The organism is Streptomyces sp. RK62, assembly GCF_018070255.1.
Taxonomy (GTDB): Bacteria; Actinomycetota; Actinomycetes; order Streptomycetales; family Streptomycetaceae; genus Streptomyces; species Streptomyces nigra.
In genome coordinates, this window is sequence record NZ_JAGPYD010000010.1 from 114001 (window position 1) to 226533 (window position 112533).

104 protein-coding genes and 1 riboswitch (2 of these 105 cut by a window edge) are annotated in these 112533 nt (G+C 72.9%); of the genes, 42 read left to right on the forward strand and 62 right to left on the reverse strand.

Translation table 11 applies throughout. The features are described 5' to 3' along the window. Positions 1 to 26, reverse strand: partial view of an MFS transporter gene (locus tag KBY32_RS20405; RefSeq protein ID WP_210981095.1) — the 5' portion only. 1309 nt of this gene lie to the left of the window's left edge; 26 of the gene's 1335 nt are visible here — the first part of the coding sequence; it begins with the start codon at positions 24 to 26; its stop codon lies beyond the left edge, outside the window. Positions 27 to 97: 71 nt separating this feature from the next. On the opposite strand from KBY32_RS20405, the gene KBY32_RS20410 reads away from it, so the two are divergent. Next, positions 98 to 1135, forward strand: coding sequence for a GlxA family transcriptional regulator (locus KBY32_RS20410; protein ID WP_055623612.1), 1038 nt, complete (start codon positions 98 to 100; stop codon positions 1133 to 1135). Here KBY32_RS20410 and KBY32_RS20415 read toward each other — a convergent pair. From KBY32_RS20415 to KBY32_RS20430, 4 genes are all read right to left on the reverse strand, one after another. Next, positions 1043 to 2296 carry an MFS transporter gene (locus tag KBY32_RS20415; protein WP_210981096.1) on the reverse strand — a complete coding sequence of 418 codons (1254 nt, stop codon included), beginning with the start codon at positions 2294 to 2296 and terminating at the stop codon, positions 1043 to 1045. The genes KBY32_RS20410 and KBY32_RS20415 overlap by 93 nt on opposite strands. 113 nt (positions 2297 to 2409) lie before the next feature. Further along, on the reverse strand, positions 2410 to 3459 hold the full coding sequence (locus KBY32_RS20420) for an alcohol dehydrogenase catalytic domain-containing protein (RefSeq protein ID WP_055623613.1): 1050 nt from the start codon (positions 3457 to 3459) through the stop codon (positions 2410 to 2412). Beyond that, on the reverse strand, positions 3459 to 4610 hold the full coding sequence (locus KBY32_RS20425) for an acyl-CoA dehydrogenase family protein (RefSeq protein WP_210981097.1): 1152 nt from the start codon (positions 4608 to 4610) through the stop codon (positions 3459 to 3461). The genes KBY32_RS20420 and KBY32_RS20425 overlap by 1 nt, the downstream gene beginning before the upstream one ends. Positions 4611 to 4637: 27 nt before the next feature. Then, positions 4638 to 5552, reverse strand: a complete 915-nt coding sequence (locus KBY32_RS20430) for an SDR family oxidoreductase (RefSeq protein ID WP_210981098.1) — start codon at positions 5550 to 5552, stop codon at positions 4638 to 4640. 92 nt (positions 5553 to 5644) lie between these two features. On the opposite strand from KBY32_RS20430, the gene KBY32_RS20435 reads away from it, so the two are divergent. Beyond that, the gene (locus KBY32_RS20435; RefSeq protein WP_210981099.1) at positions 5645 to 6571 is read left to right on the forward strand and encodes a cyclase family protein; all 927 of its coding nucleotides are present in this window, start codon (positions 5645 to 5647) and stop codon (positions 6569 to 6571) included. Between the two features lie 443 nt (positions 6572 to 7014). On the opposite strand, the gene KBY32_RS20440 is transcribed toward KBY32_RS20435, so the two are convergent. From KBY32_RS20440 to KBY32_RS20450, 3 genes are all read right to left on the reverse strand, one after another. Further along, the gene (locus KBY32_RS20440; RefSeq protein ID WP_115508113.1) at positions 7015 to 7473 is read right to left on the reverse strand and encodes an ATP-binding protein; all 459 of its coding nucleotides are present in this window, start codon (positions 7471 to 7473) and stop codon (positions 7015 to 7017) included. Positions 7474 to 7981: 508 nt separating this feature from the next. Further along, complete coding sequence (locus tag KBY32_RS20445) at positions 7982 to 8857, reverse strand: acyl-CoA dehydrogenase family protein (RefSeq protein WP_210981100.1); 876 nt, start codon at positions 8855 to 8857, stop codon at positions 7982 to 7984. Between the two features lie 3 nt (positions 8858 to 8860). Beyond that, positions 8861 to 9994 (reverse strand): acyl-CoA dehydrogenase family protein, encoded by a 1134-nt coding sequence (locus KBY32_RS20450; RefSeq protein ID WP_055623619.1) that lies wholly within the window; start codon positions 9992 to 9994, stop codon positions 8861 to 8863. A gap of 149 nt (positions 9995 to 10143) precedes the next feature. Here KBY32_RS20450 and KBY32_RS20455 point away from each other — a divergent pair, with 149 nt between their 5' ends. Further along, on the forward strand, positions 10144 to 11688 hold the full coding sequence (locus KBY32_RS20455) for a class I adenylate-forming enzyme family protein (protein ID WP_210981101.1): 1545 nt from the start codon (positions 10144 to 10146) through the stop codon (positions 11686 to 11688). Here KBY32_RS20455 and KBY32_RS20460 read toward each other — a convergent pair. Continuing rightward, the gene (locus KBY32_RS20460; RefSeq protein ID WP_055623621.1) at positions 11667 to 12179 is read right to left on the reverse strand and encodes an EF-hand domain-containing protein; all 513 of its coding nucleotides are present in this window, start codon (positions 12177 to 12179) and stop codon (positions 11667 to 11669) included. The genes KBY32_RS20455 and KBY32_RS20460 overlap by 22 nt on opposite strands. A 154-nt stretch (positions 12180 to 12333) precedes the next feature. Continuing rightward, positions 12334 to 12714, reverse strand: coding sequence for an STAS domain-containing protein (locus KBY32_RS20465; RefSeq protein ID WP_108707429.1), 381 nt, complete (start codon positions 12712 to 12714; stop codon positions 12334 to 12336). Between the two features lie 356 nt (positions 12715 to 13070). Here KBY32_RS20465 and KBY32_RS20470 point away from each other — a divergent pair, with 356 nt between their 5' ends. Further along, on the forward strand, positions 13071 to 13655 hold the full coding sequence (locus KBY32_RS20470; protein WP_055623623.1) for a sigma-70 family RNA polymerase sigma factor: 585 nt from the start codon (positions 13071 to 13073) through the stop codon (positions 13653 to 13655). Between the two features lie 113 nt (positions 13656 to 13768). Continuing rightward, on the forward strand, positions 13769 to 15022 hold the full coding sequence (locus KBY32_RS20475) for a maleylpyruvate isomerase N-terminal domain-containing protein (protein WP_374224977.1): 1254 nt from the start codon (positions 13769 to 13771) through the stop codon (positions 15020 to 15022). Positions 15023 to 15043: 21 nt separating this feature from the next. Here KBY32_RS20475 and purU read toward each other — a convergent pair whose 3' ends face one another. From purU to KBY32_RS20495, 4 genes are all read right to left on the reverse strand, one after another. After that, complete coding sequence (gene purU / locus KBY32_RS20480) at positions 15044 to 15925, reverse strand: formyltetrahydrofolate deformylase (RefSeq protein ID WP_055623625.1); 882 nt, start codon at positions 15923 to 15925, stop codon at positions 15044 to 15046. A gap of 47 nt (positions 15926 to 15972) precedes the next feature. Beyond that, a complete protein-coding gene (locus KBY32_RS20485; RefSeq protein WP_108707433.1) occupies positions 15973 to 16473 on the reverse strand; it encodes a hypothetical protein in 501 nt (166 codons plus the stop codon). An 86-nt stretch (positions 16474 to 16559) separates the two neighbouring features. After that, on the reverse strand, positions 16560 to 18059 hold the full coding sequence (locus KBY32_RS20490) for a hypothetical protein (RefSeq protein WP_210981103.1): 1500 nt from the start codon (positions 18057 to 18059) through the stop codon (positions 16560 to 16562). A 212-nt stretch (positions 18060 to 18271) separates the two neighbouring features. Then, positions 18272 to 19657, reverse strand: a complete 1386-nt coding sequence (locus KBY32_RS20495; RefSeq protein ID WP_210981104.1) for a transcriptional regulator — start codon at positions 19655 to 19657, stop codon at positions 18272 to 18274. Between the two features lie 320 nt (positions 19658 to 19977). Here KBY32_RS20495 and KBY32_RS20500 point away from each other — a divergent pair, with 320 nt between their 5' ends. The 3 genes from KBY32_RS20500 to KBY32_RS20510 are packed head-to-tail and all read left to right on the forward strand — an operon-like array spanning position 19978 to position 23039. Further along, positions 19978 to 20640 (forward strand): bifunctional DNA primase/polymerase, encoded by a 663-nt coding sequence (locus KBY32_RS20500; RefSeq protein ID WP_107096819.1) that lies wholly within the window; start codon positions 19978 to 19980, stop codon positions 20638 to 20640. Between the two features lie 36 nt (positions 20641 to 20676). Continuing rightward, entirely contained in the window at positions 20677 to 21450 is a 774-nt protein-coding gene (locus KBY32_RS20505) for an ABC transporter ATP-binding protein (protein WP_210981105.1), read from the forward strand. Then, positions 21447 to 23039, forward strand: a complete 1593-nt coding sequence (locus KBY32_RS20510; RefSeq protein ID WP_210981106.1) for a transporter — start codon at positions 21447 to 21449, stop codon at positions 23037 to 23039. Before KBY32_RS20505 ends, KBY32_RS20510 begins: the two co-directional genes overlap by 4 nt. 7 nt (positions 23040 to 23046) lie before the next feature. On the opposite strand, the gene KBY32_RS20515 is transcribed toward KBY32_RS20510, so the two are convergent. Together KBY32_RS20515 and KBY32_RS20520 are read right to left on the reverse strand one after the other, a co-directional pair. Then, complete coding sequence (locus KBY32_RS20515; RefSeq protein WP_210981107.1) at positions 23047 to 23913, reverse strand: alpha/beta fold hydrolase; 867 nt, start codon at positions 23911 to 23913, stop codon at positions 23047 to 23049. Between the two features lie 636 nt (positions 23914 to 24549). After that, positions 24550 to 25242 (reverse strand): metal-dependent transcriptional regulator, encoded by a 693-nt coding sequence (locus tag KBY32_RS20520; RefSeq protein ID WP_055623631.1) that lies wholly within the window; start codon positions 25240 to 25242, stop codon positions 24550 to 24552. Between the two features lie 253 nt (positions 25243 to 25495). On the opposite strand from KBY32_RS20520, the gene KBY32_RS20525 reads away from it, so the two are divergent. After that, a complete protein-coding gene (locus KBY32_RS20525) occupies positions 25496 to 26251 on the forward strand; it encodes an SIS domain-containing protein (RefSeq protein ID WP_210981108.1) in 756 nt (251 codons plus the stop codon). A 4-nt stretch (positions 26252 to 26255) separates the two neighbouring features. On the opposite strand, the gene KBY32_RS20530 is transcribed toward KBY32_RS20525, so the two are convergent. From KBY32_RS20530 to pdxH, 3 genes are all read right to left on the reverse strand, one after another. Then, positions 26256 to 27686 (reverse strand): PAS domain-containing protein, encoded by a 1431-nt coding sequence (locus KBY32_RS20530; RefSeq protein WP_210981109.1) that lies wholly within the window; start codon positions 27684 to 27686, stop codon positions 26256 to 26258. A gap of 127 nt (positions 27687 to 27813) precedes the next feature. Continuing rightward, on the reverse strand, positions 27814 to 28308 hold the full coding sequence (locus KBY32_RS20535) for a GNAT family N-acetyltransferase (RefSeq protein ID WP_210981110.1): 495 nt from the start codon (positions 28306 to 28308) through the stop codon (positions 27814 to 27816). A gap of 342 nt (positions 28309 to 28650) precedes the next feature. Next, positions 28651 to 29283 carry a pyridoxamine 5'-phosphate oxidase gene (gene pdxH, locus KBY32_RS20540; protein WP_055623691.1) on the reverse strand — a complete coding sequence of 211 codons (633 nt, stop codon included), beginning with the start codon at positions 29281 to 29283 and terminating at the stop codon, positions 28651 to 28653. Between the two features lie 429 nt (positions 29284 to 29712). Between pdxH and KBY32_RS20545 the strand changes: the two genes are divergently transcribed. Next, positions 29713 to 30813 (forward strand): citrate synthase 2, encoded by a 1101-nt coding sequence (locus tag KBY32_RS20545; protein ID WP_055623635.1) that lies wholly within the window; start codon positions 29713 to 29715, stop codon positions 30811 to 30813. Between the two features lie 191 nt (positions 30814 to 31004). After that, a complete protein-coding gene (locus KBY32_RS20550) occupies positions 31005 to 32249 on the forward strand; it encodes a serine/threonine-protein kinase (protein ID WP_210981111.1) in 1245 nt (414 codons plus the stop codon). Positions 32250 to 32262: 13 nt separating this feature from the next. On the opposite strand, the gene KBY32_RS20555 is transcribed toward KBY32_RS20550, so the two are convergent. From KBY32_RS20555 to KBY32_RS20590, 8 genes are all read right to left on the reverse strand, one after another. Continuing rightward, positions 32263 to 32874, reverse strand: a complete 612-nt coding sequence (locus KBY32_RS20555; protein ID WP_055623637.1) for a TetR/AcrR family transcriptional regulator — start codon at positions 32872 to 32874, stop codon at positions 32263 to 32265. Next, positions 32862 to 33596: an enoyl-CoA hydratase family protein gene (locus KBY32_RS20560; RefSeq protein WP_210981112.1), complete on the reverse strand. Its 735-nt coding sequence runs from the start codon at positions 33594 to 33596 to the stop codon at positions 32862 to 32864. Before KBY32_RS20560 ends, KBY32_RS20555 begins: the two co-directional genes overlap by 13 nt. Continuing rightward, complete coding sequence (locus KBY32_RS20565; protein WP_210981113.1) at positions 33593 to 35170, reverse strand: 4-coumarate--CoA ligase family protein; 1578 nt, start codon at positions 35168 to 35170, stop codon at positions 33593 to 33595. The genes KBY32_RS20560 and KBY32_RS20565 overlap by 4 nt, the downstream gene beginning before the upstream one ends. A 37-nt stretch (positions 35171 to 35207) precedes the next feature. Continuing rightward, complete coding sequence (locus KBY32_RS20570; protein ID WP_055623640.1) at positions 35208 to 36374, reverse strand: acyl-CoA dehydrogenase family protein; 1167 nt, start codon at positions 36372 to 36374, stop codon at positions 35208 to 35210. Positions 36375 to 36413: 39 nt separating this feature from the next. Continuing rightward, positions 36414 to 38258: a biotin carboxylase N-terminal domain-containing protein gene (locus KBY32_RS20575; protein WP_210981114.1), complete on the reverse strand. Its 1845-nt coding sequence runs from the start codon at positions 38256 to 38258 to the stop codon at positions 36414 to 36416. A gap of 11 nt (positions 38259 to 38269) precedes the next feature. Continuing rightward, positions 38270 to 39868 (reverse strand): acyl-CoA carboxylase subunit beta, encoded by a 1599-nt coding sequence (locus KBY32_RS20580; protein WP_210981115.1) that lies wholly within the window; start codon positions 39866 to 39868, stop codon positions 38270 to 38272. Then, positions 39865 to 41484, reverse strand: a complete 1620-nt coding sequence (locus tag KBY32_RS20585; protein ID WP_247689783.1) for an acyclic terpene utilization AtuA family protein — start codon at positions 41482 to 41484, stop codon at positions 39865 to 39867. The genes KBY32_RS20580 and KBY32_RS20585 overlap by 4 nt, the downstream gene beginning before the upstream one ends. 65 nt (positions 41485 to 41549) lie before the next feature. Continuing rightward, positions 41550 to 42362 carry a TIGR03084 family metal-binding protein gene (locus KBY32_RS20590; protein ID WP_210981117.1) on the reverse strand — a complete coding sequence of 271 codons (813 nt, stop codon included), beginning with the start codon at positions 42360 to 42362 and terminating at the stop codon, positions 41550 to 41552. 198 nt (positions 42363 to 42560) lie between these two features. On the opposite strand from KBY32_RS20590, the gene KBY32_RS20595 reads away from it, so the two are divergent. Continuing rightward, entirely contained in the window at positions 42561 to 43469 is a 909-nt protein-coding gene (locus KBY32_RS20595) for a hypothetical protein (RefSeq protein ID WP_247689750.1), read from the forward strand. A 15-nt stretch (positions 43470 to 43484) separates the two neighbouring features. On the opposite strand, the gene KBY32_RS20600 is transcribed toward KBY32_RS20595, so the two are convergent. From KBY32_RS20600 to KBY32_RS20610, 3 genes are all read right to left on the reverse strand, one after another. Beyond that, positions 43485 to 44465 (reverse strand): DMT family transporter, encoded by a 981-nt coding sequence (locus KBY32_RS20600; protein WP_210981118.1) that lies wholly within the window; start codon positions 44463 to 44465, stop codon positions 43485 to 43487. A 183-nt stretch (positions 44466 to 44648) separates the two neighbouring features. After that, positions 44649 to 45773, reverse strand: a complete 1125-nt coding sequence (locus KBY32_RS20605) for a peptidoglycan bridge formation glycyltransferase FemA/FemB family protein (RefSeq protein ID WP_210981119.1) — start codon at positions 45771 to 45773, stop codon at positions 44649 to 44651. Between the two features lie 143 nt (positions 45774 to 45916). Next, positions 45917 to 48784: an FAD-binding and (Fe-S)-binding domain-containing protein gene (locus KBY32_RS20610; protein ID WP_210981120.1), complete on the reverse strand. Its 2868-nt coding sequence runs from the start codon at positions 48782 to 48784 to the stop codon at positions 45917 to 45919. Positions 48785 to 48865: 81 nt separating this feature from the next. Between KBY32_RS20610 and serC the strand changes: the two genes are divergently transcribed. After that, positions 48866 to 49984 carry a phosphoserine transaminase gene (gene serC / locus KBY32_RS20615; RefSeq protein ID WP_055623649.1) on the forward strand — a complete coding sequence of 373 codons (1119 nt, stop codon included), beginning with the start codon at positions 48866 to 48868 and terminating at the stop codon, positions 49982 to 49984. 71 nt (positions 49985 to 50055) lie between these two features. Here the strand turns inward: serC and KBY32_RS20620 are convergent, their stop codons facing one another. From KBY32_RS20620 to KBY32_RS20630, 3 genes are all read right to left on the reverse strand, one after another. Beyond that, complete coding sequence (locus KBY32_RS20620) at positions 50056 to 51636, reverse strand: alpha/beta hydrolase (RefSeq protein WP_210981121.1); 1581 nt, start codon at positions 51634 to 51636, stop codon at positions 50056 to 50058. A gap of 233 nt (positions 51637 to 51869) precedes the next feature. Further along, complete coding sequence (locus KBY32_RS20625) at positions 51870 to 52691, reverse strand: ABC transporter permease (RefSeq protein WP_210981122.1); 822 nt, start codon at positions 52689 to 52691, stop codon at positions 51870 to 51872. Continuing rightward, on the reverse strand, positions 52688 to 53653 hold the full coding sequence (locus tag KBY32_RS20630) for an ATP-binding cassette domain-containing protein (RefSeq protein ID WP_210981123.1): 966 nt from the start codon (positions 53651 to 53653) through the stop codon (positions 52688 to 52690). Before KBY32_RS20630 ends, KBY32_RS20625 begins: the two co-directional genes overlap by 4 nt. 87 nt (positions 53654 to 53740) lie before the next feature. Here KBY32_RS20630 and KBY32_RS20635 point away from each other — a divergent pair, with 87 nt between their 5' ends. Next, the gene (locus KBY32_RS20635; protein ID WP_210981124.1) at positions 53741 to 54517 is read left to right on the forward strand and encodes a TetR/AcrR family transcriptional regulator; all 777 of its coding nucleotides are present in this window, start codon (positions 53741 to 53743) and stop codon (positions 54515 to 54517) included. 43 nt (positions 54518 to 54560) lie between these two features. Here KBY32_RS20635 and KBY32_RS20640 read toward each other — a convergent pair whose 3' ends face one another. Beyond that, positions 54561 to 55526 (reverse strand): WD40 repeat domain-containing protein, encoded by a 966-nt coding sequence (locus KBY32_RS20640; RefSeq protein WP_210981125.1) that lies wholly within the window; start codon positions 55524 to 55526, stop codon positions 54561 to 54563. Between the two features lie 143 nt (positions 55527 to 55669). Between KBY32_RS20640 and KBY32_RS20645 the strand changes: the two genes are divergently transcribed. From KBY32_RS20645 to KBY32_RS20655, 3 genes are all read left to right on the forward strand, one after another. Then, complete coding sequence (locus KBY32_RS20645) at positions 55670 to 56347, forward strand: SGNH/GDSL hydrolase family protein (protein ID WP_210981126.1); 678 nt, start codon at positions 55670 to 55672, stop codon at positions 56345 to 56347. An 86-nt stretch (positions 56348 to 56433) separates the two neighbouring features. Further along, on the forward strand, positions 56434 to 57027 hold the full coding sequence (locus KBY32_RS20650; protein WP_210981127.1) for a Uma2 family endonuclease: 594 nt from the start codon (positions 56434 to 56436) through the stop codon (positions 57025 to 57027). 53 nt (positions 57028 to 57080) lie between these two features. Next, positions 57081 to 58073 (forward strand): aldo/keto reductase, encoded by a 993-nt coding sequence (locus tag KBY32_RS20655; RefSeq protein ID WP_210981128.1) that lies wholly within the window; start codon positions 57081 to 57083, stop codon positions 58071 to 58073. A 122-nt stretch (positions 58074 to 58195) separates the two neighbouring features. Here KBY32_RS20655 and thpR read toward each other — a convergent pair whose 3' ends face one another. The 3 genes from thpR to KBY32_RS20675 all read right to left on the reverse strand — a co-directional run bounded on the left by thpR (position 58196) and on the right by KBY32_RS20675 (position 60682). After that, positions 58196 to 58768, reverse strand: a complete 573-nt coding sequence (gene thpR / locus KBY32_RS20665; RefSeq protein WP_210981129.1) for an RNA 2',3'-cyclic phosphodiesterase — start codon at positions 58766 to 58768, stop codon at positions 58196 to 58198. A gap of 98 nt (positions 58769 to 58866) precedes the next feature. Further along, positions 58867 to 60219 (reverse strand): MFS transporter, encoded by a 1353-nt coding sequence (locus KBY32_RS20670; protein WP_210981130.1) that lies wholly within the window; start codon positions 60217 to 60219, stop codon positions 58867 to 58869. A gap of 25 nt (positions 60220 to 60244) precedes the next feature. After that, entirely contained in the window at positions 60245 to 60682 is a 438-nt protein-coding gene (locus KBY32_RS20675; RefSeq protein WP_055623692.1) for a MarR family winged helix-turn-helix transcriptional regulator, read from the reverse strand. 154 nt (positions 60683 to 60836) lie between these two features. Here KBY32_RS20675 and KBY32_RS20680 point away from each other — a divergent pair, with 154 nt between their 5' ends. Then, on the forward strand, positions 60837 to 61019 hold the full coding sequence (locus KBY32_RS20680) for a hypothetical protein (RefSeq protein WP_055623693.1): 183 nt from the start codon (positions 60837 to 60839) through the stop codon (positions 61017 to 61019). On the opposite strand, the gene KBY32_RS20685 is transcribed toward KBY32_RS20680, so the two are convergent. Further along, positions 61012 to 62463, reverse strand: a complete 1452-nt coding sequence (locus tag KBY32_RS20685; RefSeq protein ID WP_055623660.1) for an NCS2 family permease — start codon at positions 62461 to 62463, stop codon at positions 61012 to 61014. The genes KBY32_RS20680 and KBY32_RS20685 overlap by 8 nt on opposite strands. Before the next feature lie 118 nt (positions 62464 to 62581). Between KBY32_RS20685 and KBY32_RS20690 the strand changes: the two genes are divergently transcribed. Further along, positions 62582 to 62881: a DUF2530 domain-containing protein gene (locus tag KBY32_RS20690; protein WP_210981131.1), complete on the forward strand. Its 300-nt coding sequence runs from the start codon at positions 62582 to 62584 to the stop codon at positions 62879 to 62881. Between the two features lie 97 nt (positions 62882 to 62978). Then, a complete protein-coding gene (locus tag KBY32_RS20695; RefSeq protein WP_210981132.1) occupies positions 62979 to 65375 on the forward strand; it encodes a cation-translocating P-type ATPase in 2397 nt (798 codons plus the stop codon). A 13-nt stretch (positions 65376 to 65388) separates the two neighbouring features. Here the strand turns inward: KBY32_RS20695 and KBY32_RS20700 are convergent, their stop codons facing one another. The 4 genes from KBY32_RS20700 to KBY32_RS20715 form a co-directional block, all read right to left on the reverse strand. Continuing rightward, positions 65389 to 66297, reverse strand: a complete 909-nt coding sequence (locus KBY32_RS20700; RefSeq protein WP_210981133.1) for a hypothetical protein — start codon at positions 66295 to 66297, stop codon at positions 65389 to 65391. Positions 66298 to 66492: 195 nt separating this feature from the next. Beyond that, complete coding sequence (locus KBY32_RS20705) at positions 66493 to 67356, reverse strand: DUF5707 domain-containing protein (RefSeq protein ID WP_210981134.1); 864 nt, start codon at positions 67354 to 67356, stop codon at positions 66493 to 66495. A gap of 172 nt (positions 67357 to 67528) precedes the next feature. After that, entirely contained in the window at positions 67529 to 70651 is a 3123-nt protein-coding gene (locus KBY32_RS20710; RefSeq protein WP_210981135.1) for a sacsin N-terminal ATP-binding-like domain-containing protein, read from the reverse strand. Between the two features lie 112 nt (positions 70652 to 70763). Next, positions 70764 to 71690, reverse strand: coding sequence for a DUF3027 domain-containing protein (locus KBY32_RS20715; protein ID WP_210981136.1), 927 nt, complete (start codon positions 71688 to 71690; stop codon positions 70764 to 70766). Positions 71691 to 71981: 291 nt separating this feature from the next. On the opposite strand from KBY32_RS20715, the gene KBY32_RS20720 reads away from it, so the two are divergent. The 4 genes from KBY32_RS20720 to KBY32_RS20735 all read left to right on the forward strand — a co-directional run bounded on the left by KBY32_RS20720 (position 71982) and on the right by KBY32_RS20735 (position 75478). Further along, entirely contained in the window at positions 71982 to 73409 is a 1428-nt protein-coding gene (locus KBY32_RS20720) for an MFS transporter (protein WP_210981137.1), read from the forward strand. A gap of 83 nt (positions 73410 to 73492) precedes the next feature. After that, the gene (locus KBY32_RS20725; RefSeq protein WP_055623668.1) at positions 73493 to 73969 is read left to right on the forward strand and encodes a hypothetical protein; all 477 of its coding nucleotides are present in this window, start codon (positions 73493 to 73495) and stop codon (positions 73967 to 73969) included. Next, positions 73939 to 74640, forward strand: a complete 702-nt coding sequence (locus tag KBY32_RS20730; protein ID WP_308293767.1) for a futalosine hydrolase — start codon at positions 73939 to 73941, stop codon at positions 74638 to 74640. Before KBY32_RS20725 ends, KBY32_RS20730 begins: the two co-directional genes overlap by 31 nt. Further along, entirely contained in the window at positions 74630 to 75478 is an 849-nt protein-coding gene (locus tag KBY32_RS20735; RefSeq protein ID WP_055623669.1) for a 1,4-dihydroxy-6-naphthoate synthase, read from the forward strand. Before KBY32_RS20730 ends, KBY32_RS20735 begins: the two co-directional genes overlap by 11 nt. A 40-nt stretch (positions 75479 to 75518) precedes the next feature. Here KBY32_RS20735 and KBY32_RS35715 read toward each other — a convergent pair whose 3' ends face one another. After that, on the reverse strand, positions 75519 to 75902 hold the full coding sequence (locus KBY32_RS35715; protein ID WP_055623670.1) for a cold-shock protein: 384 nt from the start codon (positions 75900 to 75902) through the stop codon (positions 75519 to 75521). 166 nt (positions 75903 to 76068) lie between these two features. Here KBY32_RS35715 and KBY32_RS20745 point away from each other — a divergent pair, with 166 nt between their 5' ends. Beyond that, positions 76069 to 76323 (forward strand): hypothetical protein, encoded by a 255-nt coding sequence (locus KBY32_RS20745; protein WP_055623671.1) that lies wholly within the window; start codon positions 76069 to 76071, stop codon positions 76321 to 76323. Here the strand turns inward: KBY32_RS20745 and KBY32_RS20750 are convergent. Together KBY32_RS20750 and KBY32_RS20755 are read right to left on the reverse strand one after the other, a co-directional pair. Beyond that, the gene (locus KBY32_RS20750) at positions 76305 to 76925 is read right to left on the reverse strand and encodes an HAD family hydrolase (RefSeq protein ID WP_374224975.1); all 621 of its coding nucleotides are present in this window, start codon (positions 76923 to 76925) and stop codon (positions 76305 to 76307) included. The two genes, KBY32_RS20745 and KBY32_RS20750, sit on opposite strands and share 19 nt — an antisense overlap. 40 nt (positions 76926 to 76965) lie before the next feature. Further along, entirely contained in the window at positions 76966 to 77961 is a 996-nt protein-coding gene (locus tag KBY32_RS20755) for a hypothetical protein (protein WP_210981140.1), read from the reverse strand. A gap of 179 nt (positions 77962 to 78140) precedes the next feature. Between KBY32_RS20755 and KBY32_RS20760 the strand changes: the two genes are divergently transcribed. Together KBY32_RS20760 and KBY32_RS20765 are read left to right on the forward strand one after the other, a co-directional pair. After that, positions 78141 to 80762, forward strand: coding sequence for a helicase C-terminal domain-containing protein (locus tag KBY32_RS20760; protein ID WP_210981141.1), 2622 nt, complete (start codon positions 78141 to 78143; stop codon positions 80760 to 80762). Positions 80763 to 80829: 67 nt separating this feature from the next. Then, positions 80830 to 82491, forward strand: coding sequence for a DNA repair helicase XPB (locus KBY32_RS20765; protein WP_055625095.1), 1662 nt, complete (start codon positions 80830 to 80832; stop codon positions 82489 to 82491). A gap of 72 nt (positions 82492 to 82563) precedes the next feature. Here KBY32_RS20765 and KBY32_RS20770 read toward each other — a convergent pair whose 3' ends face one another. Further along, on the reverse strand, positions 82564 to 82743 hold the full coding sequence (locus KBY32_RS20770) for a hypothetical protein (RefSeq protein ID WP_055625096.1): 180 nt from the start codon (positions 82741 to 82743) through the stop codon (positions 82564 to 82566). Between the two features lie 271 nt (positions 82744 to 83014). Between KBY32_RS20770 and KBY32_RS20775 the strand changes: the two genes are divergently transcribed. Next, complete coding sequence (locus KBY32_RS20775; RefSeq protein WP_210981142.1) at positions 83015 to 85063, forward strand: UvrD-helicase domain-containing protein; 2049 nt, start codon at positions 83015 to 83017, stop codon at positions 85061 to 85063. A gap of 148 nt (positions 85064 to 85211) precedes the next feature. Here KBY32_RS20775 and KBY32_RS20780 read toward each other — a convergent pair whose 3' ends face one another. After that, positions 85212 to 85907 carry a copper homeostasis protein CutC gene (locus KBY32_RS20780; protein ID WP_210981143.1) on the reverse strand — a complete coding sequence of 232 codons (696 nt, stop codon included), beginning with the start codon at positions 85905 to 85907 and terminating at the stop codon, positions 85212 to 85214. A gap of 112 nt (positions 85908 to 86019) precedes the next feature. Next, positions 86020 to 86694 (reverse strand): maleylpyruvate isomerase family mycothiol-dependent enzyme, encoded by a 675-nt coding sequence (locus KBY32_RS20785; protein ID WP_210981144.1) that lies wholly within the window; start codon positions 86692 to 86694, stop codon positions 86020 to 86022. A gap of 329 nt (positions 86695 to 87023) precedes the next feature. Between KBY32_RS20785 and KBY32_RS20790 the strand changes: the two genes are divergently transcribed. Genes KBY32_RS20790 through KBY32_RS20800 form a run of 3 tightly spaced genes read left to right on the forward strand, consistent with a single transcriptional unit; the run spans position 87024 to position 89251 of the window. Then, positions 87024 to 87419 carry a RidA family protein gene (locus KBY32_RS20790; RefSeq protein WP_210981238.1) on the forward strand — a complete coding sequence of 132 codons (396 nt, stop codon included), beginning with the start codon at positions 87024 to 87026 and terminating at the stop codon, positions 87417 to 87419. Between the two features lie 35 nt (positions 87420 to 87454). Further along, positions 87455 to 88102: a hypothetical protein gene (locus KBY32_RS20795; RefSeq protein WP_210981145.1), complete on the forward strand. Its 648-nt coding sequence runs from the start codon at positions 87455 to 87457 to the stop codon at positions 88100 to 88102. A 27-nt stretch (positions 88103 to 88129) separates the two neighbouring features. Next, positions 88130 to 89251 carry a GNAT family N-acetyltransferase gene (locus KBY32_RS20800; protein ID WP_210981146.1) on the forward strand — a complete coding sequence of 374 codons (1122 nt, stop codon included), beginning with the start codon at positions 88130 to 88132 and terminating at the stop codon, positions 89249 to 89251. On the opposite strand, the gene KBY32_RS20805 is transcribed toward KBY32_RS20800, so the two are convergent. Together KBY32_RS20805 and KBY32_RS20810 are read right to left on the reverse strand one after the other, a co-directional pair. Continuing rightward, positions 89245 to 89514: a DUF4031 domain-containing protein gene (locus KBY32_RS20805; protein ID WP_108707483.1), complete on the reverse strand. Its 270-nt coding sequence runs from the start codon at positions 89512 to 89514 to the stop codon at positions 89245 to 89247. The genes KBY32_RS20800 and KBY32_RS20805 overlap by 7 nt on opposite strands. Beyond that, positions 89511 to 89894, reverse strand: coding sequence for a hypothetical protein (locus KBY32_RS20810; protein WP_210981147.1), 384 nt, complete (start codon positions 89892 to 89894; stop codon positions 89511 to 89513). Before KBY32_RS20810 ends, KBY32_RS20805 begins: the two co-directional genes overlap by 4 nt. Before the next feature lie 55 nt (positions 89895 to 89949). On the opposite strand from KBY32_RS20810, the gene KBY32_RS20815 reads away from it, so the two are divergent. Next, complete coding sequence (locus tag KBY32_RS20815) at positions 89950 to 90852, forward strand: MurR/RpiR family transcriptional regulator (protein WP_055625104.1); 903 nt, start codon at positions 89950 to 89952, stop codon at positions 90850 to 90852. A 38-nt stretch (positions 90853 to 90890) separates the two neighbouring features. Then, the gene (gene murQ / locus KBY32_RS20820; RefSeq protein WP_210981148.1) at positions 90891 to 91826 is read left to right on the forward strand and encodes an N-acetylmuramic acid 6-phosphate etherase; all 936 of its coding nucleotides are present in this window, start codon (positions 90891 to 90893) and stop codon (positions 91824 to 91826) included. Here murQ and KBY32_RS20825 read toward each other — a convergent pair. Then, positions 91774 to 92016, reverse strand: a complete 243-nt coding sequence (locus KBY32_RS20825) for a hypothetical protein (RefSeq protein WP_079033907.1) — start codon at positions 92014 to 92016, stop codon at positions 91774 to 91776. The genes murQ and KBY32_RS20825 overlap by 53 nt on opposite strands. Positions 92017 to 92131: 115 nt before the next feature. Between KBY32_RS20825 and KBY32_RS20830 the strand changes: the two genes are divergently transcribed. Genes KBY32_RS20830 through KBY32_RS20845 form a run of 4 tightly spaced genes read left to right on the forward strand, consistent with a single transcriptional unit; the run spans position 92132 to position 94331 of the window. Continuing rightward, complete coding sequence (locus KBY32_RS20830; RefSeq protein WP_210981149.1) at positions 92132 to 92971, forward strand: helix-turn-helix transcriptional regulator; 840 nt, start codon at positions 92132 to 92134, stop codon at positions 92969 to 92971. Next, positions 92955 to 93158: a DUF397 domain-containing protein gene (locus KBY32_RS20835; RefSeq protein ID WP_055625107.1), complete on the forward strand. Its 204-nt coding sequence runs from the start codon at positions 92955 to 92957 to the stop codon at positions 93156 to 93158. The genes KBY32_RS20830 and KBY32_RS20835 overlap by 17 nt, the downstream gene beginning before the upstream one ends. 25 nt (positions 93159 to 93183) lie before the next feature. After that, positions 93184 to 93720, forward strand: a complete 537-nt coding sequence (locus tag KBY32_RS20840; protein ID WP_210981150.1) for a DinB family protein — start codon at positions 93184 to 93186, stop codon at positions 93718 to 93720. Between the two features lie 41 nt (positions 93721 to 93761). Then, positions 93762 to 94331, forward strand: coding sequence for a hypothetical protein (locus KBY32_RS20845; RefSeq protein WP_210981151.1), 570 nt, complete (start codon positions 93762 to 93764; stop codon positions 94329 to 94331). Positions 94332 to 94334: 3 nt separating this feature from the next. Here KBY32_RS20845 and KBY32_RS20850 read toward each other — a convergent pair whose 3' ends face one another. The 6 genes from KBY32_RS20850 to thrC all read right to left on the reverse strand — a co-directional run bounded on the left by KBY32_RS20850 (position 94335) and on the right by thrC (position 101441). Next, entirely contained in the window at positions 94335 to 95810 is a 1476-nt protein-coding gene (locus tag KBY32_RS20850) for an MFS transporter (RefSeq protein WP_210981152.1), read from the reverse strand. Between the two features lie 145 nt (positions 95811 to 95955). Further along, positions 95956 to 97083 carry an NADH:flavin oxidoreductase gene (locus KBY32_RS20855; protein WP_055625111.1) on the reverse strand — a complete coding sequence of 376 codons (1128 nt, stop codon included), beginning with the start codon at positions 97081 to 97083 and terminating at the stop codon, positions 95956 to 95958. Positions 97084 to 97303: 220 nt separating this feature from the next. Beyond that, positions 97304 to 98926 (reverse strand): chaperonin GroEL, encoded by a 1623-nt coding sequence (gene groL, locus KBY32_RS20860; protein ID WP_055625112.1) that lies wholly within the window; start codon positions 98924 to 98926, stop codon positions 97304 to 97306. Between the two features lie 309 nt (positions 98927 to 99235). Next, positions 99236 to 99442, reverse strand: coding sequence for a cold-shock protein (locus KBY32_RS20865; RefSeq protein ID WP_007493268.1), 207 nt, complete (start codon positions 99440 to 99442; stop codon positions 99236 to 99238). A 443-nt stretch (positions 99443 to 99885) separates the two neighbouring features. Next, complete coding sequence (locus tag KBY32_RS20870) at positions 99886 to 100161, reverse strand: MoaD/ThiS family protein (RefSeq protein WP_055625113.1); 276 nt, start codon at positions 100159 to 100161, stop codon at positions 99886 to 99888. Further along, positions 100158 to 101441: a threonine synthase gene (gene thrC, locus KBY32_RS20875; RefSeq protein WP_115508171.1), complete on the reverse strand. Its 1284-nt coding sequence runs from the start codon at positions 101439 to 101441 to the stop codon at positions 100158 to 100160. The genes KBY32_RS20870 and thrC overlap by 4 nt, the downstream gene beginning before the upstream one ends. Before the next feature lie 18 nt (positions 101442 to 101459). Further along, positions 101460 to 101629: riboswitch (SAM riboswitch) on the reverse strand. A gap of 167 nt (positions 101630 to 101796) precedes the next feature. On the opposite strand from thrC, the gene KBY32_RS20880 reads away from it, so the two are divergent. After that, on the forward strand, positions 101797 to 102741 hold the full coding sequence (locus KBY32_RS20880; RefSeq protein WP_210981153.1) for a glucosyl-3-phosphoglycerate synthase: 945 nt from the start codon (positions 101797 to 101799) through the stop codon (positions 102739 to 102741). 94 nt (positions 102742 to 102835) lie between these two features. Further along, positions 102836 to 104257, forward strand: a complete 1422-nt coding sequence (locus tag KBY32_RS20885; RefSeq protein WP_210981154.1) for a trehalose-6-phosphate synthase — start codon at positions 102836 to 102838, stop codon at positions 104255 to 104257. Between the two features lie 4 nt (positions 104258 to 104261). Here the strand turns inward: KBY32_RS20885 and otsB are convergent, their stop codons facing one another. Genes otsB through KBY32_RS20900 form a run of 3 tightly spaced genes read right to left on the reverse strand, consistent with a single transcriptional unit; the run spans position 104262 to position 106795 of the window. Further along, positions 104262 to 105176, reverse strand: coding sequence for a trehalose-phosphatase (gene otsB / locus KBY32_RS20890; protein ID WP_210981155.1), 915 nt, complete (start codon positions 105174 to 105176; stop codon positions 104262 to 104264). 35 nt (positions 105177 to 105211) lie between these two features. Then, positions 105212 to 105463, reverse strand: a complete 252-nt coding sequence (locus KBY32_RS20895; protein WP_055625118.1) for a DUF3263 domain-containing protein — start codon at positions 105461 to 105463, stop codon at positions 105212 to 105214. Between the two features lie 36 nt (positions 105464 to 105499). Beyond that, positions 105500 to 106795, reverse strand: a complete 1296-nt coding sequence (locus KBY32_RS20900) for an extracellular solute-binding protein (protein WP_210981156.1) — start codon at positions 106793 to 106795, stop codon at positions 105500 to 105502. A gap of 105 nt (positions 106796 to 106900) precedes the next feature. On the opposite strand from KBY32_RS20900, the gene KBY32_RS20905 reads away from it, so the two are divergent. From KBY32_RS20905 to KBY32_RS20915, 3 genes are all read left to right on the forward strand, one after another. Then, the gene (locus tag KBY32_RS20905; RefSeq protein ID WP_210981157.1) at positions 106901 to 107845 is read left to right on the forward strand and encodes an ROK family protein; all 945 of its coding nucleotides are present in this window, start codon (positions 106901 to 106903) and stop codon (positions 107843 to 107845) included. Continuing rightward, positions 107845 to 109047: an N-acetylglucosamine-6-phosphate deacetylase gene (nagA, locus tag KBY32_RS20910; RefSeq protein ID WP_210981158.1), complete on the forward strand. Its 1203-nt coding sequence runs from the start codon at positions 107845 to 107847 to the stop codon at positions 109045 to 109047. The genes KBY32_RS20905 and nagA overlap by 1 nt, the downstream gene beginning before the upstream one ends. A gap of 143 nt (positions 109048 to 109190) precedes the next feature. Then, positions 109191 to 110120, forward strand: coding sequence for a 1-phosphofructokinase family hexose kinase (locus KBY32_RS20915; protein WP_210981159.1), 930 nt, complete (start codon positions 109191 to 109193; stop codon positions 110118 to 110120). A gap of 7 nt (positions 110121 to 110127) precedes the next feature. Here the strand turns inward: KBY32_RS20915 and KBY32_RS20920 are convergent, their stop codons facing one another. Continuing rightward, positions 110128 to 111066 carry a CBM35 domain-containing protein gene (locus KBY32_RS20920; protein WP_210981160.1) on the reverse strand — a complete coding sequence of 313 codons (939 nt, stop codon included), beginning with the start codon at positions 111064 to 111066 and terminating at the stop codon, positions 110128 to 110130. 117 nt (positions 111067 to 111183) lie between these two features. Further along, positions 111184 to 112533: the 3' portion of a diguanylate cyclase CdgB gene (gene cdgB, locus KBY32_RS20925; protein ID WP_210981161.1), read on the reverse strand. The gene runs 306 nt beyond the window's last position; 1350 of the gene's 1656 nt are visible here — the last part of the coding sequence; the start codon falls outside the window, past its right edge; its stop codon occupies positions 111184 to 111186.

Below are 112533 nucleotides of genomic sequence, written 5' to 3' on the forward strand. Positions count from 1 at the left end.
TCGAGGGCGGGGGTCGTCTGCGTCACGCTCATGAGCTTCGGGCCTGCGCGTCCTCGATTCCATTGGCCGGAAGGACAGCGTTCGTTAGGATCGGGCCATGCCCCCTGAGCCGAGCCTCCAGCCACCCACACACCCGGGACCTCACCGGGTCGCCGTGCTCGCCCTCGACGGGGCGATCCCCTTCGAGCTGGGCATCGCGCACCGCGTCTTCGGCCGCCCCCGGGACGAGCGTGGCCGGCCGCTGTACGAGGTCGTCACCTGCTCCGTCCGGCCGCCCGGCCCCGTGCTGACCGACGCCGACTTCGCCATCCAGGTCGAGCACGGCCCCGAGGCCCTGGCCACCGCCGACACCGTGATCGTCCCGGCGTCGTACGAGCTCGGGCCGGTCTTCGAGCAGGGCGTCCTGACCGCCGAACTGGCCGCCGCCTTCGCCCTGGTGCGCCCCGGCACCCGCTTCGCCTCCATCTGTACCGGCGTCTACGTCCTGGCCGCCTCCGGCCTGCTGGACGGCCGCCCGGCGACCACGCACTGGGCCGACGCCCGGCGCTTCCAGGAGCTGTTCCCGACGATCGACGTCGACGCCGACGTGCTCTTCGTCGACGACGGCGACGTGCTGACGTCGGCCGGGGTGGCCGCCGGGATCGACCTGTGTCTGCACATGGTCCGCCGCGACCACGGCACGGCCGTCGCCAACGACGTGGCCCGCCACATGGTCGTACCGCCGCACCGCGACGGCGGGCAGGCCCAGTACATCGAGCGCCCGGTCCCCGACCCGCAGCAGTCCTCCACGACGGCGGCCCGCGCCTGGGCCCTCGCGCACCTCCACGAACCGATCCAGCTGCGCGACATGGCCGACCAGGAGTCCATGTCGGTGCGCACCTTCACCCGGCGCTTCCGGGAGGAGGCCGGCGTCAGCCCCGGCCAGTGGCTGACCCGGCAGCGGGTCGAACGCGCCCGGCATCTCCTCGAGTCCACCGATCTGTCGGTCGACCAGGTGGCCGCGCGCTCCGGCTTCGGCACCGCCCAGTCGATGCGGCAGCACCTACAGGCTGCGCTCGGGGTCACCCCCACCAGCTATCGGCGCACCTTCCGCGCGGGCGGCGGGGCCTGCCTGGAGACCGCCGGGAGCCGGTGACCGCTCCCGCCTCGCCTCCCCCCACCAGCCCAGCGCGGTCAGCAGCAGCGTCAGCCCGACCCCGGCCAGCATGGCCGTGGACGGCGCCACCACCTGGAGCAGGGCGCCCGCCAGGGACCCCGTCGCCGCGTACCCGGCGCCCGCCGCCGCGTACAGCACGGAGTATCCGGCGGCCAGCGCGCCCGGCGGCAGCGCGTCCCGCAGCGACAGATTGCGGGTGATGAGCGCGCCGGACTGGAGGATGCCCGCGAGGACGAGGGCGACCGCCATGCCGGAGCCGTCCGGTATCAGCGCAAGCAGCGCCACGAACACCGACATGCCGCACATCAGCACGACGCTGCGTGAGCGCAACCGGCCCGGCCAGGACCGCAGTCCGTACACGAACGCCCCGGCACCCGCCGCCACCGCCATGCCCGCCAGCAGCGGACCCGACCAGCCGACGCCTATCCCGCGCTGCTCCAGCAGGGCGGGCAGGGTCAGTTCGACCAGGCCGAGCAGGGTGATGCTGGCGGCGCCCGTGACGTACACCGGCCAGGCGCCCAGCAGGACGCGGGTCCGCACCCGGTTGGCCCGGCCGCCCTGGCCGTCCTTGGCCCAGCCCGCGGGCAGCAGCCGGTGCCCGGCCATGGACAGCGCCATGAGGACGGCCGCGAGGAGCAGCGGCACCCGGGGGTCCACCGCGAGGGCCAGCCCGGCGACCGCGACCGGCGAGACGGCCCACACGCCGGACATCAGCATCGACTCCGTGGACAGCGCCTGCGCCACGGCCCGCTCCGGCACCAGGAAGGTCAGCAGGGCGCGCTGCCCTCCGGCGGCCGCGGACGGGGCGGCCCCGGCCAGGAACGCGAACGCGCCGAGCACCAGGGCGTGCGACCCGGCGAGGACGCCGAGGCCCGTGAACCCGAGGGTGCCGCCCGCGAGTCCGGCGGTCAGCTGGCGCCGGCCGCGCGCCGGATCGAGGCGTGTCCCGAGGATCGGGGCGGCGACGATCTCGCCGAGCACATAGGCCGCCGCGAGTGCCGCGCCCAGGCTGTAGCCGCCGGGCCGCTCGCGGACCAGGAACACCAGCGCCAGCGGGGTCATGGCGACCGGCATCCGGGCGGCCACGGCGGTCCCGGCCCACACCAGGACCTGCCTGGAGGCGACGTCTCGATAGGTCATGCAGTCGACGGTATGTCCCGGCACCGACATCCCGGCAGCCGTTTTCCGGGCCTGTGGAAAACTCCGCCGCGCAGGGCCGGACCGGCACGAACCACCCGTCTTCCCACGGCACTTCAGAACGTCAGCACGGCCCGCGCGACCTTGCCCGCCTCCGCGTCGGCCGCCGCCCGCGCGAACTCCTCCACCGGATAGGCCGCCGTCACCAGCTCGTCCAGCAGCAGCCGGCCCTCGCGGTACAGCTCGGCGTAGAGCGCGATGTCCCGCTGGGGCCGCGAGGAGCCGTACCGGCAGCCGAGGATGGACTTGTCCAGGTACATCGAGGAGACGAGGAAGGACGCCTCGGCGGTGGCCGGCGGCACCCCGAGGAGGACGGCCTGCCCATGGCGGTCGAGCAGGTCGACGGCGGCCCGGATCAGCTCGACGCGGCCCACGCACTCGAAGACGTGGTCGGCGCCGTCCGGCAGCAGCTCCCGCACCTCGTCCACCGAGGTCAGGAAGTCCGTGGCGCCGAAGCGCCGGGCCGTCTCCTCCTTTTCCGGGTTGGCGTCGACGGCCACGATCCGCAGCGCGCCCGCGATCCGGGCGCCCTGCACGACGTTGAGCCCGACGCCTCCGGTGCCGATCACGACGACCCGGTCCCCGCGGTCGACACGGGCCCGGTTCAGCACCGCCCCGACCCCGGTGAGGACCCCGCAGCCGATCAGCGCGGCGCTCGGCAACGGGATGTCCTTCGGGACGGGCACCGCCTGGACGGCCTTCACCACGGTCCGTTCGGCGAACGCCGAGTTGGCGGCGAACTGGAACACGGGCCGGTCGCCCCGCCGGAACGGCCGCGACGGCCGCCCTATGGCCCGCCGGCACATGGTGGGCCGTCCCCGGTCGCACTCGGCGCACGTCCCGCAGTTCGCGAGCGTGGACAGCGCCACATGGTCCCCGGGCACGACATGGGTGACGCCCACACCGACGGCCTCCACCACACCCGCGCCCTCGTGGCCGAGCACCACAGGCACGGGGAACGGTATGGTCCCGTCCACCACGGAGAGATCGCTGTGGCACAGCCCGGCCGCCGCGACGGCGACCAGCACCTCACCGGGCCCCGGGTCCCGTACCTCCAGGTCGTGGACGACCTCGGCCCGCTCTCCGTCGAACAGGACTCCGCGCATCAGACGCCCCCCTTGGGCTCCCTGGGCAGACCGAGCACCCGCTCGGCGATGATGGTGCGCTGCACCTGGTCCGACCCCCCGTAGATGGTGTCGGCCCGTGAGAACAGGAACATCCGCTGCGTCTCGTCGAGCGCGTACGGCACCGAGGGCGTCCAGTCCTCCGGTCCCGCACCGCCCGCCGCGCCCCTTATCTGCACGGCCAGTTCGCCGAGCCGCTGGTGCCAGCCGCCCCACAGCAGCTTGGCCACGCTGGGCGCCCCCGCGTCCCCGGTGCCGCCCAGGGTCCGCAGGGCGTGCCAGCGCATGACGCGCAGCTCCGCCCACTGCCGTACGAGCCGGTCGCGTACGACGGGGTCGGCCACCGCGCCGCGGTCCACGGCCTCCCGCACGACCCGCGCCAACTCGGCGGCGAACCCGATCTGCTGGGCGAGCGTGGACACGCCCCGCTCGAAGCCGAGCAGGCTCATGGCGACCGTCCAGCCCGCGCCCTCGCCGCCGACGAGATGCTCGGCGCGCGCGTGGGCGCCGTCGAAGAAGACCTCGTTGAAGTCGCTGGTCCCGGTGAGCTGCCGGATCGGCCGGACCTCCACCCGCCCCGGCTGGTCCATGGGCACGAGCAGGAAACCGAGGCCGTGGTGGCGGCGGGAGTCGGGATCGGTGCGGGCCAGCACGAAGCACCAGTCGGCCTCGTGCGCGAGGGACGTCCAGATCTTCTGCCCGGTGACCCGGTACGACCCGTCCGGGGCGCGCTCGGCGCGGGTGCGGATACCGGCGAGGTCGGAACCCGCCTCGGGCTCGCTGTACCCCTGGCACCACAGCTCCTCGCCGGAGGCGATCGGCGGCAGGAAGCGGGCCTTCTGCTCCGCGCTGCCGTGCGCGAGCAGCGTCGGGGCGAGCAGCTTCTCGCCGATGTGCCCGGAGCGCGGCGGGGCGCCGGAGCGCGCGTACTCCTCGGCCCACACGACCTGCTGGGTCAGGGTGGCCGTGCGGTTGCCGTACCCGCCCTCGCCCCAGCCGAGCCCGATCCACCCGGCCTTGCCGAGGACCCGCTCCCAGGCCCGCCGTTCCCATCCGCTTCCGGCGTGCCCGGCCAGCCACGACCGCGCCTCCGTCCGGAACGCCTCGTCCTCCTCGCCGAACGCGAAGTCCACGGTGCCTCCTCGTCTCGAACCAGGTGGTCAGCGGGCGTTGGGCCGGTCGCCGCGCCGTGCGGCCTCCTCCGAGGCCGCCACCCGCGCGAGCATCGGCATGGGGTCGACCCCCACGGTCCCCGGCAGCACCCGGGCGATCCGCTCGGGCGTCCAGGGCCCCTCCGCGTGCACGGAACGCAGTTCGGCGGGCTGCGCCCACACCGCGATCCGCGGACCGGCGACCGTGTACACCTGCCCGGTGACGCCCTGTTCGCGGGCCGCGTCGGACAGCAGGTAGACGACGAACGCCGCCACGTCCTCCGGTTCGCCGAGGTCGGCCAGCTCCATGGGCACGCCCGCGGACATCCGGGTCCGGGCGACGGGCGCCACGGCGTTCGCGGTCACGCCGTACTTGTGCAGACCGAGCGCGGCACTGCGTACGAGCGAGATGACACCGCCCTTGGCCGCGCTGTAGTTGGCCTGTGACACCGACCCCTGGTGGTTGCCGCTGGTGAAGCCGATCAGGGTGCCCGAGCGCTGAGCGCGCATCACGGCCGACGCGGCGCGGAACACGGTGAACGTCCCCTTGAGATGGGTGGCGAGGACCGGGTCCCACTCGTCCTCGGTCATGTTGAACAGCATCCGCTCCCGCAGGATCCCGGCGACGCACACCGCCCCGTCGAGCCGTCCGAAGGCGGACAGGGCCGTGTCCACGACCCGCCGGCCGCCCGCCATCGTGGAGATGTCGTCGGCGACGGCGACGGCCTCGCCGCCGGCCGCCTCGATCTCCTTGACGACCGCCTCGGCGACCTCGCCGGCCGGTGAGGCGCCGTCCACGGACACCCCGTGGTCGTTGACGACGACGCGGGCGCCCTCGGCGGCGGCGGCCAGCGCCACCGCGCGTCCGATGCCGCGCCCGGCGCCCGTCACGGCGACCACCTTGCCTGCCACGAAGTTCCCCATGCCGCGACCCCTTCCCGCCGTTTCTGACGGTCCGTTAGATTTCTGATTCTACGGCCCGTCGGATACGCGGGGACAAGACCCGGGGAGGACCCATGTCGCTGCCGGACGCGTTCCACGAGATCGCCCAGCGCGTCAACAACTGGGGCCGCTGGGGGGCGGAGGACGAACTCGGCACGCTGAACCTGATCACCGACGAGGTGGTCCGCGCGGCCGCGGCGTGCGTCCGCTCCGGCCGCCGTGTCCCGCTCGCGCTGCCGCTCGAACAGGACGGTGTGCAGACCGGGATGATCCCCGGCCGGGTCAATCCGCTGCACACCATGGTGCAGATCAACCAGGAGGTCTTCGGCCCGGGGACCGTCGCGTGCAGTGACGACACGGTGGTCATGGGCCTGCAGGCCGCCACCCACTGGGACGCCCTCGCCCATGTGTCGCACTCCGGCCGGCTCTACAACGGCCGCCCCGCCGACAGCGTCACCGCGCATGGCGGCGCCCACCATGGCGGCATCGACAAGGCGCGGCACATCGTCTCGCGCGGGGTGCTGCTCGACGTGGCCCGGGCGCGCGGCGTGGCGCGGCTCGACGGCGGGCACGCGGTCACCCCGGAGGACCTGGAGGCGGCGGAGGAACTGGCGGGCACCCGGGTGCGCGCCGGTGACATCGTGCTGGTGCGGACGGGACAGATGCAGCTGTGCCTGGCGGGCGACCGGCACAGCTACGGCCATCCCTCGCCCGGCCTCTCGATCCGCACCCCGGAGTGGTTCCACGCGCGCGATGTGGCGGCGGTCGCCAACGACACCCTCACCTTCGAGATCTTCCCGCCGGAGCACGCGGATCTGTGGCTGCCCGTGCACGCGCTCCACCTGGTGGAGATGGGGATGCCGCAGGGCCAGAACTGGAATCTCGAAAAGTTGTCCACAGCCTGTGGAGAAGAGGGCCGCTCCACGTTTCTGCTGGCGGCGACACCCGAGCCCTTCGTGGGCGGCACCGGAAGCCCGGTGGCTCCGGTGGCGGTCCTGTGACGTGCGCGCTGACGCCTTGCGCGAGCGACGACGCCCGACGCGCTCGATGACGCCGGCTGGCGGCGCGGCTTCCCCATCCCCCGGCTCCACCCGGGCGGGGATGCCCCGACCGCCCCGAGCACGGCACGCGCGCCGCCATCCGGCTCCGGCGTGCCTGCCCCTCCTGGCCCTGGAGAACCGACGCCGAAACACGACCCACACTCGGCAAGGGCCTCCGTCACCGAAGCCCTCGCCGTCCCCTCGCGGCGAATCGCTGACCACAAGCGTGATCAAACGGACACGACTCGTCAACACCCTGTCGGTGATTTGTTACTTACGTCCCATTTGTTGGCGCCGCGCACGGGAGCATGACCGGGCGCATCGGGGGCCATGGATCAGGACAGGGTCTCGCTTTCTGCATCCGTGCCCCGTATGCCAGGGCTGGGACCGAAGGTGCGCGCCGGTCACACCGCCTCGTACGCGAACCCCTCGTAGGCGGAGACGCCGCCGCAGGCGGTGACGGCGGCGCCGGGCTCGCCGTCCCGGTCGAGTTCGCACCAGATCCGCTTGCCGGCACCCTCGGAGGCCCAGCCCCAGCGGTCCGCGAGGCCGTCGACGAGGGCGAGTCCGCGCCCGCCCGTCGCGTCGCCGTCGGCACAGCGGGGCACGGGGGCCCTGCCGCTGCGGTCGGCCACCTCGAGCCGTACGGTGGCGGACTCCTCGGGCGCCTCGGGCAGGGAGAGCCGCAGCACGGCCGGACAGCCGGTGTGCACCACGGCGTTGGTGACGAGTTCGGAGACGAGCAGGATCAGCGTCTCCGCGAGCGGCTCGTCGGCCCCTATCCCCGAACCGGCGAGCCGTGACCGCGCCCAGCGCCTGGCTCGCCCCACCTCAGCGGGATCGGGCCGGATCTCCAACTGCACTTGAAGCACCTGCACCGCTCACACCATCCGAACCGGCGGACACTTGACCCCGCGCCTCACGAGGGCCACGATCCTAGCCATTTTTTTCATGGCCAGAACAATGGCCAAAGCCAGGGTCACGGAACGTGAATCCCTTGACTGACAGCATGGTTGACGTACAGTCACCCCAACAAGCGCTTCGGGCATATTCCAGCGCGAAGGATTACCCCTGCTGCATACTGTGCGACGCTTGCCGTGGAGAGTCGAACAGGCGGGGGCGAACGGCCCGCACGCCGGGCGAGCAGCGGCGAGCACCGCCGGATACGAAGCCGCCTCGAAGGCGGCTCCGGCATGGCTCGTACTCGGAACCACTCGCATCCCACACAAGGTACCGGAGCGAACGCCCGACTCCGCCCCGTGACGAGTCACACTCCGGACACAAGGCGATATCAACGCTCCGTGATTCCGGTATGCCACAATCCGCGACATCTTTGTGAGCGCTTTCCACGACCGCGCAGACCACGGCGTTTCAGGTCTTCCCTTTCAGTAATGCGGCCGCCAACAGTTCCTCACTTTCCGTAGCGGGCCCCGCACGACGGGTGCGGACCCAGGCCCGCTTCAGATGCAGATGGACCTCGAACTCCCAGGTGAATCCCATGCCGCCGTGCACCTGGAGGCAGTCGCGGGCGTTGCGGACGGCAGCCTCGTCGGCGAGGAGCCGCGCGGCGTGGACGTCCACCAGGTCGGCAGTGACGGCCGCCGCGTGCACGGCGGCCCGTGCCGTCCGGGTCCGTACGAGCATGTCGGCGCACAGGTGCTGCACCGCCTGGAAGGCGCCGATGGGCCGTCCGAACTGCTCACGGGTCCGGGCGTGTTGCACGGCCAGCTCGCACGTACGCTCCGCACCGCCCAGTTGTTCGGCCGCGGTGAGCAGGACGGCGACGGGGTCCACGGGGGCGGCTCCGGGCAGCCGGTGCAGCGGGGTGAGCGGATCGACCGAGCGCAGCGGTACGGCCCCGGCGGTGTCGCCGCGCACCACGTCCGCCGCCTCGCCCCACTCCAGCAGCCCGCCCAGGGCCGCGGCCACCACGGTGTCCCCCTCGGCGGCGCCCGGCACCCGCCCGGCGGCCAGGTGCGTGGCCACGAGCGGGCCCGGCAGCAGCGCCCGGCCCGCCTCCTCGAAGACCGGCACCGCCTCGGGCAGTCCGAGCCCCACACCGCCCTCGCTCTCGGGCAGGCGCAGCGCGAAGAAGCCTGCGGCGCCCAGCTCCCGCCACAGCTCCCGGTCCAGCCGGCCGGGCCGCTCCACGGCGTCCCGCAGCGCCTCGGGCCCGAACCGGCGCGCCAGCAGCTCCCGTACACCGTCCCGCAACGCCCGCTGATCCTTGTCGAGTTGGAGTCGCACCGCTCACCGCCCCTTCGGCAGTCCGAGGATCCGTTCGGCCACGATGTTCCGCTGGATCTGCGAGGTGCCGGCGGCGATGGTGTACGACAGCGAGGAGAGCCGGTCGAGCACCCACGGCCGGTCCAGGTCCAGCGCCTCCGTACCCAGCACGTCGGCGGCGGTGTCGTAGAGCCGCTGACGGGCGTGCGAGTAGGCCAGCTTGAGGACCGAGCCGGTGACGCCGGGCACCCCGCCGCCGTGTTCCGCCTCGCCCACGTTCCACTGCGTCAGCCGCCACAGCGCGCGGAACTCGGCGTGCAGCCGGCCCAGGGCGCGGCGCAGCGCGGGGTCGTCCCAGCGGCCGTTGCGCCGTGCCTCGGCGGCCAGTTCGCGCAGCACCCGGTGGCAGGCCACGACCTCGCCCACGAAGGCCGTGCCGCGTTCGAAGGACAGGGTCACCATGGTCACCCGCCAGCCGTCGTTCTCCGCGCCGACCCGGTGGGCGACGGGGACGCGTACGTCGTCCAGGAACACCTCGGCGAACTCGGTGGAGCCGGCCAGGGTCCGCAGCGGCCGTACGGTGACGCCGGGGGCGTCCATGCGCATCGCCAGCCAGCTGATCCCGCGGTGGCGGGGGGCGCCGGGGTCGGTGCGCACCAGCAGCTCGCACCAGTCGGCCACTTCGGCGTGGGACGTCCAGATCTTGGAGCCGTTGACCACGTAGTGGTCGCCGTCCCGGTGCGCGCGGGTGCGCAGGGCCGCGAGGTCGCTGCCGGCGCCGGGTTCGCTGAAGCCCTGGCACCAGACCTCGTCACCGCGCAGGATCGGCGGCAGCCAGCGTTCCCGCTGCTCGTCGGTGCCCTCGGCGGCGATGGTCGGCCCCGCGTGCAGCAGTCCGACGAAGGAGGCGCCCACATAGGGCGCTCCGGCCCGCTCGGTCTCCTCCAGGAAGATCAGCCGTACGGTCGGGGAGGTACCCCAGTGGACGTCGCCGTACCCGGCGTCGTGGAGCCGGCGCTGCCAGCCGAGGTCGTAGGCGCGCCGGCCGGGCCAGTCGTCCGGGGACGGCGGGGGCGGCAGGGTGGGAAGCACCTCGGCCAGCCACGCGCGCAGCCGGGCGCGGAAGTCGTCCTCCTCCGGCGTGTGGGTGAGGTCCATACGGCCTCCATCTGATGGCCCGTCAGATACTCCGCACGGGAAGGCTAGGCCCGCACCCCTGGACCGGCAAGGCGTCCGGCCCTACGCTCTCCGCACGATCTGACGGACCGTCAGCAAACAGGCGGTCCGCTCGACGACAGGGGGCCGTCATGGACGACACCGCGCACACCCTGGGTTCCGCCCGGACCCTGTGGGATCTGCTCGCCGCCCGCGCCCGCCGCACACCGGACCGCCCGGCCCTGCTCCAGGACGACCGCGCGCTGGACTTCGGCGCGCTGCGCGAGCGCGCCGAGCGGGTGGCGGCGGGGCTGTACGGCCTGGGGGTGCGCCCCGGCACGGTCGTCGCCTGGCAGCTGCCCACCCGGATCGAGACGGTCGTGCTGTCCTTCGCGCTGGCCCGCCTCGGCGCCGTGCAGTCGCCGGTCATCCCCTTCTACCGGGACCGCGAGGTCGGCTTCGCGCTGCGGGAGTCCCGGGCGGAGTTCTTCGCGGTGCCGGGCGTCCGGCGGGGCTTCGACCACACCGCGATGGCCCGCCGCCTCGACGCGAAGGGCGTCCTCACTGCGTACGACGTCCTGCCCGAGGGCGATCCGGCCGTCCTTCCGCCGCCCCCCGCCGAGGGCACCTCGGTGCGCTGGATCTACTGGACCTCGGGGACGACCTCCGACCCCAAGGGCGTGCTGCACACCGACCGTTCGCTGATCGCGGGCGGCTCCTGCCTCGGGCGCGCGCTGCGGCCGACGGCGTCCGACGTCGGCTCGATCGCCTTCCCGTACGCGCACATCGGCGGTCCCGACTATCTGGTGATGGTGCTGCTGTACGGGTTCCCGGCCGTGCTCTTCGAGCAGTTCGCGCTGCCGGAGGCGCTGGACGGCTACCGCCGGCACGGCGTGACGATCGCCGGCGGCTCCACGGCGTTCTACTCGATGTTCCTGGCCGAGCAGCGCCGGCAGCCGCCCGGCACCCGGGTCGTCCCCACCCTGCGGCTGCTCGCGGGCGGCGGGGCGCCGAAGCCGCCCGAGCTGTACCACGCGGTGGTCCGGGAGATGGGGGTGCAGCTCACCCACGGGTACGGCATGACCGAGGTGCCGATGATCACGATGGGCGCGCCCGACGACACCCCGGAGAACCTCGCGACGACCGAGGGGCGGCCGCCGCGGGAGATGGAGGTGCGGATCGTCGACGGCGAGATACGGCTGCGCGGGGAGGCCGTGTGCCGGGGCTATCTCGACCCGGAGCAGACCGCGGCGGCCTTCGACGACGAGGGCTTCCTGCGCACCGGCGACCTCGGACACCTCACCGGCAGCGGGCACCTGGTACTCACCGGGCGCCTGAAGGACGTGATCATCCGCAAGGGCGAGAACATCTCGGCGAAGGAGATCGAGGATCTGCTGCACCGGCACCCGGACGTCGGGGACGTGGCCGTGATCGGGCTGCCGGACGCCGAGCGCGGGGAACGGGTCTGCGCGGTCGTCGAACAGCCGCCCGGCGCGAGCGAGCTGACCCTCGAGGCGCTGACGTCGTATCTGCGCGGGGAAGGGCTGTCCCCCCACAAGCTGCCGGAGCGGCTGGAGGTGGTGGACGCCCTGCCCCGCAACGAGACCCTGCGCAAGGTCCTCAAGTACCGGCTGCGGGAGCGGTTCTCGGACACATCGGGGTCAGAGCCGGGCGCTCACTCCGGGACGGTGAAGTAGCGGGCGAAGGCGGTGACGACGTCGTCCTCGGTGACCGTGCCGTCCCCGTCGGTGTCGAGGGTGGCGGCCGCCGTGCGGGCCGTGTCCGCGGGGACGCCGAGGCGGCCGAGCACCCGCGCGGTGTCGTCGACGGTGACCGTGCCGTCGTCGTCGGTGTCGGCCACGGCGAGGGCCGCGTGCAGGAAGGGCCGGGCGATGCCGGCGAACCGGTCGGGGTTGTCGCGCAGCCGCTTGACCGCGCCGGTGACGAACTCCTCACGGGTGATGCGCTGGTCGCCGTCGCGGTCGGCGATCCCGGCCATGCCCTGCCAGAACGCCTCGGCGCCGATGTAGAGGGCCTGGCCCTTGTCGGACCGCGCCGGGGTGCCGAACTCGGCGAGCAGCGCCTTGGCCGCCGCGCTGAAGTCCTCCCGGTCGATGTACCCGTTGCCGTCCTGGTCGAAGGTGGCGAACCGGGCCGCGATCCTGCGCTCGTACTCGCTGCTGACCATGTTGTTTCGGGCCGCCTAACGTCACGTGGGGTGCTTCTCGCACGGAGCGTACGACGCCGCGGGCCGCCGGGGCGCCTCGAAGCGGCGGTTGTATCGGAACCGGGGAATTTCCGGTACGAGGATGTGGCCGACCCGCCGGGAGGGCGGGGCGCGTTCAGGCCGACAGGGGACGGGCGTCGTCCGCGACCGCCGCCGCCACGTCGGGGTAGACCTCGAACAGCCGGCGCACGCCCAGCGCCCCGAGCACCCGGTTGACGTGCGAGCCGTCCACCGCGCCCTGGGCGGGGAGTATCAGCCGCAGACTGCCCTGGCAGGACCGGATGAGGCGGCGGGCCGCGATCAGCACACCGACCCCGGAGGAGTCGCAGAACAGCACGTCGGACAGGTCCAGGACGAGGCTGTGGCGCCCCTCGGCCACCACGTCGTGGACGTGCTGGCGCAGCACCGGCGAGGTCACCAGGTCCAGTTCGCCCGACACCTCGAGGACGGACCAGTCGCCCCGCTCGTCACCGGTCACTTTCAAGGTCACCACCACGCCCCTCGGCCGTCGAAACGGAAGCCATTCCTACGCTTCCTTGCAGCGCGGCTGCCCAGCGGCTGTTCCCTGAAACTCCCTGCCGAAAACGGTCACCGATCAGATAAGGCTTGTTTCCATCGCATTCGATCCTGTTCGATCGTGTCTGGTCGCACGAAGCGGGTAGCCGACCGCGAGCGGAGCCCTCTACCACGGATGCGAGGTGTGTCACCAGCCATGACGCTGCAAGGGGCGCACATTGCCACAAAGGGGCGTGTGCCGCCGGACGTGCCGACTACATTCGTGGAGACGGCGGAGGCACGCTGGACAGGGACGGACCGGTGAGAGCCTGTTCACAGGCTCCGGAGGGGGGCCGTATGGCGAAGAAGGACGCACCGCCCCGCTGGGACCGCAAGATGCAGCAGCGGCTCGCACGCGGCGAGGCGGCCGCCCTCGGCGAGCTCTACGACCGGTTCGCCTCGCTCGTGCACGGACTCGCGCACACCGTGCTGGGCGACGAACGCGCCGCCGACCGCGTCACCCGCGAGGTCTTCGTCCACGTCTGGGAGCACCCCGACGCCTACGACCCCCGGCAGGGCCCGCTGCGCTCCTGGGTCGCGGCCCTGGCCCACCGGCTGGCCGTGCAGCGGCTGCGCGCCACGGAGACCGCCGCGCTGGTGCGCGCCGGGCAGGGCTCCACCGAGGAGCTGGAGCGCAAGGTGCGCCACGCCTCGGTCGCCGCCCGCGCCGACTACATCGTCCAGTCCATGCCCGCCCCGCTGCGGGCCGCGCTGGAACTGGCCTACTTCCAGCGACGCGACTACCGCCAGACCGCCGCCGACCTCGGCGTCACCGAGGAGGAGGCCCGCCGCCGGCTGCGTCTTGGCCTGCAGCTGCTGTCCACGGCCCACGACGCCGGGACCGGGCCGGGGGCACCACCGGAGTACGGGGGTGCCGCATGACCGGGGCCGAACCGTACGAGCCCGGCGACCACGAACGGCACGACCGGCACGACCGGCAAGATCGGCACAAGGAGGAGAACGGCCCCGCGGACAGCGCCCGCGGAACCGACGGCATGAACAGCGGCGACGGCGACCACGAGCACCCCACCCCCGAGCCCGGCCCCGGACGGCCGCCCCGCATACCGGTCCCCCGGGCCTCCGTCGAGGACACCGGGCGCCCGCTGCCCGACCTGCCGGACGCACCCGTGCCGGTCCTGGAGCACCGGGTACTGAAGTCGCTGCTCGGCGCTTGGGCGCTGGCCGCCTGCTCGCCGGAGGAGACGGCCGCCGTGGAGGAGCACCTCGGGGACTGCGGCGGCTGCGCCGACGAGGCGCTGCGGCTGCGGGAGGCCGTCGGCCTGCTGCACCCCGCCGAGAGCCTGGACCTCGATCCGTCGCTGCGCGCCCGGGTCCTGCAGGGCTGCCTGGAGCGGCGCCCGCCGCGCATCCCGGTGCCCGAGTGGGCCGCGCCCTACGACGCCGAGACCGCCCGGCTGGACGCCCTGCTGCAGGACTTCGGGGACGCCGAGTGGCACGCGCCCGTACGGCTGCGGTGGTTCCGCAAGGACGAGCCGACGAGCCGCCGGACGACCGTCGCCGGGGTGATCGCGCATCTGCTGACCGTCGACGGGATGGTGGCGGTCGCGCTCGGCCTGCCCGATCCGCTGGGCGAGGTGTCCGCCGACCGCCCGACGCCGTCCGCGCGGACCGAGGCGTACTGGCGGGCCTCGCACTTCCCGCCGACCCGCGCGGTGCGGGCGCCCTGGCGGGAGCAGACCCACGACCTGGTCCGCACGGTCTCCTTCACGGGCGGCGGCACCGGCGCGCTCTCCGTGCCGTACGGCGACTTCGAGCTGCCGCTGCGGGACGCCCTGCTGGACCGGGCGTTCGAGTGCTGGGTGCACGCCGAGGACATCGCCGAGGCGGTGGACTACCCGTACGAGCCGCCGTCCGGCAGCGATCTGCACCATATGGTCGACCTGGCGGCGCGGATGCTGCCGAGCGTGCTGTCGGCCCGGCGCCAGGCCGGCCTGGCCTCCCCGCCGCCTCCGGGCCGCCGGCGGCTGGTGACGGCCGGCGAGCCCGGCCGGAGTCTGCGCCTGGAGATCGAGGGGTCGGGCGGCGGCGAGTGGCTGATCCCGCTCGACTCCCCGGCCGCGGTGGGCTCCGCCGAGCACGAGGTGGCCCATGTCGCCCTGGACGGCGCCGAGTTCTGCCGGCTGGCGGCGGGCCATGTGCCGCCCGCCGAGGCGGCGGCCGGGCAGGTCGGCGACCGCGAGGCGATCAGGGACGTGCTGTTCGCGGCGGCGAGTCTGAGCCGGATGTAGGGCGCGGGCTCCCCCGGGCCGTCAGGCGAAGACGACCGTACGGCGGCCGTTGAGGAGGATCCGGCGCTCGGCGTGCCACTTCACGGCCCGCGCCAGCGCCTGGCACTCCACGTCGCGCCCGATCGCGACGAGCTGGTCCGGGGTGACGTCGTGACCGACGCGCTCGACCTCCTGCTCGATGATCGGGCCCTCGTCGAGGTCGGCGGTGACGTAGTGCGCGGTCGCCCCGATGAGCTTCACGCCCCGGGCGTGCGCCTGGTGGTAGGGCTTGGCGCCCTTGAAGCTCGGCAGGAAGGAGTGGTGGATGTTGATGATCCGCCCGCTCAGCTCCTTGCACAGGTCGTCCGAGAGGACCTGCATGTAGCGGGCCAGCACGACCAGCTCCACGTCCTCCTCGCGCACGACCTCCAGCAGCCGCGCCTCGGCCTCGGCCTTGGTGTCCTTGGTCACCGGGATGTGGTGGAAGGGCACGTTGTACGACCCCACCAGCTCGGCGAAGTCGGTGTGGTTGGACACCACGGCGGTGATCTCCACCGGCAGCGCGCCGATGGAGGCGCGGAAGAGCAGGTCGTTCAGGCAGTGCCCGAACCGGCTGACCATGAGCAGGACCCGCATCTTGTCCTCGGCCCGGTGGATCTGCCAGTCCATGTGGAAGGAGTCGCCGATCGCCGCGAAGCTCGCGCGCAGCTTCTCCACCGTGACGGGGGCGTCCGCCGAGAAGTGGACGCGCATGAAGAACAGTCCCGTGTCGTGGTCACCGAACTGCTGGCTGTCCTCGATGTTGCAGCCGGTCATGAAGAGATAGCTCGACACGGCGTGCACGATGCCCTTTTTGTCGGGGCACGACAGGGTGAGGACGTACTGGTCGGCGGGGACCGCGGCTCCGGTGGACTGCTCGTTCATGCAGCACAGGGTCCCATACGACGGGTGCCGCGCGGGCGGTCGTCCCGCTACGCGGACCGGGTCATGATGCGCAGCACCTCGAGGGTGCGCGGCGGAGCGTCCGGGTCCTCGCCGTCGGCCGTCGCCAGCCGTACGTGCGCGTCCCGCGCCGCCCGCACCGCCTCCGGCCAGCCCGGGTGGTCGACGTACGCGGAGACCGGGGCGTCCGGGCCGACTTGGTGCATGATCCGCAGCACGCGCAGCACGGCGGTGTCGACGAGGGCCGCCTCCTGGGAGTCCCGGAAGATCGTGCCGACGTACTTCTCGGCGGACCAGTTGTCCAGCCAGGTGTCCTCGACGAGGCGGTACACGGCGTCGGTGACGTCGCCGTAGCCGTCCACGCCTGCCAGCCAGACGTCCCGCTGGAACACCGGATCGGAGAGCATGTGCAGCGCGGAGCGCACATTGCTGCGCCAGCGCCACCACGGCATGTCGTTGAGTGGCATGCCGCCCATGGTGGAGGAGCGACGGCCGCGACGGGAAGAGCTATCCGAACCTTGCACGGTCATCGATCGTACGTTCCCCATCCCGGCGGCCTCACCGGCCCCCGTTCTTCACCTCGGCGTGACCTTCACGCGACCGAGCGTCACGTTCCTCAGAGCTGCACCGGCTGGCGCTGGGTCAGGCCGTACTCGCGGGCGATCGCGTTCCACAGGTCGGCGGCGGTCTTCTTCTGCTGGCTCGCCGTCCCGCTGTCGCGGTTGCCGGCCTGCGTCTCGTCGGTGACCCGGGCCTGGCCCTTCTTGCACAGCTTCTTCTTGTCGCCGGCGACCTGGTCGGCCCAGGCCGCGTAGTGGTTGTCGGCGGACGCCGACGCCTGCCACGCCCTGTTCAGGGCGGCCGTCAGCCGGGCGTGGTCCGGGAGCCGGTCCACCTTCAGCTTGGCGAGGTCGGCGACCAGGCGGTTGCGCTGCCCGGCGGCGTCCCGCAGGTCCTGCGCGGCCTGCTGGAGGTTCCCGCAGGACTTCACGGAGGCCACGGCCTTGATCACCGCGGTGCGGCTGTTGCCGCTGTCGGCGAGCAGCTTGTCCAGGGCGATCGCCTGCTCCTCCGCCGGATCGGCGGACGGCGAGGCGGACTCCTCGTTCGCGGGGGCCGTCGCCGAGACGGGCTGGTTCGCCTCGGTCTTGTCGTCGTCGCCGCCCCCGCCGGCGAGCAGCGCGCCCGCGCCGATGCCGAGGGCGACGATCCCGACGCCCACGGCGGCGATCAGCGGGACACGCGAGCGGCCGCGGCCGCCGCCGTCGTGCGGTTCGGGCCGGCCGGGCGGCGGGTAACCGCCCTGGTGCGGGCCCTGCGGCTGCTGCTGGTACGGCGGCAGGTGCTGGGTGGCCGGGGCGTGCCCGGCGCTTTCGCTGCGGAAGAGGTTGTCGAAGTCCGAGTGCGGCTGACGCTCGCCGGGGTTGCCCGGTCCGCCCGGCACGGGCGGCAGGAACTGGGTGGGGTCGGCGCCGGAGGCCGCGGGCATCGGTCCTGCCCCCTGCCGGGCCCGGCCCAGCACCTGGGTGCTCTCCCCGTGCGTCTCGGGCGGCAGGGCGCCCGGGCCGACCGGCGGGATGACCTGGGTCGCGCCCTCGTCGGCCGGGACGGGCGGTATGAAGCGGGTGGCCTGCTCGTCCGGGTTCGCCGCGACCGGGGGTATGTACTGGGTGGCGCCCTCGTCGGCCGGGGGCATCGGGGCGCCGTAGCCGCCGCCCGCGGGCGGCATGGGCGCGCTCCCGCCGGGACCGCCGTAGGACCGCTGGCCCTGGCTCGGGTCCTGCCCATACTGCTGCTGTCCGTACGACTGCTGCTGCGGGGCCTGGTACTGCTGCTGGTCCTGGCCGCCCCAGGACTGGTCCTGTGGCGCGCCCCACGGCTGGCCCTGCGCGGCGGGCGGGGCCTGATGGTGCTGCTGCTCCGGTCCCCACGGGGTGCCCCAGGACTGGCCGCCGGGCGGCGCCGAGGGCGGGGGCGCGGTCGGCGGGGTCGCCGGCCGGCCGACGGGGCCGCCCGTCATCCCCGGCAGCAGCGGCTCACCACCGTCGGAGGGCAGCACGATGCCTTCGCGCGCGGGCCGCGCCGAGGGCTCCTCGCCCTGTCCACTCTGCGTCACCGGGACTCCTACTAATGGGGGACCTTGTGAATCGTCGGCTCACGCTACCGGCTCCGCCGACGCCGGTGCCACGCAGCCCGGTGCGTGACCGGCGCCCCTGTGACCGCCGTTACAGTCCCGGCCCCTCATCCGTCCGGCAAGTCCCCATTCGCCACCCGCGCTTCGCGTCCCCCTTCCTTTCACCTGGCCTTCACGACCGGCCGCCCGTCCCGTCAGGCGGCCGCCTGAAGATCGATCCGCTCCCCGAAGTCCCTGACCACGGGCTCGTCCCGGTACGGCTCCAGCCGCTGCTGGAAGTCCTCCAGATACTCGGCGCCCCGGTTGGAGCGCAGGGTCTCCAGAAGCTCCACGGCCTTCAGACCGGTGTGGCAGGCCTGTTCGATCTCCCGCTGCTGGACCTGAGCTGTGGCGAGAAGCACATAGCCGATCGCCCGGCGGCGTGCCTTCGTCTCCGGCAGCCCGGCCAGCGACTCCTGCGCCCGCCGCGCCGCCGCCTCCGCCTGCCCGAGGTCGCGGTGGCAGTGCGCCAACTCGTCGGCGAGATACGCCTCGTCGAAGTGCCCGATCCACGCCGGGTCGTCGCCGGAGGCCGGGTCCGCCGACTCCAGCGCGGCGACGGCCCGCCCGGACGACAGCTGGGCCGAGCGCGCGTCGCCCATCAGCGCGTGCCCGCGCGCCTCGGCCGCGTGGAACATCGCCTCGGCCCGCGGGGTCACGCGCCCCCGTGCGCCCTCCTGCGCCGCCCGCGCCAACTGGGCGATCTCCCGCGGGTTCCCGAGCTGGGCGGCGAGATGGCTCATCGAGGCGGCCAGCACATACCCGCCGTATCCGCGGTCCCCGGCCGCCTGCGCGAGGCGCAGCGCCTGGATGTAGTAGCGCTGGGCGAGGCCCGGCTGGCCGGTGTCCACGGCCATGTAGCCGGCGAGCTCGGTCAACCGCGCGACGGCGGCGAACAGTTCACGTCCGACGGCCTCCCGGTACGACCCGGCGAGCAGCCCGGAGACGACGCTGTTGAGGTAGTGCACGACGACGGGGCGCACATGCCCGCTGCCGTACTGGTGGTCGAGGTCCACCAGGGCCTGGGTCATCGCGCGCACGGCCGCCACGTCGGACGGGCCCACCCGCGGCCCGGCCGAGCGCGCGACCTGCGCGTCGGGCGCCGAGATCAGCCAGTCCCGGCTGGGCTCGACCAGGGCGGACGCGGCGACGGACGAGCCGGACAGGAAGTCCCGCCGGCCGACGTCGCTGCGCCACAGCTCACACACCTGCTCGATGGCCCCGAGCACGGTCGGCGAGAACTGCAGCCCCACGCCGGAGGCGAGGTTCTTGCCGTTGGCCATGCCGATCTCGTCGATGGTGACGGTGCGGCCCAGCTTGCGGCCGAGCGCTTCGGCGATGATGGCGGGCGCCCGGCCCCGCGGCTGCTGTCCGCGCAGCCAGCGGGCCACGGACGTCTTGTCGTAGCGCAGGTCGAGACCGTGCTCGGCGCCGCACATATTGACCCGGCGGGCCAGCCCGGCGTTCGAGCACCCCGCTTCCTGGATGAGCGCCTGGAGCCGTTCGTTCGGCTGTCGCGCGACGAGAGGCCTTGCGGCCATTGGCGTACCCCCTGTGACTGCGGTGCCTGCCCGCGCACCGAGTTGACGTCCCTGTCACCGCCGGGTCCCGCCCCAGGGCGCCGGCTGCGCCCCCGGTGGTTCCCGGCCGTGAAGATCAATGCCCCGTCCGCGTACCGAAAATGCGAGGCTTGTGAGGATTGCCGGGGTTACGGCCTGAGCCGGCCCCCCAGGGGGCTACCCCGCGCCGGCCGGGGATCCTCGCGCGCGCCCCCACCTGTGCACCCATGCGCCCCGGGGGCGGGCGGGGTGCTCCTCCCCGGCGCGCGCGAGGGCCGTAACCCGCGGTGGGTGCGGGAGTTGTGCTGAGCGTGGAAGAGACGATCCCGGCGACCGAAGCCGCACAGATTCCGAAGCAGCGCGGGGACTCGCTGCTGGAGACCGCCGTCCGTTACGCCGAGGAGCGTCACTGGGACGTGTTTCCGGGGACCTGGCTGGAGGCCGTCGACGGCGTGCCGTACTGCTCCTGCGGTGACGCGGCGTGCCCGGCGCCCGGCGCGCACCCCGCGCGCCCGGACTGGGCGACGCAGGCGACCGGCAGCGCCACGGTCGCCCGCCGGATGTGGCAGAAGCAGCCGACCGCGTCGATCCTGCTGCCCACCGGGCGGACCTTCGACGCGCTGTCCGTCCCGGAGACCGCCGGGTTCCTGGCGCTGGCCCGTATGGAGCGGATGGAGCTGACGCTGGGTCCGGTGACGCTGACGCCGGACCGCCGGATGCACTTCTTCGTGCTGCCCGGTGCCGCCGTGAAGCTGCCGGACCTGGTGCGCCGCCTCGGCTGGTCGGTGGGCTCGCTGGACCTGGTCGCGCTCGGCGAGGGCGCCTGGGTCGCGGCGCCGCCCACCCGGTTCGGGTCCCGGGGCGCCGTGCAGTGGGCGTGCCGGCCCACGCCCGCGAACCGCTGGCTGCCCGACGCCGAGGAGCTGATCTCGCCGCTCGCGTACGCGTGCGGACGCGACCGGTAGTCCCACGGCTCACACCCGGCCCGTAGGGTTTCGGGCATGACGTCAGCAGCCGTACGCGTACAGGGGCTCTGGAAGCGGTTCGGTCAGCAGGTGGCCGTGGCCGGGATCGATCTGGAGCTCCCCGCAGGGAAGTTCATCGGGCTCGTCGGCCCCAACGGCGCCGGCAAGACCACCACGCTCTCCATGGTGACCGGGCTGCTGCGGCCCGACCAGGGGTCGGTGGAGGTCGTCGGGCACGACGTGTGGCGGGACCCCGCGGAGGTCAAGGCGCGCATCGGTGTCCTGCCCGAGGGGCTGCGGCTGTTCGAGCGGCTGTCCGGACGGGAGTTGCTCGCCTACACGGGACGGCTGCGCGGGCTCCCCGGCGCCGAGGTCGACAAGCGGGCCACGCAGCTGCTCGACGTGCTCGACCTCGCCGGGGCCCAGCACAAGCTGGTCGTCGACTACTCGACGGGTATACGCAAGAAGATCGGACTGGCCGCGGCCCTGCTGCACAACCCGGAAGTGCTGTTCCTGGACGAGCCGTTCGAGGGTGTCGACCCGGTGTCCGCGCAGACGATCCGCGGGGTGCTGGAACGGTTCACCGCCTCCGGCGCGACCGTCGTCTTCTCCTCCCATGTGATGGAGCTGGTCGAGTCGCTGTGCGACTGGGTCGCCGTCATGGCGGCCGGGCGGATCCGCGCCCACGGTCCGCTGGCCGAGGTGCGCGGCGAGGCGCCCTCGCTGCAGCAGGCGTTCCTCGAACTGGTCGGCGCGCACGGCCGGGACGCCGGGTCCGACCTCGACTGGCTGGGCGGCGGGGCCCGATGAGCACGGATGTGACCGGGGTCTTCGTCCGGCTGAAGCTGTCGCTGCTGCGCAACGGGCTGCGCCAGTCCGGGGGCCGGCGGGCCGCCTGGATCGCCTCGGCGGTCGTGGCGCTGCTCTTCGCCGCGCTCCAGCTCCTCGGCCTGATCCTGCTGCGGGGCACCGCGCACGCCGACGCCCTGGTGGTGCTGCTGGTCGCGGTGCTCGCGCTGGGCTGGGCGGTGATGCCGCTGTTCTTCCCCGGCGGTGACGAGACCCTCGACCCGACGCGGCTGGTGATGCTGCCGCTGCGGCCCCGGCCCCTGGTGCGGGCCCTGCTGGTGGCCTCCCTGGTGGGCATCGGGCCGCTGTTCACGCTGTGCCTGCTCACCGGGTCGGTGATCGCGGTGGCGCGGGGCGCGGCGGCGTATGCCGTCGGTGTCGTCGCGGTGGTGCTGGCCCTGCTGGTGTGCGTGGCGCTGGCGCGCGCGGTCGCCGCCGCCAACATCCGGCTGCTGACCAGCCGCAAGGGCCGCGATCTGGCCGTGCTGAGCGGGCTGGTCGTCGCGATCGGGGCGCAGGTCGTGAACTTCGCGGCGCAGCGCCTCGGTTCGGCGGGGCTCGGGCGGCTCGATCCGCTGGCGGACGTGCTGCGCTGGGTGCCGCCGGGGTCCGCGATCGGTGCGGTGCGGTCCGTGAGCGAGGGTTCGTACGGGGCGGCCGCGCTGCAACTGGGGCTGTCCGCGCTCGCGTTGGCCGCGCTGATCGTGGTCTGGGCGCGTCATCTGACCCGGCTGATGACGGCGCCGGACGGTTCGACGCTCCAGGCGGCCGGTGACGGCGCCGTCCGGGAGAAGGGCGGGCGCGGCCCGGCCCGGCTGCTGCCCGCGGGGCGCACCGGCACCGTCATGGAGCGCAGTCTGCGCTATGTCTGGCGGGACCCGAAGACCAAGGCGGCCTGGGTGACGTCGCTGGCGATCGGCCTGATCGTGCCGGTGTTCAACGCCGTGCAGGGCAGCGGGTCGATCTACTTCGCCTGCTTCGCGGCCGGAATGCTCGGCATCCAGATGTACAACCAGTTCGGGCAGGACACGTCCGCGTTCTGGATGGTCGCGATGACGATCTCCTCGCCGCGGGACGCCTATGTGGAGCTGCGCGGCCGGGCGCTGGCCCTGCTGCTGATCACCCTGCCGTACGCCACGCTGGTCACGGTGGTGACGACGGCCCTGATCGGGGACTGGCACCGGCTGCCGGAGGTGCTGGGGCTGTCCTTCGCGCTGCTCGGCGCGATGCTGGCGACCGGCGCCTGGTCGTCGGCCCGCTTCCCGTACTCGATCCCGCAGGAGGGCCACAAGAACGTCGCCCCCGGTCAGGCGGGCCTGGCGTGGATCTCCATCTTCGGCGGCATGGTCGCGGCGGCCCTGCTGTGCGCCCCGGTGATCGCCGCGGTGATCTGGCTGCGGCTGAGCGAGGGCGGCGCGGACTGGACCTGGCTGCTGCTGCCCGCGGGGGCCGCCTACGGGGCGGCGATCACCGTGCTGGGCCTGCGGCTCGCGGCGCCCCGGACGGCGGCGCGGCTCCCGGAGATCCTGGCCGCGGTGAGCAAGGGCTGAGCCGCGTTCAGGCCCACACCGCGTCCAGGAACGGCTCGACGGCCGTGCGCCAGCCCTCCGGCTGGTCGTAGTGGACCAGATGGCCGGCGTCGGCGACCTCCGCGTACTGCCCGCGGGGCAGGACGCGCACCATCTCCTGGGCCTCGGCCCGCCCCAGCTCGCCGTCGAGTCCGCGTACGACCAGCGCCGGGCACCTGACCTGCGCCAGTTCCTCCCAGTGCGCGTCGTACACCCAGGTCTCGCGGGTGCGCAGCATCTGCTCGGGGTCGAAGACCGGGCGCCAGCCGTCCTCGCACTCGTGCATGACCTCGGCGTAGAACTCGCCGCGGGCGGGGTTGGGGCGCTCGACCCAGGGGTCGTCCTCGCCGAACCACTTGCGGACGTCGGCGAGCGTGGCGAAGGGGACGGGCCAGGCGCTGAACCACTGCGCCCACTCGCGCTGCGAGGCCGCGCCGAGCGCGGAGGCCCGCATGTCGCAGATGACGACGCCGCTCACCAGGTCGGGGCGGCGGGCGGCGAGCTGCCAGGCGGTCAGCGCGCCCATGGCGTGGCCGATGAGGACGGACCGGGTGAGGCCGAGCTGTTCGAGGGCGGCCTCGGCGTCGTCGACGTACGCCTCGCGCGTGAAGGCGGCCCCGGTGGGTTTGTCGCTGCGGCCGTGGCCCCGCTGGTCGAGGGCGATCGCGCGGTGCCGCTCGGAGAGCCAGCGGGCGGTGGAGGCCCAGTGGGAGGCGCGGCCCATCAGGCCGTGCAGTAACAGGACGCCGGGGGTGTCCTCGTGGCCGGGTTGAGGGTCGGACTTGGGTGGGTCGCCGAACTCCCAGGCCGCGAGACGGACGCCGTCCGTCCCGGTCACGTCGATGCGCCGCGCCATTGGTCCTGGCACCCCCCTAGCTCCACGCGGACCGCTCGCCCCGGCCGGTCCTGTGCTCCGCGTCCGCCTGCTCCGTCTGCTGTGCCTGCCGTATCCGCCGTCACCCGTCCGAGCACCGCGCCGGCGCCCCGCGTCCCCCGCGGCGACGGCCCCCTCGGAGGCGATGTGTCTGTCGTGTGTGTCCGACGTGATCTTATGCGCACATCTCTGCAGCGCACGGTCCGCCCGACCTGTCACCGCAGACTATCGAACTCGTATTCGAAAATGCGGTTCTCACGGACAACACCCCACCTTTGGGTGACCCCTTGTCACGATTGATCGCGTTCGCCGGGGGGAGACCTTCATCGGGAGGCGGACCGCTCGGGGAAAACGGTCCGAGGGGATGACCCTGGGAGCTCGGGGCTCCGGGTCAGCAGGGGAGGACAGGCCCCGGCGCCACACGGCGCCGGGGCCCTCTCCACGGCGACGGCACATCTCCTCCTGCCCCTTCCCCGGCCGGACGCGCGGCGGCGCCGGGTCACGGCCAAGAGCTCTCAGATCGGATGCCTCAGGCGACAGCCTCGCACGCGCGCGGGCCCCGCGCTGCGATTCGGAGCACTGGACCTTGCCGAACGGCGAGAACCGGGAGCGTGATTTCTAGCGCTTGGCCACGAAGACGTGGGAGGCGACGTCGGAGTCCAGCTCGGCCGCCTCGCCGCTGCTGCCGACCAGGACACCGCCCGCCGACTCGGTCACGCTGACCACCGAGCCGGGCTGCACGCCCGCCCGGCGCAGCGTGTACATCAGCTGCGCGTCGGTCTGGATCGGCTCGCCGATCCGGCGGACGACCACCGTCTTGCCGTCGGCACCGGGGTCCAGGTCGGCCAGCGAGACCATGCCCTCGTCGAGGAAGGGGTCGGCGCCGTCCTTCTCGCCCAGCTCCTCCAGGCCCGGGATGGGGTTGCCGTACGGCGACTCGGTGGGGTGGCGCAGCAGCTCGAGGACGCGCCGCTCCACGGCCTCGCTCATCACGTGCTCCCAGCGGCAGGCCTCGGCGTGCACCTGCTCCCACTCCAGACCGATCACGTCGACGAGCAGACACTCGGCCAGGCGGTGCTTGCGCATGACGCGGGTGGCCAGCCGGCGCCCCTCGTCGGTGAGCTCCAGGTGGCGGTCGGTCGCGACGGACACCAGGCCGTCCCGCTCCATCCGCGCCACGGTCTGGCTCACGGTCGGCCCGCTCTGGTCCAGCCGCTCGGCGATCCGGGCGCGCATGGGGACCACACCTTCCTCCTCCAGCTCGAGGATGGTGCGGAGATACATCTCCGTGGTGTCGATCAGTCCGGACATACGTGCCCCTCGATTAGCTCTGCGATGAGATCAGCCGGAAGCGAGACAGCTCCGCGGCGCGTGCGCTGGCCCTGACTCAATTCTGCCGGATGGCACCGACAACCGTGCCGCGCCGCCCGAACCCGCTGGGCGACGGGCCCGCCGCGGACCGGGCCGCCCGCCCGGCGCCCCGTATTGACACCGCAGTGGTCCAGACCGCACGGTGATCCGCGACACACCCCGACACCTCACCCGGCACCCCGGAGGGCCCCGCATGAGCGACAGCACGCCGGCCGAGCAGTTCTTCGACGCCGCGATCGGCCTGCTCCAGCGGGCCCGCGCCGAGGAGGCGGACGCCGTCGAGGCGGCCGGCACCCTGCTCGCGGACACGGTCGCCGCCGGGGGGCGGCTCTTCGCGTTCGGCGCCGGGCACTCCTCCCTGGCCGCCCAGGACGTCGTCTACCGCGCGGGCGGCCTCGCGCTGATGAACCTGCTCGCGGTGCCGGGCGCCGTGGGCGTGGACGTCGTGCCCGCCACGCTGGGCTCCGCCCTGGAACGCGTGGACGGGCTAGCGACCGCCGTCCTGGACAGCTCGCCGCTGCGCGCGGGCGACGCCCTCGTCGTCGTCTCGCTGTCCGGCCGCAACGCGCTCCCGGTGGAGATGGCCCGGCACGCCCGCTCCCTCGGGGTCAAGGTCATCGGCCTGACGTCGGTGGCGTACGCCGCGCAGACGACGTCCCGGCACAGCTCCGGCACCTTCCTGAAGGACCACTGCGACGTCGTCATCGACTCGAAGATCGCGATCGGTGACGCCGAGCTCACCCTCGACACCATCCCGGCGCCCTTCGCCCCGGCGTCCACGGTCGTCACCTCGGCGCTGATGCAGGCCGTCATGGCGACCGCGGCGGCCTCACTGGCGGCCCGAGGCGTCGAGGTCCCGCTGCTGCGCTCGGGCAACGTGGACGGCGGCCACGAGTGGAACCGCCGGATCTTCGAGGAGTACGGCGACCGGATCTTCTACCGGCACTGACGGGTCACGGGGTGTCCGTCGCCTCCGCCAGGTCCAGCGCGGAGGCGATGCGCACCGCCACGTCCTCCGCGTACAGGGCGTCGCCGCGCTCGAACGCGGTCCGGCCGGCGCCGCGCAGGAACGTCACGACGCCGAGCGTGCGGCCCCGGCTGCGCAGCACCGCGCACAGGGCGTACACCGCGTCCGCGGGCCACTGCCGGCTCACGGCCCAGGCGCGCGCCCGCTCGGGCGGCACATCGCCGGCCGCCGCCCGCACCGAGCCTGTGCGTGCCACGCACTGGAGCGCCGGGTGGCCCTCGCCGTAGCGCACGGGCAGGCCGGCCTCGCCGCCCAGCCGGGAGGGGCCCGGGGCTCCCGACGGCGTGACCGCGACCCGGACGAGGCGGACCGGGTCCGCGGTCTCCGAGTCCCGTACAGCGCCTCCCGCGACCCGGTCGATCAGGGCGTGGTCGGCGAAGCCGGCGAGCGCGAAGTCCAGATGGACGGTGGCCGCCTCGGCCGGGTCCTCGCACTCGGCCGCGGCCCGCGCCGCGCGGTGCAGCTGGTTGGTGCGGAACCGCAGGAGGGCCGCCTCCTGCTCGGTCTGCTTGGCCGGGGTGACGTCCTGGAAGAACCAGCCGACGCCGAGCGGCACCGGCTCCTCCGCGAGCGGCGAGGCGAGCCGGACGAACCCGCACCGCCAGCAGCGGCGCCGGTCGCCCTCCGGAGTGCGTACGCTCACCCAGATCTCGGCCGGGGCGGGCGGCGCGCCCTCCGCCAGCACATGGGTGAGGGCGCTCTCCAGCTCCTCCACGCCCTGGGCGAGCACATCGCCGAGCGGCCGGCCGAGCACGGAGGTCCGGCCGATGCCGAGGGCCCGGGCGGCGTGCGCGTTCACCACGGCGGGGCGCAGGTCGGCGTCGACGAGCACCACACCCCAGGACGCGTCCTCGAAGAGCGCCTCGCTCAGCGCGATGGAGCGCTCCAGGTCGATCTGTGTGTGCACCTCGCTGAAGGCGCAGTACACCCCGGCGGGCTCGCCGTCCGGGCCGCGTACGGCGGCCGACTGGGTGCGCACCAGGACCCGGCCGCCGTCCTTGGTCAGCAGCGCGAACTCGTGCACCTGGCGGCCGGGGGCCCGCATGGCGGACATCAGCCGCGCCTCGACCTCCTCGGCGTCCGCCGGGCGCACCGCCCAGCCGGCGAAGCCGTGCCGGCCGACGGCCTCGGCGGCGGTCCAGCCGAGGATGCGCTCCGCCTCGCGGTTCCAGTGCGTGAGGACGCCGTCCGCGTCGAAGGCGCACAGGGCGGCGTCCATCCCGTCCAGTAGGGCGGCCAGCAGATCGGACCCGCCCGCCGAACCCTCGGCACCGGCCGACGACTCGTCCGGACCGTCCCGCTCGGGTTCGTCCGGTCCCAGCTCGTCGGTGGTCCCACTACGCCGGGAAGCACTCACCTGGACCCCCTGCCAAGCCGCGCACGTCGGTACGGCGCGCCGGTTCGCTCACTCACCCTCATCTAACTGGAACGTGACTCAGCACACACCAGGTTCCCGCAAGATTGAAGGAATCGTTGTACCGGTCTCATCCTGCCCCGTCCGGTCGCTCCAGCCGCAGGTCGACCCATACGTCGGCGGCTCCGTCCAGCACATAGCGGTCGGTCTCGGCGAACCCGCGCGCGTACGCGAACCGCAGCCCGTCCTCGTTGACCGCCAGCACACAGGTCTCGACGGCCCGGGCGCCGAGCGCCCGCGCGTGGGCGAGCCCGTCCTCGTAGAGCGCCGTGCCGTACCCGTGGCCCCGGTGGCCGGGGAGCACGCGCGCGATGACCGTCGCGACGCCGTCCTCGCCCCGCGGCGGACGCACGGTGGAGCAGCCGACGAGGACGTCACCGACGTACGCGTTGCACAGGCGGTTGCGCCCTGCGCGCTCGCGCACCTCGTCGAGGCTCAGGGCGGCGGGCGGCACGATCACGTTGTGGACGTGCCGCCACTCCTCCAGCGCCGTCTCGCCGTCCACCGGCACGATCCGCGGCTCCCCGCCGAGGATCGCCCTCCCTGCCCCGCCTCGCTCCGTCATGCGTCGAACGCTAGGTGAGGGGCGGTCGCGGCGTCCAAGGAAAACGTGCGGGAAAAAAGGGGTTGAGCGACGCCGAAGCGGTTCTTAGGGTGGGCTGTACTTCGGAAAGGAGGTGGTTCGGCAGATGTATGCATACCGGACGGAAGAGGTGGCTGCGGGCTAGCGGCCCGTCACCCACCACGTGCGGTGCCGGACCAGCGTGTGAGCGAGACACGCAGCCGGCCAATTCCACGCAGTCACCCGACCCGCGAGCTCGCCGGTACGTCCGGCCGGCTCCCCCGCCACGGCGGAGGGACCAGAGCTCGCGGGTCGCTGCGTGTCCGGGTCGGCCCGCGCCGGCGCTCACGGACTGAGCCGCTCCACCCGCCAGCCGCCGTCCGGCTCCGCCACGTACCGCAGCCGGTCGTGCAGCCGGTTCTCCCGGCCCTGCCAGAACTCGACCGAGCTCGGCGCGATCCGGAAGCCGCCCCAGTGCGGCGGCACCGGCACCTGCTCCCCGCCCTCGGGATAGCGGGCGGCCAGCTCCGCGTACGACGCGTCGAGCTCCGCGCGGGAGGCGATCACGGACGACTGGGCACTGGCCCATGCGCCGAGCCGGGAGCCGTGCGGCCGGGTCCGGAAGTAGGCGGCCGTCTCGTCGCGGCCGGTGCGCCGCGCCACGCCCTGGACGATGACCTGGCGGGCCATGGGGTGCCAGGGGAACAGCAGCGAGACGTACGGGTTCTCGCCGAGGTCGCGGGCCTTGCGCGAGTCGTAGTTGGTGTAGAAGACGAAGCCCCGCTCGTCGAAGTGCTTCAGCAGCACGGTGCGCGAGCTGGGCCGGCCCTCGCCGTCGGCCGTGGACACGATCATGGCGTTCGGTTCGAAGAGGTGGGCCTGTGCGGCGGCCTGCCGGAACCAGCGCGCGAACTGTTCCACCGGACTCGCGGCCAGATCGTGCTCGGCGAGGCCCTCGGCCCGGTAGTGCTTGCGCATCGCGGCCGGGTCGAGTTCGGGCGCCGCGGGATCGAGGGAGGCGTCTGGGTCGGTCACGCGGTCATCTTGCCGTATGAGGGACGCGCCGCCGGGGACGGTGCCCCGGACCGGCTTCCCGGCACCGACGGCGCTCGGACCCGCTCTCGCGGCACCCGCTTCCTGGCACTGAGTGCCGCCAGGCCTCCCCAAGAGTGACACTCGGGGATATCGTTCGGATGTGGTCCGGGCCGGATGACCGCCCGGCGCACGGGGCATCACAGGGATACGCCCCGGACCGCGAGTCCGACGAGGCCCGCCGCACTCGGACGATCCGGGCGACGGGTCCGTGACCGTGGATCCGCCGGGGGCGCGATCCCCTTCTTCACCGGCCGCACGAGTGTCGTCCCACCCACAACACCATCCGTCGCATCCATCACGAGGAGCCGCCTGATGTCCGACTTCGTACCCGGGCTCGAAGGAGTCGTCGCGTTCGAGACGGAGATCGCCGAACCCGACAAGGAGGGCGGCGCGCTCAGGTATCGCGGCGTCGACATCGAGGACCTGGTCGGTCACGTCTCGTTCGGCAACGTCTGGGGGCTGCTCGTCGACGGTGCCTTCCGTCCCGGACTGCCGCCCGCCGAGCCGTTCCCGATCCCCGTGCACTCCGGGGACATCCGTGTCGACGTCCAGTCCGCGCTCGCCATGCTGGCGCCCGTGTGGGGCCTGAAACCGCTCCTGGACATCGACGAGGAGCGGGCCCGCGACGACCTCGCCCGGGCCGCCGTCATGGCGCTGTCCTACGTCGCCCAGTCCGCGCGCGGCCAGGGCCTGCCCATGGTGCCGCAGCGCGAGATCGACAAGGCGCAGTCCGTCGTCGAGCGGTTCATGATCCGCTGGCGCGGCGAGCCCGACCCCAAGCACGTGGCCGCCGTCGACGCCTACTGGACGTCCGCCGCCGAGCACGGCATGAACGCCTCGACCTTCACGGCCCGTGTCATCGCCTCCACCGGCGCCGACGTGGCCGCGGCGCTCTCCGGCGCCGTGGGCGCCATGTCCGGTCCGCTGCACGGCGGGGCGCCCTCCCGGGTGCTGCACATGATCGAGGAGATCGAGCGCACCGGTGACGCCGACGCCTATGTGCGGCAGACCCTGGACCGGGGCGAGCGCCTGATGGGCTTCGGGCACCGCGTCTACCGCGCCGAGGACCCCCGCGCGCGGGTGCTGCGCCGTACCGCGCGGGACCTGGGCGCGCCCCGCTTCGAGGTCGCCGAGGCGCTGGAGAAGGCGGCCCTGGCGGAGCTGCACGCCCGCCGCCCGGACCGGGTGCTGGCGACCAACGTCGAGTTCTGGGCGGCCATCGTGCTGGACTTCGCCGAGGTCCCGGCGCACATGTTCACGTCGATGTTCTCCTGCGCCCGTACGGCGGGCTGGTCCGCGCACATCCTGGAGCAGAAGCGCACCGGCCGTCTCGTCCGCCCCTCCGCGCGCTATGTGGGCCCGGGCCCGCGCGACCCGCGTGACGTCGAGGGCTACGCCGACATCGCGCACTGACCGCCCCGGGAGCCGGCGGGGGGACGGCACCGCCCCCGCCGGCCCCGTCGCGCGGACGGCGCGCGCGGCGCCGGTGATCCACTGCGCCAGTATGCTGGGGCGGCTGCGGCACCCCCAGTCATCCCCCTTGCCTTCGGGGTGAGTTGTGGCCGCGGCGACCCACACGTCCCCCGGCATGAGGATGGGAACAGGTGCTGATAGCGGGCCGCTACCGGCTGATCGAGTCGATCGGGCGCGGTGGCATGGGGGAGGTCTGGCGGGCCTACGACCAGACGCTGGACCGGCAGGTGGCCGTCAAGCTGCTGCTGCCCCAGGACTCCGACCCGACCGCCGCCTCCCGGTTCCGCCTGGAGGCCCGGACCGCGTCGCGGATCGACCATCCGAACGTCGTGGGCGTCCGCGACTTCGGCGAGCACGACAACCAGCTCTATCTGGTGATGGAGCTGGTCGAGGGCGACAGCCTGGCCCGGGTGCTCACCCAGTCCGGCGCCCAGCCCGCCGACCGCGTGGCCCGGATGGCCGCGCAGGCCGCCGCCGGGCTCGCCGCGGCGCACCGGCAGGGCGTCGTCCACCGGGACATCAAGCCCGGCAATCTGCTGCTGGACGCCGACGGCACCCTCAAGATCGGCGACTTCGGCATCGCCCGCTTCCTCGACGACCCGGGCGCCGCGCTCACCGCCACCGGGCAGATCGTCGGCACCAGCCTCTACCTCGCCCCGGAGCGGGCGCTGGGCAAGCCCGCGGGGCCCGCCTCGGACGTCTACGCGCTGGGCTGTGTGCTGTACCAGATGCTCACCGGGCGCCCGCCGTTCAACGCCGACACGGCCGTCGCCATCCTGCACCAGCATCTGGACGCCGCGCCGGTCCCGCCGCGCGAGCTGGGTGTCTCCGGGCTCCCGCCCGCCTTCGAGAACTATCTGCTGGGCCTGCTCGCCAAGGACCCCGAGCACCGGCCGGGCGCCCAGCAGGCCGCCGACTGGTTCGCCGCCGGCGCCTGGCAGGGCCGCCCCGAGCCGCTGCCGGAGCCGGCCGCGCCGTCCGCCCGCCGCCCCGCGCCGGCCGCACCGGCCCCGGCGGCCCGGCACGGGGGCACGAGCGGCCCGACGACGTACATGCTGCCCTCGGCGCAGGCGGCCCCCGAGCCGCGTCCCCGGACCAACCGGGCCGCCGCCCGCCCGCGTTCGCGCTCCGGGTCGGGGTCCCGGGGCCGTTCCGCGCCCCCGGCCGCGTTCGGCCCCCGGCGGATCGCCGCGACGGCCGCGGGCGCGCTGCTGTTCGTGGCCGCGATGCTGCTCGGCATGATGTGGTTCGCGCCGGACGACACCGGCGGCTCCGGGACGACGTCGGAGGCGCCACCGACCACGGACGCCTCGGACCCGGCGACCGTCCCCAGCCCGGCCGCCGCCCAGGACGACGACGAGGACGGGGACGACTGAGGCGCGGCGCCGCTCAGCCCAGGGCCTCGTCCAGCAGCCGGGCCCACTGCGCCACGACCCGGGCCCGCCGCCCGGTGTCGTCGGTGAGCAGATTGGCCAGGCCCAGGCCGCGGGCCATGTCGAGCAGGCCCTGCACGGTCTCGCGGACGCCTGGCCGCGACTCGTCGGCGTCCAGCAGGTCCACGGCGATGCGATGGGTCTCCCGGCCGACGCGGGCCTCCAGCTCGGTCACCCGGGGCCGCAGCTGCTCCTCGTCGGACGCGGCCACCCACAGATGCAGTGCCGCGCGGAACAGCGGACCGGTGTAGAGGTCGACCAGGGCGGCCACCACCGCGTGCCGGTCGGCGCCGCCCTCGGGGAAGAGGGCGCGCAGGGCGAGGGAGCGCTCCTCGGCGACGTACTCGACGGCCGCCGTGAACAGGTCCTCGCGGGTCGGGAAGTGGTGCTGGGCGGCGCCCCGGGAGACGCCGGCCCGTTCGGCCACGACGGAGACCGTGGAGCCCGCCCAGCCGTGTTCGGCGAGGCAGGCCACGGCGGCCTCCAGGAGCCGCTGGCGGGTGACGCGGCTGCGGTCCTGCTTGGGCACGCGGTCCACCCGGTCGCCGGCCGTGCTCACACCACCCATTCGGGATCCCGTCTTTCGAGGAAGGCCGTCATCCCCTCACGGGCGTCGGAGGAGGCGAACAGCCGGGCCGAGAGCGCGGTCAGTCCGGCCGCGTCCCGGTCGAAGGTTTCCAGCACCTTAGCCGCGAGCAGCGCTTTCGTCTCGGCGAGGGCCTGGGGGGCGGCCCTGCGCAGGCCGTCCAGGACGGGTTCCAGTACGGCGTCCACGTCGTCGCCCTCGGCCGTGAGCAGGCCGATCCGGGCCGCCTCGGGGGCGGTGAACCGCTCCCCGGTGAGGTAGTAGCGGGCCACGGCGCGGGGGTCCGCTCGGGGCAGCACCGGCAGCGAGATCACCGCCGGGGCCACCCCGATGCGGACCTCCGTGAACGCGAAGGTGGCGGTGCGGGCGGCGGCCGCGATGTCGCAGGCCGCGAGGAGCCCGAGGCCGCCCGCGCGGACATGGCCGGTGACGCGGGCGACGACGGGTTTCGGCAGGGCGACGATCCCCCGCAGCAGCGCCACCAGCGCGTCCGGGTCCGGCGGGTCCCGCAGGTCGGCGCCCGCGCAGAAGGTGTTCCCGGTGTGGGTGAGCACGACCGCGCGCACCTCGGGGTCCTTGGCGCACTCCTCCAGGGCGTCCGCCAGCTCGCCCACGAGGGCCGCCGACAGCGCGTTGCGGGTGTCGGGGGAGTCGAGGCTCAAGGTGTGCACACCGCGCGCGTGGGCGCGGCCGACCATCGTCATGCGCTCTCCTTCGGCGTCCGCAGTTCGCGGCGCAGGATCTTGCCGGAGGCGGCCCGCGGGACGCCGTCGATGAAGGTGACCCGGCGCACCCGCTTGTAGGGGGCGACGCGTTCGGCGACGTACATCATGACGTCGCCCTCGGTCAGCTCCGGCGCGGACGGCTGGCGGACCACGAAGGCGTGCGGGACCTCGTTGCCCTCGTCGTTGTAGTGGCCGATCACGGCCGCGTCCGCGATGCCGGGGTGGGTGAGCAGCAGCGCCTCCAGTTCGGCGGGGGCCACCTGGAAGCCCTTGTACTTGATGAGCTCCTTGACCCGGTCGACCACGAACAGCCAGCCGTCGGAGTCGACATGACCGACGTCACCGGTGTGCAGCCAGCCGTCGGCGTCGATCATCGCGGCGGTGGCGTCGGGCCGGCCCAGATAGCCCTTCATGACCTGGGGTCCGCGGATCAGGATCTCGCCGGACTCGCCGACGCCGAGGTCCTTGTCCGGGTCGTCGAGGGAGACGATGCGCATCTCGGTCCCGGCGATGAGCTTGCCGACGGTCCCGGGCGGCGCGTCGGCCATGGCGCCCAGCGGGACGACATGGGTGCCGGGCGACAGCTCGGTCATGCCGTACGCCTGGCCGACCGGCGGCAGGCCGAGCCGCTGGGAGCAGGTGGCGGCGAGCCCCGCGTCCAGGGGCGCGGCGGCGCTGACGATGTGCTCCAGCGACGACAGGTCGTGCTCGGCGACCAGGGGGTGCTTGGCGAGGGCCAGCACGATGGGCGGGGCCACGTAGAGGCCGGTGATGCGGTGGTTCTGGATGGCGGCGAGGAACGTCTCCAGGTCGAAGCGGGGCAGGACGACGACCGTGGCGCCGACCCGCAGGGGAGCGTTCATCAGCGCGGTGAGGCCGTAGATGTGGAAGAACGGCAGCACGGCGAGGATGCGGTCGCCGGGCCCGGCCGGGATCGCCGGTTCCAGCTGGGCGAGGTTGGTGGCGATCTGGCGGTGGGTGAGCATCACGCCCTTGGGGATGCCGGTGGTGCCGGAGGAGTACGGCAGGGCCGCGACGTCCTCCGCCGGGTCGATGGCGACCTGCGGCTCGGGGGCGGTGGAGCCGAGCATGTCGATCAGCGACCGGTGTCCGGGCGCGCTGTCGCACACGAAGATCTCCCGGACGCCGCCCGCGAGTTCGGCGGCCCGGCGCGCCGACTCCAGCAGTGGCGACACGGTGACGATCCACCGGGCCGCGCTGTCCTCGAGCTGCTTGGCGAACTCCTCGGGGGTGGCGAGCGGGTGCACCGTGGTGACGGCGGCACCCGCGCGGGTGGCCGCGTAGAACGCGGTGGGGAAGGCGACCGTGTTCGGGCTGTGCAGGGCGAGCACGTCGCCCTTGCGCACGCCCGCCTCGGCCAGCCCGGCGGCGACCCGCCGGTGGAAGCGGTCGAGCTGTTCGTAGCTGAGGGTGGTGCCGTCGGTGCCGTCGATCAGCGCGGGGGCGTCCCCGAACTCGGCGGCCCGGCCCAGCACCGCCTCGTGGATGGGGAGTTCGACGGCCGGGACGTCTGCGTACTCGCTGCGGAACACGGTTCCTCCTCGCGACACGGTGCCGGTCGGCTGCCGGTCAGTACGACTTGGGCAGACCCAGGGTCTGGTGGGAGACGTAGTTGAGAATCATCTCCCGGCTCACCGGGGCAATACGAGACACGCGCGCCGCGGTTATCAACGAGGCGAGGCCGAATTCCCGTGTGAGGCCGTTGCCGCCGAGGGTGTGCACGGACTGGTCGACGGCCTTCACACAGGCCTCCCCCGCCGCGTACTTGGCCATGTTGGCGGCCTCACCGGCGCCGACGTCGTCCCCGGCGTCGTACAGGTACGCCGCCTTCTGCATCATCAGGCGGGCCATCTCCAGGTCGATGTGCGCCTGCGCGAGGGGGTGGGCGATGGCCTGGTGGGCTCCGATGGGCGTCTTCCACACCGTACGGTCGCGGGCGTACTCGATGGCGCGGGCCAGCGCGAAGCGGCCCATGCCGATGCCGAAGGCGGCCGTCATGATGCGTTCGGGGTTGAGGCCGGCGAACAGCTGGAGCAGACCGGCGTCCTCTCCCCCACTGCCGAAAGCGTGGGAGGGGCCCCCACCCACGAGCGCGTCGGCGGGCAGCCGCACATCGTCCAGGGTCAGCTCGAACTGCTTCTCCACCGCGCTGAGTTCCATGTCGATCTGCCGTCGCCCGAAGCCCTCGGTGTCGCGCGGGACGATGAACAGGCACGGCTTGAGCTTGCCGGTGCGGGCGTCCTCGGTGCGGCCGACGATGAGGGTCGCGTCCGTGATGTCGACGCCGGAGACGAAGACCTTGCGCCCGTTGAGGATCCAGTCGCCGGAGTCGGGGTCGCGGCGGGCGGTGGTGGTGATCCGGTGGCTGTTGGACCCGGCGTCCGGCTCGGTGATGCCGAAGGCCATGGTCAGGGAGCCGTCGGCGAGGCCGGGCAGCCAGTGCCGCTTCTGCTCCTCGGTGCCGAAGCGGGCGATGACCGTGCCGCAGATCGCCGGGGAGACGACCATCAGCAGCAGCGGGCAGCCCGCCGCACCCAACTCCTCGAGAACTATGGAGAGTTCGGATATGCCGCCGCCTCCGCCGCCATACTCCTCGGGCAGGTTGACGCCCAGGTAGCCGAGCTTGGCCGCCTCCGCCCACAGGGTCTCCCGGTCGTATGCGCGGCCGTGGCGTTTGCCCAGGGCGGCCACGGCGGCCCGCAGGGCCTTGTGTTCCTCGGTCTCGATCATGGCCATGTGACTCCTTCGTCGTGGCTGACCGTGCAGTGGGGGCCGTCAGCCGGACGGCTGGACGACCGCCAGGAGCGCGCCGACGGACACCTGCTGTCCGGGGGCGGCGTGCAGGGCGGTGAGCGTGCCCGCGGCCGGTGCGGTGATCCTGTGCTCCATCTTCATCGCCTCCAGCCAGAGCAGCGGCTGGCCGGCCGCCACGGCCGACCCCTCCGCCAGGCCGTCGGCGACCCGGACGACCGTCCCCGGCATCGGGGCCACCAGGGACCCCGGGGCGAGCTGTGCCGTGGGGTCGGGGAAGCGGGGCAGCGCGGTGAGCCGGGTGCCGTTCACCTGCACCTCGTCGCCGTACCGCGCGACCTCGAAGGTCCGCCGTACGCCGTCGGCCTCGAGGACGACCCGGTGCGCGTCGGCGTGCAGGACCCGCACCCCGTCGGCCTGGGGGCCGGTGCGGGTGTGCCGGTAGCGCACCTCGTGCTCCTCCTCACCGACGGCGTACCGCTTGACCTGCGGCTGGGAGGGGACGTTGCGGAAGCCGCCGAACCGGGAGCGGCCGTGCGCGTCGGCGAGCGCGGCGGCCAGCGGGGCGTACGGGTCCGGGGCCGGGGCGGTCAGCCCGGCGAGGTGACGGTCGTAGAAGCCGGTGTCCATCCGGGCGCCCGTGAACTCCTCGTGGCGCAGGGACCGTACGAGCAGGCCCCGGTTGGTGACCGGGCCGTGGACCGTGGCGCGCTCCAGGGCGCCGGCGAGCCTGCGGACGGCCTCCGCGCGGGTGGGCGCGTGGGCGATCACCTTGGCGAGCATCGGGTCGTAGTGGACGCCGATCCCGTCGCCGTCGGTGAAGCCGGTGTCCAGGCGGACGCCGCCGGGGACGGCGAGCCGGTGCAGGGTGCCGGTCTGCGGGGCCCAGTCGCGGGCCGGGTCCTCGGCGTACAGACGGGCCTCGACGGCGTGCCCGCGCGCGGGCGGCGGCTCGGGGTCCAGGGCGTGGCCCTCGGCGATCCGCAGCTGCTCCGCGACCAGGTCGACGCCGAACACCATCTCGGTCACCGGGTGTTCGACCTGGAGCCGGGTGTTCATCTCCAGGAAGTGCGCGGTGTCGCCGGCGACCAGGAACTCGACCGTGCCGGCGCCCACATAGTCGACGGCGCGGGCGGCCCGGACCGCGAGGGCGTGCAGCTCGGCGGTGAGCGCGTCGGAGAGCCCGGGGGCCGGGGACTCCTCGATCACCTTCTGGTGCCGGCGCTGCAGCGAGCAGTCCCGGGTGCCGAGCGCCCACACCGTGCCATGGGTGTCGGCGAGGATCTGCACCTCGACATGGCGACCGCGCTCGACGTACGGCTCGACGAACACCTCGCCGTCACCGAAGGCGCTCGCGGCCTCCGCGCGGGCGCTCGCGAGCGCCGCGTCGAGCTCGTCGAGGCGGCGCACGATCCGCATCCCGCGCCCGCCGCCGCCCGCCGCGGCCTTCACCAGCACGGGCAGGTCGGCCTCCGTGACCGCGCCGAGCGGGGCGAGGCCCATCAGCTCCTTGGCCCGCGTCTTGGATGCCATCGCCTCGATGGCCTCCGGCGGCGGCCCGATCCAGACGAGGCCGGCGTCGAGGACGGCCCGCGCGAAGCCCGCGTTCTCGGAGAGGAACCCGTACCCGGGGTGCACGGCGTCGGCGCCGGCGGTCAGCGCCGCCTTCACGATCAGCGCGCCGTCCAGATACGTCTCGGAGGGCGCCGCCCCGGGCAGCCGTACGGCGGTGTCGGCCTCCCGGGTGTGCAGGGCGTTCGCGTCGGCGTCGGAGTACACGGCGACCGTGCGGACGCCGAGGTCACGGCAGGTGCGGAAGACCCGGCAGGCGATCTCGCCCCGGTTGGCGACGAGGACAGAAGTGATCACTGGTGGTTCCCTCACATCCGGAAGACGCCGAAGCCGCCGCGCGCGCCCTCGTAGGGCGCGGTGTGCACGGCGGACAGGCACAGGCCGAGGACGGTGCGGGTGTCGCGGGGGTCGATGACGCCGTCGTCGTACAGCCGCCCGGACAGGAACATCGGCAGCGACTCGGACTCGATCTGCTGCTCCACCATGGCCCGCAGCGCGGCGTCCGCCTCGTCGTCGTACGGCTGCCCCTTCGCGGCCGCCGACTGCCGGGCGACGATCGACAGCACCCCGGCGAGCTGCTGGGGGCCCATCACCGCCGACTTGGCGCTCGGCCAGGCGAACAGGAAGCGCGGGTCGTAGGCCCGGCCGCACATGCCGTAGTGCCCGGCGCCGTAGGAGGCACCCATGAGCACGGACAGGTGCGGGACGCGGGAGTTGGAGACCGCGTTGATCATCATGGCGCCGTGCTTGATGATGCCGCCCTGCTCGTACTCCCGGCCGACCATGTAGCCGGTGGTGTTGTGCAGGAACAGCAGCGGGATGTCGCGCTGGTTGGCGAGCTGGATGAACTGGGCGGCCTTCTGCGACTCCTCGCTGAACAGCACGCCCTGGGCGTTGGCGAGGATGCCGACCGGGTAGCCGTGCAGGCTCGCCCAGCCGGTCACCAGGCTGGTCCCGTACAGCGGCTTGAACTCGTCGAAGTCGGAGCCGTCGACGATCCGGGCGACGACCTCGCGCGGGTCGAACGGGGTCTTCAGATCGCCGGGGACGATGCCGAGGAGTTCCTCCGGGTCGTACTTGGGCGGCTCGGCGGGGCCCGGATCCGGGTACGCCTTCCGGTGGTTGAGCCGGGCGACCACGCGCCGGGCCTGCCGCAGGGCGTCCGGTTCGTCGACGGCGAAGTAGTCCGCGAGGCCCGACACGCGCGCGTGCATCTCGGCGCCGCCCAGCGACTCGTCGTCGCTCTCCTCGCCGGTCGCCATCTTCACCAGGGGCGGGCCGCCGAGGAACACCTTGGCGCGCTCCTTGACCATGATCACGTGGTCGGACATGCCGGGTACGTAGGCGCCGCCCGCCGTCGAGTTGCCGAAGACGACGGCGACGGTGGGGATGCCGGCCGCCGACAGCCGGGTCAGGTCCCGGAAGATGGCGCCGCCCGGGATGAAGATCTCCTTCTGGGAGGGCAGGTCGGCGCCGCCGGACTCCACGAGGTTGATCACGGGCAGCCGGTTGGCGAGCGCGATGTCGTTGGCGCGCAGCGCCTTCTTCAGCGACCACGGGTTGCTCGCGCCGCCGCGCACGGTCGGGTCGTTGGCGGTGATCAGGCACTCGACGCCCTCGACCACGCCGATCCCGGTGACGAGGGAGGCGCCGACCGTGTAGTCGCTGCCCCAGGCGGCCAGCGGGGACAGCTCCAGGAAGGGGGTGTCGGGGTCGAGGAGCAGCTCGATGCGTTCGCGGGCGAGCAGCTTGCCGCGCCCCCGGTGCCGCTGGACGTACTTCTCGCCGCCGCCCGCGAGGGCCTTGGCGTGCTCGGCGTCCAGCTCGGCCAGCTTGGCGAGCATGGCGTCCCGGTTGTCCCGGTGGTCGGGGCTCGTGGGGTCCAGGGTGGTGGGCAGGACGGTCACAGCAGACTCTCCGGGATGTCGAGGTGGCGGCTGCGCAGCCATTCGCCGAGGGCCTTGGCCTGCGGGTCGAAGCGGTGCTGGGCGGCGACGCCCTCGCCGAGGATGCCCTCGACGACGAAGTTCAGGGCGCGCAGCCGCGGCAGGACGTGCCGGGTCAGCCCCAGCTCACGGCTCTCCGGGATCAGTTCGCGGAACCGGTCCACGGTGAGCTCGTGCGCGAGCCAGCGCCAGGCCTCGTCGGTGCGGGCCCAGACGCCGACGTTGGCGTCCCCGCCCTTGTCGCCGCTGCGGGCGCCCACGACCAGGCCGAGCGGGGCACGCCGGGTGGGCCCGGCGGGCAGGGGCTCGGGCAGCGGCGGCTCGGGGACGGCGTCGAGCACGGCCGTCTCGTGGGGCTGGGGCACGCTGATCCGGCGTCCGTCATGGAGGACGGCCACATGGTCGACGGCACCATGGGGGACGTACACACCCTCGAACACCCCATAGGGCGTGCCCTTTCCGGGTGGTGCGAGCACATGGAAGCCGGGGTAGCTGGCGAGGGCCAGCTCGATCGCGGCCCCGCTGAGCGCCCGTCCGACGTTCTCCTGGGACGGGTCCCGCACGACCAGCCGGAGCAGGGCGCTCGCCGTCTCCTGGGTCGGCGCGTCGGGCCGGTCGGTGCGGACCAGGTCCCAGCGCACCTCGGCGGGCCGGGACTTGGCGAGCGCGTCCTCCATCTGCCGCCGTACGAGCGCCGCCTTGGCCTCGACGTCCAGTCCGGTGAGCACGAAGACGACCTCGTTGCGGAAGCCGCCGAGACGGTTGACGCCGACCTTGAGGTCGGGCGGCGGGGCCTCGCCGCGCACCCCGTCGATCCGCACCCGGTCGGGCCCGTCCTGGGTGAGCCGTACGGTGTCCAGCCGGGCGGTGACGTCGGGTCCCGGATAGCGGGCGCCCGCCGTCTCGTAGACCAGCTGGGCGGTGACCGTGCCGACGTCGACCAGCCCGCCGGTGCCGGGGTGCTTGGTGACGACGCAGTGGCCGTCCTCGTGCAGCTCGGCGAGGGGGAAGCCGGGGCGGGTCGCGGCGGCCGTGTCGAAGAACGCGTAGTTGCCGCCGGTGGCCTGTGCCCCGCACTCCAGCACATGTCCGGCGACCACGGCGCCGGCGAGCCGGTCGTGGTCGCCGGGCCCCCAGCCGAAGTGGGCGGCGGCGGGCCCGGTCACCAGGGCCGCGTCGGTCACCCGCCCGGTGACCACGACGTCCGCGCCCTCCCGGAGACAGGCGGCGATCCCGAAGCCGCCGAGGTAGGCGTGGGCGGCGAGGCTGCCGGGGTGGCGGTCCGCCACATCGTCGCCCTCCACATGGGCGACACGCACAGGGACACCGAGCCGCTCCGCGAGGGCCCGTACGGCGTCGGCGAGCCCGGCCGGGTTGAGTCCGCCCGCGTTGGCGACGATCTTCACGCCCCGCTCGTGGGCGAGCCCGAGGCACTCCTCGAGCTGCCGCAGAAAGGTGCGGGCGTATCCGGCATGGGGGTCCTTCAGCCGGTCGCGGCCGAGGATCAGCATGGTCAGCTCGGCGAGGTAGTCACCGGTGAGGACGTCGAGGTCGCCGCCGGTCAGCATCTCGCGCATGGCCTCGAAGCGGTCGCCGTAGAAGCCGGAGGCGTTGCCGATCCGCAGCGGCCGCGCGGCCGCCGTCACCGGGCGCCCTCCGCCTTCGTACTCTCTCCCTTCGGACGGCGCCCCGCACCGGGCGGGCCCGCGAAGACCTGGGCGATGTCGAACCAGCGGTCGGCGTCGGCACCTTCGGCCCGCAGGTCCAGGTCGGAGCGGTGGGCGCGCTGGGTGACCAGCCGGCAGAAGTCGACGGCGCTCCCGGTGACCCGCTGGTCGGCGTCCTCGGGACCGTACGTCCACAGCTCGCCGGACGGGGCGGTCAGTTCGATGCGGAACGGCTCGAACGGTACCGGCAGCCCATGGATGGTGAAGGCGAAGTCACGGGTGCGCACCCCGATCCACACCACATGCCGCAGCCGGTCGGTGGGTGGCCGCACCACACCGAGGGCGTCGGCGATGTCCAGTCCATGGGCCCAGGTCTCCATGAGCCGGGCCGTGGCCATGGAGGCCGCCGACATGGGCGGGCCGTACCAGGGGAGCTTGCCTCCCCGGGGTGCCGCGCGCAGCGCCCTGTCCAGGGCCACCCTGCCGTCCCGCCAGCGTGCCAGCAGCTCGTCGGGCGGCAGCGCGGCCCCCTCCTCGGCCCCGTCGTCGACGAAGGAGCCCGGTGCCACCAGCGCCTTCTCCACCAGGGTGTGGAAGGCGTCCATGTCGGTCGCGGCCAGCAGCGCCGAGTGGTCCGTCCAGGCGAGATGCGCGATCTGGTGGGCGACGGTCCAGCCGGGCGCGGGGGTGGCGAGCGCCCACTGCGCGGGGCTCAACCCGGCCACCAGCCGGTCGAGTTCCTCGCTCTCCTCGCGCAGGTCGTCGAACACGGGCGTCGGATCGGACACGGGACGCTCCCCTCGGGGCACGGCGGTGTGCGGCGTGCTGAGGAGCATGGCAGCGCCGGATAAAACAAGCAAGCGTGCTTGCATAATTGCGATCGTTCGGTGGACGACCTGGGGTGAAGTCCGCGAGGACGCCATGTGCTCAATACACTCGCCGATCGCGCCCATCACGGCGCCAACGCACATATCGGGGGACGAACGATGAGCAACTGGAACCCGGGCGGACAGCCGCCCCAGGGGCCCCAGCCCTACACACCGCAGCCGCAGCCGCCGTATCCGCCGCAGCCCCATGTGCCGCCGCAGCCCCAGCCGCCCCACCCGGGGCCGGTGCCGCCGGTGCCGCCGCCGGGTGGGCCGATCAGCCGGCTGCGCCGCCATATCGGCCCCCTCCACACCGCGCGCAGGGTCTTCACCCCGTCACGGCCGGGCATCGTCTCGGATCCGCAGGTGGCCCGGATGCGGAAGATCAGGACCTGGGTCGGCGTGGCCGCCTTCGTGTGGATGTCCTACACCTACAAGCTCTCCACCAAGCTCAGCGAGACGGCGGACGAGCAGGTCGACAAGTCGTGGACCAGCGCCCTCGTCCTGGCGGCGACCCTCCCCGTCGTCGTCGGCGTCCTGTACTACCTGGCCGCTCCGGCGGCGCGACGGGACCTGCTGCGCCGGGCCGGGCGGTGCTTCGGCGCGATCGTGGCGATGATGGCGGCGGCGTCCGTGTTCCCGATCATCGTGCTCTCGGGATTCTTCGAGGGCGAGGAACCCCTCGTCGAGGGGCACTTCACCGCGACGAAGGGCCTCATGCTCGCGGTCCTCCTCCTCGTGACCTTCTGGGTGCTGCCGTTCGTCGTCCTCGGCGTGGGGCTCGCCGTCCAGCACGTGTTCCGCACCGCGGACATCCACGAGACGGTGCCGCCGCTGCTGATCATGGCGTTGGCGTGGGAGATGGCGCTGATCGACGTGTTCACCGGCGCCCACGAGGGCGTGCCGACGCTGATCCGGCTCGTGTTCATCCTGGGCTCCCCGCTCTCCGTCACGGCGGTGGGCCTGTGGGAGCTGCACCGGCTGCGCGCGCACTACGGCCTGGGGTTGCGCGGTCTGCTGATGCGCTAGGCGATCACGGACGGATCAGGCCGCGTCCCTCGCCCGGGGCGCGGCCTTCACCTTGCGCCCGCGGCGCCGTCCGCGCCCCACCTGTGTCCGCACCGCCCCCATGCTCGCCGCGATGACGAGGGCGATGGCGAGCGCCTGGACGGTGGACAGGGCCTGGTCGAGGATGAGGAACCCGGCGGTCGCGGCGATGGCCGGTTCCAGGCTCATCAGGATCGCGAAGGTCCCCGCGGGCAGGCGGCGCAGGGCGAGGAGTTCGAGCGTGTAGGGCAGGACCGAGGAGAGCAGCGCCACGGCCGCGCCCAGCCCGAGGGTCACCGGGTCGGCCAGCTTGGCGCCCGACTCGGCCAGGCCCAGCGGCAGGAACAGCACGGCACCCACCGCCATCGCCAGCGCCAGCCCGTCGGCCTGCGGGAAGCGCCGGCCCGTACGGGCGCTGAAGACTATGTAGGCCGCCCACATGGCGCCGGCACCCAGGGCGAAGACCACACCGAGCGGATCGAGGCTGCCGAACCCCCCGCCACCGAGCAGGAAGACCCCGGAGAGAGCCAGTCCGGCCCATACGAGGTTCAGGGCGCGGCGTGAGCTGAGGACGGACAGGGCGAGCGGGCCGAGCACCTCCAGGGTGACGGCCGGGCCCAGCGGGATACGGGCGACGGACTGGTAGAAGAGGCCGTTCATCGCGGCCATGGTGATGCCGAAGACGACGACCGTGCCCCAGTCGGTCCGGGAGTGGCCGCGCAGCCGTGGCCGGCAGACCACCAGCAGGACGACCGCCGCGACGAGCAGCCGCAGCGCCACCACGCCGAGCGCTCCGGCGCGCGGCATCAGGCTCACCGCGAGGGCGCCGCCGAACTGGACCGAGATACCGCCGGCGAGCACCAGGCCCACCGGGCCGAGGGAGCCGAAGCGGCCAGGGGGGCCGGCGGCGGGCTCGGCGTCGGCGGGGGCCGGGGTGCCGGTCCGCGCGGGCGCGGCGGCGGCTTCGGGGATGCTCACGGGCGTTCCAGGGCTAGGCTGCGGGTTCGTTCAGCGTGCTGTACTGCCGGGTCCAGAGTAATGGACTCGGTCAGGCGTGTGAACCCGTAATGCCACTGTCCCAGAGTTCGGACCCCAAGGCCCGCCCGAAAGCCGCCCCCACGCCTGCGGCGGCGATGCCCCCTGCCGGAAGCCGCCGCGCGCCTACCGCCGCGCCATATACAGATGCAGCGCCCGATGCAGCAGCCGGTTGACCGGCAGGTCCCACTCGCCCAGGTACTCGACGGCCTCGCCCCCCGCGCCCACCTTGAACCGCAGCAGACCCAGCAGATGGTCGGACTCCTCCAGGGTGTCCGTGATGCCGCGGAAGTCGTAGACGGCGGCGCCCGCCTCGTGCGCGTCGGCGATCATCCGCCACTGCATGGCGGTGCTCGCCTGGACCTCGCGCCGGCGGCTGGTGGAGGCGCCGTAGGAGTACCAGACGTGCTCGCCGACGGTGAGCATCGTGGCGGCGGCGAGGACCTCACCGTCGTGATGGGCGAGGTAGAGCCGCATCCGGTCGGGGTGCTCGGCGGTGAGCGCGGTCCACATGCGCTGGAAGTAGGGCAGGGGGCGCGGCACGAACCGGTCGCGCTCGGCGGTCTCCCGGTACAGCTCGTGGAAGACGGGCAGGTCCTCGGTGCCGCCCCGCACGATCTTGACGCCCGCCTTCTCGGCCTTCTTGATGTTGCGCCGCCACTGCTGGTTGAGCCCCCGGCGGACGTCGTCCAGCGACCGCCCGGCCAGCGGCACCTGGCAGACGTACCGGGGCTGCCCGGCCGCGAAGCCCTCCTCGCCGCCCGGCTCGGACCGCCGCCATCCGGCGTCCCGCAGCCGCTCCTCGATCTCGGCGGCGCGCGGGTCGTGGAACGTGGGCTCCACGTCCCGCAGCCGGTGCGCCGCCGGGTCGGCGATGGCCGCCTTCACCGCGTCGGGACTCCACCGCCGGGCGACGACGGGCGGCCCCATCCGGACCGAGAAGGCGCCCTTGCGCCTCAGGTGCGCGACCAGCGGCGCCAGCCACCGCTCGGCCAGGTCGGGCGCGTGCCAGTCGATGAGCGGGCCCTCCGGGAGATACGCCAGGTACTTCTTCAGGCGGGGCAGCGGGCGGTAGAGCACGAGGCCCGCGCCCAGCAGCCGTCCCTCCTCGTCGAACCAGCCCAGGCTCTCCGCCGTCCAGTCCGGCTTCACCTCGCCCCAGGAGGGGACCTGGGTGTGGCTGGCGGACCGGCGGGCCGCGACGAACGCCAGGTGCTCGTGGCGGGTGAGGGGCCGGAGGAGGAGGGGCATGGGGGCTCCTGTCGAGGACCGGACGGGACGGCCGGGAGGGGTGCCTGCCGTACCGGAGGGGGCGGCGTTCCACCGTCCGTCAGCCTAGGGGCGCCCGGCGTCCCGCTCATCTCGTGCGCGTCCGTCCGCGCCCGGACGGCCCATCACCCCTGCTCCAGCGCCTCCGCGAGGACCTCCGCCAGATGCCGCCCCCGCACGCCCGCCAGCTGCTCCAGCTGGGTCCGGCAGGAGTACCCGTCGGCCAGGACGACGGCGTCCTCGCCCGCGTCCCGCACGGCGGGCAGCAGTTGCTCCTCCGCGCAGGCCACGGAAACGTCGTAGTGCCCCTTCTCGAAGCCGAAGTTCCCCGCGAGGCCGCAGCAGCCGCCGCTCAGTCCGCCCGTGAGGCCCGCCGCCTCCCGCAGCCGGCGGTCGGGCGCGTCCCCGAGGACGGCGTGCTGGTGGCAGTGGGTCTGCCCGACCGCCGGCCGCCCGATCCGGGGCGGCACCCAGCCGGGCGCGTACCGCTCCAGAGCCTCGGCGAAGGTCAGGACGCGCCCGGCGAGACGGTGGGCGCGAGGGTCGTCGTGCAGCAGCTCGGGCAGGTCGGTACGCAGGGACGCGGCGCAGCTGGGCTCCAGGACGACCACCGGGGTGTCCCGCTCCAGCAGGGGCTCCATCAGGTCGAGGGTGCGCCGCAGCACCGCGCGGGCCCGGTCGAGCTGGCCGGTGGAGACGTACGTCAGTCCGCAGCAGACCCGTTGGCGGCCGCGCAGCACGGACAGCGGGTCCATGGCCACCGCCACGCCCTCGCCCCGCCCGGACGGGGTCATCCGCACCGTCGGCGGCAACGCCACCCGCAGTCCGGCCGCCTCCAGCACCCGGACGGCCGCCTGCCCGACCGACGGCGACAGATGCTCGGTGAAGGTGTCGGGCCACAGCACGACCAGTTCTCCGCCCGCCGGGGCCGCAGGCTTCTCCCGGCCCTCCCACCAGCGGCTGAACGTGCGGGTCACGAGCCTCGGGAGCCGCCGCTCGGGCGCGATCCCGCCGAGCCGTTTCGCGAGCCACGCCAGCGGCCGGACGGAGGCGAGGGAGTTGACCAGGGCCGCCGTCCGCGTCCGGTCCACCAGGCGCAGCCAGCGCGGCAGCCGGCCCATGCTGTGGTGCGCGGCGGGGCGGCGCCGGCCGGCGTAGTGGTGGTGCAGGAACTCCGCCTTGTACGTGGCCATGTCCACCCCGACCGGGCAGTCGGAGCGACATCCCTTGCAGGCGAGGCACAGGTCCAGCGCGTCACGCACCTCGCCCGAACGCCACCCGTCGGTCACCAGTTCCCCGGCGAGCATCTCGTGCAGCAGCCGGGCCCGCCCGCGCGTGGAGTGCTCCTCGGCGCCGGTCGCCCGGAACGACGGGCACATCACGCCCGGCCCGCCCACCGACGTCGTACGGCACTTGGCGACGCCGACGCAGCGCCGGACGGCCGCCGCGAAGTCCCCGCCGTCCGCCGGGTAGCCGAAGGCGACGTCGACCGGCTCGCGGGGCAGGACCGCGAAGCGCAGGTTGGCGTCGAGGGGTGCGGGGCGCACCAGCATCCCGGGGTTGAGCAGGTCGTCGGGGTCCCATACGGCCTTGGCGCGCTCGAAGAGGCGGACCGTCTCCTCGCCGTACATCCGCGGGAGCAGTTCGGCGCGGGCCTGCCCGTCGCCGTGCTCCCCGGACAGCGAGCCCCCGTGTGCCACGACCAGGTCCGCCAGTTCCTCGGAGAAGCGCCGGAAGCGGCCGACGCCCCGCTCGGTGAGCAGGTCGAAGTCGATGCGGACGTGGATGCAGCCGTCCCCGAAGTGCCCGTACGGCGCCCCGCGCAGCCCGTGGCCGGCCAGCAGCGCCCGGAACTCCCGCAGATACGCCCCGAGCCGCGCCGGCGGCACCGCGCAGTCCTCCCAGCCGGGCCACGCCTCCGTGCCGTCCGGCATCCGGGTCGCCGTGCCGGAGGCGTCCTCCCGCAGCCGCCACAGGGCCCGCTGCCCGGCCGGGTCGGTGACGACGGCCGCGTCCACGACGTCGGCGGCGCGCACGATCGCCTCCGCACGCGCGCGTGCCTCGCCCTCGGACTCCCCGCCCGTCTCGACGAACAGCCAGGCGCCGCCGCGGGGCAGCGCGGCCGACGCGGGGACGAGGTCGGCGGCCATGCCCTCCACGGTGAGCGGGCCGAGCGGCAGCAGCCCGGCGGCCGCCTCGGCGGCGGCGCTCTCGTCGGCGTACGCCAGCACGGCGAGCGCCTGCGCGCGGGGCGCCGGCACCAGCCGTACGACCGCCTCGGTGAGGATGCCGAGGGTGCCCTCGCTGCCGCAGAACGAGCGGGCCACGTCGGCGCCGTGCTCGGGCAGCAGCGCGTCCAGCGCGTACCCGGAGATCCGGCGGGGCAGCTCCGGGAAGCCGGTGCGCAGCCGGGACAGGTCCCCCTCCACCAGGGCGCGCAGCCCGTCGGGCGCGCCCGCCCAGTCCCGCCCGAGCCGCAGCCGCTCGCCGCGCGCGGAGAGCACGTCCAGCTCCCGCACGCTGTCGGCGGTCGTCCCCCACGCCACGGAGTGGGCGCCGCAGGAGTTGTTCCCGATCATGCCGCCGAGGGTGCACCGGCTGTGCGTGGCCGGGTCCGGGCCGAAGCGCAGCCCGTGCGGGGCGGCGGCCTCCTGGAGCCGGTCGAGGACGAGGCCGGGCTGGACGACGGCGGTGCGCGTCTCCGGGTCCAGCGACACCAGCCGGTCCATGTGCCGGGTGAAGTCCAGGACGACCCCGGTGCCGGTGGCCTGTCCGGCGATGGACGTGCCGCCGCCCCGCGCCACCACCGGCACCCTGTGCTCCCGGCACACCGCCAGCGCGGCGGCGATGTCGTCGGCGTCCATGGGGGCCACCACCCCCAGCGGGACACGCCGGTAGTTGGACGCGTCCATGGTCGTCAGGGCACGGGACGTGACGTCGAACCCGACCTCGCCCCGGACCGCCGCGCGCAGTTCCGTCTCCAGTTCGCCCATACGTCCACTCAATCAGCCCCGCCGTCTCACCGGACGGACGAGGTTTCGCCGGGGTTTCCTCCACCGGCTACCCTCCGTGTCGTGGCTGAGATCCAGATTCCCGCTGACATCAAGCCCGCCGACGGACGTTTCGGCGCGGGCCCCTCCAAGGTGCGGACGGAAGCGCTGGACGCGCTGGCCGCGACCGGTACCTCCCTGCTGGGCACCTCCCACCGCCAGGCCCCCGTCAAGAACCTGGTCGGCCAGGTGCGCGAGGGCATCAAGAGCCTGTTCTCCCTGCCCGACGGCTACGAGGTGATCCTGGGCAACGGCGGCTCCACCGCCTTCTGGGACATCGCGACGCACGGCCTGATCGAGAACCGGTCGCAGCACCTGAACTTCGGCGAGTTCTCCTCGAAGTTCGCCAAGGCCGCCAAGCTGGCCCCGTGGCTCGCCGAGCCGGACGTCATCGTCTCCGAGCCGGGCACGCACCCCGAGGCCGTCGCACAGCAGGGCGTGGACGTCTACGCCTTCACGCACAACGAGACCTCCACCGGTGTCGCCATGCCGATCAAGCGCGTGGCCGGTGCCGACGAGGGCTCCCTGGTCCTGGTCGACGCCACCTCGGGCGCGGGCGGCCTCCCGGTCGACATCGCCGAGACGGACGTCTACTACTTCGCCCCGCAGAAGTCCTTCGCCTCCGACGGCGGCCTGTGGATCGGCGTGTTCTCCCCGGCCGCGATCGAGCGCGCCGAGCGGATCCACGCGTCCGGCCGCCACATCCCGGAGTTCTTCTCCCTGCCGACGGCGATCGACAACTCCCGTAAGAACCAGACGTACAACACCCCGGCGCTCGCCACGCTCTTCCTGCTGAACCAGCAGCTGGAGTGGATCAACGGCCAGGGCGGCCTGGACTGGGCGGTCCGCCGCACGGCGACCTCCGCCCGCACGCTGTACGGCTGGGCCGAGGACATCAAGTACGCGAACCCGTTCGTCACCGACCCGGCCAAGCGCTCGCAGGTCATCGGCACGATCGACTTCACGGACGAGGTGGACGCCGCCGCCGTCGCCAAGGTCCTGCGCGCCAACGGCATCGTCGACACCGAGCCGTACCGCAAGCTGGGCCGCAACCAGCTGCGCGTCGCGATGTTCCCGGCGATCGACCCGTCGGACATCGAGGCCCTGACGAAGTGCGTCGACTACGTGATCGAGAAGCTCTGACCTTCCCGCACACGTGACGAGGGGGCGCCCGGCGAGTGTCGCCGGGCGCCCCCTGTCGTCGTGTCGGTCGATCAGCGGGCGGAGCCCAGGATCGCGCTCAGGGTGGCGGTGTTCGTCGCCTTCCGCGCCGCGGGCTGCGGCGTGGGGTCGGGGAGCTTGTCGCACACCGCGTCGACCGTGCCCTTGCCGTGCGGGACCTTGCCGTTGGTGAGGTACGCCGCGAGGTGCTTGTCGAGGCAGGCGTTGCCGCTCAGCGTGATGCCGTGGTTGCCGCCGTCCTGCTCCACCACCAGGCTGGAGTTCTTCAGCAGCCGGTGCATGGTGACACCGCCCTGGTAGGGGGTGGCCGCGTCGTCCGTCGCCTGGAACAGCAGCACCGGCGGGAGCTTGCTGTTGGAGACGTTCACCGGCTTCAGCGTCTTGGTCGGCCAGAACGCGCACGGCGCGTTGTACCAGGCGTTGTTCCAGGCCATGAACGGCGCCTTCTCGTGCACCGCCCAGTTGTCCTTGCGCCACTGCTTCCAGTCGCGCGGCCAGGAGGCGTCACGGCACTGCACGGCGGCGTAGACGCTGTAGCCGTTGTCACCGGAGGCGTCGATCGCCGCGATGTTGTCGTACGCCGTCACCAGCGCCGCCGTGTCGTGGTCGTTGACGTACGCCGAGAACGTCTTGGCGAGCGTCGGCCAGTACCCGTTGTAGTAGCCGCCCGGTATGAAGATGTCCTCCAGCTCGGAGGCGCCCACCTTGCCGCCGGCCGGCTTCTTGGCCAGGGCCGCCCGCATGGCGTACCACTTGGCCTCGATCTTCTTCGGGTTCGTGCCGAGCTTGTACGTGGAGTCGTACTTGGCGATCCACGCCATCAGGGCCTTGTGGCGCTTGTCGAAGGCGTAGTCCTGCTGGATGTTGTCCTCGTACCAGACACCGGTCGGGTCGACGATCGAGTCCAGCACCAGGCGCCGCACCCGCTCGGGGTACAGCTTGGCGTAGACGGCGCCGAGGTAGGTGCCGTACGAGTAGCCGAAGTAGTTGATCTTCGACGCGCCGAGGGCCCGGCGGATCGAGTCCATGTCCTTCACGGCGCTGACCGTGTCGATGTACGGCAGGACGTCCGCGTACTTGGTGGCGCAGGCCTTGGCGAACGCCTTGGCCCGGTCGACGTTGGCCTTCTCCAGCGCCCGGGTGCTCGGCACGGAGTTGGGGCGCACCGGGTCGAAGTGGCCCGGCTTGCAGTCGAGGGCGGGCTCGCTCTCGCCCACGCCGCGCGGATCGAAGCCGATGACGTCGTACTGGGCGGCGACCTCCTTCGGCAGGGAGGACGCGACGAACTCGGCCAGCGACAGGCCGCTGCCACCGGGACCGCCGGGGTTGACCAGCAGCGGGCCCTGGGACTTGGACGCGGTGTGCGGCACACGGGAGACGGCCAGCGTGATCTGGCGCCCGCGCGGCTTCGCGTAGTCGAGCGGCACCTTGACCGTCCCGCACTGGAGCGTGGGGGTGTCGTCCGTCCCGCACTTCTTCCAGCTGACCTTGGCGACGGCGGTCGACAGGGCCGTGCTCGCGGAGTGTGGCGAGCTGGCGTTGGCGGGAACGGCGGTGAGTGTCCCGGCCAGGACGACCGTGGCGCCGCACAGTACGGCTGCGCTTCTTCTCATGGAGTTCTCTCGCAACGGTGTCGGGGTCAGGCCCACGAGTGACGCGGGCCGTGCCGCATCGTCGCCGAAGTGCGCACCGCTCATATGCGAATTCGAGCAAGACTTGACCAAATCGAGGCACAGCCCGCTCTCAGAAACCCCACGGAAAACGGGAGTTACGGCAATTCCGGACACCCGGCCGACCCGGCTCCCCCTCGTCGGGCGAAGGGCGGAGCCGGGCCGGAAACCCGCCGCTACCGGCTCAGCTTCTGGAACCGCCGCACCGCCAGCGGCAGGAAGACCGCCGTCAGGATCACCGGCCACACCCCGGCCATCAGCAACGCGTGCTGCTCCACCCAGGAGTCGCCGCCGCCCACCGGCGTGCCGAACAGTTCGCGGGTCGCCGCGGCCGTGGAGGAGATCGGGTTCCAGGCGGCCACCCAGCCCAGCCAGTCGGGCATGAGCTGCGGGGCGACGAAGATGCTGGAGATCATCGTCAGCGGGAAGGCCACCGCGAACAGGCCGCCCGCCGCCTCCGGGTTGGGGACCAGCAGGCCCAGCCAGACGCCGAGCCAGATGAGGGCGAACCGCAGCCACAGCAGCAGCCCGAACGCGGCGAGGAAGCCCCAGCCGCCGTCCGGACGCCAGCCCATGGCCAGCGCGGTGAGCATCAGGATGGCCAACTCGGCGCAGGCGATGATCAGATCGGTCACCCCGCGTCCGGCCACCACCGCCGAGGACGCCATCGGCATGGAGCGGAACCGGTCGATGACGCCCTTGGTGGAGTCGTACACCACGACGGTCGCGGTGTTGATGAAGCCGAAGGCCATGGTCATCACGAACATGCCCGGCATCAGGAAGTCCTTGTAGTCGCCGCCCCCGGGCACCGTCATCGCACTGCCGAAGACATAGCCGTACAGGAGGACGGAGAGGATCGGGAAGCCCAGCTGCCAGGCGATGTTGACGGGCTGGCGCTGGTAGTGGGTCAGGCCCCGGCGGACGATGTTCCAGCAGTCCGCGAGCGCCCAGTACACCCGGCCGCGGCCGGCCGGTCCGGTCAGGTCGAGCGCGCTCATGCCGCCGCCTCCTTCTCCGTGCGGTGTCCGGTCAGGCTCAGGAACACGTCGTCGAGGCTGGGCCGGCGCAGACCGATGTCCTCGACCCGTACGCCCTCGTCCTGCAGGGTGCGGGCGACGTCCGTGAGCGCGGCCACCCGGTCGGTCACGGCGGCGTGCACCCGCAATTCGGTCTCGTCCGCCTCGGGTTCGCCGTCGGCGACCCGGGCGACCACCTTCACGACCCGGGGGATCTCGGACCGTTCACCGACGACGACCTCGATCCGGTCGCCGCCGACCCGGTTCTTCAGGGCGTCCGGGGTGTCGTCCGCGATGGCCCGGCCCTGGTCGATGACGGTGATCCGGGAGGCCAGCCGGTCGGCCTCCTCCAGATACTGCGTGGTCAGCAGCACGGTCGTGCCGTCCGCCACCAACGCCCGTACCGAGTCCCACACTTCACCGCGGCTGCGCGGGTCCAGCCCCGTCGTCGGCTCGTCCAGGAACAGCACGGCCGGGGCGAGGATCATCGACGCGGCCAGGTCGAGGCGGCGCCGCATGCCACCGCTGTAGTCGCCGACGCCCTTGTCGGCGGCGTCGGTGAGGTCGAACTGCTCCAGCAACTCGGCGGCCCGCAGCCGGGCCCGCCGGCCGCCCAGATGGAACAGCCGGCCGAACATCTCCAGGTTCTGGCGCCCGGTGAGCACCTCGTCCACCGCCGCGTACTGCCCGGTCAGCCCGATCCGCGCCCGTACCTCGCGCGGCCGGCGGGCCACGTCGAGCCCGGCCACGGCCGCCCGTCCGCCGTCCGCCCTGATCAGCGTCGACAGGACGCGTACGGCGGTGGTCTTGCCCGCGCCGTTCGGGCCGAGCAGTCCATGCACCGTGCCCGCGCGGACGGCGAGATCGAAGCCGTCGAGGGCGCGCTTGTCGCCGTAGCGCTTCTCCAGGCCCTCCGCCCACACGGCGTGACCGTCGTCGTTCATAGGGTCCCCCTTCCATTAACTGGGTACACCGTACCCGATGATGCGTACGGCGTACCCAGTTTTCGGGCGCGGATCTAGACTGCCCGTATGAGCAGCGGTGGCGGCGGTACGGAGACCAGTGGCAGCGGCGACATCGCGCGCACCCTCGACCTGCTCTGGGGCACGGGGCAGCGGCCCAGCCGGGGGCCCAAGCCGGGCCTCACCCTCGACCGCATCGTGGAGACCGCCGTCGAGGTCGCCGACCGCGACGGGATCGGCGCGCTGTCGATGCGCCGGATCGCGGCGGAGCTCGGCACCGGCGCCATGTCCCTGTACCGCTACGTCCCCGGCAAGGCGGAGCTGCTCGACCTGATGCTGGACCGGGTGCAGCGCGTCTCGGCGGACGCGGCGGAGCTCGGCGACGGCGGCTGGCGCTCCGCCCTGGAGGCCCTCGGCCGGGCGACCCTCGCCCTGTACCGGCGGCACCCCTGGCTGCTGGAGGTCAACCAGTCCCGGCCCATCCTCGGCCCGAACGCCCTGGACGGCCTGGAGAAGATGCTCGGCCGGATCAAGCCGATGGGATTGACCGACCCGGAACTGCTGTCGGCGATCATCATGATCGAGGGATACGTCGTCGGAGCCGCCCGCACCCAGCTGTACCAGGAGGAGGCGGAGCGCAGCTCGGGGCTGACGGACGCGCAGTTCTGGGAGGCCCAGCGGCCGGCGCTGGAGAAGGCCATGCTCAGCGGGCGCTACCCCGTCCTGGCCGGGCTCTCCGAGGACACCTTCGGCCCCGACTTCGACCACTTCGAGTTCGGGCTGCAGCGCATCCTGGACGGCCTGGAGGTGTTCGTCGCCCGTCGGACGGCGGGCGAGGAGGGCTGAGCAGGCACAGGGCGCACGGCGGGCGACGAGGACCGAGCGGCGCTCACGCCCGCCGGAACAGCCTCCGCAGGGCGAAGAACACGACCAGGACGGCCAGCACGGCCACGGCACCGACCTTGAGGGTGCCGTCCGTCCCGTCGTCGCCGTCCGGGGAGGCCGAACTCCCGCCCGACGACGACGAGTCGGGGCCGGTGTCCCCGGGCGCGTCCTTCGCCACCACCGAGCTGTTCACGCCCTCGCTGCCCAGCATGATCTTGCTTCCGTCGGGCGAGTACGTCACGGACTCCCCCTGCCCGAGCGGCACGCTCACCCGCTCCAGCCGCTTGAGCTTCCCGCCGTTCCAGTCGTAGGCGAGGCCCCCGAAGTAGCCGCGGACCACCAGGGTCCGCCCGTCCGGGGAGAAGGCCGCGTCGGTGGCCCACAGGTCGACCGGCGTGGTCGGCTCGAAGACGTTCGTGCCGGACGGGGAGAGCTTCGCCGGGCCCTCGTACAGATGCCCGCCGTCCTCCTGCTTGTCGATGATGTAGACGCGCCCGGTCTTCGGGTGCACCACCATCGACTCGGCGTCCCGGGTGCCGTCGGAGTACTTCACGACGTACTGCGTCGCCCGGACCGACTGGTCCTTCAGGACCTTCGGCTCGGGCAGCTTGTAGATCCACACATAGGGCCACTCCACACCGTCGTTGTCACCGATGTCACCGACGTACAGCTGGTTGTCGGGGCCCATGGAGATCGCCTCCACGTCCCGTGGCGTCCCCACCCCGGTCAGGGTGATCCGCGCGACCGTCTTGCCGGTGGCGCTGTCGACGGCGTACAGGTAGGCGCCCGTGTCCTGGTCGTTGTGCGTCCAGTAGACGCCCTTGTGCTGGCGGGAGGCGGCCAGGCCGCTGGACTCGGTGATCCGCGGGTCCTTGATCGTGAAGTCCTCGTTCCCGTCGGCGGCGGACGCGGGCAGCGTGAGCGCACCGGTGAGCAGGACCCCGGCGAGTATGGCGAGCGGTCGGCGCATGCCCCAAGCCTGCCATCCGGCCCGGGCGTTCGGAGCCGGGGCCCTCGCCGGACATCGCGCCTCGCCGGGGGCGCACGCCGCGTGGCGGGCTTCACACCCCGACCGGCTCCTCGCACCAGCGGGAGATCGTCCATCATGAGCGGATGCTCAGGTTCATGCCCGTCGGCGACTCCATGACCATCGGCAGCGCCGGCGAACACACATGGCGCTACCGCATGTGGCAGCACCTGCGGGACACCCACGGCGGCCCCTTCGCCCTCGTCGGCCCGCGCGAGACGCTGTACGACAAGGCCACCGAGTCCCCGAGCTCGTACGCGTACGCCGACCCCGAGTTCCCGCGCGCCCATCTGGCCGGCTGGGGCGAGGGCTGGCAGCACATGGTCCCGCTGATCGCCGACGCGGTCCGCGCGCACCGGGCCGACGTCCTGCTGGTCTCGCTGGGCCTGATCGACCTGGGCTTCTACACGAACGCCGAGCAGACCGCGGAGAACGTCCGCGCCTTCGTCGCCGAGGCACGCACGGCCAACCCGCGCGTGCGCCTCGTCGTGCTGCCGGTCATCCCGAACGTCCGGGCCGTGGCCGACCCGCCCTTCGCCGCGCAGGTCACCCGCTTCAACGAACTCCTGGCGAAGACGGTCGCCGACCTGGACCAGCCCCGCTCCCCGCTGCTGCTCGCGTCCCCGCCGCCGTCGTACGACATCGACCTGGACACGTACGACGGCACCCACCCGAACGCGAGCGGCGAGCACAAGATCGCCGGAGCCTTCGCGGACGCGATGCACCAGGCCTGGGACCTGGGCGCGCCGTACACCGCTGTGTGAGCTTCGTCTCCGTACCGAGGTCACCGTGCGTATCGTTGTACAGCGCGGCCGCACCGACCGTGGGACGGCCGGGGAGGAGCGCCACGATGACCGTCCTCGAAGACAGGATCGCGATGGCCGACGCCGACGCCAACAACCTGAGCCTGGACGAGTGGTTCGAGCGGCTCGAGCGTATGCCCGTCCCCGAGGGTTACCGGGTCGAGATCGTCGGGGGCAACGTCTACATGACGCCACAGCGCACCAACCACTGGGAGATCATCTTCGAGATCGCCCAGACCCTCAGGAACAGGTTCGGCAAGGGGCGCAAGGTGCTCTCGGACGTACGCATCGACTTCCCGGGCCACGCGAACGGCTTCTGCCCGGACGTCGTCCTCTTCAAGGAGTCGGCCAAACCGGAGGCCAGGGGCCACTGGCGATACCAGGACGTCGAGTTCGTCGCCGAGGTCATCTCCCAGGGCACGGCCGCCAACGACTACGGCCCCAAGCGCCTCGCCTATGCCGAGGCCGAGGTCCCCGTCTACCTGATCGCCGATCCGTACCAGGGGCGCTGCCACGTCCACACCGACCCCAAGGACGGCGACTACACGACCTGCACCCGGGTCGACTTCGGCACCGACGTCGACCTGACCGGCACGGTCGTCGACCTCGTCCTGAAGACGGACGACTTCCCCCGCGACTGACGGGGTCGCGCGCCCTTGCCTGGAGCGCACTCGAAGTGGTTAGCGTGCACTCCATGGAGTACACGCAGCTCGGACGCACGGGACTCAAGGTCAGCCGACTCGTCCTCGGCACGATGAACTTCGGACCGCAGACCGACGAGGCCGACAGCCACGCGATCATGGACGCGGCGCTGGACGCCGGCATCAATTTCTTCGACACTGCCAATGTCTACGGGTGGGGCGAGAACAAGGGCCGCACCGAGGAGATCATCGGCAGCTGGTTCGCCAAGAGCGGCGACCGGCGCGACAAGGTCGTCCTCGCCACCAAGGTGTACGGCAACATGGGCGCCGACGGTGCGGCGTGGCCCAACCACGACAAGCTCTCCGCGCTGAACATCCGGCGCGCTGTCGACGCCAGCCTCAAGCGGCTGCGGACCGACCACATCGACGTCTACCAGTTCCACCACATCGACCGGAACACCCCGTTCGACGAGATCTGGCAGGCCATCGACGTGCTCGTGCAGCAGGGCAAGGTCCTGTACGCCGGGTCCTCCAACTTCCCCGGCTACAAGATCGCCCAGGCCAACGAGATCGCCGCCCGGCGGGGCGGCACCATCGGGCTGGTCAGCGAGCAGTGCCTCTACAACCTGTTCGAGCGCCGCGCCGAGATGGAGGTCATCCCCGCCGCGCAGGAGTACGGCCTCGGGGTCATCCCCTGGTCGCCGCTGCACGGCGGCCTGCTGGGCGGGGTGCTCAAGAAGGAGGCCGAGGGCCGGCGCCGTACCTCCGGGCGGGCCGCGGAGACCCTCGCCGACCCGGAGGCGCGCGCCCGCATCCAGGCCTACGAGGACCTGCTCGACAAGCACGGTCTGGAGCCCGGCGAGGCCGCCCTGGCGTGGCTGCTGACCCGGCCCGGAGTCACGGGCCCGATCGTCGGCCCGCGCACGGCCGGTCAGCTGGAGTCGGCGCTGCGGGCCGTGGAGCTGGAGCTGAGCGAGGAGCTGCTGGCCGGGCTGGACGAGGTGTTCCCGGGCCCGGGGCCGTCGCCGGAGGCGTTCGCCTGGTAGAGGCCTGACAGGCGGCGCGAGGTCACCGTCCGAGCGCCGCCGCCACGGCCACGAGGACGAACATCAGCACGAGCGCACCGGCCATGATCCGGTTACGGGTTTTCGGGTCCACGCCATCGAGGTTAACCGGCGGCCCCGAACGGCCGCCGGGCGACCACCTCGTAGCGGGGCTGCTCGCCCGGTACGCCGGAGGTGGGCAGATGGCTGCGGACGACCGCCAGCTCGGTCACGGTCCAGGTGCGGCTGGTGAAGTCCGCGAGGGCCGTGACATACGGCCGGGTGTCCACGGCGGTCCGGCTGCGGGCCAGCGTCAGATGGGCCTTGTACCGGCGGTGCTCCCCCATCGGCACGCCCGCCTTCGTGGCCGCCGCCTCGCAGCGCCCCGCGAGCACGCGCAGGGCGGGCACGTCACCGTCGGCGCCCGTCCACAGGGCCCGCCCGTGCCCGAACTGGCCCCCTCGGTGCAGCGCCAGCCGGAAGGGCGCCGTCCGCTGAGCGGCCCGCGCCAGCCGTACGGACAGGGCGGGCAGGAGCTCGTCGTCGACCTCGCCGAAGAAGGCGAGGGTGAAGTGCCAGCCGGGCCGCGCGGTCCAGCGCAGCAGGTCGGCGCCGGGCAGGCTCCGCAGGGCCGCGACCTCGGTGTGCAGTTCCCGCGCCACGTCGTCCGGAGGCAGCACGGCGGCGAAGAGTCTCATGATGCAAGTCTCGCCGCCGTGCCCGGGTCCGTCCTGGGCCGTGTCCGCGAAGTCCCGCCTGCCGCCCGGCGCCGGGCACGCCTCTCGCCGGACACGACCTAGGCGGCGGTCGCCAGCTGCTCGCGCTCGCGCGGTACGAACCGCACCTTCGGGTGCCCGTGGCACCAGCCGACCGAGAGGCGCAGCCCGCCCATACGGGCCAGGACCAGGCCGACGGCGACGGCCGCGGCGGCGGTCACGGCGCCGCCCGAGGCGAGGCCCGCCCGGACGCCGTACGCGTCCGTGACCCAGCCGGCGATCGGGGCGCCGAGGGGGGCGCCGCCCATGAAGACCATCATGTAGAGGGCCATCACCCGGCCGCGCATGCTCGGGTCGGTGCCCATCTGGATGCTGCTGTTGGCGGTGACGTTGACCGTCATGCCGAACATGCCGATGGGGACCATGAGCAGGGCGAACAGCCACAGGGAGGGCGCGACGGCCGCCACGATCTCCATGGCGCCGAAGGCGACGGCCCCGGCGATCAGCACCCGCATCCGGGCCGTGCCGCGCCGGGCGGCGAGCAGTGCTCCGGCGAGGGAGCCGACGGCCATCAGGGTGTTGAAGAGGCTGTAGGAGCCGGCGCCGGCGCGGAAGACGTCGTCGGCGAAGGCGGACAGGAAGACGGGGAAGTTGAAGCCGAAGGTGCTGACGAACCCGGCGAGGACGATGGTCCAGATCAGGTCCGGGCGCCCGGCGACATAGCGCAGTCCCTCGCGCAGCTGTCCCTTGCCGCGTGGCGCCCGCTCGACGACGTGCAGCTCGCGGGCCCGCATCAGCATGAGGCCTGCGATGGGTGCCACGAAGGACAGGCCGTTGGCGAGGAAGGCCCAGCCGGTGCCGACGCCGGTGATCATCAGGCCGGCCACGGCGGGTCCGACGAGCCGGGCGGACTGGAAGTTCGCGGAGTTGAGGCTGACGGCGTTCTGGAGCTGGCCGGGGCCGACCATCTCGGAGACGAACGACTGCCGGGCCGGGTTGTCGAGGACGGTCGCGAAGCCGACGGCGAGGGCGGCCAGGTAGACGTGCCAGACCTGGACGTGTCCGGTGAGGGTGAGGGCGGCCAGCGCGACGCCGGTGAGGCCCATCGCGGACTGTGTGGCGATGAGGGTGGGGCGCTTGGGCAGCCGGTCGACGAGGACGCCGCCGTACAGGCCGAAGAGCAGCATGGGCAGGAACTGCAGCGCGGTGGTGATGCCGACGGCGGTGGCGGAGCCGGTGAGGCTGAGCACCAGCCAGTCCTGGGCGATGCGCTGCATCCACGTGCCGGTGTTGGAGACGACCTGGCCGAGGAAGAACAGCCGGTAGTTCCGGATCCGCAGCGAGCTGAACATCGAGTTGCGGCGCTCGGGGGCGGGCGGGGAGTAGTGGGTGGTCGGTGCGGGGGCGGAGTCTGCTCCGGGTCCCGAACTCAAAAGTGGTCGCCTCCTTGGTGACTGCCTACAGGTGTGCGAGCTTCTCCAGGACGGGGGCGGCGGCGCGCAGGGTCGCCCACTCGTCCTCGTCGAGCCCCTCGACGAGGGTGGCCAGGAAGGCGTTCCGCTTGGTGCGGCTCTCGGCGAGCATGGTCTCGGCCTGCTCGGTCTTCGTGACGACCTTCTGGCGCCGGTCCTCCGGGTGGGGCTCCAGCCGGACGAGGCCCTTGGCTTCCAACAGGGCGACGATGCGCGTCATCGACGGCGGCTGGACGTGCTCCTTGCGGGCCAGCTCACCGGGGGTGGCGCTGCCGCAGAGGGAGAGGGTGCCGAGCACCGACATCTCGGTGGGGCTCAGCGACTCGTCGACCCGCTGGTGCTTGAGCCGGCGGGAGAGGCGCATGACCGCGGAGCGCAGGGAGTTCACGGCGGCAGCGTCGTCGCCATGGGTGAGGTCCGACATGTTCATTAGCGTAACTCATTACTCTGGCTAAATACCACTGGGGACGCGTGGGCCTCCCGTGACTCCCGCCACGTCACGCGTTCGTCACTCATATGGGTGATCCAGCGGCGGAACGTGACACACGGCACCGGAAGGTGCCGCGACCCTCGTGTGCATGGGGACCAGCGTGCTCAGCCTGCGGATGGACCACGAGCTGCTCGACCGGCTGCGCCGGCATGCCGCCAAAAGAGGAATGAGCGTCCAGGACTATGTGGTCCGGACGCTCATCCGTGATGACTTCGACGAACGGTTCCAGGCCGCCGTCGAGGAGACAGAGAAGTTCTACGGCGTCACGTGAGCCCCAGGGCCGGCATCAGGTAGTAGAAGCCGAACACCGCCGCCACCACGTACATCGCGGCCGGGACCTCCCGGCCGCGGCCGGCGGCCAGCCGCAGCACCGCGAAGGTGATGAAGCCCATACCGATGCCGTTGGTGATCGAGTAGGTGAACGGCATCATCACCATCGTCACGAAGGCCGGGATCGCGATCGTGTAGTCGGCCCAGTCGATCTCCTTGACGGAGTTCGCGAGGATCAGGAAGCCGACCGCGAGCAGGGCCGGGGTGGCCGCCTGGGACGGCACCATCGTGGCGACCGGCGTCAGGAACAGCGCCACCGCGAACAGACCGCCGGTGACGACGTTGGCGAGGCCCGTGCGGGCGCCCTCGCCGACGCCGGCCGTGGACTCCACGAAGGCCGTCGTGGCCGAGGAGGAGCTGGCGCCGCCGGCGGCGACGGCGAGACCGTCGACGAACAGCACCTTGTTGATACCCGGCATCTGGCCGCGGCCGTCGGTCAGCTTCGCCTCGTCGCTGACGCCCATGATCGTGCCCATGGCGTCGAAGAAGCAGGACAGCAGGACGGTGAAGACGAACAGGACGCCCGTCAGCACGCCGACCTTGCCGAAGCCGCCGAACAGGCTGACCTCGCCGATCAGCCCGAAGTCGGGGCTGGCGACCGGGTTGCCGGGCCACTTCGGGGTGGTCAGGCCCCAGGACGGGACCTTGGCGACGGCCTCGATGACGACGGCGACGACGGTCATGGCGACGATCGAGATGAGGATCGCGCCGGGGACCTTGCGGACGATCAGCGCGAGGGTGAGCAGCGAGCCGAGCACGAAGACCAGCACCGGCCAGCCGACGAGATGACCGCCGGTGCCCAGCTGGAGCGGCACCGTGGTCTGGGCGACGTCCGGGATACGGCTGACGAAGCCGGAGTCGACGAGGCCGATCAGCATGATGAACAGGCCGATACCGATGGCGATGGCCTTGCGCAGGCCGAACGGCACGGCGTTCATGACGCGCTCGCGCAGACCGGTGGCGACGAGCAGCATGACCACGAATCCGGCCAGGACCACCATGCCCATCGCGTCGGGCCAGGACATGCGCGGGGCGAGCTGGAGGGCGACGACGGAGTTCACGCCGAGGCCGGCGGCGAGCGCGATCGGCACATTGCCGATGACGCCCATCAGCAGGGTGCTGAAGGCGGCCGTGACGGCGGTGGCGGTGACCAGCTGGGCGTTGTCCAGCTGATGTCCGTACATGTCCTTCGCGCTGCCCAGGATGATCGGGTTCAGCACGATGATGTACGCCATCGCGAAGAAGGTGGCGAGACCGCCGCGGATCTCGCGCGGCACGGTGCTGCCGCGTTCGGAGATCTTGAAGAAGCGGTCGAGTGCGCCGTAGGTGGGCCCGGCTCCCGGCTGTTCAGGGGTGGGGGCCTTGGCAGGAGCCGAGGTGGACATGCTTTTGGTGTTTCCTACGAAGAGAAGTGGTCAGACTCAAACCGTTTCAGTATGAACATATAAAGCCCTGAAGGGCCATCTCCGCGCGTAGACCTGATCGCCTCGTAAGCTGTGTCGCATGGCGAAGTGGACCCCCAAGCACGAGGCGCCGGAGCCCCTGGAGGGCCCCGTGGTCGCGACCATCACCGGCGGCACGATCATCTGGTTCGTCCTCTTCGTCGTGCAGCTGCCGTTCTACGGCTGGTTCGACGACCACGGGCACACCTGGTGGGTGTGGACCTGCCTGGCCGGCGGCGGCCTCGGTCTCATCGGCATCTGGTACGTCCGCCGGCGCGAGGCGGCCGTCAAGCGGGCGGCGGCGGAGCGGGAGAGCGCCGGCGAGCGCGCCGAGCGGCCGACGGCGCCCTCCGCCGAATAGCGGCCGTACGACCCCGGTACGAGACGGCTCCTCCCCCGGTCGGAACTTACGCGCACTCGGCGGGTGAACTCCCCGCTCCGCACGTACCGTCGAATGCATGACGCATGCCGACGCGGGCACCGATGTGGACCACCCCGTGCACGCCGCCTCCGTCACCGTCGCGGCGGGCGGGCTCACCGCGGCCGAGGTCGCCGAACGGGTCGCCCGGGGAGCCGTCAACGACGTACCGGTGCGCAGCAGCCGGTCCATGGCGGAGATCGTCCGCGCCAACGTCTTCACCCGGTTCAACGCGATCATCGGTGTGCTCTGGCTGATCATGCTGTTCGTCGCACCGATCCAGGACAGCCTGTTCGGCTTCGTCATCCTCGCCAACACCGGCATCGGCATCGTCCAGGAGTGGCGGGCCAAGAAGACCCTGGACTCGCTCGCGGTGATCGGGGAGGCGCGGCCCACGGTCCGCCGGGACGGGGTGGCCGCCGAGATCGGCACCTCCGAGATCGTCCTCGACGACCTCGTGGAGATCGGGCCCGGGGACAAGGCCGTCGTGGACGGGGTGTGCGTCGAGGCCGACGGGCTGGAGATCGACGAGTCGCTGCTCACCGGCGAGGCCGACCCGGTGGTCAAACGGCCCGGCGACCCGGTCCTGTCCGGCAGCTTCGTCGTCGCCGGGGGCGGCGCCTTCCAGGCCACCAAGGTCGGGCGCGAGGCGTACGCGGCGCAGCTCGCCGAGGAGGCGTCCCGGTTCACGCTCGTCCACTCCGAGCTGCGGTCGGGCATCTCGACCATCCTGAAGTACGTGACCTGGATGATGGTCCCGGCCGCGATCGGCCTGATCATCACGCAGCTGTTCGTCAAGGAGAACGACCTCGACGACTCGATCGCCCGGACCGTCGGCGGCATCGTGCCGATGGTCCCGGAGGGGCTGGTGCTGCTGACCTCGGTCGCCTTCGCCATCGGTGTCATCCGGCTCGGCCGCCAGCAGTGCCTGGTGCAGGAGCTGCCCGCCATCGAGGGCCTGGCCCGCGTCGACACCGTCTGCCTCGACAAGACCGGCACCCTCACCGAGGGCGGCATGGACGTCACCGCGCTGCGCGCCCTGGACGGCTTCGACGAGTCCTACGTCCGTACGGTCCTCGGCGCCCTCGGCGCGTCCGACCCGCGCCCCAACGCCTCCCTCAAGGCCGTCATCGCCGCCTACCCCGCCCCCGAGGACTGGCGCCGCACCGCCGCGCTGCCGTTCTCCTCCGCCCGCAAGTACAGCGGCGCCACCTTCAGCGAGAGCGACGGCCAGTCCGGCACCTGGCTGCTGGGCGCGCCCGACGTCCTGCTCTCCGACGACCATCCGGCGCTGGCCGAGACCGACCGGCTGAACGAGCAGGGTCTGCGGGTGCTGCTGCTCGCCCGGGCCGCCCGCGAGCTCGACGACCCCGAGGTCGCCCTGGACGCGAAGCCGGCCGCCCTCGTCGTCCTGGAGCAGCGGCTGCGGCCCGACGCGGCCGACACCCTGCGCTACTTCGCCGAGCAGAACGTCCAGGCCAAGGTGATCTCCGGGGACAACGCGGTGTCGGTGGGCGCGGTCGCGACCAAGCTGGGGCTGACCGGGACGACCGTCGACGCGCGCAGGCTGCCCCGGGAGCGGGACGAGATGGCCGGCGCGATCGAGGACGCCACCGTGTTCGGGCGGGTCACCCCGCAGCAGAAGCGGGACATGGTGGGGGCGCTGCAGTCCCGCGGGCACACCGTCGCGATGACCGGCGACGGCGTGAACGACGTGCTCGCGCTGAAGGACGCCGACATCGGGGTCGCCATGGGCTCGGGGTCGGAGGCGACCCGGGCCGTCGCCCAGATCGTGCTGCTGAACAACAGCTTCGCGTCGCTGCCGTCGGTCGTGGCGGAGGGGCGGCGGGTGATCGGCAACATCACGCGTGTGGCGACCCTGTTCCTCGTGAAGACGGTCTACTCGGTGCTGCTGGCGCTGATGGTGGTGTTCTGGCAGGTGGAGTATCCGTTCCTGCCGCGCCATCTGACCCTGCTGTCGACGCTCACCATCGGGGTCCCCGCCTTCTTCCTGGCGCTCGCGCCGAACCGGGAGCGGGCGCAGCCCCACTTCGTGCGGCGGGTCATGCGGTACGCGATCCCGGGCGGCGTGGTGGCGGGGGTGGCGACGTTCGCGACGTATCTGGTCGCCCGCGCCCACTACTCGGGGGACGACAGCCTGCCCGCGGAGACCAGCGCGGCCACCCTGACGCTGTTCCTGATCTCGATGTGGGTGCTGGCCATCATCGCCCGGCCGTACACCTGGTGGCGGATCGCGCTGGTGGCCGCGATGGGCTTCGCGTTCCTGCTGGTGCTGGTGGTGCCGTGGCTGCAGGAGTTCTTCGCGCTGCGGCTGGTCGGGATGACGATGCCGTGGATCGCGGTCGGTATCGCGGCGGTGGCGGCGGTCGCCCTGGAGTTCCTGTGGAAGTGGGTCGACCGCCGGGTCCCGTGCTGAGCCTGCCCGCGTACTAGCGGACGTCGACGTAGTCGCCCGCGGCGGTGGCGGCCGGGGTCGTGCTGGTGCCCGCGAAGGTGTAGCGGAAGTAGCCGTCGACGGTGGCGGTGACGGTGGCCTTCAGCTCGCCCGTCCCGTTGGTGGTGACGGTCTTCACGGTGGTGTAGGTGCTGCTGTCCTTCTTGCGGAACTGCAGCTTCACCGGCTGGGCGGTGTAGCCGTGGTACTTGTTGTCCTCCCAGTTGGCCCGGGAGAGCTTGCCGGTGACGGTGATGGTCTTGCCCTTCTTCACCGGCTCCGGCGAGGCGTTCACCGTCTGCTTGGAGTAGCGCTGGAGCAGCGTGGTGCCGAGGCCGCCCTGGCTCTTGTAGCCGACCTTGGTGATGTCGAAGACCTCGTCGTCCGGGTCCTCGCCGTTGAAGGCGGTGGCCTCGGCGGACGCCTTCCAGCTGCCGGCGTCGGAGTTGATCAGCTCGCTCGCGGCCGGGTAGACGTCGATGGTGCCCTTGCAGGTGGCCGTCGTCGTGGAGGTGGCCGTGCAGGTGGCGGGCTTGTTGCCGTAGAGCCGGTTCTCCGGGGCGGCGAAGGAGCCCTTGTAGAGGATCGGGTCGGTCAGGAAGTCGCGGGCCTTGATGTCGACGTCCGCGCCGTGGGTCAGCGTGTAACTCACGGTCGTGGAGACGTGGTTGGTGGTGCCGACCTTGACCGCCTTGGCGATCGTGAAGTTGGAGAAGGAGACGTTCAGGGCGTACGGCCGGCCCTCGGCGGCGGCGGCCCTGCCGGTGGCGGCGACGGCGGCCCGGCGGACCTTCGCCACGTCCGCGCGGTCCACGGAGGAGCCGTCGGCCTGCGCGGCCGGGACGGCGAGGGCGGAGAGGGCCAGGGCGCCGGAGACGGCGGCCACGGTGGCTCTGATGCGCATGCGTTCCCCTGGTACGGAAAGGGGCCCCGCTCGGTCACGACGGGGCCCGGGTGATCGGGGGCCTGTTGACCCATGTGATCAGATACGCGCCCGCCGGTGCCGGTTGTCTCACCGGCGGGCCAATTCAGTGACCTTCGTCACCAACCCCCGGACGGCTTCCGGGGGTTGGCGCACGGCGGTCCGGTTCTACGGGGTTCAGCGCACGTCGACGAAGTCACCCGTGGCCTTGACCGCCGGGGTCGTGCTGGTGCCCGCGAAGGACCAGCGGTAGTAGCCGTCGACGGAGGCCGTGACCGTGGTCTTCAGCTCACCCGTCGAGTTCGACTTGACGGTCTTCACGGTGGTGTAGGTGTTGCTGCTCTTCTTGCGGAACTGCAGCTGCACCGACTGGTTGGTGTAGCCGTGGTACTTGAAGTCCTCCCAGTTCGCCCGGGAGAGCTTGCCGGTGGCGGTGATGGTCTTGCCCTTCGTCACCGGCTCGGGGGAGGCGTTGACCGTGAGCTTCGAGTAGCGCTGGACCCGGTGGGTCGTGTGGAAGTCGTTCCAGTAGATGCTGCCGTCGCCCGCGAGCGCGCCGGCGGTCACGTGCCAGGTGCCGGCCAGGGCGTTCTTGTACAGGTCGCTGCCCGGCGTGGCCGTGACGGTGAGCTTGCAGGTCGACGTGGTGGCGCTGGAGGCGGTGCAGGTGGCGGCCTCCTCGTTCATCACCAGCAGGCCGTCGATGTTGTCGAGGTCGGAGCCGTGCCACAGGTCGACGTACGCGTCCTGGATGCCGGTGGCGTGGCTGGCGGTCACCGACACGGTGAAGGTCTTGGCGTACGTGGTGCCGACGGCCAGACCGGCGCCGGAGTTGATCGTCACCTTGGACACGACGGGCTCGGCCTCGGCGGCCGCGGACGCGCTGAACGCCGACCGGTTCTCGGAGCTGCCGAAGCGCTCGGCGGCGGTCGGCTTCTTCGCGGCCACGTCGCTGTCATTGCCGGCCTGGGCGGCCGGAACGGCCAGGGCGGAGAGGGCCAGGGCGCCGGAGACGGCGGCCACAGTGGCTCGAATTCGCATGCGTTCCCCAGGAGGAGAAGGGGCCCGGCGTGATCGTTCCGTACGGCTCGTCACCGGCCGGGCCCAAGTGATCGTGGAGTCAATTGACTCGGATCATCAGATCGACGAGGGACACGAAAGGTTGTACGAGATGTGCGGGAAATATGTGCGACCACGCCGGCCGCGATTCACCTCAGTCGAACCACCGGTCACGCGCCAGCTCCGCCGTCCGCGACGGGTCCTCCAGCAGGGCCGCCACCTCGAAGCGGCGCGGCCACTGCCCGGCCGCCCAGGCGAGTCCGGCGGCGACGCCCTCCAGGGTGGCCGCGTGCAGGACGCCGTCGTCGGTCAGCCGCCAGTCGATCTCCACGCCGTCCACGACGAGTTCCTCGTGCTCGACGTACGACGCCGGGGTGCGCGGGCCGAGCAGCGCGCGGACGGCCTCCGGCACCTCGTGCTCGGTGCCCTCGGAGTCCACGGCTCCGGTGACGGACTCGCTCAGCCGCCGCACCTGGAACAGCTCGGCCAGGTCGGCCGCCCGGGCCGGCCGCACCGGCAGCAGCGGCACGCCCGCGGTGAACGGCAGCAGGTCCGGTGAGTCGACGACCACGGCGTCGGCCGCGTCGACGACCTCGACCCGCCCGTCCACGACGGCCCGCAGGTCGTCCGGCAGGGTCACCTGATCCGGGTCCAGCTCGGCCAGCGCCCCGTACAGCGCGTGCAGTTGGGCCGCGGTGACCGTCCGGTCGGGGTCGGCGAGGCGGTCAAGCAGTTCGGCGGCGCCGCCCGGCTCGTCCAGCAGCGCGGCGACCGAGGTGCGTACGCCGAGGGCGCGGAGCACCTGCTCGTCGTCGAAGCCGGTCGCGTCGGCCTCCTCGTACAGGCCGCGCAGCAGCGGGTCGCCGCCGGCGGCCAGCAGGCCCGCGGGACGGCGGCCGTCCAGCACCGGGTGCCCGCGCAGCCACCAGGCGGTGTACGGCCGTACGACCTCGTGGGTGCCGTCGGGGAGGAGGATGCGCACCGGCTGGGTGAGGGCGTCCCGCAGCGGCGGCCGCGCGAGCATCGCGAGCGCCTGCGGCCACTTGTCGTCGTCGACCAGCTCCAGATCGCGTACGGCGACGAGCTCGGTGGCGACGGGCGGCACCGGGGTGTCCGGGAACCGGTCGAGGACGTCCTCGCACCACACGTCCACGGCGTCCAGCAGACCGGCGTCGTCGGGCTCGGCGAAGTCGCCGTCCCGGGGCTCCAGTTCGTCCGGGTCGAGGACGACGTCGGTGGCGCGGATCAGCGCGAACCCGGCGAGCACACCGCAGGCGGCGAGGGGCTGCTCCCCCCATCGCTCTGCCATCTCGGCGTCCACGAAGGGCAGTTCGCCCTCCCGCATGACCTCGGCGAAGGCGCTGCGGGGCAGCACGAGTTCCCCGGCGGCGGTGAGTTCCCCGTCCTCGTCGGGCAGCGCGAGCGCGCCCAGCCACGGCTCGTCGCCGGGCTCGAGGCCGGCGTCCCGGACGAGGGCGAGCACGGTGTCGGCCAGCTCCTCGGCGTCGGGGACGTCCTGCTCCCAGTCCATCGCGCCGTCGTCGTCGAGGGAGGCGGCGACGGCGGCCCGCACCTGGGGCGTGGTCAGGACCGCGCGCGGGGTGGCCGCGAGGGCGCCGAGCTTCTCCAGCAGGGGGTGCGCGGCGTCCGGGTGGGCGACCTTGAGGCCGAGGCGGGCCAGGACCTCGGGGGCGACGGAGGTGCCGCCGGGGGTGGGCAGCAGGACCTGGCGGGGGCCGATGGTCGTGCGGCCGTCGGCCAGCGGCACGGGCAGCCCGGACAGCCGGTCCGGGTCGACCCCGGCGAGGCTGTCGTAGAGCCGGTGCCACCAGCCGGGCTCCTTCTCCAGCCCGGCGAGCCGGTCGACGGCGTCGGTGAGCGGCACCCGGGCGACGCCGAGGGTGCGCAGCTCCACCCTCCGCTCCAGACCGGCGGGCAGCAGCGTGGGCAGCACCTCGGCCAGCACCCGTACGGTGTCGGCGCCGGCGCCCTCGACGACCTCGGCGTCCCGTGGGCGCAGCGACTCGGGCAGCTCGGAGTCCGGCTCGGCCGGGCGCAGGGCGGGCGGCAGGAAGGACGTCCTCGGCAGGCGCTCCAGGATGGCCTGGCGCAGAGCGCCGTCGAGTTCGCCCTTGCCGAGCGGGCCGGGCACGAGCGTGATGACGCCCTCGTCCACCGGGCGCCAGCCGGCGAGGAGTTCGGCGTAGGCGTCGGCCGCACGTTGCACGAGGAAGTCGGTGAGCGGGCCGGGGGCGGCGTGCCGGCGGGTGGTGTCGAGCGGGAACGACGCGATGAGCAGAGCGGGCACACCGAGCGGTTCGTCGCTGGGCGTGGGGGCGTGCACGACGGGCGCGGTGCGGGGTCGGGCGGGGCTGCCGTCGGCGGGGTCCACGGGGACGGCCCAGGTCAGCGACCAGTGGGGCCGCAGACGTTCCTCGACGGGGCGGTCGGCGAGCAGTTCGGGGGTGAGCGGGCCGTGGGCGGACGCCGTGCGCCAGCGGGTGACGCCGGACGCGGAGTCCTCCACGACGGTGAAGGGGCCGTCGGCGCGGCGGCGCAGGGTGCGCGGCGCTGTGTCGCCGATCTCGACCACGACCTCCTCCAGGCCGGGCAGGGCGAGCAGCAGCGCGTCGTCGACGGCGCCCAGCAGCCGCTCGGCCAGATCGGCGGCGGCGGTGTCGCGCAGCGGCAGGATGACGACGGTGTCGTACGGGTCGGGGGCGGTGCCCTCGGCGGCGAACGGCAGCCGCAGCAGCGGCACATGCCCGTCCCGGCGCCGGATCTCGTCGCCCAGTCCGGGGCTGTGCCGGGCGGTGTCCTGGGCCAGCTCCCGGGCCTCGGCGAGCGACCAGCGCACCCCGCCGTGCCGTCCGACGACGGCGGGCTCGTCGGTGACGGCGAGGACGGCGGCGAAGCCGACGCCGAACCGTCCCACGGCCTCGCTGTCCCGTTTCGCGGAGGCCCGCAGCGTGGACAGCGACTCGACACCGGCCGCGTCCAGGGGTGCCCCGGTGTTGGCGGCGACGAGCACGCCCTCGCGCAGGGTGAGGCGCAGCCGCCCGGGCACCCCTGCCCGGCCCGCGGCGTCGGCGGCGTTCTGCGCGAGCTCCACGACCAGCCGGTCCCGGTACCCGCCGAGGACGAGGTCCTCCTCGGCGTTGGCGTCCTCCCGGAACCGGGCGGGGCTGGTCGCCCAGGCGTCCAGCACTCCACGCCGCAGACGCGCCGTACCGAACGGGTCGGCGCCCTCGGCCGCGGGCCGCACGAACTTGCTCACGTTGACACTCCTCATCGCCGTCGCGACGAAGGTACCGCCTGCCCCACCCGGGTGCAGATCAGCACCGGTCCGGGGCATACGGCGGCCGCGAACCGGGAGGGCGGGCGCGTCCCTACGAGTGGCCGAGTTCCGCCGAGTCCTCGTCCGTCGTGGCCGGGACCGAGCCCGAGTCCGGGGACGGGCGGAGGGGGAAGGGGTCGACGCGGGTCTCGTCGACGACCGGCGGGGCCGGGCGGGGCGGCTTCGGCATGACGGCCGCCTCCGAGTGGCCGCCGCAGCCGTAGGTCAGGGAGACCACATGGCCGTCGGCCGGGGAGAACTCGTTCGCGCAGACTCCGAAGGCCTGGCCGAGGGAGCCGCCGATCGGGACGAGGAAGGCGCAGCTGACACAGGTGGCGGGGGCCGCCTGCGCCATGGGCGTCTTCGCGCCGAACGCCTCCTCCCAGCGGTCCGCGGCGATGTGCAGGCCGTAGCGGGACAGCACGCGGGCGCGGCGCAGGCCGAGTTCGTCGGCGATGGCCGCGATGGAGCCGCGGGAGGGGGCCATCGGCAGGTTCGCCGGGGTGCCGCCGGTGACCTCGGCGTCCTCCGCCTCGACCAGCTCGGCCATCTCCTCGGAGACGGGCGCGTTCGGGCCCGGCTCGTCCACGCCGGTGTAGCCGGGCTCCAGGCGCAGGTCGTCGGCGTCGGTGGGCAGCAGGTCGCCCGGGCCCATGTCGCCGGGGCGCAGCCGCTCGCTCCACGGCACCCACTCGGGCGCGAGCAGCGCGTCCGGTCCGGGCAGCAGGACGACCTCGTCGAGGGTGACGACCTTGGCGCGGGAGGCGCGGGCCACCGTCACCGCCCAGCGCCAGCCGCGGTACCCGAGCTCCTTGCACTCGAAGAAGTGCGTGACCACACGGTCGCCCTCGGAGACCACGCCCGCGTGCTCTCCGACGACACCGGGTGCGGCGGCCTCCTCGGCGGCGCTGCGGGCGAGGTCGACGGCCTCGGCGCACAGACGATCGGGGGTGCGGCTTCGCGTGGTCGCTGCGCTCACAGGTATCGCTTCTCTCCTACGCCGTCTTACGGGTGCGGGTGCCTCAAGGCGGCGGAGCGGACGGAGCGGACCTGTGGGCCGCGTCGACGTCCGCGTCCGAATCGCGCTCGGGCGCACCTACGTCATCCATTGTGCGGGATGGCTGAGATACGCACGCTACCTGTTCGCGGGCGCTGGGCCTACACCGACGGTGCTTCTCGGCGCTCCGCGCTGCCCGCCGACCGGCCGCCCGTGCCCTCCATACGCGCCGTAACCGCACTAGCCACCCCCATTACGGGGCACTATTGCGTCGTGGCGACCGCGAGGCAGCCCGAAGGAGCCACCGGCACCGGTGGGCCCGAGGGCGGCCGCAACCGACGTGGCGGAACGGGCCGGAGGCGCGGCCCCTTCCGCACGCTGGGCCGTGCCCTGCACTTCCCGTTCACCGGCCCGGCGCGCGGCATCCGCAAGGCCACGCACGCGCACGGCGCGGGCGAGTCGGGCCTCGGCAAGCTGATCGAGCTGCACGGAGTGAACGGCGCGGGCGACGTCATGATCACCGTCGCGCTCGCCTCGACCGTCTTCTTCTCCGTCCCCACCGACGAGGCCCGCGGCCGGGTGGCGCTCTACCTGGGCATCACGATGGCCCCGTTCACTCTGCTGGCCCCCGTGATCGGTCCGCTTCTGGACCGCATCCCGCACGGCCGCCGGGCCGCCATGGCGGGCGCGATGCTGGCCCGCGCGCTGCTCGCCCTCGTCCTGTCCAGCGCCGTCGTCAGCGGCGATCTGCAGCTGTATCCGGCCGCGCTCGGGGTGCTGGTCGCCTCGAAGGCGTACGGCGTGGTGAGAAGCGCCGTCGTGCCCCGGCTGCTGCCACCGGGCTTCTCGCTGGTGAAGGCGAACTCCCGGGTGACCCTGGGCGGGCTGCTGGCCACCGGTGTGGCCGCGCCGATCGGTGCCGGGCTGCAGGCGGTCGGACCGCGCTGGCCGCTGTTCGGCGCCTGCGCGATCTTCATCGCCGGTACGGTCCTGTCGTTCACGCTGCCCCCGAAGGTCGACTCGGCCAAGGGCGAGGACCGGGCGCTGCTCGCCGCCGACGAGCAGCATCTGCACGGCCCGCACCGCAAACCCCTCAAGCGCCCGGGGCTGCGCACGGTCGGCATCGCGGTCACCCACGCCCTCGGCGCCAACGCCGCCCTGCGCTGTCTGTCCGGGTTCCTGATCTTCTTCCTGGCGTTCCTGCTGCGGGAGCACCCGATGTCCGGGCAGAGCGCCGCCGTGTCCCTCGGCATAGTCGCCGCGGCGGCCGGCACCGGCAACGCGCTGGGCACGGCGGTCGGCGCCTGGCTCAGATCCCGGGCGCCGGAGATCATCATCGTCACCGTCGTGGGCCTGGTGATGGCCGTGGCGCTCACGGCGGCGGCCCTGTTCGGCGCGGTCGTGGTGGCCTGCCTCGCGGCGGTCGCCGGGTTCGCGCAGGCGCTGGCGAAGCTGTCGCTGGACGCGCTGATCCAGCGGGACGTGCCGGAGTCGGTGCGGACGTCGGCGTTCGCCCGCTCCGAGACGCTGCTGCAGATGTCGTGGGTGCTCGGCGGCGCCATCGGCATCGTGCTGCCGCTGCGGGGCTCGTTCGGGCTGCTGGTCGGCGCCGCCATCGTCGCCACCGGCTGGCTGACCACCGTCAAGGGCCTGATCGGCTCGGCCCGGCACAGCGGGCACGTCCGGGCCCGGGTCGAGTGAGGGACCACGCCGTCCCGCCTCCGTGACACGGCACGCCGCCCCCGCATGGAGAGAGCACGACACCCGCCCGATAGCCTTCGCCCATGACCACGCTGCAATCCGTTGTGCGACGCCGCCGCGCGCTCGCCGCCGCCGGCGCCGTTTCCGCCGGAGTGCTCGTCCTGTCGGCCTGCGACAAGCCGACGCCGCTCGCCACGGTGACCGTCGGCACGTCCTCCGTCCACTCGGAGGCCACCTGCGGTGGCGAGAGCGGTGAGACCGTGAAGACCGCGGATCTCCCCAAGTGCCTCAAGGGCAAGGACATCAAGACCATCACGGTGGACCCGGACGAGACCGTGCGCTTCGGTGTCGACCCGGAGATCGCCGACGAGGGCTGGACGATCCTCATGAACGGCCAGCCGCTCACCGACTCCAGCACCAAGACCTACCGGACCGTCCCGGGCAGCGTGTTCTTCAACGCCCAGTACGGCGCCAGCGGCAACTCGACGCTCGTCTCCATCAAGGAGGGCGAGCGGGACGTCACCGGCGTGTGGTCCTTCAAGCTGAAGAAGGACGCCTGATCACGTCCGCTGTCCGGATCCTCGTGGCCACCGCGGTCCCCGTAGAGCGGGACGCGGTGGCCCCGGCGCTCGGCCTGCCGGACGCGGAGGTGATCGCCGCCGGGGTCGGTCCGGCCCTCGCGGCCGCCTCCACCGCCACGGCCCTGACCACCGCCGCGCTGACCGGCCGCCGGTTCGGCCTGGTCGTCTCGGCGGGCATCGGCGGCGGTTTCGCGCCGCACGCGCCCGTCGGCTCCCTCGTCGTCGCCGACGAGATCACGGCCGCCGACCTGGGCGCGGAGACCCCCGACGGCTTTCTGCCCGTCACCGACCTGGGCTTCGGCACCGTCACCCACCGCCCGCCCGAGGCCCTCGTACGCGAGGTGGCGGCCGCGACGGGCGCCCGCCCCGGCGCCGTCCTGACCGTCTCCACCGTCACCGGCACCGCCGCCCGCGCCGCCCGGCTGCGCGAACGCCACCCCACCGCCCTCGCCGAGGCCATGGAGGGCTTCGGTGTCGCCGAGGCCGCCGCCGCCCACGGCACGCCCGTCCTGGAGCTGCGCGCCGTCTCCAACCCCGTCGGCCCGCGCGACCGCGCCGCCTGGCGGATCGGGGACGCGCTGGCCGCGCTCGCCGAGGGCTTCGGGAAGATCACCCCCGTCCTCCGGAGTTGGAACCCACATGACCGGTGACCCCTTGCAGATCGCGTACTCCCCCTGCCCGAACGACACGTTCGTCTTCGACGCCCTCGCCCACGGCCGTGTCGAGGGCGCCCCCGCCCTGGACGTGACGTTCGCCGACATCGACGTCACCAACGGCATGGCCGAGCGCGGCGAGCTGGATGTGCTGAAGGTGTCGTACGCCGTGCTGCCGTACGTCCTGGACACCTACGCGCTGCTGCCCTGCGGCGGTGCGCTGGGCCGGGGCTGCGGGCCGCTGGTGCTGACCCGGGAGGCCGGCACTGATCTCGCCGGGCGCACGGTCGCGGTGCCGAGCGAGCGGTCGACGGCGTATCTGCTGTTCCGGCTGTGGGCCGCCGACACGGTGCCCGGCGGCGTCGGGGAGATCGTGGTGATGCCGTTCCACGAGATCATGCCGGCCGTGCGGGACGGGAAGGTCGACGCGGGTCTCGTCATCCACGAGGCGCGCTTCACGTACCGGAACTACGGGCTGCACAAGCTCGCCGACATGGGCGAGCACTGGGAGGACACCACCGGGCTGCCGATCCCGCTGGGCGCGATCATCGCCAAGCGGTCGCTGGGCTCCGGCCGGCTGACCGCGCTGGCGGACGCGATCCGCGCCTCGGTGCGGGCCGCCTGGGACGACCCGGAGGCCTCCCGGCCCTATGTCATGGAACACGCGCAGGAAATGGACCCGGCGGTCGCGGACCAGCACATCGGTCTGTACGTCAACGAGTTCACGGCCGATCTCGGCGAGGACGGATACGCGGCCGTGCGCGGACTGCTGACCCGCGCGGCGGCCGAGGGACTCCTTCCGCCCCTCGACCCACGCGCACTGGATTTCCCCTAGAAATCCCGGAAATCCCTACGGCCGTACGGTCCGTACGGCCCTAAACGTCGAGCTGGTCGGCGACGGCCCGCAGGAGACCGGCGATCTTCTTGCCGGAGTTCTTCTCCGGGTAACGGCCCTTCTCCAGCATCGGCGTGATGTTCTCCAGGAGGGTCGTCAGGTCCTGGACGATGGACGCCAGTTCGTCCGGCTTCTTGCGCTGGGCGGCCGCGACGGACGGCGTCGGATCGAGCAGCACGACGGACAGCGCCTGATCCCCGCGCTGACCGGCGACGACGCCGAACTCCACCCGCTGGCCGGGCTTGAGCGTGTCGACGCCGGCGGGGAGGACCGAGGAATGGACGAAGACGTCACCGCCGTCGTCGCGGGAGAGAAAGCCGAAGCCCTTCTCACTGTTGAACCACTTGACCTTGCCGGTGGGCACGTCTGTCCTCGTCCTCGTACTCGTCGGGAAACTGCTTCTGAAAAACGGCTCTTGACAGCACTGCAGCGGGTCGACCTCGACCCGCCGGTACCCAGGCTAATGGTCCCGGGGCCGGTGACAAGACGTCGCCGGGTCGTTCCCTCGCGCAGGGAACTACCCTGGTGCGGTGCGTGACAAAACCCAAGCGAATTCCGCCGCCCCCGGAGACCGGCTGATCCGGGCCGGTGCGATCGTCTTCTTCGTCGGCGCCGTGGCCACACTGGTCACGGTGGCCCCGTTCCTGCTCGGTACGACGCCTTTTCCGACCTTCATGTTCGGTCTGAGCATGCTCATGGGCGTCGGATTCCTCGTCGCCGGCGCCGGGGTGTTCCGGTCGATCGCGGCCGGAAGGCGTCAGGCGCGTCAGGCCGCCGCGCGGTAGCCGGCCAGCCAGTCGGGGAATCCGGTGAGGTCGTCGAGGACGACGTCCGCGCCCAGCTCGGCGAGCTGCGCGGCGTCGAACGGCCCGGTGGCCACGGTCACCGACAGCGCGTCCGCCGCGCGGGCCGCCCGGATGTCCCCCTGGTGGTCGCCGACGTAGACGCGCGCGCCGTACTCGCGTAGCGCCCCCGCCTTCTGCTCGGCCCACAGGTCGCCGACGACCGCGTCCGGTTCGATGCCGAGGTGCTCCAGATGCAGCTTGGCGTTCGGTTCGTGCTTGGCGGTGACGACGATCGCGCGTCCGCCGCCGTCCCGTACGGCGGCTATCGCCTCACGGGCGCCGGGCAGCGCGGACGTGGCGGCGACGGCGAACGCCGGGTACATCGCCCGGTACTCCTCGGCGACGGCCGCGACCCGGTCGGCCGGGAACCAGTTCGCCAGCTCCTCCTCCAGCGGCGGCCCGAGCCGGGTCACCACGAGGTCGGCGTCGATGTACGTCCCGGTCCGCTCGGTCAGCGCCCGGTAGCAGGCGTGGATCCCGGGGCGGGAGTCGATGAGGGTCATGTCGAGGTCGAAGCCGACGGTGAGTGCCATATGCACCATTGTGCCGAGCCGCCGCGTACGGCCGTCCCGCGGGCAGGTGTCAGGTGCGCCGCTGGGAGCGCCAGACGATGAACAGGGCCGACGCCACGGCCGCGCCGCGCACCACCCAGGGCCAGGTCTCGACGACCGCCGCGTTGGTCTCGCCCTGGACCAGGGCCTCGCCCCAGCGGCCGGTGGCGCGGCCCCAGAGCCAGACGACCCCGGCGGTGAGGGAGAGGCCGGGCAGGATCACGACCGCCCACTTGGTCTCGGTGTCGCTCAGGCGCCGGGAGCCCCAGGCGATCAGCCAGCCCACCAGCAGGACGACGAGGTTGCCGAGGAACGCCCCGGCGACGAGCAGGGCGGCGGCGGCCAGCAGCAGCGGGTTGTTCCAGCGGCCCTCGGGGAGCGCCGGGCGGCGCAGCAGGCGGCGGCGCTTGGGCGCCTCGTCCACCACCGTGTCGTCGGCCTGCTCGACGGCGGCCGGTGCGGGGTCCTTCGTGCCGGGGGCGTCCTTCGCCGGGGGGCGGCGGAGCATCTCGGGGATCTCGACGCCGCCGACGAACCCGGGGATGTCCTCGCCGGGCCCGAGCGGGGTGCTGTCCACCTCCCACCAGTCGGGCCGCAGCGCACTGCCGCCCAGTTCGGCCGCGGTCGCCAGATGGGGCGGCGGCGGCGCGGCGGGCCGGGCCGCCTCGGAGGGGCGCGGGCGCGGCACCATCCGGCGCAGGCCCTTGGGGCGCCGGGTGGACGCGGTGTCGTCGCCGGACGGCTGGGCGGGCACGGCGGTGACCGGGCCCTGCGGGGGCGCGGTGCCCTCGGCGGGGGGCGCTCCCCCGGCGGCGGTGACGACGTCGTCGGGGCTGCCGAGGCGGGCGATGATGCGCCGGACGGCGGCGGGGCTGTCCACGGGTGCCTTGGCGCGGCGCCGGTCGATCTCGCCGCGCAGCTCGTTCACCAGACGCATCCGGGTGGCCGACGGCAACTGCCGCTGCTGCGCCACGTCGCCGACGCGGCTCAGATACTCGTAGACGACCTGGTCGCTCTCGATCCCCACGAAGTCCCCTCCGGGGTGGGTGCGTTGTGGTACCCCGTGGGACGACGTTAGCGCAGGGCGCGGGCGGTGCCCGGGACGCGGGGGCGGTGCCGCCGGTTGCGCGGGACCCGGCCGCCGCGCGTGATTCCGGGGTTCGCCGCCTCCCCTGACCCGGCCACGCACCCGCTAGATTGGGTCGGATGAGCGAACCGGCTGTACCGCCCCGTTCCCTCGCGGAGGCGCTCCGCGCGCGGGACGACGCCTCGCTGGCCGTGCTCCTGCGCAGCCGGCCCGACCTCATCACGCCCGTCCCCACGGATCTGACGCAGCTCGCGACGCGGGCCGGCACCCGGGCGTCGGTGGTGCGCGCCCTGGAGCGGCTGGACCGGTTCGCGCTGCAGACGGCGGAGGCGCTGGCCGTGGCACCGGACCCGGCGACGTACGCCGAACTGCTCGGGCTGATGGCCGGGGACGACGGCGACCCGGCGGTCGAGGGCGCCCTGCCGCACGCCCTGCGGACGCTGCGCGAGCAGGCGCTGGTGTGGGGCGCCGACGACCGGCTGCGGCTCGTCCGCACGGCACGTGAGCTGCTGGCGCCCTCGCCGCAGCATCCGTCGCCGACCGGGCTGGGGCCCACCGTGCGGGAGGCCGCGTCCGGGATGTCGCCGGGCCGGATCCAGGAGATCGTGACGGCGGCGGGGCTGCCGTCCACCCATGACGCGGTGTCCGCCCTGGACGCGCTGACCGAGCTGTTCTCCGACCGGCGGCGGATGTCGGCGCTGCTCGACGAGGCGCCGCCGGAGTCCGTGGAGGTGCTGTCCCGGCTGCTGTGGGGGCCGCCGTACGGGCAGGTCACCGCGGACCCGGCGCCCCGGCTGCGCTGGCTGATGGACCGCGGTCTGCTGCTGCCCACCGCGCCCGGCACGGTCGTACTGCCCCGGGAGGCGGCGCTGCATCTGCGCGGCGGGCGCGCGCACCGCGCCACCGAGCCGCTGCCGCCGCCGGTGGAGCCGGCCGCCACGCATCGCCCGCAGGTCGTGGACGCGACGGCGGCCGGGCAGGCGTACACCGCGCTCGCCACCATCGAGGAGCTGCTGAAGGACTGGCACGAGGGCGGGCCCGCCGTGCTGCGGGCCGGTGGCCTGAGCGTGCGCGACCTGAAGCGGACCGCGGTCGCCCTGGACGTGCCGGAGCCGGTCGCCGCGTTCTGGGTGGAGCTCGCGTACGCCGCCGGGCTGGTGGCCTCCGACGGCGAGGCCGACGAGCGGTACGCGGCCACCCCCGCCTACGACGAGTGGCTGGAGCTGCCGGCCGCCGAGCGCTGGGCGGCGCTGGCCCGGGCGTGGCTGACGGCGACCCGGACGGCGGGCGTGGTCGGCGGCCGGGACGCGAAGGACCGTACGTTGTCGGCGCTCGGCCCGGGCCTGGACCGCTCGGCGGCGCCCGAGGTACGGCACCGGGTGCTGACGCTGCTGGCCTCGCTCCCGGAGGGGACGGCCCCGTCGGCCGAGTCGGTGCTGGCCCGGCTGCGCTGGGAGCGGCCCCTGCGCGGACCGCAGCGCGAGGACGATCTGCGGGGCCGGCTGGCCCGGTGGACCCTGGACGAGGCCGAGCGGCTGGGTGTGACGGGGCGCGGCGCCCTGTCCTCGCACGGCCGGGCCCTGCTGGGGCTGCCCCCGGCCACGTCCGCCGGGACGGCCACGGACGGCGCCGGGCCCTCGGCCACCGGTCCGTCCGCGGACGGTCCCGCGGGGGCGCGACGCAGGGCCCCGGCGCCCGAGCCGACCGGGCCGGGCGACAAGCTGCCCGTGCACCACGAGCACCCGCGCCCCGCCGCGCCGCCCGAGCCGCTGCCGCCGGCCGAGCAGGCCGCCGCCGCGGCGACCGCCGCCCGGCTGCTCGCGCCGCTGCTGCCGGAGCCGCTGGACCACGTCCTGCTCCAGGCCGACCTGACGGCCGTGGCGCCCGGACCGCTGCGGCGGCCCCTCGCCGACACGCTGGGTGTGCTCGCGGACGTCGAGTCCAAGGGCGGCGCGACCGTGTACCGGTTCACACCGGGTTCGGTGCGCCGGGCCCTGGATGCCGGGCGTACCGCCTCCGACCTGCACGCCTTCCTCGCCGAGCACTCCCGTACGCCGGTTCCGCAGCCGCTGGCGTATCTGATCGACGACGTGGCGCGGCGGCACGGGCAGCTGCGGGTGGGGGCCGCGTCGGCGTACGTCCGCTGCGACGACGACGCGATGCTGAACGAGATCCTCGCCGACAAGCGCGCCGCCGGGCTGCGGCTGCGCCGCCTCGCGCCGACCGTGCTCGCCGCGCAGAGCGACCCGGCGACGCTGCTGGAGGGGCTCCGTGCGATGGGCTTCGCGCCGGCCGCCGAGTCCGCCGAGGGCGATGTGCTGATCACCCGGGCCGACGCCCACCGCACCCCGCCGCGCACGGCCCCCGAGCCGGTGCCGGACGGCCCGCCCGCGCCGGACGCCACACTGCTGGCCGCCGCGATCCGCGCGATCCGGGCGGGCGACCTGGCGTCCACGGCACCGCGCAGGACCGGCGGTGACACCCCGGCCGGGGGCGGCGGCGAGCTGCCCCGCACCACCTCCGCCGAGACGCTGGCCACCATGCAGGCGGCCGTGCTGACCGGCGAGGCCCTGTGGATCGGGTACGTCAACGCCGAGGGCGCCGCCAGTCAGCGGGTGATCGCGCCGGTGCGGGTCGAGGGCGGGTTCGTGACGGCGTACGACCACACCGCGGACGAGGTGCGGACGTATCCGCTGCACCGGATCACCGGGGTCGCCGAGCTGGCCGACGACCAGATCTGAGGGCGGCCCGGAAGGGATCAGGCACACTGGACGTTTGGTCGAGTGGTGAGCGGAAGGACGGACCCACGTGAACGGACCATTGATCGTCCAGTCGGACAAGACCCTGCTCCTCGAAGTGGATCACGAGCAGGCCGACGCGTGCCGTCGGGCGATCGCGGCGTTCGCGGAGCTGGAGCGGGCGCCCGAGCACATCCACACCTACCGGGTGACACCGCTCGGCCTGTGGAACGCGCGCGCCGCCGGGCACGACGCCGAGCAGGTCGTCGACGCGCTGGTGACGTACAGCCGCTATCCGGTGCCGCACGCGCTGCTGGTCGACATCGCCGAGACGATGGACCGCTACGGCCGGCTCACGCTGTCCAAGCACCCCGCGCACGGCCTCGTGCTGACCACCACCGACCGGCCGGTCCTCGAGGAGGTGCTGCGCTCCAAGCGGGTCGCGCCGCTGGTCGGCAACCGCATCGACCCGGACACGGTCGCCGTGCACCCCTCGGAGCGCGGGCAGATCAAGCAGACGCTGCTGAAGCTGGGCTGGCCCGCCGAGGACCTCGCCGGGTACGTGGACGGTGAGGCGCACCCGATCGACCTGGACGAGGACGGCTGGGCGCTGCGGCCGTACCAGCGGCAGGCCGTGGAGAACTTCTGGCACGGCGGCAGCGGTGTCGTCGTCCTGCCCTGCGGCGCCGGGAAGACCCTGGTCGGTGCCGGGGCCATGGCCGAGGCCAAGTCGACGACGCTGATCCTCGTCACGAACACCGTGTCCGCCCGGCAGTGGAAGCACGAGCTGGTGAAGCGGACCTCGCTGACCGAGGAGGAGATCGGCGAGTACAGCGGGACGCGCAAGGAGATCCGCCCGGTCACCATCGCCACGTACCAGGTGCTGACGACCCGGCGGAAGGGCGTCTACCCGCACCTGGAGCTGTTCGACTCCCGGGACTGGGGCCTGATCCTCTACGACGAGGTGCATCTGCTGCCCGCGCCGGTCTTCAAGTTCACCGCCGACCTCCAGGCGCGGCGGCGGCTCGGGCTGACGGCGACGCTGGTCCGCGAGGACGGCCGGGAGTCCGACGTGTTCTCCCTGATCGGCCCCAAGCGGTTCGACGCTCCGTGGAAGGAGATCGAGGCGCAGGGCTACATCGCGCCCGCGGACTGTGTGGAGGTACGGGTGAACCTCACCGACTCCGAGCGGCTCGCGTACGCCACCGCCGAGCAGGAGGAGAAGTACCGCTTCTGCGCGACGACCGACACCAAGCGGAAGGTCACCGAGGCGCTGGTGCGCCGGTTCGCCGGGCAGCAGATCCTGGTGATCGGCCAGTACATCGACCAGCTCGACGAGCTGGGCGAGCATCTGGACGCGCCGGTGATCAAGGGTGAGACGTCCAACGCGCAGCGGGAGAAGCTGTTCGAGGCGTTCCGGCAGGGCGAGATCAACGTGCTCGTGGTGTCCAAGGTCGCGAACTTCTCCATCGACCTGCCGGAGGCGACGGTCGCCATCCAGGTGTCGGGGACGTTCGGCTCGCGCCAGGAGGAGGCTCAGCGGCTCGGCCGGGTGCTGCGGCCCAAGGCGGACGGGCACCAGGCCCACTTCTACTCCGTGGTCGCGCGGGACACGCTCGACCAGGACTTCGCCGCCCACCGCCAGCGCTTCCTGGCGGAGCAGGGCTACGCGTACCGGATCGTGGACGCCGACGAGATCCTGGCGGAAGGCGCCGGGGGCACCGAGAGCTGAAGGCCCGGGAGGGGCGGGCTATTCCGTACGGTCACGGTCGCTGACGTCGTGTCACCGTGACCGGCGGGTCCGTCACTTGTGGCGGACGCCCGCCTCCTCCCGGTACTCGCCGAGGACGATCACGTCGAAGGCGGCGCCCATGAACACCTTGACGGCACGCAGGGCTTCACCGAGTCGATGACGGTGGCTCCCCTGGAGCGCGGTCGCTCCGCGGGGGGCCGCGGGGGCCGGGTGGATGGTTGCTGCGCTCATGTCTCCATGATGCGTCGGTGTCCGTAAAGCCCGCATCGGTCTCCGGGCCGAAGCCGGGTGCCGCTCCCGTACGTCTCGGGGCGGACGGGCCGCCCTGAAAGGAGGACGGCGCCCCCTAGTGGGTGCGGGGAAATTGGTTGGCACCCAGGGCGGGCGCTCGCCTAAAATCTCCGCTCTTGCCCGCCTCCCCTCGCGGAGTGCCGCCGCCCGGACGGAAACCGGACGGCTCTCTCTCGTCCGATCCGCCCGTTGGTCATCCGGAGGCACCCCCTTGTCCAGGCCCGTCGACGACAGCCTCGACCCGCTGGAGCGAGAGCGCTCCCATCTGGCGTCCTCGCGCGCCGCGCTGCGCGCCATGCGCGAGGACGTCGAGTCCCTCGACATCCGCGACGTCACCGCGAACTGGGTCAACGCCGAGGTGCTGACCCGGCAGATCGACGACCGCATCAAGGCGCTGGCCGACCTCAGCGACACCCCGCTGTTCTTCGGCCGGCTCGACTATCTGCACGCGCCGGGCGCCGAGGAGGCCGAGGGCGCCGAAGGGGAACGCTTCTACATCGGGCGGCGGCATGTGCACGACGCGGACGGCGACCCGATGGTCATCGACTGGCGTGCGCCGGTGTCGCAGCCGTTCTACCGGGCGTCCAAGAAGGACCCGATGGACATCGCGCTGCGCCGCCGCTTCGGCTACACGGGCGGCGATCTCACGGCGTACGAGGACGAGCATCTGTCCGACCCGGCGGAGGCGGCGCGCACCAGCAAGCTGCTCCAGCAGGAGATCGAACGGCCGCGTGTCGGCCCCATGCGGGACATCGTGGCGACGATCCAGCCCGAGCAGGACGAGATCGTACGGTCCGGGCTCGGCGGGACCGTGTGTGTGCAGGGCGGCCCGGGCACCGGCAAGACGGCCGTGGGCCTGCACCGGGTGGCGTATCTGCTGTACGCGCACCGGGAGCGGCTGGCCCGCACCGGCACCCTGGTGATCGGGCCGAACCGGTCCTTCCTGCACTACATCGAGCAGGTGCTGCCCGCGCTCGGCGAGCTGACGGTCCGCCAGGCCACGGTCGACGATCTCGTGGCCCAGGTGGAGGTGCGCGGCACCGACGACGCGGCGGCCGCGGTGATCAAGGGCGACGCGCGGATGGCCGAGGTGCTGCGGCGGGCGGTGTACGCGCACGTGACCATGCCGTCCGAGGCGGTGGTCGTGGTGCGCGGCTCACGGCGGTGGCGCGTCCCGGCGTACGAGGTCGCGGAGATCGTCCGCGAGCTGCTGGACCGCGGCATCCGGTACGGCGCCGCCCGCGAGGCGCTGCCGCAGCGGATCGCGCACGCGGTGCTGGTGCAGATGGAGCGGTCGGGCGAGGCGCCGGACGACCGGGTGCAGGACGCGGTGGCCCGCAACGCGGCGGTGAAGGCGGCCGTGAAGGCGATCTGGCCGCCGGTGGACCCGGCGAAGCTGGTGCTGCGGCTGCTGTCGGACGCGGAGTTCCTGGCGGAGCACGCGGACGGCGTCCTCGACGAGGCCGAGCAGCGGGCGATCCTGTGGGCGAAGCCGGCGCGGTCGGTGAAATCGGCGAAGTGGTCGGCGGCGGACGCCGTGCTGATCGACGAGGCGAGCGACCTCGTGACGCGGACGCCGTCGCTGGGGCATGTGGTGCTGGACGAGGCGCAGGATCTGTCGCCGATGCAGTACCGGGCGGTGGGGCGGCGCTGCACGACCGGTTCGGCGACGGTGCTGGGCGACCTGGCGCAGGGCACCACTCCGTGGGCGACCCGCAGCTGGGAGGAGGCGCTGACGCACCTCGGCAAGCCGGACGGGGTGATCGAGGAGCTGACGGCCGGTTTCCGGGTGCCGACGGACGTCATCACGTACGCGTCGCGTCTGCTGCCGTCCATCGCGCCGGGGCTGACGCCGGTGGCGTCGATCCGTGACAACCCCGGGTTCTTCGAGATCCGTACGGTCGCGGAGGCGGCGGAGGTCGCTTCCGCGTGCGAGGAGTCGCTGCGGCACGAGGGGTCGGTCGGGCTGATCGCCGCGGATGCGCGGGTGCCGGTGCTGGCGGAGGCGCTGAAGGCGGCGGGGCTGGAGTATCTGGCGCCGGGTGAGGAGACGACCCGGCGCGTCCGGCTGACGCTGGTGCCGGCGTCGCTGGCGAAGGGTCTGGAGTACGACTACGTGGTCCTGGACGAACCGGGGGCCGTGGTGGAGGGGGAGCCGGATGAGCGGACGGGGTTGCGGCGGTTGTATGTGGCGCTGACTCGGGCCGTGTCGGGGTTGATCGTTGCCCATACGGGGGCGTTGCCCTTGCAGTTGGCGTGAGTTCGGGGCGGCCACGGGGGCGGGGGTCCGGTTTCGTTGCCGGGTGCCGGCCGGTGGGGGCTGGTCGCGCAGTTCCCCGCGCCCCTTGACGGCACCTGCCGGCGCCCCGGGAAAGGCAGTGCCCCGCGCCCCCAGCAGCCCAAAAAATCTACGCCCGGGTGTCCAGGGCCGTTCTCCAGGTGGAGACCGCTTCCGCCGAGACCGGGCCCGTCCAGCCTGCCGGGCGGGCCGCGCCGCCGATGTGGAAGGCGTCGATGCCCGCCGCCAGGAGGTCCGGGACGTGGTCGAGGCGCAGGCCGCCGCCGACCAGGACGCGCTGTTCGTAGCCGGGCTCGCCGTCCCGTGCCGCCTCCGCGAGGAGCGTGGGCAGTCCGTCGTCGACGCCGCCCGCCGCCCCCGCCGTGAGGTAGGTGTCCAGGCCCGGCATCCCGTCGAGCTGCTTGCGCAGGGCGTCCCGGTCGGCGGCGCGGTCGATCGCCCGGTGGAACGTCCACCGGCACCCGTCCAGCTCCGCCACCACCCGCTCCATGGCGACGAGGTCCACCGACCCGTCCGCGTCGAGGAAGCCGAGCACGAACTCGTCCGCCCCGGCGTCCCGCAGTTCGCTCGCCGCCCGGACGACCCGCTCGACGTCCCCGACCGCGAACCCGTCGGCCAGCCGCAGCATCACGCGCAGATCGAGGTCGACGGCGGCGCGGATCCGGGTGAACGTCTCGACCGGCGGGGTGAGCCCGTCCGCCGCCATGTCGGTGACCAGTTCGAGCCGGTCCGCACCCCCGGCCTGGGCGGCGACCGCGTCCTCCACGCCGAGGGCGATCACCTCCAGGACTGCACGCTCGCTCATGGGACCCCATTCCTCGGCATTCGACGGCGACAACTGGCGACTACAGGTCTAGTCCAATCCAGCCTACGCCTGCCCATCCGGGGTCCCGCTCAACCCATGGCCGGAAACGGGGTCACCCGAAGATGTTCAGCTCCGCCGGCTGCGCGCCCGCCAGCTCGTACGCCGCCCCGGCCGCCGGACGCCCGGAATAGAGCCGTACGAGGGTGGTGGCGTCGCCGATGTAGCGCGCCGGGGGCCGGGGAGCCAGGGGGTCGCCCAGCCGCAGGGGCTCGTCCACGTCGTCCAGGTCGGCCTGGAGCGGCACATGCCTGCGCTCGCGGGTGAGCCACGCCAGCAGCGCCAGCGCGTCGGGCAGCCCGGCCCCGGCGTACGCCCCCGGCTCGCCCAGCGCCTCGCGCACGTCACCGGCGTGCACCCACTCGCCGAGCCCGACCCCGTCCAGGGCCCCGCCCGCCTTGGCGATCACCGGTCCCGCCTCGGTCATCGCCCGCTCCAGCTCGTCGACGATCCGGGCGTTGCTCCACCCGGCCCGCTCGGCGATGTCCCGGTCGTTGGACTCGGGCGAGAACACGCCCTCCTCCAGCCGGTTGTCCACCACCCGGGTCAGCGCGGCCGAACAGTGCGCCAGCACATCCCGCACCGACCACCCCGGACAGGCGGCCGTCCTGCGCGCGAAGTCCTCGTCGGGCCGCGTCCGCAGCAACGGGACCAGCGTGTCCCGCTCGACGGTCAGCAGCCGCCCCGGCAGCTCCGGATCCCGTACGTCGTGCACGTCAGCAGAAGTCATGCCGTCCACGCTAGGCCGTGTCCGCAAAGTCTCGCCTGCCGTTCGACGCCCGGCACGCACTCTCGCCACACCGGCCGGCCACCCGCGTACAACCAGTACGCGGGAGCCCGTCCGGCGCGCCGAGAGCACGCACCGGACGCCGCTCGGCCCGCCCTCCGGGCGGACGACGCGACTTTACGGACACGACCTGGGCCGTGTCCGGTCGGTCGGGCCGGGCTTCCGGGCCGCGTACGCGCGTGGCCTCGAATCCCCTCGCATACATGACGAAAGGTGTCGGGATTTGCCGGAAGGCTCCCAGGCACCGGCATTCGAATGGAGCTGAAGTGGCAGTGGAACGAACGGCGGTCAACCCGGTGTCCTGGTCCGTGGCGTTGGGGTTCAACCAGGGGGAGGTCGTCTCCGGGCACACCCGGACCCTGTACTGCTCCGGGCAGACCGCGATGGACGCCGAGGGGAAGCCGCAGCATGAGGGGGACATGGCCGCGCAGTTGGCGCTGAGCCTCGACAACCTCGAGGCCGTGCTCGGCGAGGCCGACATGTCCCTCGCGAACCTCGTCCGGCTCAACGTCTACACCACCGACGTCGATCGGCTCTTCCCGCACTACGGCGTGCTGGCGGCGCGCCTGGGCGCCGCCGGGGTGGCACCGGCCACCACGATGCTCGGGGTGGCACGGCTGGCGGTCCCCGGCCAGCTGGTCGAGCTCGAGGGGACCGCCGTCGCGTAGGGCGGCCTGCCGCCGTCAGTGGGCAGAATGGCGTCATGGCCGACCTCGATGACCTCCGCGCCCGCTGGCTGCGTACCCTGCTCGCCGCACGCGGCGACGACTCCTGCGCCGTCGCGCCCGAGCGGTACGGGAAGGAACTCCTGAAGCGCTGGTCCGAGCCGCAGCGGCGCTATCACACCGTGGACCACCTGGCGGCGGTGCTGGACCACGTCGACGAGCTGGCCGAGTACGCGGCGGACGTCGAGGCCGTCCGGCTCGCCGCCTGGTTCCACGACGCCGTGTATCTGCCCGACCGGTCGGAGAACGAGGAGCGGTCCGCCCGGCTCGCCGAGCGGGCGCTTCCCGAGGCCGGGGTGCCCGCCGAGCGGACGGCGGAGGTGGCCCGGCTGGTGCGGCTCACCGTCACGCACGATCCGGCGCCCGGCGACTCCGACGGCGAGGTGCTGTGCGACGCCGACCTCGCGATCCTCGCCGCGCCGCCCTCGGCGTACGCCGCCTACACGGCCGCCGTCCGCGAGGAGTACCACTTCGTCCCGAACGACGCCTTCCGCGCCGGCCGTGCCGACGTGCTGCGCCAACTCCTCGCCCTGCCCAGCCTGTTCCGCACGCCGTACGGCCGGGAGAAGTGGGAGGCGACCGCCCGCTACAACCTCTCCTCGGAACTGGAAATGCTGTCGCTCTGAGCCGTGCGGAACCGTAGCCTGCACGCCATGCGACACAGGGGCGGGGAACAGGTGACCGAGGCCGTGGCCGATGCCGTGGCGCTGCTGCGCACGGTGGCGGACCGGGACTGGGACGGGGTGAAGGCGGGCCGCCTCGACTGGAGTTGCCGCGCCACGGCCGAGCACATGGCCGGCGACCTCATCGCCTACGCGGGGCAGCTCGCGGGACGGGCGCAGCGCGCGTACGTCCCGTTCGAGATCACCCTGGACGAGGGCACCGGCAACGACGGGCTGCTCGACGTCCTCGAGACGACCGGCGCCCTGCTCACGGCGGTCCTGCGCACCACGCCGCCCGAGGTGCGCGCCTTCCACCCGTATCCGTTCCGCAGCGCGAACCGCGAGGGGTTCGCCGCGATGGGCGTCGCCGAGGTGCTGCTGCACACCCATGACATCGCCGTCGGGCTGAGGCTGGACCACGAACCCCCGGCCGGGCTCGCCCGGTTCGTGCTGACGACGATCTTCCCGGAGGTCCGGCCGGACCCCGACCCCTGGCGCACCCTCCTGTGGGCCACCGGCCGCGGCGACCTGCCCGGCCGTGCGCCGGTCGACGGCTGGCGCTGGAAGAACGACCTCGTCCTCACCTCCGACCGGCTCACCCTCCAGGGGCTCACCCCGGCCACGGCCGCCGATCTCGCCCAGGGCGGCGACGGCGGGTTCGACTGGGTCGTCGGCGGCCCCTACGAGGGGACGCGGGAAGCCGCCGGGATGCTGACGCAGGCGTACGAGGCGGGCGTGCACCGGCCCGAGTTCGGGGTGTTCGTGCTTCTGCGGCGGGAGGACGGACTCGCGGTCGGCGGCATCGGCTTCCACGGCGCCCCGGACGAGGAGGGCCGCGCGGAGATCGGCTACGACCTGGTGGAGGGCGCCCGCGGCCGGGGCTACGCGGCGGAGGCGCTGGACACCCTGTCCCGCTGGGCGCTGGACCGCGACGACGTCCACAGCCTGTGCGCGACGATCGAGGAGGACAACACCCCCTCGCAGCGGGTCGCCGAGCGCGCCGGTTACGTCCGCGCGAGCGCCGGGGAGGAGCGTGCGGCCCAGGACCGGCACGAGGAGGGCCCGCTGCGGCTGTACGTCCGCCGGGAGGCGGGCGCGGCCGCCGGTCAGTGACGCATGTCCTTCTTCCGCCTGCGCAGCCCGGCCCCGTACAGCAGCCGCACCACCTCGCGGCTGCTGACCTCGACCGCGCCCGCGCGGACCGCGTCGGCGTACCGGTGCGCGGGGAGGTCGTAGTGGTCGCGTTCGAACGCCCGGCGCGGGACACCGATCCCGTCGGCGAACCGGTGCAGTTCGTCGTAGGACACATCGCTGACGACGTGCGACCAGAGGCGGCCGTGGCCCGGCCAGGTGGGCGGGTCGATGTAGATCGTCACGCGGACGGCTTCCCGCCGAGCGCGGACCCGAGCAGGCCGACCGGCGCGACCTTCACGCCCGCCTTGTGGCACACCCAGTGCGGGTCCGGCCCCAGTTCGGGCTCGACGTCCAGCGCGTGCGGCTCGCCGGTGCCGCAGACCGGGCACAGCGGCCAGCGGCCGTGCCGGTCGAGAAGCGCGTCCTGCACGTCCTGGGCGACCAGACCCGGCACGTACGCCACTCCGTCCGGCCACTGCTCCACCCACCAGCGGCGCTCGACCACGGACTGCTCCACCAGGGAGACGACGTCCGCCTCGGCGACCTCGTCGGCCGCCAGGTCGGCGAGCACCAGGGCGCGGGCCGTGTGCAGCGCCTGTTCGATGGGGGTGACCGGGTCCATGCGTCTATTGTGCGCACTCTTGACCACGACCCGGCATTGAAAATACGTTTCATATGTGACCAATGACGTGAAGGAAACTTTCGGCCGCGCGCCCGCGCCCGCCGCCCTCGCGGCGAAGGTGCGTACGCTCGCCCCCTCGATGACCCGCTCCATGCAGCGGGTCGCGGAAGCGGTGGCGAAGGACCCCGCCGGCTGTGCGGCCCTCACGGTCACCGGACTCGCGGAGCTCACCGGCACCAGCGAGGCCACCGTCGTACGCACCGCCCGCCTCCTCGGCTACCCCGGCTACCGCGATCTGCGGCTCGCCCTGGCCGGTCTGGCCGCCCAGCAGGAGTCGGGCCGCGCCCCCGCGATCACCACCGACATCGCCGTGGACGACCCGATCGCCGACGTCGTCGCCAAGCTGGCCTACGACGAGCAGCAGACCCTCGCCGACACCGCGGCCGGTCTCGACACCGTCCAGCTCGGCGCGGCGGTCACCGCCGCCGCGGCGGCCCGCCGGATCGACGTGTACGGCATCGGGGCGAGCGGCCTGGTCGCCCAGGACCTCACGCAGAAGCTGCTGCGGATAGGGCTGATAGCGCACGCCCACAGCGACCCGCACCTCGCGGTGACGAACGCGGTCCAGCTGCGCGCCGGGGACGTGGCCATCGCGATCACGCACTCCGGTTCGACCGGGGACGTCATCGAACCGCTGCGGGTCGCCTTCGAGCACGGGGCCACCACGGTCGCCATCACCGGGCGGCCCGACGGCCCGGTCACGCAGTACGCCGACCACGTCCTCACCACGTCGACGGCCCGCGAGAGCGAGCTGCGGCCCGCCGCCATGTCGTCCCGGACGAGCCAGCTCCTCGTCGTGGACTGCCTGTTCGTCGGGGTGGCGCAGCGGACGTACGACACCGCGGCGCCCGCGCTGGCCGCCTCCTACGAGGCCCTGGCCCACCGCCACCGCCGCTAGCGTCACCGTCGTCGAGCAACGAAGAGAGCCACCCGCGCATGACCTCCGCTTCCACTCCTCGTGACCTCCGCGCCGAGCTGGAGACCCTGACCACCGAGGCGTTCCGGCCCGAGTTCGCCGAGATCGACCGGCTGCCGACCCTCGACATCGCCCGGATCATGAACGGCGAGGACGGCTCGGTGCCCGCCGCCGTCGCCCGGCGCCTGCCCGAGATCGCCGCCGCCGTCGACGCCGCCGCGGAACGGATGGCCCGGGGCGGGCGCCTCGTCTACGCGGGCGCGGGCACGGCGGGCCGGCTCGGGGTACTCGACGCCTCCGAGTGCCCGCCCACCTTCAACACCGACCCGGGGCAGGTCGTCGGCCTCATCGCGGGCGGCCCGCAGGCGGTGGTCACCTCCGTCGAGGGGGCCGAGGACTCCGCCGAGCTGGCCCGCGCCGACCTCGACGCGCTCACGCTGACCCCGCTGGACACGGTGGTCGGCGTCTCCGCCTCCGGGCGCACCCCGTACGCCGTCGGCGCCGTCGAACACGCCCGGCGGCTCGGCGCGTTGACGATCGGCCTGTCCTGCAACGCGGACAGCGCGCTGGCGGCCGCCGCCGAGCACGGCATCGAGGTCGTCGTCGGCCCGGAGCTGCTGACCGGCTCGACCCGGCTGAAGGCGGGCACGGCACAGAAGCTGGTCCTCAACATGCTGTCGACGATCACGATGATCCGGCTCGGCAAGACGTACGGGAACCTGATGGTCGACGTCCGCGCGTCCAACGAGAAGCTGCGGGCCCGCTCCCGCCGGATCGTCTCCCTCGCCACGGGCGCGGACGACGAGGCCGTCGAACGCGCCCTGACCGAGGCGGACGGCGAGGTGAAGACGGCCATCCTGGTCCTGCTGGCGGACGTCGACGGCCCGACCGCCACGGAGCTGCTCAGCGCGGCGCGGGGGCATCTGCGGGTGGCGCTGCGAGAGGCCGGCGCCTGACCTCCGCCGCGTCCCGCAGCACCGCCACCAGCCGCTCGGCGGTCCGCACGTTGCACCGCCCCAACTGCACGAGGGCGTACGGCTCCTTCCCGGCCCCGGTGACGGGGTCCACGCACAGGGACGGCAGGACGACACCGACGGCACCGAACGCCTCCCGCAGGGACGCGACGATCTCTTCGGAGGACCTCATGGGGGGTCACCTCTCCACGCGGAGTTACTGATTCGCCACACAGAGTGGCGGAATCATCCCTAGGCTGGCCAGAGGGAATGTCCCAACACCCTTCGCTGTCCGACCGGGAGGTGCCATGCCGGGGCCCAAGGACCTGGATCCGTCGTCGTCGCCCCGTGCGCTGCTCGGCGCCGAGCTGCGGCACGCGCGAGAGAAGGCCGGCCTCAGCCAGGAGAAGCTGGGGCAACTGCTGTTCGTCAGCGGCTCGTTCGTCGGCCAGCTGGAGGCGGGCGCCCGCCGGATCCAGCCCGACCAGGCCCGGGTGCTGGACGAGGTGCTGGGCACCGACGACTTCTTCCAGCGCAACTGCCGGGTGACGGCACAGTCCCGGTACCCGGAGCACTTCGCGCAGGCGGCGGAGGCCGAGGCGACGGCCACGGAGATCCGCGAGTACGCCCCGCTCCTCGTCCCCGGCCTGCTGCAGACCCCCGCCTACGCCGAGGCGGTCTGCCGGGCCTACCAGCCGACCGCACCGCAGGAGACGATCGACCGCCTGGTGAGCGCGCGGATGGAGCGGACGCGTCTGCTCAGCGATCCAACACACCCGTTGTTGTGGGTGGTTCTGGACGAGGGCGCGCTGCGGCGGGTCACCGGCGGGCGCAAGGTGATGGCGGAGGCACTGCGGCACATCGCCGCCCTGATGCGCCGCAGCCGGGTCATCGTCCAGGTGCTGCCCTTCGAGGCCGGGGCGCACGCCGCCATGCAGGGCGCCCTCAAGCTCATGGAGTTCGAGGACGCGCCCCCGCTCGTCTACTTCGAAGGAGTCGGCACCGGACGGCTGGAGGACGACCCCGCCACCGTCCGACGCCGACGGCACACCTACGAGTTGCTCGCGGCCTGCGCGCTGTCTCCGTACAAGTCCCTGGCCCTCATCGAGGCCATGGCGCAGGATTACGCGCATGAGGAGCATCCCTGAGCAGGACCTGAAGGCGGCCACCTGGCACAAGTCCCGTCACAGCGGCGGCGACGGCGGCAACTGCCTCGAAGTCACCCACGACTTCCCCACCCTCGTCCCCGTCCGTGACTCCAAGACCCCCCACGGACCCGCGCTCGTCTTCTCCGAATCCGCGTGGGAGGCCTTCGTCGAAGCGGTCAGGATCTGACCTAATCGACTTCTACGGTGGGCCCATGACCGACACCACGAACACCACCACCGTCACGGACGAGCGCGCCGACCTCCTGGAGACGCTCGCCAAGCACCGGCACTTCCTGCGGTTCACCGCGCGTGATCTCACCGACGAGCAGGCGGGCGTCCGGAGCACCGCGAGCGCGCTGTGTCTGGGCGGGCTGATCAAGCACGTCACGTCGGTGGAGCAGAAGTGGGCCGACTTCATCGTGGACGGGCCGGCCGCGATGCCCGACTTCTCGACGATGACCGAGGCGGACTTCGCCAAGCGCGCCGACGAGTTCAAGATGCTGCCGGGCGAGACGCTGGCCGGGGTGCTGGCGGAGTACGAGGAGGTCGCCCGGCGCACCGACGAGCTGGTCGCGAAGCTGCCGGACCTGAACGCGTCCCACCCGCTGCCGCGGGCGCCGTGGTTCGACGAGGACGCGCGCTGGTCGGCCCGCAGGGTGCTGCTGCACATCATCGCGGAGACCGCGCAGCACGCCGGGCACGCCGACATCATCAGGGAGTCCCTGGACGGGGCGAAGACGATGGGCTGAGAGTTGGCGCGAAGGGGTGGGGACTGCCCAGACTGGGGTCCATGAACCACGCCCAGATGACCGCCCTGGGCCGTGCTCTCCGTGTCCTCGGTGAGCACGGCGACGCCCTCTCCGCGGAGACGCCCGACGCGAAACTGCACGAGATGAAGGCGGATCTGCGCCGCGCGCTGGAGCTGCTCGACGAGAGCGTCTCCGGCGCGGCGCCGGCCACGCGCTGCCCGGAGCATCCGAAGGGGCCGGTCGACGAGAACGCGCACGACCTGTGCCTGCTCTGCGAGACCCGGCGCCGGGCCGCGCGGCGTTCGGAGTTCAACGGCCCCGACGTGCCCCGCTCCCCCGAGCCGACGGCGCCGTCCCGGTACGGGGTGCGGGGTGACCGCCCACAGCCCCAGCAGCGCTGGCTGCCGGAGCTGTGGAACGGCCAGGAGTGGCAGCTGTGCGGCACCCCGCGCCGCGACCGCCGGGAGGCCGAGCTGTATCTCGCCGCCCAGCGGCGAGGCCCGCGCGCGGCGATGGCGTACCGGCTGGTGCACGAGTTCACCGACTACGAGGTGCTGCGGATCTGGGGCACCCCGGTGAAGGTCGACATCGAGCCCCTGGGCAATCTGTAGCCGCTACTTGACCGCAGCCGGTTCCGGGGCCGACTCGGCGGCGGGCTCGCCGGGGCCGGCGGCGTCCGGCTTCGGGATGAAGGACGCCACGACGAACGCGAGCAGCGCCGCACCGGCGCCGACCGCGAGGACCACCTTGAAGGCGTTCTCGGACGGCAGGGCGTAGCCGCCGAGGTCCGTGGTCATCTGGGCGAGGATGACGCCCGCGACCGCGCTCGCGGTGGACGTGCCGAGCGAGCGCATCAGCGTGTTGAGGCTGTTGGCCGCGGCCGTCTCCGAGGCGGGGACGGCGCCCATGATCAGGGCCGGCATGGAGCCGTACGCGAAGCCGATGCCCATGCCGATGACGCAGGCCACCAGGATGAAGTGCCAGACCTCGGACATCAGGACGATGTTGAGGCCGTAGCCCGCGGCGACGACGAGGACGCCGATCATCAGCGTGACCTTGGGACCCCGGGTCCGGGAGATGGCCGCCGACACGGGGGCCGTGGCCATCATGACCAGGCCGGACGGCGCCAGGCACAGGCCCGCGACCAGCATCGACTTGCCGAGGCCGTACCCGGTCTCGGCGGGCAGCTGGAGGAGCTGCGGGAGCACCAGGCTCATCGCGAACATCGCGAAGCCCACCGCTATGGACGCCAGGTTGGTGACGAGCACCTGGCGGCGGGCGGTCGTGCGCAGGTCGACCAGCGGCTCGGGGATGCGCAGCTCCCACCAGCCCCACACGAGCAGGATCACGACGGCCGCCACGAACAGGCCGACCGTGGTGCCGCTGCCCCAGCCCCAGTCGGCGCCCTTGGAGATGGCCAGCAGCAGGCAGACCAGTCCGGCCGCCATGCCGACGCCGCCGACGAGGTCGAACCGCCCGCCGGTGCGCACCCGGGACTCGGGGACGAACAGCAGCACGCAGATCAGCGCGACGACACCCATGGCCGCCGACGTCCAGAACAGCATGTGCCAGTCGAAGTTGTCGGCGATGACGGCGGCGGCGGGCAGACCGAGGGCGCCGCCGATGCCGAGGGAGGCGCTCATCAGGGCGGTGGCGGAGCCGAGGCGTTCGGCGGGCAGTTCGTCGCGCATGATGCTGATGCCGAGCGGGATCACACCGGACGCCAGGCCCTGGAGCACGCGGCCCACGACCATCGGGACGAGGGACTCGCTGAGCCCGCACATCACGGACCCGCCGATCAGCAGGACGACGCTGACGAGCAGCATCCGCCGCTTGCCGTACATGTCGCCGAGGCGGCCCATGACGGGCGTGGCGACGGCGGCGGCGAGCAGCGTCGCCGTGACCGCCCAGGCCGTGTCGGAGGCGGGCGCGTCCAGCAGCTTCGGCAGCTCCGGGACGATCGGGATGACCAGGGTCTGCATCAGCGAGACGACGATGCCCGCGAAGGCCAGCACCGCGACCACGGCGCTGGTGTTCGGCGGGGAGTCACCCCCGGCCACCGCGGTGGGAGGGGCAGGGGTGTGGGACATGGGGGTGCCTCCGTCGGCGTCCGAGCGTGACAGACACGCATTGATTGACGAAGGCAACCTTAAGTCAGTTGATTGACTTACTCAAATGAACAAAGGGGGACCCCCGGCCGTCCGGCACGGGGGTCCGGCCCTGGAGGGGGAGGGGTCAGCTGAGGGTCCGCAGCGACGCGGCGTCGTACGGCTTCAGCTCGTCGACGCGGCCCTCGAGGACCTTCGCCGCCCACTGCGGGTCCTGCAGCAGGGCGCGGCCGACGGCCACCAGGTCGTACTCGTCGCGCTCCAGCGCGTCCAGCAGGTCGTCGAAGCCCTTGGTGGCGGAGCCCTCCCCCACGAACGCCCGGATGAACTCGCCGTCGAGGCCGACCGAGCCGACCGTGATGGTGGGGAGGCCGGTCAGCTTCTTCGTCCAGCCCGCGAGGTTGAGGTCGGAGCCGTCGAACTCCGGGATCCAGTAGCGGCGGGTGGAGGCGTGGAAGGCGTCGACGCCGGCCGCGGCGAGCGGGGCGAGGATGGCCTCCAGCTCCTGCGGGGTCTCGGCGAGGCGCGCGTCGTACGCCTCCTGCTTCCACTGCGAGTAGCGGAAGATCACGGGGAAGGTGGGCGACACCCGCTCGCGTACGGCGGCCACGATCTCGGCGGCGAAGAGCGTGCGCGCGACCGGGTCGCCGCCGTAGGCGTCGGTGCGGCGGTTGGTGCCCGCCCACAGGAACTGGTCGACGAGGTAGCCGTGGGCACCGTGGATCTCCACGCCGTCGAAGCCGATGCGCTCGGCGTCGGCGGCGGCCTCCGCGAAGGCGGCGATCACGTCGTCCAGGTCCTGGCGGGTCATCGCCCGGCCGGTGGGCTCGTCGGCGCCGATGCGCAGCCCGGAGGGACCGATGGCCGGGGCGTCCGGGAAGGGCTGCTGGCCCTGCTCGCGGACCATGCCGATGTGCCACAGCTGCGGCACGATCGTGCCACCCGCCGCGTGCACCGCCTCGGCGACCTTCGCCCAGCCGGCCAGCTGCTCCTCGCCGTGGAACCGGGGCACCCGGTCGCTCTGGCCCGCCGACGGGTGCCCGACATAGGTGCCCTCGGTGACGATCAGACCGACGCCGGACGCCGCCCGGCGCGCGTAGTACGACAGCACGTCCTCCCCGGGGACGCCGCCCGGCGAGAACATCCGGGTCATCGGCGCCATCACGATGCGGTTCGGGACGGTGAGGCCGTTGATGACGGCCGGCCGGGACAGGATCTCGGCCGCACGGGAGGCGGCGGGCTGGGCGAGGGTCATACGGAGGGCTCCTCGGTGGGGGACGCGGTCGGCTGACCGGGCAGTATGTGCGCGTGCATTGTTACACCACCTTAAGCACTTCTCCGGCTCCCCCGCATCCCGTTCGCCGCTCCCGTCCGCGTGAGCCCGGACACGCCGAAGGGCGGCACCTCCTGCCGGAACAGGAAGTGCCGCCCTCCGTGTAGGACGTGACCGTCCGGGGTCAAGACCCCGAGGACGGTCAGAAGTCCATGTCACCGCCCGGCATGCCGCCGCCGGCCGGGGCCGCGGCCTTCTCCGGCTTGTCGGCGATGACGGCCTCGGTGGTGAGGAACAGCGCGGCGATCGACGCGGCGTTCTGCAGCGCGGAGCGCGTCACCTTGGCCGGGTCGATGATGCCCTCGGCGACCAGGTCGACGTACTCACCGGTCGCGGCGTTCAGGCCGTGACCCGGGGTGAGGTTGCGGACCTTCTCCACCACGACGCCGCCCTCGAGGCCGGCGTTGACGGCGATCTGCTTCAGCGGGGCCTCGAGCGCGAGCTTGACGGCGGCCGCACCGGTCGCCTCGTCACCCTGCAGCTCCAGCTTCTCGAAGACGCTGGAGGCCTGCAGCAGGGCCACGCCACCACCGGCGACGATGCCCTCCTCGACGGCCGCCTTGGCGTTGCGCACGGCGTCCTCGATGCGGTGCTTGCGCTCCTTGAGCTCCACCTCGGTGGCGGCACCGGCCTTGATGACCGCGACACCGCCGGCGAGCTTCGCCAGGCGCTCCTGCAGCTTCTCGCGGTCGTAGTCCGAGTCGCTGTTCTCGATCTCGGCGCGGATCTGGTTGACCCGGCCCTGGACCTGCTCGGAGGAGCCGGCACCGTCGACGATGGTGGTCTCGTCCTTGGTGATGACGACCTTGCGGGCCTTGCCCAGGAGGTCCAGGGAGGTGTTCTCCAGCTTGAGACCGACCTCCTCGGAGATGACCTCGCCACCGGTGAGGATGGCGATGTCGTTCAGCATCGCCTTGCGGCGGTCGCCGAAGCCCGGGGCCTTGACCGCGACGGACTTGAAGGTGCCGCGGATCTTGTTGACGACCAGGGTCGACAGGGCCTCGCCCTCGACGTCCTCGGCGATGATCAGCAGCGGCTTGCCCGACTGCATGACCTTCTCCAGGAGCGGGAGCAGGTCCTTGACGTTCGTGATCTTGGAGTTCGCGATCAGGATGTACGGGTCGTCGAGGACGGCCTCCATACGCTCCATGTCGGTGGCGAAGTACGCCGAGATGTAGCCCTTGTCGAAGCGCATACCCTCGGTGAGCTCCAGCTCCAGACCGAAGGTCTGGGACTCCTCGACGGTGATGACGCCTTCCTTGCCGACCTTGTCCATGGCCTCGGCGATGAGCTCGCCGATCTGGGTGTCGGCGGCGGAGATGGAGGCCGTGGAAGCGATCTGCTCCTTGGTCTCGACATCCTTGGCCTGCTCGAGCAGGGCGGCGCTGACGGCCTCGACGGCACGCTCGATGCCGCGCTTGAGGGCCATCGGGTTGGCGCCGGCGGCGACGTTGCGCAGGCCCTCCTTGACCAGGGCCTGGGCGAGGACGGTCGCGGTGGTCGTACCGTCACCGGCGACGTCGTCCGTCTTCTTGGCGACTTCCTTGACCAGCTCGGCGCCGATCTTCTCGTACGGGTCCTCGAGCTCGATCTCCTTGGCGATGGAGACACCATCGTTGGTGATCGTGGGGGCGCCCCACTTCTTCTCGAGGACGACGTTGCGGCCCTTGGGGCCGAGCGTCACCTTGACGGCGTCCGCGAGCTGGTTCATGCCGCGCTCGAGGCCGCGCCGCGCCTCCTCGTCGAACGCGATGATCTTGGCCATGTGAAGTGGTCCCTCCAGGACTGGGGGTGATTCCTTCGGACCGCGCCCGCGCCCGCGACGGACGGCTCGCCGGCCGCGTGGTTCCTTGCCCCACCTGGCCTGCGGGCCTCACCGACCCGGTCCTCCTTTGTCACTCTCACCTTCAGAGTGCTAACGCCAATGATTAGCACTCGGGGTACGAGAGTGCAAGGCGCCCGCGCTGCGCGCCCGTCGCGCACAGGGGCGCGCGGGCACGGCGAAGGGCCCGCGCCCCCCAGGAGGCGCGGGCCCTTCGAAGAAGAACGTCGCTGCTGTTCGTCGACGCGTGCTTCAGCCGGTCGCCAGCCGGACCATGTCCGCCTGCGGCCCCTTCTGACCCTGCGAGATCTCGAAATCGACCCGCTGGCCCTCTTCCAGGGTGCGGTAACCGTCCATCTGGATCGCGCTGTAGTGGACGAAAACATCCGCACCACCGTCGACCGCGATGAAGCCGTACCCCTTCTCCGCGTTGAACCACTTGACGGTGCCCTGAGCCATGCCTAACTCCCCTATTACTGGCCCTTGCACAGATCCACACTTCGCGGATCCGGGTCAGACCTCACCCCCCAATCGGTCGGGGGCGTGCGCCGGAACGCGTCGACCGCGGCTGAATGTATCTGCCCAACTGCCGTCTGCAACAGGTCAATCGGACGAGAAATCCGGGCACGACCGGTCGGGAATGTGGGGACAATTCCGCTGACTTCGCGTCAAGTCGGGCCGGACAAACGGGGCATAGGCCGCAAAAAGGCCGCGTACTTTGGCTACTTCTTGTCGGGTCGGCGGCACCCATCAAAGGCGGCCGGTCCATGAACCGGCGGTGCGTTCCCCAACTGTACCCCGCTCAATCACACAGAATTGCCTCCTCCGTTTCTCTCACGGAGGAGGCAATTCGATGAACGCTCGGTGAGCGCGGTTACCGAAGGTAATGTTCGGTCATCCGGTCAGCCGCCGGCGACGGCCGGAATGATGGAGACGCCGGCGCCGTCCGGAGTGGCGGTCTCCAGACCCTGCTCGAAACGCACGTCGTCGTCGTTCACGTACACGTTCACGAAGCGGCGGAGCTTGCCCTGGTCGTCCAGCACCCGGGCGGCGATCCCCGTGTGGTTCTTCTCCAGGTCGGAGATGACCTCGGCCAGGGTCGCGCCCTCGGCGGCGACCTCGGCCTGACCGCCGGTGTAGGTGCGCAGGATGGTCGGGATGCGAACGGTCACGCTCATGCGAGGCCAGCCTCTCGGAAGGAGTCAAGGTTGGGACGAATCGTCGCGGTGAGGCCCGTACCCGCCACCGCGTCCAGCGTCTTCAGGCCGTCACCGGTGTTCAGGACGACCGTGGTCCTGGTGGGGTCGAGGACCCCGCTCTCGATGAGCTTCTTCGTGACGCCCACCGTGACGCCGCCCGCGGTCTCGGCGAAGACGCCCTCGGTGCGCGCGAGCAGCTTGATCGCCTGCACGATCTCGGCGTCCGTCACGTCCTCCACCGCACCGCCCGTGCGGCGCGCGATGTCCAGGACGTAGGGGCCGTCGGCCGGGTTGCCGATGGCGAGCGACTTGGCGATGGTGTCCGGCTTCTGCGGGCGGACCACGTCGTGGCCCGCCTTGAAGGCGGTGGACACCGGCGAGCAGCCCTCGGCCTGGGCACCGAAGATCTTGTACGGCTTGTCCTCGACGAGCCCGAGCTTGATCAGCTCCTGCAGACCCTTGTCGATCTTGGTGAGCTGGGAGCCGGAGGCGATCGGGACGACCAGCTGGTCCGGCAGCCGCCAGCCGAGCTGCTCGCAGATCTCGTACGCGAGGGTCTTGGAGCCCTCGGCGTAGTACGGCCGCAGATTGACGTTCACGAAGCCCCAGCCCTCACCGGCCGGGTCGCCGATCAGCTCGGAGCAGAAACGGTTCACGTCGTCGTAGTTGCCCTCGATGCCGACGAGCTCGCCGCCGTAGATCGCGGCCATGACGACCTTGCCCTGCTCCAGGTCGTGCGGGATGAACACGCACGAGCGGAGGCCGGCGCGGGCCGCGGCGGCGCCCACCGCGCCGGCCAGGTTGCCCGTCGAGGAGCAGGACAGGGTGGTGAAGCCGAAGGCGCGCGCGGCCTCCAGGGCCTGCGCGACGACGCGGTCCTTGAAGCTGTGCGTCGGGTTGCCGGAGTCGTCCTTGACGTACAGGCCGCCGGTGACGCCCAGTTCGCGGGCGAGGTTGTCGGCCTTGACGAGCTTGGTCCAGCCGGGGTTGATGTTCGGCTTGTCCGCCACGTCGGCCGGGACGGGCAGCAGGGGCGCGTAGCGCCAGATGTTCGCGGGGCCCGCCTCGATGCGCTGACGGAGCTTCTCGGTGTCGTAGCCGGAGAAGTCGTACGCGATCTCGAGCGGGCCGAAACACTCCTCGCAGGCGAAGACCGGGCCGAGCGGGACCCGGTGGCCGCACTCGCGACAGGAGAGCGCCGCTGCGGGGCCGAGGTCTACGGTGGAGTCGGTGCTGCTTGCAACAGTCTGCACAGCCATGTGAGGCGAGGCCCTTTCTCCTCATCTTCCTCACGACGCATCTCGCCGTGAGACGGATTTGGCACCTTCCCTAGCCGGGAGCCTCGCGAGGACGATCAACGGTGACGATCGACGCTGATCTACGAGAACCGACTGGAGGGTTGCCGGGGCTTCATCGGGCCGTGTCCCTCTGCCCCTCTGGATGAGCGGTATGCGGTTGTACTGCGGTTGTGAACCCGGGCGACCCTGACATGCGATGGTCACTCGCGTTGTTCAAGACTGTAACCGAAGGCCAGGACAGTTGAGAGAGCCGTCCGAACCGCGAGATGGATCACCGACGTCGTTCGACAGTTTCGACAGTGAGGAGCCGCCGACCGTGCTGGAAGAAGTCGAGCGCTGGCTGATCAGCCGCTCCTGGTCCCTGGCCGACCGCCCGCTGCACCATGTCCTGGCCGCCAAACAGCGCAGCGGCCAGTCGGTGTCGGTCGTCCTGCCCGCGCTCAACGAGGAGGAGACGGTCGGCGACATCGTCGCGATCATCGCCCACGACCTGGTGCACCAGGTGCCGCTGGTCGACGAGATCGTCGTCGTCGACTCCGGGTCCACCGACCGCACCGCCGAGGTCGCCGCGGCGGCCGGCGCGCGGGTCGTGCACCGCGACGACATCCTGCCCCGCGTCCCGGCCGTGCCCGGCAAGGGCGAGGTGCTGTGGCGGTCGCTGCTGGTCACGGGCGGGGACATCGTCTGCTTCGTCGATGCCGACCTGCGCGAGTTCTCCTCGGACTTCGTCCTCGGCATCGTCGGGCCGCTGCTCACCGACCCCGGAATCGACCTGGTCAAGGCGATGTACGACCGCCCGCTCGGCGGCGCGTCCGGGCAGGGCGGCCGGGTCACCGAGCTGATGGCCCGCCCCCTGCTGAACATGCACTGGCCGCAGCTGGCCGGATTCGTACAGCCCCTCGGCGGCGAGTACGCGGCCCGGCGCAGCCTCCTGGAGCAGCTGCCCTTCCCGGTCGGGTACGGCGTCGAGCTGGGCATGCTGGTGGACGCCCTGCATCTGGTGGGCCTGGACGCCCTCGCGCAGGTGGACGTGGGGGTGCGCAAGCACCGGCACCAGGACGGGCAGGCGCTGGGCCGGATGTCCGCGGCGATCTACCGCACCGCCCAGCTGCGGCTGGCGCGCGGGCATCTGGTGCGTCCGGCGCTGACCCAGTTCGAGCGCGGCGCCGACGGTTTCGAGCCACGGACGTACTCGGTGGACACCGAGGAGCGGCCGCCGATGGTGGAGATCGCGGAGTACGCGACGCGCAGGGTCGCGTGAACGCCGGGCACCGGCCGTATACAGCGCGTACGTGAGCCCCCACTGAGCCGAACCGCACGTTTGAGCGTTTCCGGGCCGGGCTAGGTTGAGGCGTATGGCTTCCCCGCAGACTGCTGCCAAGGTACTGGTCGCCTCGAACCGCGGCCCGGTCTCCTACGAGGTGCGCGACGACGGTTCGCTGCACAGCAAGAGGGGCGGCGGCGGAATGGTCTCCGGACTGTCGGCGATCGGGCCGGACGCGGGCGCCCTGTGGGTGTGCTCGGCGCTGTCCGACGGCGACCGGGAGGCGGTGCGCCGCGGGGCCGGCGAGGACGGCGTGCTGATGCTGGACATCCCGGCGGACGTGCACGCGGACGCCTACAACGGCATCGCGAACTCGGTCCTGTGGTTCGTGCACCACATGCTCTACCAGACCCCGCTGGAGCCGGTCTTCGACGCGGAGTTCCGGCGCCAGTGGGCCTCGTACGAGACGTACAACCGCGCCTTCGCCGAGGCGCTGGCCGAGCGGGCGGCCCCCGGGGCGGCCGTGCTGGTGCAGGACTACCACCTGACGCTGGTGCCGGGGATGCTGCGCGAGCTGCGCCCGGACCTGCGGATCGGGCACTTCTCGCACACGCCGTGGGCGCCGCCGGAGTACTTCGCGATGCTGCCCGACGACATCGCCCGGCAGGTCCTCGGCGGGATGCTCGGCGCGGACCGGCTCGGCTTCCTCACCCGGCGCTGGGCGGACGCCTTCGAGGCGTGCTGCGAGCGGTTCGCCGGCGGGCTCGGCGGCACCCGGATCGGGGTGCACGGGCTGGGCGCGGACGCGGACTTCCTGCGGGCCCGCTCGCACGAGTCCGACGTGTCCGAGCGGATGACGGCGCTGCGCGAGGAGATCGGCACCGCCCCGGACGGCTCGCCCCGCCGCACCGTCGTGCGCGTCGACCGCACCGAGCTGTCCAAGAACATCGTGCGCGGCCTGCTGGCGTACCGGCAGCTCCTCGACGACCACCCCGAGTGGCGCGAACGGGTGGTGCACGTCGCCTTCGCCTACCCCTCCCGGCAGGATCTCGCCGTCTACCGCGAGTACACGGCCGAGGTGCAGCGGGTCGCCCGGGAGATCAACGACGCCTACGGGACGCCCGGCTGGACGCCGGTCGTCCTGCACGTCAAGGACGACTTCGCCCGCTCCCTGGCCGCCTACCGGCTGGCGGACGTGGCCCTGGTCAACCCCATCCGGGACGGTATGAACCTGGTCGCCAAGGAGGTGCCGCTCGTCTCCGACGAGGGGTGCGTCCTGGTCCTGTCCCGCGAGGCCGGCGCCTTCGAGGAACTCGGCGAGGACGCCCTCCCGGTCAACCCGTACGACGTGATCGCCACGGCGGAGGCGCTGCACGAGGCGCTGTCGGTGCCCCCGGCGGAACGGGCGGAACGCTCCAAGCGCCTGGCGGCCGCGGCGACGGCCCTGCCCCCCGCCCAGTGGTTCCTGGACCAGCTGAACGCGCTGACGGGGGACGGGGCCGACGGGGCCTGACCGGTCAGGCCGTGGCCGTGCGGTCCGTCTTCGCGCGGCCCGTCTTGATGCGGTCCGCGAGGGTGCGCAGGAGCGCGACCACGCCCTCGGGACCCGGGACCACCACGTCCGCCCGCTCGGAGAGTTCCGTGACCTCCTCGCTGCCGCTGCAGACCAGGAGGCCGGGGACGCCCTTGGCGCGCAGGTCGTCGACGGCGGCGTAGGCGGGCAGGTCGCCGAGGTCGTCGCCGGCGTACAGGACCGCCTCGGCGCCGAGGGCGTGGGCGAGGTCGCTCAGGGCCTTGCCCTTGTCCATGCCGGGCGGGCGCAGTTCGAGGACCATCCGGCCCGGTTCGACGATGAGGCCGTTGCGCTCGGCCAGGTCGGTGAGCGGGCCGCGCAGGGCGTCGAAGGTGCCCTGCGGGTCGGCGGCGCGGCGCGTGTGCACGGCGACCGCGTGCCCCTTGTCCTCGATCCAGGTGCCGTCCTCGTGCTCCGCCAGCAGGGCGGGCAGCGCGGCGCGGGCGGCGGCGACCCCGCGGTGCGGGTCGGGTGCGGACAGCTCACCGCTCGCGGCGTCCCAGCGCTCGGCGCCGTAGTGCCCGAGCACCACCAGGTGCTCCAGGCCCGGGACCCCGGCGAAGCCTCCGTGGTGCACGGCCACCTCGGCGGGCCGGCCGGTGATCACGGCGACGGCGGCGACCTCGGGCGCGAGCTCGGCGAGCGCGGGCACCGCCTCCGGGTGGGCGCGCGCCTTCTCCGGGTCGGGCACGATCGGCGCGAGGGTCCCGTCGAAGTCCAGGGCGACCAGGGCGCGGGCGGGCCGGGCGAGCAGCGCGGCCAGCCCGTCCCGGCCGGGACGGGTGGCGGGCTCCGGCAGGGCCGCGCCGGACGCGGGGGCGGACGGGGTCGGGTCGTTCGGATCGTTGTGACGGGCCATACCTGGACACTATCCAGCGGCGCGCCGAGTAGCCCTCAGCGTTCGGATCGCCGCGCCTCGCGCACCCGGCGCAGCCGGTTCACCGTCACCGGGTCGTGGGCCAGGGCCCTCGGGTCGTCCAGCAGGGCGTTGAGCAGCTGGTAGTAGCGCACCGGCGCCAGGCCCAGCTCCTCGCGTATGGCGCGCTCCTTGGCGCCGGGGCCGGGAAAGCCCCGGCGCTCCAGGGCGAGCACCGCCCGTTCGCGGTCGGCGAGGGCCGGCTCGGGCCGTTCCTGCTGCTGGTCCATGCCTGGCACCGTAACCCCCGCCACCGACAGCGGCTCCTACTCGGCGGCGTCCAGCCGGTTCGCCGTGGTCTGGAGCCGAGCCAGGACGGTCGCCGGGCTGCCGCCGGAGGTGACCGTCGCGCCGATGCTCTTCTTGACGTCCGCGCTGACCGTGGCCCAGGAGGTCCGGCCGACCGGGTAGAGCTCGGAGGACGGCAGCTGCTCCAGGAACGGCTTGAGGTCGGCGTCCTCCTTCGCGCCGGACATCACATGGGACGCGGAGGTGGTGACGGGGAGCAGGTCGTAGCGCCGGGAGAAGTCCAGGACGTTCTTCTCGTCGTAGACGAAGTTCAGGAACGTGCCGATCTGCTCGGCGTGGTCGTTCTGCTTGAACGCCATCATCCAGTCGGCCACGCCCATGGAGAACTTGGTGGGCCCGTCGAGGCCGGGCATGGGCACCATGCCGAACTCCACGCCCTTCTTCTCGGCCGTCTGCATCAGCGAGGGGTGCCCGTTGAGCATGCCGACGTCGCCCTCGGTGAAGGCGGTGAAGGCGTCGGCGCGGTTCAGCTCGCCGGGCGGGACCGGGCCGGTGAGGCCCTTGCCGACCAGGTTGTCCCGCAGCCAGGTGAAGGTGCCGACGTTCTCCGGGGAGTCGATGCTGTAGGTGCCGAGCTGGGGGTCGGTGTAGCCGCCCCCGCCGCTGAGCAGCCACTGCATCGTCTCGGCCTGCGCCTCCTCGGACCCGAGCGGCAGCGCGTACGGGTACTTCACGCCCTGCGCCTTGAGTGCGGCGGCGGCGGACGCCAGCTCCTTCCAGGTCCGCGGGGCGGACAGGCCGGCCTGCTGGAAGAGGGTCTTGTTGTAGAAGAGCAGCCGCGTCGAGGACGCGAAGGGGAGGCCGTACTGGACGCCGTCCACCTGGCCCGCCTCGGCGAGCTGCGGGACGAGGTCGGCCTGCACCGGGATGGAGAGCAGGTCGTCGGCCGGGTAGAGCAGGTCCTTCGCGGCATAGTCGGCGTAGGCGCCGATCTGTGCGAGGTCGGGTGCCTCGCCCGCGGCGACCATCTCCTTGACCTTGGCGTCGACCTCGTTCCAGGAGTACACCTCGACGTCGACGGTCACGCCGGGATGCTCCGCCTCGTACGCCTCGGTGAGCTTGTCCCAGTACTTCCGCGAGCTGGTGGCCTTGCTGTCGCCGTAGTCGGCCGCCACCAGCCTGAGCGTGACGTCGTCCGTGTCACCAGTCACTCCGCAGCCGCCCAGCACCGCCGTCATGCCCAGTGCGGCCACCACCGCGACGACCGTCCCTGTACGCCTCCGACCACGCCGTTGCACGCGAATCCGCCCCATGCCTCTGTTCGAAAATTTCGAATCGTCATACATATGTGCCCCCACAGGTCTACACCACGTAAGTGGACTAGACCTCTCGCGGGTCGGCAAGCCACACTGTCCCCCGTGAGACATGTCATCGCCCTGGACGTGGGCGGCACCGGGATGAAGGCCGCCCTGGCCGGGGCGGACGGCGAGCTGCTCCACCAGGCCCGCCGGCCCACCGGCCGCGCGCGCGGACCGGAGGCCGTCGTCGAGGGCATCCTCGACTTCGCCGCCGAGCTGCGCGCCCACGGCGAGCGGCACTTCGGCGAGCCCGCGGCCGCCGCCGGTGTCGCGGTCCCCGGGATCGTCGACCCCGAGCGCGGCCTCGCCGTCTACGCCGCCAACCTGGGCTGGCGGGACGTCCCGCTGCGCGATCTGCTCGCCGCACGGCTCGGCGGGGTCCCCGTCGCCCTCGGCCACGACGTGCGCACCGGCGGCCTCGCCGAGGGCCGCGTCGGAGCCGGCCGCGGCGCCGACCGCTTCCTGTTCGTGCCCCTCGGCACCGGGATCGCCGGCGCCATCGGCATCGACGGCCGGGTGGAGGCGGGCGCGCACGGCTTCGCCGGCGAGATCGGCCATGTCGTCGTCCGGCCCGGCGGCGTCCCCTGCCCCTGCGGACAGCGGGGCTGTCTGGAGCGGTACGCCTCGGCGGCCGCCGTCAGCGAGGCGTGGGCCGCCGCCTGCGGCGACCCGGAGGCCGACGCGGCGGACTGCGCCAAGGCCGTCCTGTCCGGCGACCCGAACGCCGTCCGCGTATGGCGGACGGCCGTGGACGCGCTCGCCGACGGTCTGGTCACCGCCCTCACCCTGCTGGACCCGCGCACCCTGATCATCGGTGGCGGTCTGGCCGAGGCGGGGGAAACCTTGTTCACACCCCTGCGGGACGCGGTCCGGCGGCGGGTCACCTTCCAGAAGCTGCCGGAGATCGTCCCCGCGGCACTCGGGGACACGGCCGGCTGCCTCGGTGCCGGTCTTCTGGCCTGGGATCTCCTCACATCCACCGACCGCACGGAGGAATCGGCCTGATGGCAATCCCCTCAGGGGCGCGGGACAGCGCCACAACGCACCCCCGGCCCGCGGCGGACAGGGGGCCCCTCGTCCTGTCCGGCGCCCACGTGGTCCTGCCGACGGGGACGCTCGAAGAGGGCCAGGTGATCGTCGACGGCGCCCGGATCGCCGGCACGGCACCGGAGAACGCCCGCCGTGCCGACCTCACCGGCCACTGGATCGTCCCCGGCTTCGTGGACATCCACAATCACGGCGGCGGCGGGGCCTCCTTCACCTCGGGCACGCCCGAGGACGTGCTCCAGGGCATCCGCACCCACCGGCTGCACGGCACCACCACCCTCGTCGCCTCCACCGTCACCGGCGACATGGACTTCCTCACCCACCGGGCGGGCCTGCTCGCCGAGCTCGCCGAGCAGGGCGACATCGCGGGCATCCACTTCGAGGGGCCGTTCATCTCGCCGTGCCGCAAGGGCGCGCACTCCGAGGAGCTGCTGCGTGACCCGGACCCGGCGGACGTCCGCAAGCTGGTCGACGCGGCCCGCGGCCACGCGGCGATGGTCACCCTCGCCACCGAGCTGCCGGGCGGCATCGACTCCGTACGGCTGCTCGCCGAACACGGGGTGATCGCCGCGATCGGGCACACGGACGCCAGCTACGAGCAGACCGTGGAGGCGATCGACGCCGGCGCGACCGTCGCCACCCATCTGTTCAACGCGATGCCCCCGCTCGGCCACCGTGACCCCGGCCCGATCGTGGCCCTCCTGGAGGACGAGCGGGTGACGGTCGAGCTGATCAACGACGGCACCCATCTGCACCCGGCCTCGCTGGAGCTGGCGTTCCGTCACGCGGGCGCCGACCGGGTCGCGTTCATCACGGACGCGATGGACGCCGCCGGCTTCGGCGACGGCCGCTACATGCTCGGCCCGCTGGAGGTGGAGGTCGCCGACGGCGTGGCCCGCCTGGTGGAGGGCGGCTCGATCGCGGGCTCCACCCTCACCCTGGACCGCGCCTTCAAGCGCGCGGTGACCGTCGACCGGCTGCCGGTCGGGGACGTGGTGGCGGCCCTGTCGGCCAACCCCGCGAAGCTGCTCGGCCGCTACGACCGCGTCGGCTCGCTGGAGCCCGGCAAGGACGCCGACCTGGTCGTCCTGGACGCCGACTTCGACCTCAAGGGCGTGATGCGCCGGGGCGAATGGGTGATCGATCCCCAACTGGGGTGATGTGTCCGCCTGTTGAGGGCGGTGGTTGTCCTGGGAGACTGTGACGGCCGCCGCCCTTTTGGCATGATCGTGACGCCCGCACCGGACGTCCGCGGGTGAACGGCACACACATCGAGAACTTCTTTCGGGGGAGGTCGGCCCAGGTGATCCTGACGGTCACGCTGAACACCGCTCTCGACATCACGTACCGGGTCGGGGCGCTGCACCCCCACACCTCCCACCGGGTCTCCGAGGTCACCGAACGCGCCGGCGGGAAGGGCCTGAACGTGGCCCGCGTCCTGGCGGCCCTCGGACACGAGGTGACGGTCACCGGCTTCGCGGGCGGTACGACGGGCCGGGAGGTGCGGGAGCGGCTGACCGCCACCGCCGGGGTGGTCGACGCCCTGGTCCCGGTGACCGGCCCGACCCGGCGCACCGTCGCCGTCGTCGACGACCGCACCGGTGACACGACCCAGCTGAACGAGCCCGGCCCGACCGTCTCGCCCGCCGAGTGGTCCGCCTTCCAGGAGGCGTACGACACCCTCCTCGCCGGCGCGTCCGCGGTGGCCCTGTGCGGCAGCCTGCCGCCGGGGGTGCCGGTCGGGGCCTACGCCGGACTGGTCCGCTCCGCGCGGGCGGCCGGGGTGCCGGTCCTCCTCGACACCAGCGGGGAGGCGCTGCGCCGGGGGGTCGCCGCCCGCCCGGACGTGCTGAAGCCGAACGCCGGGGAACTGGCCGAGCTGACCGGGTCGCACGAGCCGTCCCGGGCGACGCAGGACGCGCGGCGCCGGGGCGCCCGAGCGGTGGTGGCCTCCCTCGGCGAGGGCGGACTGCTCGCGGTGACCCCGGAGGGGCGCTGGCGCGCGGCCCCGCCCGCCCGGCTGCGCGGCAACCCGACGGGCGCCGGTGACGCGGTGGTCGCGGGGCTGCTGTCGGGGCTGGTCGAAAATCTGGCCTGGCCGGACCGGCTGGCCCGGGCGACGGCGCTGGGCGCGGCGAGCGTGGCGGCACCGGCGGCCGGAGAGTTCGACCGCGGCACCTACGAGGACCTGCTGGGCCGGGTGGCGGTGACCGGCGAGGCCACCGCCGCGTAAGCCGTACTTACGATTTGACCCAGCCCTTGACCAGCCACATCTGGTCGAGCAGGGCGTCGCACTGGTTGCCCTCCTCGCACGACACCTTGATCGTGTTCGTGCCCTTGTTGAGCTGGACGTAGTTGTAGGTCTTCGTCCAGCCCTTCTCGTAGTCGCCCTCGGCGGCGTGCGCGTAGTTCTTGAGGTTGACCGGAGCGGTGGAGGGCGTGCCGTTGACCGTGAGCGTCGCGTTCTGGTCCTTGCCCGGGACGCTGTAGCCGACATAGACGGTGTACTTGCCGCCCTTCGGAATGCCGTTCACCGTCCAGGTGACCGACGAGCCGACCTGGTTGAAGCCGGTCACGTACACGCCGCCGTCCGCCTGGGCGCCCTTGACGTCGGACGCGGTGGCCGCGGTGCCGCCGAGGGCCAGCGTCTTGGCGTCGCTCTTCGGCAGCTCGACCTCGTCGCCGGGGCCGGTGGTCTTCGACGGCTTGGACTCCGCGCTCTGGGACTGCGTCGGGCCCGCCTGCGCGCCGTCGCCCGAGGGGTCGTCCTCGTCGTCGCCGCCCAGCATGGCCACGCTGATGCCGATGACGACCGCCGCGACGACCGCGATGGCGCCGATCAGCAGGCCCTTGGTGTTGGGCCCGCGACCGCGCCCGCCGCCACCGGTTCCGGCGCTGTGGGACATCTGGGTCGTCTGCGCCCCGCCGGGCAGGGTCTCCGGGGCCGCGTAGTGCGCGTTGGGCTGGCCGTAGGCGCCCTGCTGCTGCGGTATCTGGCCGGGACCGGCCGGCTGCTGGCCGTACTGGCGCTGGCCGACGGTCCGCACCCGGTTGACGGCGTTCGGGTAGCCGTAGCCACCGGACGGGGGCTGGGCGCCGTTGGCCTGCCCGTCGGCGTAGAGGTAGCCGAACGGGTCGTCGTCCTCGGGCGTAGTGGCGCCGTTGTTGCCGGACGTCATCCCTTGGTACTCCTCACCAGGTGCGGGCTGCGATGCAGGGGGTCAGAGTGGCGAGCCTACCCGCTCCTGTGCGCCCAAACGGGTGACTCACACCGCACCAGCTCGCTGACCTGGACTTCATCCCGCCCGTCTGTGCTGTTTGGGACGAGATCGTTTCTCTACGTACATCCGCTCGTCGGCGGACTTCAACACTTCGTCCGCGGTCATTCCGCAGTGTGCCCATCCGATGCCGAAGCTGGCGCCCACGCGCACGGCCCGGCCCTCGGCCCGGATGGGCTGGATGATCTCGTTGCGCAGCCGGACGGCGAGATCCTGGGCGTCGGCCCGGCCGAGCCCGTCCGCGAGGATCACGAACTCGTCGCCGCCGAGCCGGGCGACCGTGTCGCCGTCGCGGACGCCCCGGGTCAGCCGCCGGGCCACCTCGATGAGGACCGCGTCACCCGCGTTGTGCCCGAACCGGTCGTTGATCGACTTGAAGCCGTCAAGGTCGCAGAAGAGCACCGCGAGGCCCTTGGTGCCGTCGTCGCGCTCGGACTCCTCGGGCGCGACGCTGTGCACATGGTGGTCGTAGGCGTCCAGCGCCGCCGAGCCGGGGAAGTCGAAGCCGTGCCCGTTGGCGTCGAAGACGGCGGGGTGGCCGTAGGCGGCGTCCGTGGATTCCAGCGCGCCCCCGTGCGCCTGGCGCTTGCACAGCCGGGCGGACAGGCGTGAGCGCAGCTCCGCCGAGTTCGGCAGGCCGGTGAGCGAGTCGTGGGAGGCGCGGTGGGCGAGCTGGAGCTCGCGGCGCTTGCGCTCCTCGATGTCCTCGACATGGGTGAGCAGGAAGCGCGGGCCGTCGGCGGCGTCCGCGACCACGCTGTTGCGCAGGGAGACCCAGACATAGGTGCCGTCCCGGCGCGCGAGCCGCAGCTCGGCCCGGCCGCCCTCGGCGGAGGTGCGCAGCAGGGTGCCGATGTCCTCGGGGTGGACCAGGTCGGAGAAGGAGTAGCGGCGCATCGCGGAGGCCGGGCGGCCGAGCAGCCGGCACAGGGCGTCGTTGGTGCGCAGTATGCGGCCGTGCTGGTCGCCGCCCATCTCGGCGATCGCCATGCCGGAGGGCGCGTACTCGAAGGCCTGCCGGAAGCTCTCCTCGCTGGCCCGCAGCGCCTGCTGGTCACGCTCCAGACGGACCAGGGCCCGCTGCATATTCGCGCGTAGACGTGCGTTGCTGATGGCGATGGCGGCCTGGAAGGCGTACATCTGGAGCGCCTCGCGGCCCCAGGCGCCGGGCAGCCGGCCGTTGCGCGGGCGGTCGACCGAGAGCACGCCGATCAGCTCGCCGCACGCGCCGCCGTGCACGCCGGGCGTGTACATGGGGGCGAAGAGGCGGTCGGCGGGGTGCCACTCGTCCTCGAAGCGGGGCGCGGGGCCCTCGGTGTACCACTGCGGGACGTCGTCGTCGTCGAGGACCCAGCCCTCGGTGTGCGG

Bases quoted from the DNA above. Each gene is read 5' to 3' on its own strand.
- KBY32_RS20655 (WP_210981128.1), top strand. From the start codon at position 57,081: ATGGAGTACACGCAGCTCGGACGCACGGGACTCAAGGTCAGCCGACTC.
- KBY32_RS20845 (WP_210981151.1), top strand. From the start codon at position 93,762: ATGAACCACGCCCAGATGACCGCCCTGGGCCGTGCTCTCCGTGTCCTC.
- KBY32_RS20625 (WP_210981122.1), bottom strand. From the start codon at position 52,691: ATGAGCGCGCTCGACCTGACCGGACCGGCCGGCCGCGGCCGGGTGTAC.
- murQ (WP_210981148.1), top strand. From the start codon at position 90,891: ATGACCTCCGCTTCCACTCCTCGTGACCTCCGCGCCGAGCTGGAGACC.
- KBY32_RS20760 (WP_210981141.1), top strand. From the start codon at position 78,141: ATGAGCGAACCGGCTGTACCGCCCCGTTCCCTCGCGGAGGCGCTCCGC.
- KBY32_RS20610 (WP_210981120.1), bottom strand. From the start codon at position 48,784: ATGGGCGAACTGGAGACGGAACTGCGCGCGGCGGTCCGGGGCGAGGTC.
- thrC (WP_115508171.1), bottom strand. From the start codon at position 101,441: ATGGCTGTGCAGACTGTTGCAAGCAGCACCGACTCCACCGTAGACCTC.
- KBY32_RS20895 (WP_055625118.1), bottom strand. From the start codon at position 105,463: ATGGACCAGCAGCAGGAACGGCCCGAGCCGGCCCTCGCCGACCGCGAA.
- KBY32_RS20785 (WP_210981144.1), bottom strand. From the start codon at position 86,694: ATGACTTCTGCTGACGTGCACGACGTACGGGATCCGGAGCTGCCGGGG.
- KBY32_RS20865 (WP_007493268.1), bottom strand. From the start codon at position 99,442: ATGGCTCAGGGCACCGTCAAGTGGTTCAACGCGGAGAAGGGGTACGGC.
- KBY32_RS20460 (WP_055623621.1), bottom strand. From the start codon at position 12,179: ATGGTCAGCAGCGAGTACGAGCGCAGGATCGCGGCCCGGTTCGCCACC.
- KBY32_RS20435 (WP_210981099.1), top strand. From the start codon at position 5,645: ATGTCGCTGCCGGACGCGTTCCACGAGATCGCCCAGCGCGTCAACAAC.
- KBY32_RS20690 (WP_210981131.1), top strand. From the start codon at position 62,582: ATGGCGAAGTGGACCCCCAAGCACGAGGCGCCGGAGCCCCTGGAGGGC.
- KBY32_RS20515 (WP_210981107.1), bottom strand. From the start codon at position 23,913: ATGGCGCGGCGCATCGACGTGACCGGGACGGACGGCGTCCGTCTCGCG.
- KBY32_RS20920 (WP_210981160.1), bottom strand. From the start codon at position 111,066: ATGACGTCCGGCAACAACGGCGCCACTACGCCCGAGGACGACGACCCG.
- KBY32_RS20885 (WP_210981154.1), top strand. From the start codon at position 102,836: ATGGCTTCCCCGCAGACTGCTGCCAAGGTACTGGTCGCCTCGAACCGC.
- KBY32_RS20485 (WP_108707433.1), bottom strand. From the start codon at position 16,473: ATGACCGTGCAAGGTTCGGATAGCTCTTCCCGTCGCGGCCGTCGCTCC.
- KBY32_RS20645 (WP_210981126.1), top strand. From the start codon at position 55,670: ATGCTCAGGTTCATGCCCGTCGGCGACTCCATGACCATCGGCAGCGCC.
- KBY32_RS20570 (WP_055623640.1), bottom strand. From the start codon at position 36,374: ATGGCCATGATCGAGACCGAGGAACACAAGGCCCTGCGGGCCGCCGTG.
- KBY32_RS20675 (WP_055623692.1), bottom strand. From the start codon at position 60,682: ATGTCGGACCTCACCCATGGCGACGACGCTGCCGCCGTGAACTCCCTG.
- KBY32_RS20605 (WP_210981119.1), bottom strand. From the start codon at position 45,773: ATGCCCCTCCTCCTCCGGCCCCTCACCCGCCACGAGCACCTGGCGTTC.
- KBY32_RS20780 (WP_210981143.1), bottom strand. From the start codon at position 85,907: ATGAGCGAGCGTGCAGTCCTGGAGGTGATCGCCCTCGGCGTGGAGGAC.
- KBY32_RS20450 (WP_055623619.1), bottom strand. From the start codon at position 9,994: ATGGACCTCACCCACACGCCGGAGGAGGACGACTTCCGCGCCCGGCTG.
- KBY32_RS20505 (WP_210981105.1), top strand. From the start codon at position 20,677: ATGACGTCAGCAGCCGTACGCGTACAGGGGCTCTGGAAGCGGTTCGGT.
- KBY32_RS20640 (WP_210981125.1), bottom strand. From the start codon at position 55,526: ATGCGCCGACCGCTCGCCATACTCGCCGGGGTCCTGCTCACCGGTGCG.
- pdxH (WP_055623691.1), bottom strand. From the start codon at position 29,283: ATGCGCAAGCACTACCGGGCCGAGGGCCTCGCCGAGCACGATCTGGCC.
- KBY32_RS20620 (WP_210981121.1), bottom strand. From the start codon at position 51,636: ATGAGAAGAAGCGCAGCCGTACTGTGCGGCGCCACGGTCGTCCTGGCC.
- KBY32_RS20495 (WP_210981104.1), bottom strand. From the start codon at position 19,657: ATGGCCGCAAGGCCTCTCGTCGCGCGACAGCCGAACGAACGGCTCCAG.
- KBY32_RS20630 (WP_210981123.1), bottom strand. From the start codon at position 53,653: ATGAACGACGACGGTCACGCCGTGTGGGCGGAGGGCCTGGAGAAGCGC.
- KBY32_RS20855 (WP_055625111.1), bottom strand. From the start codon at position 97,083: ATGACCCTCGCCCAGCCCGCCGCCTCCCGTGCGGCCGAGATCCTGTCC.
- KBY32_RS20430 (WP_210981098.1), bottom strand. From the start codon at position 5,552: ATGGGGAACTTCGTGGCAGGCAAGGTGGTCGCCGTGACGGGCGCCGGG.
- KBY32_RS20770 (WP_055625096.1), bottom strand. From the start codon at position 82,743: ATGAGCGCAGCAACCATCCACCCGGCCCCCGCGGCCCCCCGCGGAGCG.
- KBY32_RS20415 (WP_210981096.1), bottom strand. From the start codon at position 2,296: ATGACCTATCGAGACGTCGCCTCCAGGCAGGTCCTGGTGTGGGCCGGG.
- KBY32_RS20650 (WP_210981127.1), top strand. From the start codon at position 56,434: ATGACCGTCCTCGAAGACAGGATCGCGATGGCCGACGCCGACGCCAAC.
- KBY32_RS20795 (WP_210981145.1), top strand. From the start codon at position 87,455: ATGGCCGACCTCGATGACCTCCGCGCCCGCTGGCTGCGTACCCTGCTC.
- KBY32_RS20545 (WP_055623635.1), top strand. From the start codon at position 29,713: ATGTCCGACTTCGTACCCGGGCTCGAAGGAGTCGTCGCGTTCGAGACG.
- KBY32_RS20470 (WP_055623623.1), top strand. From the start codon at position 13,071: ATGGCGAAGAAGGACGCACCGCCCCGCTGGGACCGCAAGATGCAGCAG.
- thpR (WP_210981129.1), bottom strand. From the start codon at position 58,768: ATGAGACTCTTCGCCGCCGTGCTGCCTCCGGACGACGTGGCGCGGGAA.
- KBY32_RS20840 (WP_210981150.1), top strand. From the start codon at position 93,184: ATGACCGACACCACGAACACCACCACCGTCACGGACGAGCGCGCCGAC.
- KBY32_RS20585 (WP_247689783.1), bottom strand. From the start codon at position 41,484: ATGCGCGAGATGCTGACCGGCGGCGACCTCGACGTCCTCACCGGTGAC.
- KBY32_RS20635 (WP_210981124.1), top strand. From the start codon at position 53,741: ATGAGCAGCGGTGGCGGCGGTACGGAGACCAGTGGCAGCGGCGACATC.
- KBY32_RS20825 (WP_079033907.1), bottom strand. From the start codon at position 92,016: ATGAGGTCCTCCGAAGAGATCGTCGCGTCCCTGCGGGAGGCGTTCGGT.
- KBY32_RS20810 (WP_210981147.1), bottom strand. From the start codon at position 89,894: ATGGACCCGGTCACCCCCATCGAACAGGCGCTGCACACGGCCCGCGCC.
- purU (WP_055623625.1), bottom strand. From the start codon at position 15,925: ATGAACGAGCAGTCCACCGGAGCCGCGGTCCCCGCCGACCAGTACGTC.
- KBY32_RS20420 (WP_055623613.1), bottom strand. From the start codon at position 3,459: ATGCGCGGAGTCCTGTTCGACGGAGAGCGGGCCGAGGTCGTCCACGAC.
- groL (WP_055625112.1), bottom strand. From the start codon at position 98,926: ATGGCCAAGATCATCGCGTTCGACGAGGAGGCGCGGCGCGGCCTCGAG.
- KBY32_RS20700 (WP_210981133.1), bottom strand. From the start codon at position 66,297: ATGCGCATCAGAGCCACCGTGGCCGCCGTCTCCGGCGCCCTGGCCCTC.
- KBY32_RS20680 (WP_055623693.1), top strand. From the start codon at position 60,837: ATGGGGACCAGCGTGCTCAGCCTGCGGATGGACCACGAGCTGCTCGAC.
- KBY32_RS20525 (WP_210981108.1), top strand. From the start codon at position 25,496: ATGAGCGACAGCACGCCGGCCGAGCAGTTCTTCGACGCCGCGATCGGC.
- KBY32_RS20595 (WP_247689750.1), top strand. From the start codon at position 42,561: ATGAGCAACTGGAACCCGGGCGGACAGCCGCCCCAGGGGCCCCAGCCC.
- KBY32_RS20835 (WP_055625107.1), top strand. From the start codon at position 92,955: ATGAGGAGCATCCCTGAGCAGGACCTGAAGGCGGCCACCTGGCACAAG.
- KBY32_RS20705 (WP_210981134.1), bottom strand. From the start codon at position 67,356: ATGCGAATTCGAGCCACTGTGGCCGCCGTCTCCGGCGCCCTGGCCCTC.
- KBY32_RS20735 (WP_055623669.1), top strand. From the start codon at position 74,630: ATGACCGGTGACCCCTTGCAGATCGCGTACTCCCCCTGCCCGAACGAC.
- KBY32_RS20555 (WP_055623637.1), bottom strand. From the start codon at position 32,874: ATGGGTGGTGTGAGCACGGCCGGCGACCGGGTGGACCGCGTGCCCAAG.
- nagA (WP_210981158.1), top strand. From the start codon at position 107,845: ATGGCAATCCCCTCAGGGGCGCGGGACAGCGCCACAACGCACCCCCGG.
- KBY32_RS20750 (WP_374224975.1), bottom strand. From the start codon at position 76,925: ATGGTGCATATGGCACTCACCGTCGGCTTCGACCTCGACATGACCCTC.
- KBY32_RS20475 (WP_374224977.1), top strand. From the start codon at position 13,769: ATGAACAGCGGCGACGGCGACCACGAGCACCCCACCCCCGAGCCCGGC.
- KBY32_RS20685 (WP_055623660.1), bottom strand. From the start codon at position 62,463: ATGTCCACCTCGGCTCCTGCCAAGGCCCCCACCCCTGAACAGCCGGGA.
- otsB (WP_210981155.1), bottom strand. From the start codon at position 105,176: ATGGCCCGTCACAACGATCCGAACGACCCGACCCCGTCCGCCCCCGCG.
- KBY32_RS20870 (WP_055625113.1), bottom strand. From the start codon at position 100,161: ATGAGCGTGACCGTTCGCATCCCGACCATCCTGCGCACCTACACCGGC.
- KBY32_RS20900 (WP_210981156.1), bottom strand. From the start codon at position 106,795: ATGGGGCGGATTCGCGTGCAACGGCGTGGTCGGAGGCGTACAGGGACG.
- KBY32_RS20535 (WP_210981110.1), bottom strand. From the start codon at position 28,308: ATGACGGAGCGAGGCGGGGCAGGGAGGGCGATCCTCGGCGGGGAGCCG.
- KBY32_RS20800 (WP_210981146.1), top strand. From the start codon at position 88,130: ATGCGACACAGGGGCGGGGAACAGGTGACCGAGGCCGTGGCCGATGCC.
- KBY32_RS20560 (WP_210981112.1), bottom strand. From the start codon at position 33,596: ATGACGATGGTCGGCCGCGCCCACGCGCGCGGTGTGCACACCTTGAGC.
- KBY32_RS20830 (WP_210981149.1), top strand. From the start codon at position 92,132: ATGCCGGGGCCCAAGGACCTGGATCCGTCGTCGTCGCCCCGTGCGCTG.
- KBY32_RS20520 (WP_055623631.1), bottom strand. From the start codon at position 25,242: ATGTCCGGACTGATCGACACCACGGAGATGTATCTCCGCACCATCCTC.
- KBY32_RS20850 (WP_210981152.1), bottom strand. From the start codon at position 95,810: ATGTCCCACACCCCTGCCCCTCCCACCGCGGTGGCCGGGGGTGACTCC.
- KBY32_RS20410 (WP_055623612.1), top strand. From the start codon at position 98: ATGCCCCCTGAGCCGAGCCTCCAGCCACCCACACACCCGGGACCTCAC.
- KBY32_RS20695 (WP_210981132.1), top strand. From the start codon at position 62,979: ATGACGCATGCCGACGCGGGCACCGATGTGGACCACCCCGTGCACGCC.
- KBY32_RS20510 (WP_210981106.1), top strand. From the start codon at position 21,447: ATGAGCACGGATGTGACCGGGGTCTTCGTCCGGCTGAAGCTGTCGCTG.
- KBY32_RS20725 (WP_055623668.1), top strand. From the start codon at position 73,493: ATGACCACGCTGCAATCCGTTGTGCGACGCCGCCGCGCGCTCGCCGCC.
- KBY32_RS20455 (WP_210981101.1), top strand. From the start codon at position 10,144: ATGGACGACACCGCGCACACCCTGGGTTCCGCCCGGACCCTGTGGGAT.